At 44.1% G+C, this 115,343-nt stretch carries 98 protein-coding genes and 2 tRNA genes (2 of these 100 running past the window's edge); 37 read left to right on the forward strand and 63 right to left on the reverse strand.

The window, feature by feature from the left end; genetic code table 11:
* Nucleotides 1-12,955, reverse strand: partial view of an Ig-like domain-containing protein gene (locus JSY38_RS02220; RefSeq protein WP_205115038.1) — the 5' portion only. It extends 10,832 nt beyond the left edge of the window; the window shows 12,955 of its 23,787 coding nt (coding positions 1-12,955); the start codon lies at nt 12,953-12,955; its stop codon lies off the left edge, out of view.
* Between the two features lie 453 nt (nt 12,956-13,408).
* On the opposite strand from JSY38_RS02220, the gene JSY38_RS02225 reads away from it, so the two are divergent.
* The 5 genes from JSY38_RS02225 (at nt 13,409) to arsJ (ending at nt 18,637) form a co-directional block, all read left to right on the forward strand.
* Nucleotides 13,409-14,899, forward strand: a complete 1,491-nt coding sequence (locus JSY38_RS02225; RefSeq protein WP_205115041.1) for a SulP family inorganic anion transporter — start codon at nt 13,409-13,411, stop codon at nt 14,897-14,899.
* Nucleotides 14,900-14,930: 31 nt separating this feature from the next.
* Complete coding sequence (locus JSY38_RS02230) at nt 14,931-15,782, forward strand: universal stress protein (RefSeq protein WP_114410807.1); 852 nt, start codon at nt 14,931-14,933, stop codon at nt 15,780-15,782.
* Nucleotides 15,783-16,001: 219 nt separating this feature from the next.
* Complete coding sequence (locus JSY38_RS02235) at nt 16,002-16,346, forward strand: metalloregulator ArsR/SmtB family transcription factor (protein WP_205115042.1); 345 nt, start codon at nt 16,002-16,004, stop codon at nt 16,344-16,346.
* Between the two features lie 33 nt (nt 16,347-16,379).
* Nucleotides 16,380-17,396 carry an ArsJ-associated glyceraldehyde-3-phosphate dehydrogenase gene (locus tag JSY38_RS02240; RefSeq protein ID WP_205115044.1) on the forward strand — a complete coding sequence of 339 codons (1,017 nt, stop codon included), beginning with the start codon at nt 16,380-16,382 and terminating at the stop codon, nt 17,394-17,396.
* Nucleotides 17,397-17,425: 29 nt separating this feature from the next.
* The gene (gene arsJ / locus JSY38_RS02245) at nt 17,426-18,637 is read left to right on the forward strand and encodes an organoarsenical effux MFS transporter ArsJ (protein ID WP_205115046.1); all 1,212 of its coding nucleotides are present in this window, start codon (nt 17,426-17,428) and stop codon (nt 18,635-18,637) included.
* 86 nt (nt 18,638-18,723) lie between these two features.
* Here arsJ and JSY38_RS02250 read toward each other — a convergent pair whose 3' ends face one another.
* Together JSY38_RS02250 and JSY38_RS02255 are read right to left on the reverse strand one after the other, a co-directional pair.
* Nucleotides 18,724-19,185, reverse strand: a complete 462-nt coding sequence (locus JSY38_RS02250; RefSeq protein WP_205115048.1) for an NfeD family protein — start codon at nt 19,183-19,185, stop codon at nt 18,724-18,726.
* A 2-nt stretch (nt 19,186-19,187) separates the two neighbouring features.
* Nucleotides 19,188-20,126, reverse strand: a complete 939-nt coding sequence (locus JSY38_RS02255) for an SPFH domain-containing protein (RefSeq protein WP_205115050.1) — start codon at nt 20,124-20,126, stop codon at nt 19,188-19,190.
* A gap of 179 nt (nt 20,127-20,305) precedes the next feature.
* On the opposite strand from JSY38_RS02255, the gene JSY38_RS02260 reads away from it, so the two are divergent.
* A complete protein-coding gene (locus JSY38_RS02260) occupies nt 20,306-21,130 on the forward strand; it encodes an AraC family transcriptional regulator (RefSeq protein ID WP_205115052.1) in 825 nt (274 codons plus the stop codon).
* 21 nt (nt 21,131-21,151) lie between these two features.
* Here the strand turns inward: JSY38_RS02260 and JSY38_RS02265 are convergent, their stop codons facing one another.
* On the reverse strand, nt 21,152-22,219 hold the full coding sequence (locus JSY38_RS02265; RefSeq protein WP_205115054.1) for a threonine aldolase family protein: 1,068 nt from the start codon (nt 22,217-22,219) through the stop codon (nt 21,152-21,154).
* Nucleotides 22,220-22,394: 175 nt separating this feature from the next.
* Nucleotides 22,395-23,534 (reverse strand): GNAT family N-acetyltransferase/peptidase C39 family protein, encoded by a 1,140-nt coding sequence (locus JSY38_RS02270; protein ID WP_205115056.1) that lies wholly within the window; start codon nt 23,532-23,534, stop codon nt 22,395-22,397.
* A gap of 417 nt (nt 23,535-23,951) precedes the next feature.
* Here JSY38_RS02270 and JSY38_RS02275 point away from each other — a divergent pair, with 417 nt between their 5' ends.
* Nucleotides 23,952-25,430, forward strand: coding sequence for a RimK family protein (locus JSY38_RS02275; protein WP_205115058.1), 1,479 nt, complete (start codon nt 23,952-23,954; stop codon nt 25,428-25,430).
* Nucleotides 25,431-25,548: 118 nt separating this feature from the next.
* On the opposite strand, the gene JSY38_RS02280 is transcribed toward JSY38_RS02275, so the two are convergent.
* Nucleotides 25,549-25,824, reverse strand: coding sequence for a hypothetical protein (locus tag JSY38_RS02280; RefSeq protein WP_205115060.1), 276 nt, complete (start codon nt 25,822-25,824; stop codon nt 25,549-25,551).
* Nucleotides 25,825-26,025: 201 nt separating this feature from the next.
* Between JSY38_RS02280 and JSY38_RS02285 the strand changes: the two genes are divergently transcribed.
* Nucleotides 26,026-26,895: a mechanosensitive ion channel family protein gene (locus JSY38_RS02285; RefSeq protein WP_205115062.1), complete on the forward strand. Its 870-nt coding sequence runs from the start codon at nt 26,026-26,028 to the stop codon at nt 26,893-26,895.
* A gap of 69 nt (nt 26,896-26,964) precedes the next feature.
* Here the strand turns inward: JSY38_RS02285 and JSY38_RS02290 are convergent, their stop codons facing one another.
* Genes JSY38_RS02290 through JSY38_RS02300 form a run of 3 tightly spaced genes read right to left on the reverse strand, consistent with a single transcriptional unit; the run spans nt 26,965 to nt 28,924 of the window.
* Complete coding sequence (locus JSY38_RS02290) at nt 26,965-27,396, reverse strand: group I truncated hemoglobin (protein ID WP_114410817.1); 432 nt, start codon at nt 27,394-27,396, stop codon at nt 26,965-26,967.
* On the reverse strand, nt 27,390-28,262 hold the full coding sequence (locus tag JSY38_RS02295) for a DUF3034 family protein (protein ID WP_205115064.1): 873 nt from the start codon (nt 28,260-28,262) through the stop codon (nt 27,390-27,392). Before JSY38_RS02295 ends, JSY38_RS02290 begins: the two co-directional genes overlap by 7 nt.
* Before the next feature lie 26 nt (nt 28,263-28,288).
* Nucleotides 28,289-28,924, reverse strand: a complete 636-nt coding sequence (locus JSY38_RS02300; RefSeq protein WP_205115066.1) for a methylamine utilization protein — start codon at nt 28,922-28,924, stop codon at nt 28,289-28,291.
* Between the two features lie 130 nt (nt 28,925-29,054).
* Here JSY38_RS02300 and JSY38_RS02305 point away from each other — a divergent pair, with 130 nt between their 5' ends.
* On the forward strand, nt 29,055-29,789 hold the full coding sequence (locus JSY38_RS02305; RefSeq protein WP_239544205.1) for a helix-turn-helix domain-containing protein: 735 nt from the start codon (nt 29,055-29,057) through the stop codon (nt 29,787-29,789).
* Here the strand turns inward: JSY38_RS02305 and JSY38_RS02310 are convergent.
* From JSY38_RS02310 to JSY38_RS02335, 6 genes are all read right to left on the reverse strand, one after another.
* Nucleotides 29,786-30,850 carry an ABC transporter substrate-binding protein gene (locus JSY38_RS02310; protein ID WP_205115068.1) on the reverse strand — a complete coding sequence of 355 codons (1,065 nt, stop codon included), beginning with the start codon at nt 30,848-30,850 and terminating at the stop codon, nt 29,786-29,788. The genes JSY38_RS02305 and JSY38_RS02310 overlap by 4 nt on opposite strands.
* Entirely contained in the window at nt 30,847-32,340 is a 1,494-nt protein-coding gene (locus JSY38_RS02315; RefSeq protein ID WP_205115069.1) for a sensor histidine kinase, read from the reverse strand. Before JSY38_RS02315 ends, JSY38_RS02310 begins: the two co-directional genes overlap by 4 nt.
* Nucleotides 32,303-32,986: a response regulator transcription factor gene (locus JSY38_RS02320; protein ID WP_114410822.1), complete on the reverse strand. Its 684-nt coding sequence runs from the start codon at nt 32,984-32,986 to the stop codon at nt 32,303-32,305. Before JSY38_RS02320 ends, JSY38_RS02315 begins: the two co-directional genes overlap by 38 nt.
* Before the next feature lie 99 nt (nt 32,987-33,085).
* Nucleotides 33,086-34,606 carry a tripartite tricarboxylate transporter permease gene (locus JSY38_RS02325; protein WP_114410823.1) on the reverse strand — a complete coding sequence of 507 codons (1,521 nt, stop codon included), beginning with the start codon at nt 34,604-34,606 and terminating at the stop codon, nt 33,086-33,088.
* Between the two features lies 1 nt (nt 34,607).
* Nucleotides 34,608-35,048, reverse strand: coding sequence for a tripartite tricarboxylate transporter TctB family protein (locus JSY38_RS02330; protein WP_114410824.1), 441 nt, complete (start codon nt 35,046-35,048; stop codon nt 34,608-34,610).
* An 84-nt stretch (nt 35,049-35,132) separates the two neighbouring features.
* On the reverse strand, nt 35,133-36,125 hold the full coding sequence (locus JSY38_RS02335) for a Bug family tripartite tricarboxylate transporter substrate binding protein (protein WP_114410825.1): 993 nt from the start codon (nt 36,123-36,125) through the stop codon (nt 35,133-35,135).
* 257 nt (nt 36,126-36,382) lie between these two features.
* Here JSY38_RS02335 and yddG point away from each other — a divergent pair, with 257 nt between their 5' ends.
* A complete protein-coding gene (yddG, locus tag JSY38_RS02340; protein ID WP_205115070.1) occupies nt 36,383-37,312 on the forward strand; it encodes an aromatic amino acid exporter YddG in 930 nt (309 codons plus the stop codon).
* Between the two features lie 22 nt (nt 37,313-37,334).
* On the opposite strand, the gene JSY38_RS02345 is transcribed toward yddG, so the two are convergent.
* Entirely contained in the window at nt 37,335-38,567 is a 1,233-nt protein-coding gene (locus tag JSY38_RS02345; RefSeq protein ID WP_114410827.1) for a pyridoxal-phosphate-dependent aminotransferase family protein, read from the reverse strand.
* A 298-nt stretch (nt 38,568-38,865) separates the two neighbouring features.
* Between JSY38_RS02345 and JSY38_RS02350 the strand changes: the two genes are divergently transcribed.
* Nucleotides 38,866-39,303 carry a DUF3010 family protein gene (locus JSY38_RS02350; RefSeq protein ID WP_205115071.1) on the forward strand — a complete coding sequence of 146 codons (438 nt, stop codon included), beginning with the start codon at nt 38,866-38,868 and terminating at the stop codon, nt 39,301-39,303.
* Nucleotides 39,304-39,403: 100 nt separating this feature from the next.
* Here the strand turns inward: JSY38_RS02350 and JSY38_RS02355 are convergent, their stop codons facing one another.
* From JSY38_RS02355 to JSY38_RS02375, 5 genes are all read right to left on the reverse strand, one after another.
* Nucleotides 39,404-39,811 carry a GFA family protein gene (locus JSY38_RS02355; protein ID WP_205115072.1) on the reverse strand — a complete coding sequence of 136 codons (408 nt, stop codon included), beginning with the start codon at nt 39,809-39,811 and terminating at the stop codon, nt 39,404-39,406.
* 249 nt (nt 39,812-40,060) lie between these two features.
* Nucleotides 40,061-40,297, reverse strand: a complete 237-nt coding sequence (locus tag JSY38_RS02360; RefSeq protein WP_205115073.1) for a GNAT family N-acetyltransferase — start codon at nt 40,295-40,297, stop codon at nt 40,061-40,063.
* Between the two features lie 154 nt (nt 40,298-40,451).
* Nucleotides 40,452-41,036: an SLATT domain-containing protein gene (locus JSY38_RS02365; protein WP_205115074.1), complete on the reverse strand. Its 585-nt coding sequence runs from the start codon at nt 41,034-41,036 to the stop codon at nt 40,452-40,454.
* 91 nt (nt 41,037-41,127) lie between these two features.
* Nucleotides 41,128-41,673: a hypothetical protein gene (locus JSY38_RS02370; RefSeq protein ID WP_205115075.1), complete on the reverse strand. Its 546-nt coding sequence runs from the start codon at nt 41,671-41,673 to the stop codon at nt 41,128-41,130.
* Nucleotides 41,674-42,533: 860 nt separating this feature from the next.
* On the reverse strand, nt 42,534-43,427 hold the full coding sequence (locus JSY38_RS02375; protein WP_205115077.1) for a DMT family transporter: 894 nt from the start codon (nt 43,425-43,427) through the stop codon (nt 42,534-42,536).
* Nucleotides 43,428-43,565: 138 nt separating this feature from the next.
* On the opposite strand from JSY38_RS02375, the gene JSY38_RS02380 reads away from it, so the two are divergent.
* From JSY38_RS02380 to JSY38_RS02395, 4 genes are all read left to right on the forward strand, one after another.
* Nucleotides 43,566-44,387: an HAD-IIB family hydrolase gene (locus tag JSY38_RS02380; protein WP_205115079.1), complete on the forward strand. Its 822-nt coding sequence runs from the start codon at nt 43,566-43,568 to the stop codon at nt 44,385-44,387.
* A gap of 52 nt (nt 44,388-44,439) precedes the next feature.
* Nucleotides 44,440-45,669, forward strand: a complete 1,230-nt coding sequence (locus JSY38_RS02385) for a glycosyltransferase family protein (protein WP_110573411.1) — start codon at nt 44,440-44,442, stop codon at nt 45,667-45,669.
* Between the two features lie 117 nt (nt 45,670-45,786).
* The gene (locus JSY38_RS02390; protein ID WP_114410835.1) at nt 45,787-47,544 is read left to right on the forward strand and encodes an alpha-amylase family glycosyl hydrolase; all 1,758 of its coding nucleotides are present in this window, start codon (nt 45,787-45,789) and stop codon (nt 47,542-47,544) included.
* Between the two features lie 141 nt (nt 47,545-47,685).
* Nucleotides 47,686-48,552 (forward strand): ABC transporter substrate-binding protein, encoded by an 867-nt coding sequence (locus tag JSY38_RS02395; RefSeq protein ID WP_205115080.1) that lies wholly within the window; start codon nt 47,686-47,688, stop codon nt 48,550-48,552.
* A gap of 91 nt (nt 48,553-48,643) precedes the next feature.
* Here JSY38_RS02395 and JSY38_RS02400 read toward each other — a convergent pair whose 3' ends face one another.
* Both JSY38_RS02400 and JSY38_RS02405 read right to left on the reverse strand, forming a co-directional pair.
* Entirely contained in the window at nt 48,644-48,973 is a 330-nt protein-coding gene (locus JSY38_RS02400) for a DMT family transporter (RefSeq protein WP_205115081.1), read from the reverse strand.
* A gap of 42 nt (nt 48,974-49,015) precedes the next feature.
* Nucleotides 49,016-50,899 (reverse strand): ABC transporter ATP-binding protein, encoded by a 1,884-nt coding sequence (locus tag JSY38_RS02405; protein ID WP_114410839.1) that lies wholly within the window; start codon nt 50,897-50,899, stop codon nt 49,016-49,018.
* Nucleotides 50,900-51,195: 296 nt separating this feature from the next.
* Here JSY38_RS02405 and JSY38_RS02410 point away from each other — a divergent pair, with 296 nt between their 5' ends.
* The 4 genes from JSY38_RS02410 to JSY38_RS02425 all read left to right on the forward strand — a co-directional run bounded on the left by JSY38_RS02410 (nt 51,196) and on the right by JSY38_RS02425 (nt 54,162).
* Nucleotides 51,196-52,395, forward strand: a complete 1,200-nt coding sequence (locus JSY38_RS02410) for a Bcr/CflA family multidrug efflux MFS transporter (protein WP_205115082.1) — start codon at nt 51,196-51,198, stop codon at nt 52,393-52,395.
* Nucleotides 52,396-52,450: 55 nt separating this feature from the next.
* Complete coding sequence (locus JSY38_RS02415) at nt 52,451-52,801, forward strand: HopJ type III effector protein (RefSeq protein WP_114410841.1); 351 nt, start codon at nt 52,451-52,453, stop codon at nt 52,799-52,801.
* A 142-nt stretch (nt 52,802-52,943) separates the two neighbouring features.
* Nucleotides 52,944-53,765 carry an HAD hydrolase family protein gene (locus JSY38_RS02420; RefSeq protein ID WP_205115083.1) on the forward strand — a complete coding sequence of 274 codons (822 nt, stop codon included), beginning with the start codon at nt 52,944-52,946 and terminating at the stop codon, nt 53,763-53,765.
* Nucleotides 53,766-54,000: 235 nt separating this feature from the next.
* Nucleotides 54,001-54,162, forward strand: a complete 162-nt coding sequence (locus JSY38_RS02425) for a hypothetical protein (protein ID WP_181858487.1) — start codon at nt 54,001-54,003, stop codon at nt 54,160-54,162.
* A gap of 61 nt (nt 54,163-54,223) precedes the next feature.
* Here JSY38_RS02425 and JSY38_RS02430 read toward each other — a convergent pair whose 3' ends face one another.
* Nucleotides 54,224-55,726, reverse strand: a complete 1,503-nt coding sequence (locus JSY38_RS02430) for a TyrR/PhhR family helix-turn-helix DNA-binding protein (protein WP_205115084.1) — start codon at nt 55,724-55,726, stop codon at nt 54,224-54,226.
* Nucleotides 55,723-56,949 (reverse strand): ROK family transcriptional regulator, encoded by a 1,227-nt coding sequence (locus JSY38_RS02435; protein ID WP_205115085.1) that lies wholly within the window; start codon nt 56,947-56,949, stop codon nt 55,723-55,725. Before JSY38_RS02435 ends, JSY38_RS02430 begins: the two co-directional genes overlap by 4 nt.
* Before the next feature lie 188 nt (nt 56,950-57,137).
* Here JSY38_RS02435 and JSY38_RS02440 point away from each other — a divergent pair, with 188 nt between their 5' ends.
* Together JSY38_RS02440 and JSY38_RS02445 are read left to right on the forward strand one after the other, a co-directional pair.
* Nucleotides 57,138-58,328, forward strand: coding sequence for an AGE family epimerase/isomerase (locus JSY38_RS02440; RefSeq protein ID WP_205115086.1), 1,191 nt, complete (start codon nt 57,138-57,140; stop codon nt 58,326-58,328).
* Nucleotides 58,329-58,432: 104 nt separating this feature from the next.
* On the forward strand, nt 58,433-59,386 hold the full coding sequence (locus JSY38_RS02445; protein ID WP_114410846.1) for a LysR family transcriptional regulator: 954 nt from the start codon (nt 58,433-58,435) through the stop codon (nt 59,384-59,386).
* Nucleotides 59,387-59,486: 100 nt separating this feature from the next.
* Here JSY38_RS02445 and can read toward each other — a convergent pair whose 3' ends face one another.
* The 5 genes from can to JSY38_RS02470 all read right to left on the reverse strand — a co-directional run bounded on the left by can (nt 59,487) and on the right by JSY38_RS02470 (nt 64,382).
* Entirely contained in the window at nt 59,487-60,119 is a 633-nt protein-coding gene (can, locus tag JSY38_RS02450) for a carbonate dehydratase (protein WP_114410847.1), read from the reverse strand.
* Nucleotides 60,112-60,969, reverse strand: a complete 858-nt coding sequence (locus JSY38_RS02455; protein ID WP_114410848.1) for a putative RNA methyltransferase — start codon at nt 60,967-60,969, stop codon at nt 60,112-60,114. The genes can and JSY38_RS02455 overlap by 8 nt, the downstream gene beginning before the upstream one ends.
* Before the next feature lie 119 nt (nt 60,970-61,088).
* Nucleotides 61,089-63,122, reverse strand: coding sequence for a putative bifunctional diguanylate cyclase/phosphodiesterase (locus JSY38_RS02460; protein WP_205115088.1), 2,034 nt, complete (start codon nt 63,120-63,122; stop codon nt 61,089-61,091).
* Between the two features lie 49 nt (nt 63,123-63,171).
* Complete coding sequence (locus JSY38_RS02465) at nt 63,172-64,044, reverse strand: DUF1853 family protein (protein WP_205115090.1); 873 nt, start codon at nt 64,042-64,044, stop codon at nt 63,172-63,174.
* Nucleotides 64,041-64,382 (reverse strand): YqcC family protein, encoded by a 342-nt coding sequence (locus JSY38_RS02470; protein WP_205115092.1) that lies wholly within the window; start codon nt 64,380-64,382, stop codon nt 64,041-64,043. The genes JSY38_RS02465 and JSY38_RS02470 overlap by 4 nt, the downstream gene beginning before the upstream one ends.
* A 100-nt stretch (nt 64,383-64,482) precedes the next feature.
* Here JSY38_RS02470 and JSY38_RS02475 point away from each other — a divergent pair, with 100 nt between their 5' ends.
* Complete coding sequence (locus JSY38_RS02475; RefSeq protein ID WP_205115103.1) at nt 64,483-65,559, forward strand: DUF3549 family protein; 1,077 nt, start codon at nt 64,483-64,485, stop codon at nt 65,557-65,559.
* An 80-nt stretch (nt 65,560-65,639) separates the two neighbouring features.
* Here JSY38_RS02475 and JSY38_RS02480 read toward each other — a convergent pair whose 3' ends face one another.
* Nucleotides 65,640-66,248 carry a TetR/AcrR family transcriptional regulator gene (locus JSY38_RS02480; protein WP_114410853.1) on the reverse strand — a complete coding sequence of 203 codons (609 nt, stop codon included), beginning with the start codon at nt 66,246-66,248 and terminating at the stop codon, nt 65,640-65,642.
* Nucleotides 66,249-66,343: 95 nt separating this feature from the next.
* Here JSY38_RS02480 and JSY38_RS02485 point away from each other — a divergent pair, with 95 nt between their 5' ends.
* Complete coding sequence (locus JSY38_RS02485; protein WP_205115105.1) at nt 66,344-67,225, forward strand: SDR family oxidoreductase; 882 nt, start codon at nt 66,344-66,346, stop codon at nt 67,223-67,225.
* Between the two features lie 48 nt (nt 67,226-67,273).
* Here JSY38_RS02485 and JSY38_RS02490 read toward each other — a convergent pair whose 3' ends face one another.
* The 11 genes from JSY38_RS02490 to JSY38_RS02540 form a co-directional block, all read right to left on the reverse strand.
* A complete protein-coding gene (locus JSY38_RS02490; protein ID WP_205116643.1) occupies nt 67,274-67,552 on the reverse strand; it encodes a BrnA antitoxin family protein in 279 nt (92 codons plus the stop codon).
* Between the two features lie 79 nt (nt 67,553-67,631).
* Nucleotides 67,632-67,889: a type II toxin-antitoxin system prevent-host-death family antitoxin gene (locus JSY38_RS02495; protein WP_205115108.1), complete on the reverse strand. Its 258-nt coding sequence runs from the start codon at nt 67,887-67,889 to the stop codon at nt 67,632-67,634.
* 325 nt (nt 67,890-68,214) lie between these two features.
* Nucleotides 68,215-68,928, reverse strand: coding sequence for a hypothetical protein (locus JSY38_RS02500; RefSeq protein WP_205115110.1), 714 nt, complete (start codon nt 68,926-68,928; stop codon nt 68,215-68,217).
* 119 nt (nt 68,929-69,047) lie between these two features.
* The gene (locus JSY38_RS02505) at nt 69,048-69,542 is read right to left on the reverse strand and encodes a hypothetical protein (protein WP_205115112.1); all 495 of its coding nucleotides are present in this window, start codon (nt 69,540-69,542) and stop codon (nt 69,048-69,050) included.
* A gap of 113 nt (nt 69,543-69,655) precedes the next feature.
* Complete coding sequence (locus tag JSY38_RS02510; protein ID WP_205115114.1) at nt 69,656-70,483, reverse strand: abortive infection family protein; 828 nt, start codon at nt 70,481-70,483, stop codon at nt 69,656-69,658.
* 98 nt (nt 70,484-70,581) lie between these two features.
* Complete coding sequence (locus JSY38_RS02515; protein WP_205115116.1) at nt 70,582-71,349, reverse strand: hypothetical protein; 768 nt, start codon at nt 71,347-71,349, stop codon at nt 70,582-70,584.
* 1,003 nt (nt 71,350-72,352) lie between these two features.
* On the reverse strand, nt 72,353-72,613 hold the full coding sequence (locus JSY38_RS02520) for a formyltetrahydrofolate deformylase (protein WP_114410864.1): 261 nt from the start codon (nt 72,611-72,613) through the stop codon (nt 72,353-72,355).
* Nucleotides 72,614-72,852: 239 nt separating this feature from the next.
* Entirely contained in the window at nt 72,853-73,713 is an 861-nt protein-coding gene (gene purU, locus JSY38_RS02525) for a formyltetrahydrofolate deformylase (protein WP_114410865.1), read from the reverse strand.
* Nucleotides 73,714-73,820: 107 nt separating this feature from the next.
* A complete protein-coding gene (gene rlmKL / locus JSY38_RS02530; protein ID WP_205115118.1) occupies nt 73,821-75,986 on the reverse strand; it encodes a bifunctional 23S rRNA (guanine(2069)-N(7))-methyltransferase RlmK/23S rRNA (guanine(2445)-N(2))-methyltransferase RlmL in 2,166 nt (721 codons plus the stop codon).
* Nucleotides 75,987-76,104: 118 nt separating this feature from the next.
* Nucleotides 76,105-77,145: a quinone-dependent dihydroorotate dehydrogenase gene (locus JSY38_RS02535; RefSeq protein WP_205115120.1), complete on the reverse strand. Its 1,041-nt coding sequence runs from the start codon at nt 77,143-77,145 to the stop codon at nt 76,105-76,107.
* A 123-nt stretch (nt 77,146-77,268) separates the two neighbouring features.
* Nucleotides 77,269-77,490 carry a DUF2835 family protein gene (locus JSY38_RS02540; RefSeq protein ID WP_114410868.1) on the reverse strand — a complete coding sequence of 74 codons (222 nt, stop codon included), beginning with the start codon at nt 77,488-77,490 and terminating at the stop codon, nt 77,269-77,271.
* 111 nt (nt 77,491-77,601) lie between these two features.
* On the opposite strand from JSY38_RS02540, the gene JSY38_RS02545 reads away from it, so the two are divergent.
* Genes JSY38_RS02545 through JSY38_RS02575 form a run of 7 tightly spaced genes read left to right on the forward strand, consistent with a single transcriptional unit; the run spans nt 77,602 to nt 85,552 of the window.
* Nucleotides 77,602-78,588: an AAA family ATPase gene (locus JSY38_RS02545; protein ID WP_309477155.1), complete on the forward strand. Its 987-nt coding sequence runs from the start codon at nt 77,602-77,604 to the stop codon at nt 78,586-78,588.
* 33 nt (nt 78,589-78,621) lie between these two features.
* The gene (locus JSY38_RS02550; protein WP_205115122.1) at nt 78,622-79,533 is read left to right on the forward strand and encodes a DUF58 domain-containing protein; all 912 of its coding nucleotides are present in this window, start codon (nt 78,622-78,624) and stop codon (nt 79,531-79,533) included.
* A complete protein-coding gene (locus tag JSY38_RS02555) occupies nt 79,533-80,036 on the forward strand; it encodes a DUF4381 domain-containing protein (protein WP_205115123.1) in 504 nt (167 codons plus the stop codon). Before JSY38_RS02550 ends, JSY38_RS02555 begins: the two co-directional genes overlap by 1 nt.
* Nucleotides 80,029-81,057 carry a VWA domain-containing protein gene (locus tag JSY38_RS02560; protein WP_205115124.1) on the forward strand — a complete coding sequence of 343 codons (1,029 nt, stop codon included), beginning with the start codon at nt 80,029-80,031 and terminating at the stop codon, nt 81,055-81,057. Before JSY38_RS02555 ends, JSY38_RS02560 begins: the two co-directional genes overlap by 8 nt.
* On the forward strand, nt 81,054-82,790 hold the full coding sequence (locus tag JSY38_RS02565; protein WP_205115125.1) for a VWA domain-containing protein: 1,737 nt from the start codon (nt 81,054-81,056) through the stop codon (nt 82,788-82,790). The genes JSY38_RS02560 and JSY38_RS02565 overlap by 4 nt, the downstream gene beginning before the upstream one ends.
* The gene (locus JSY38_RS02570) at nt 82,784-84,601 is read left to right on the forward strand and encodes a BatD family protein (RefSeq protein WP_205115126.1); all 1,818 of its coding nucleotides are present in this window, start codon (nt 82,784-82,786) and stop codon (nt 84,599-84,601) included. The genes JSY38_RS02565 and JSY38_RS02570 overlap by 7 nt, the downstream gene beginning before the upstream one ends.
* A 27-nt stretch (nt 84,602-84,628) precedes the next feature.
* Nucleotides 84,629-85,552: a Dyp-type peroxidase gene (locus JSY38_RS02575; RefSeq protein ID WP_205115127.1), complete on the forward strand. Its 924-nt coding sequence runs from the start codon at nt 84,629-84,631 to the stop codon at nt 85,550-85,552.
* 99 nt (nt 85,553-85,651) lie between these two features.
* On the opposite strand, the gene JSY38_RS02580 is transcribed toward JSY38_RS02575, so the two are convergent.
* The 8 genes from JSY38_RS02580 to JSY38_RS02615 all read right to left on the reverse strand — a co-directional run bounded on the left by JSY38_RS02580 (nt 85,652) and on the right by JSY38_RS02615 (nt 94,171).
* Entirely contained in the window at nt 85,652-87,478 is a 1,827-nt protein-coding gene (locus JSY38_RS02580; RefSeq protein ID WP_205115129.1) for a SurA N-terminal domain-containing protein, read from the reverse strand.
* 76 nt (nt 87,479-87,554) lie between these two features.
* Nucleotides 87,555-87,631 (reverse strand) — tRNA-Asp (locus JSY38_RS02585).
* A gap of 7 nt (nt 87,632-87,638) precedes the next feature.
* Nucleotides 87,639-87,911: an HU family DNA-binding protein gene (locus JSY38_RS02590; RefSeq protein WP_012069435.1), complete on the reverse strand. Its 273-nt coding sequence runs from the start codon at nt 87,909-87,911 to the stop codon at nt 87,639-87,641.
* Between the two features lie 126 nt (nt 87,912-88,037).
* Complete coding sequence (lon, locus tag JSY38_RS02595; protein ID WP_114410877.1) at nt 88,038-90,431, reverse strand: endopeptidase La; 2,394 nt, start codon at nt 90,429-90,431, stop codon at nt 88,038-88,040.
* A 213-nt stretch (nt 90,432-90,644) separates the two neighbouring features.
* Nucleotides 90,645-91,925 (reverse strand): ATP-dependent protease ATP-binding subunit ClpX, encoded by a 1,281-nt coding sequence (gene clpX, locus JSY38_RS02600; protein ID WP_114410878.1) that lies wholly within the window; start codon nt 91,923-91,925, stop codon nt 90,645-90,647.
* A 16-nt stretch (nt 91,926-91,941) separates the two neighbouring features.
* Nucleotides 91,942-92,574: an ATP-dependent Clp endopeptidase proteolytic subunit ClpP gene (gene clpP, locus JSY38_RS02605; protein ID WP_114410879.1), complete on the reverse strand. Its 633-nt coding sequence runs from the start codon at nt 92,572-92,574 to the stop codon at nt 91,942-91,944.
* 74 nt (nt 92,575-92,648) lie between these two features.
* Nucleotides 92,649-93,974, reverse strand: coding sequence for a trigger factor (tig, locus tag JSY38_RS02610; protein ID WP_114410880.1), 1,326 nt, complete (start codon nt 93,972-93,974; stop codon nt 92,649-92,651).
* Between the two features lie 120 nt (nt 93,975-94,094).
* Nucleotides 94,095-94,171, reverse strand: a tRNA-Arg gene (locus JSY38_RS02615).
* A 334-nt stretch (nt 94,172-94,505) separates the two neighbouring features.
* On the opposite strand from JSY38_RS02615, the gene JSY38_RS02620 reads away from it, so the two are divergent.
* A complete protein-coding gene (locus JSY38_RS02620; protein ID WP_114410881.1) occupies nt 94,506-95,366 on the forward strand; it encodes a YihY family inner membrane protein in 861 nt (286 codons plus the stop codon).
* Between the two features lie 37 nt (nt 95,367-95,403).
* Nucleotides 95,404-95,955, forward strand: a complete 552-nt coding sequence (locus JSY38_RS02625) for a hypoxanthine-guanine phosphoribosyltransferase (RefSeq protein WP_114410882.1) — start codon at nt 95,404-95,406, stop codon at nt 95,953-95,955.
* 79 nt (nt 95,956-96,034) lie between these two features.
* On the opposite strand, the gene sthA is transcribed toward JSY38_RS02625, so the two are convergent.
* From sthA to JSY38_RS02670, 9 genes are all read right to left on the reverse strand, one after another.
* Nucleotides 96,035-97,429 carry a Si-specific NAD(P)(+) transhydrogenase gene (sthA, locus tag JSY38_RS02630; protein ID WP_114410883.1) on the reverse strand — a complete coding sequence of 465 codons (1,395 nt, stop codon included), beginning with the start codon at nt 97,427-97,429 and terminating at the stop codon, nt 96,035-96,037.
* A 21-nt stretch (nt 97,430-97,450) separates the two neighbouring features.
* The gene (gene nqrM, locus JSY38_RS02635) at nt 97,451-97,684 is read right to left on the reverse strand and encodes a (Na+)-NQR maturation NqrM (protein WP_114410884.1); all 234 of its coding nucleotides are present in this window, start codon (nt 97,682-97,684) and stop codon (nt 97,451-97,453) included.
* Nucleotides 97,685-97,712: 28 nt separating this feature from the next.
* Nucleotides 97,713-98,726: an FAD:protein FMN transferase gene (locus JSY38_RS02640; protein ID WP_205115131.1), complete on the reverse strand. Its 1,014-nt coding sequence runs from the start codon at nt 98,724-98,726 to the stop codon at nt 97,713-97,715.
* Between the two features lie 64 nt (nt 98,727-98,790).
* Nucleotides 98,791-100,017: an NADH:ubiquinone reductase (Na(+)-transporting) subunit F gene (gene nqrF / locus JSY38_RS02645; RefSeq protein ID WP_114410886.1), complete on the reverse strand. Its 1,227-nt coding sequence runs from the start codon at nt 100,015-100,017 to the stop codon at nt 98,791-98,793.
* A 42-nt stretch (nt 100,018-100,059) separates the two neighbouring features.
* Entirely contained in the window at nt 100,060-100,668 is a 609-nt protein-coding gene (gene nqrE, locus JSY38_RS02650) for an NADH:ubiquinone reductase (Na(+)-transporting) subunit E (RefSeq protein WP_114410887.1), read from the reverse strand.
* Nucleotides 100,669-101,331, reverse strand: a complete 663-nt coding sequence (locus JSY38_RS02655; protein WP_114410888.1) for an NADH:ubiquinone reductase (Na(+)-transporting) subunit D — start codon at nt 101,329-101,331, stop codon at nt 100,669-100,671.
* Nucleotides 101,331-102,128: a Na(+)-translocating NADH-quinone reductase subunit C gene (locus JSY38_RS02660; protein WP_114410889.1), complete on the reverse strand. Its 798-nt coding sequence runs from the start codon at nt 102,126-102,128 to the stop codon at nt 101,331-101,333. The genes JSY38_RS02655 and JSY38_RS02660 overlap by 1 nt, the downstream gene beginning before the upstream one ends.
* Nucleotides 102,121-103,317 (reverse strand): NADH:ubiquinone reductase (Na(+)-transporting) subunit B, encoded by a 1,197-nt coding sequence (locus JSY38_RS02665; protein WP_114410890.1) that lies wholly within the window; start codon nt 103,315-103,317, stop codon nt 102,121-102,123. Before JSY38_RS02665 ends, JSY38_RS02660 begins: the two co-directional genes overlap by 8 nt.
* 3 nt (nt 103,318-103,320) lie before the next feature.
* The gene (locus tag JSY38_RS02670) at nt 103,321-104,658 is read right to left on the reverse strand and encodes a Na(+)-translocating NADH-quinone reductase subunit A (RefSeq protein WP_205115133.1); all 1,338 of its coding nucleotides are present in this window, start codon (nt 104,656-104,658) and stop codon (nt 103,321-103,323) included.
* A 439-nt stretch (nt 104,659-105,097) separates the two neighbouring features.
* Between JSY38_RS02670 and folX the strand changes: the two genes are divergently transcribed.
* From folX to JSY38_RS02685, 3 genes are read left to right on the forward strand one after another with little or no spacing between them, the layout of a single operon-like run.
* Complete coding sequence (gene folX, locus JSY38_RS02675) at nt 105,098-105,466, forward strand: dihydroneopterin triphosphate 2'-epimerase (protein WP_181858488.1); 369 nt, start codon at nt 105,098-105,100, stop codon at nt 105,464-105,466.
* Between the two features lie 7 nt (nt 105,467-105,473).
* On the forward strand, nt 105,474-108,887 hold the full coding sequence (gene mfd / locus JSY38_RS02680) for a transcription-repair coupling factor (protein ID WP_205115134.1): 3,414 nt from the start codon (nt 105,474-105,476) through the stop codon (nt 108,885-108,887).
* Complete coding sequence (locus JSY38_RS02685) at nt 108,884-109,699, forward strand: hypothetical protein (protein WP_205115135.1); 816 nt, start codon at nt 108,884-108,886, stop codon at nt 109,697-109,699. Before mfd ends, JSY38_RS02685 begins: the two co-directional genes overlap by 4 nt.
* 75 nt (nt 109,700-109,774) lie before the next feature.
* Here the strand turns inward: JSY38_RS02685 and sohB are convergent, their stop codons facing one another.
* The gene (gene sohB / locus JSY38_RS02690; protein ID WP_309477153.1) at nt 109,775-110,818 is read right to left on the reverse strand and encodes a protease SohB; all 1,044 of its coding nucleotides are present in this window, start codon (nt 110,816-110,818) and stop codon (nt 109,775-109,777) included.
* A gap of 249 nt (nt 110,819-111,067) precedes the next feature.
* Here sohB and nhaB point away from each other — a divergent pair, with 249 nt between their 5' ends.
* On the forward strand, nt 111,068-112,570 hold the full coding sequence (gene nhaB, locus JSY38_RS02695; protein ID WP_114410894.1) for a sodium/proton antiporter NhaB: 1,503 nt from the start codon (nt 111,068-111,070) through the stop codon (nt 112,568-112,570).
* Between the two features lie 134 nt (nt 112,571-112,704).
* Here the strand turns inward: nhaB and dnaQ are convergent, their stop codons facing one another.
* The 3 genes from dnaQ to JSY38_RS02710 are packed head-to-tail and all read right to left on the reverse strand — an operon-like array spanning nt 112,705 to nt 114,595.
* Nucleotides 112,705-113,418 carry a DNA polymerase III subunit epsilon gene (gene dnaQ, locus JSY38_RS02700; protein ID WP_205115136.1) on the reverse strand — a complete coding sequence of 238 codons (714 nt, stop codon included), beginning with the start codon at nt 113,416-113,418 and terminating at the stop codon, nt 112,705-112,707.
* Nucleotides 113,415-113,858 carry a ribonuclease HI gene (gene rnhA / locus JSY38_RS02705; RefSeq protein ID WP_239544222.1) on the reverse strand — a complete coding sequence of 148 codons (444 nt, stop codon included), beginning with the start codon at nt 113,856-113,858 and terminating at the stop codon, nt 113,415-113,417. Before rnhA ends, dnaQ begins: the two co-directional genes overlap by 4 nt.
* The gene (locus tag JSY38_RS02710) at nt 113,858-114,595 is read right to left on the reverse strand and encodes a class I SAM-dependent methyltransferase (RefSeq protein WP_114410896.1); all 738 of its coding nucleotides are present in this window, start codon (nt 114,593-114,595) and stop codon (nt 113,858-113,860) included. Before JSY38_RS02710 ends, rnhA begins: the two co-directional genes overlap by 1 nt.
* Nucleotides 114,596-114,687: 92 nt before the next feature.
* Here JSY38_RS02710 and gloB point away from each other — a divergent pair, with 92 nt between their 5' ends.
* On the forward strand, nt 114,688-115,343 hold the 5' portion of the coding sequence (gene gloB / locus JSY38_RS02715; RefSeq protein WP_205115137.1) for a hydroxyacylglutathione hydrolase. It continues 118 nt past the right edge of the window; only the first 656 of its 774 coding nucleotides appear in the window; the start codon lies at nt 114,688-114,690; its stop codon lies beyond the right edge, outside the window.

Genomic DNA, 115,343 nt, shown 5'->3' on the forward strand with positions numbered 1-115,343 from the left:
CTTCAACGTCTGTCGTGTCGCCTACCGCTAGGGAGTCGTAAGCCGCATTCGTTGGATCGAACGTCCAAGCATTTCCTGTCAACGTGAAGCCTGCTGGCGTTTCACCAGACACGCTGTAAGTCAGAGCATCGCCATCCACATCGGTCGCCGTCACGGTGCCGCTGATCACATCGCCACCTTCGGTCGCGCCTGTCTCAACATCCGCCGCCGCAACTGGCGCATCGTTCGTGCCCGTCACTGTGATGGTGATCGTTTGGGTGTCTGTGCCACCGTTGCCATCGTCAACTAGGACTGTCACTTCAACGTCTGTCGTGTCGCCTACCGCTAGGGAGTCGTAAGCCGCATTCGTTGGATCGAACGTCCAAGCATTTCCTGTCAACGTGAAGCCTGCTGGCGTTTCACCAGACACGCTGTAAGTCAGAGCATCGCCATCCACATCGGTCGCCGTCACGGTGCCGCTGATCACATCGCCACCTTCGGTCGCGCCTGTCTCAACATCCGCCGCCGCAACTGGCGCATCGTTCGTGCCCGTCACTGTGATGGTGATCGTTTGGGTGTCTGTGCCACCGTTGCCATCGTCAACTAGGACTGTCACTTCAACGTCTGTCGTGTCGCCTACCGCTAGGGAGTCGTAAGCCGCATTCGTTGGATCGAACGTCCAAGCATTTCCTGTCAACGTGAAGCCTGCTGGCGTTTCACCAGACACGCTGTAAGTCAGAGCATCGCCATCCACATCGGTCGCCGTCACGGTGCCGCTGATCACATCGCCACCTTCGGTCGCGCCTGTCTCAACATCCGCCGCCGCAACTGGCGCATCGTTCGTGCCCGTCACTGTGATGGTGATCGTTTGGGTGTCTGTGCCACCGTTGCCATCGTCAACTAGGACTGTCACTTCAACGTCTGTCGTGTCGCCTACCGCTAGGGAGTCGTAAGCCGCATTCGTTGGATCGAACGTCCAAGCATTTCCTGTCAACGTGAAGCCTGCTGGCGTTTCACCAGACACGCTGTAAGTCAGAGCATCGCCATCCACATCGGTCGCCGTCACGGTGCCGCTGATCACATCGCCACCTTCGGTCGCGCCTGTCTCAACATCCGCCGCCGCAACTGGCGCATCGTTCGTGCCCGTCACTGTGATGGTGATCGTTTGGGTGTCTGTGCCACCGTTGCCATCGTCAACTAGGACTGTCACTTCAACGTCTGTCGTGTCGCCTACCGCTAGGGAGTCGTAAGCCGCATTCGTTGGATCGAACGTCCAAGCATTTCCTGTCAACGTGAAGCCTGCTGGCGTTTCACCAGACACGCTGTAAGTCAGAGCATCGCCATCCACATCGGTCGCCGTCACGGTGCCGCTGATCACATCGCCACCTTCGGTCGCGCCTGTCTCAACATCCGCCGCCGCAACTGGCGCATCGTTCGTGCCCGTCACTGTGATGGTGATCGTTTGGGTGTCTGTGCCACCGTTGCCATCGTCAACTAGGACTGTCACTTCAACGTCTGTCGTGTCGCCTACCGCTAGGGAGTCGTAAGCCGCATTCGTTGGATCGAACGTCCAAGCATTTCCTGTCAACGTGAAGCCTGCTGGCGTTTCACCAGACACGCTGTAAGTCAGAGCATCGCCATCCACATCGGTCGCCGTCACGGTGCCGCTGATCACATCGCCACCTTCGGTCGCGCCTGTCTCAACATCCGCCGCCGCAACTGGCGCATCGTTCGTGCCCGTCACTGTGATGGTGATCGTTTGGGTGTCTGTGCCACCGTTGCCATCGTCAACTAGGACTGTCACTTCAACGTCTGTCGTGTCGCCTACCGCTAGGGAGTCGTAAGCCGCATTCGTTGGATCGAACGTCCAAGCATTTCCTGTCAACGTGAAGCCTGCTGGCGTTTCACCAGACACGCTGTAAGTCAGAGCATCGCCATCCACATCGGTCGCCGTCACGGTGCCGCTGATCACATCGCCACCTTCGGTCGCGCCTGTCTCAACATCCGCCGCCGCAACTGGCGCATCGTTCGTGCCCGTCACTGTGATGGTGATCGTTTGGGTGTCTGTGCCACCGTTGCCATCGTCAACTAGGACTGTCACTTCAACGTCTGTCGTGTCGCCTACCGCTAGGGAGTCGTAAGCCGCATTCGTTGGATCGAACGTCCAAGCATTTCCTGTCAACGTGAAGCCTGCTGGCGTTTCACCAGACACGCTGTAAGTCAGAGCATCGCCATCCACATCGGTCGCCGTCACGGTGCCGCTGATCACATCGCCACCTTCGGTCGCGCCTGTCTCAACATCCGCCGCCGCAACTGGCGCATCGTTCGTGCCCGTCACTGTGATGGTGATCGTTTGGGTGTCTGTGCCACCGTTGCCATCGTCAACTAGGACTGTCACTTCAACGTCTGTCGTGTCGCCTACCGCTAGGGAGTCGTAAGCCGCATTCGTTGGATCGAACGTCCAAGCATTTCCTGTCAACGTGAAGCCTGCTGGCGTTTCACCAGACACGCTGTAAGTCAGAGCATCGCCATCCACATCGGTCGCCGTCACGGTGCCGCTGATCACATCGCCACCTTCGGTCGCGCCTGTCTCAACATCCGCCGCCGCAACTGGCGCATCGTTCGTGCCCGTCACTGTGATGGTGATCGTTTGGGTGTCTGTGCCACCGTTGCCATCGTCAACTAGGACTGTCACTTCAACGTCTGTCGTGTCGCCTACCGCTAGGGAGTCGTAAGCCGCATTCGTTGGATCGAACGTCCAAGCATTTCCTGTCAACGTGAAGCCTGCTGGCGTTTCACCAGACACGCTGTAAGTCAGAGCATCGCCATCCACATCGGTCGCCGTCACGGTGCCGCTGATCACATCGCCACCTTCGGTCGCGCCTGTCTCAACATCCGCCGCCGCAACTGGCGCATCGTTCGTGCCCGTCACTGTGATGGTGATCGTTTGGGTGTCTGTGCCACCGTTGCCATCGTCAACTAGGACTGTCACTTCAACGTCTGTCGTGTCGCCTACCGCTAGGGAGTCGTAAGCCGCATTCGTTGGATCGAACGTCCAAGCATTTCCTGTCAACGTGAAGCCTGCTGGCGTTTCACCAGACACGCTGTAAGTCAGAGCATCGCCATCCACATCGGTCGCCGTCACGGTGCCGCTGATCACATCGCCACCTTCGGTCGCGCCTGTCTCAACATCCGCCGCCGCAACTGGCGCATCGTTCGTGCCCGTCACTGTGATGGTGATCGTTTGGGTGTCTGTGCCACCGTTGCCATCGTCAACTAGGACTGTCACTTCAACGTCTGTCGTGTCGCCTACCGCTAGGGAGTCGTAAGCCGCATTCGTTGGATCGAACGTCCAAGCATTTCCTGTCAACGTGAAGCCTGCTGGCGTTTCACCAGACACGCTGTAAGTCAGAGCATCGCCATCCACATCGGTCGCCGTCACGGTGCCGCTGATCACATCGCCACCTTCGGTCGCGCCTGTCTCAACATCCGCCGCCGCAACTGGCGCATCGTTCGTGCCCGTCACTGTGATGGTGATCGTTTGGGTGTCTGTGCCACCGTTGCCATCGTCAACTAGGACTGTCACTTCAACGTCTGTCGTGTCGCCTACCGCTAGGGAGTCGTAAGCCGCATTCGTTGGATCGAACGTCCAAGCATTTCCTGTCAACGTGAAGCCTGCTGGCGTTTCACCAGACACGCTGTAAGTCAGAGCATCGCCATCCACATCGGTCGCCGTCACGGTGCCGCTGATCACATCGCCACCTTCGGTCGCGCCTGTCTCAACATCCGCCGCCGCAACTGGCGCATCGTTCGTGCCCGTCACTGTGATGGTGATCGTTTGGGTGTCTGTGCCACCGTTGCCATCGTCAACTAGGACTGTCACTTCAACGTCTGTCGTGTCGCCTACCGCTAGGGAGTCGTAAGCCGCATTCGTTGGATCGAACGTCCAAGCATTTCCTGTCAACGTGAAGCCTGCTGGCGTTTCACCAGACACGCTGTAAGTCAGAGCATCGCCATCCACATCGGTCGCCGTCACGGTGCCGCTGATCACATCGCCACCTTCGGTCGCGCCTGTCTCAACATCCGCCGCCGCAACTGGCGCATCGTTCGTGCCCGTCACTGTGATGGTGATCGTTTGGGTGTCTGTGCCACCGTTGCCATCGTCAACTAGGACTGTCACTTCAACGTCTGTCGTGTCGCCTACCGCTAGGGAGTCGTAAGCCGCATTCGTTGGATCGAACGTCCAAGCATTTCCTGTCAACGTGAAGCCTGCTGGCGTTTCACCAGACACGCTGTAAGTCAGAGCATCGCCATCCACATCGGTCGCCGTCACGGTGCCGCTGATCACATCGCCACCTTCGGTCGCGCCTGTCTCAACATCCGCCGCCGCAACTGGCGCATCGTTCGTGCCCGTCACTGTGATGGTGATCGTTTGGGTGTCTGTGCCACCGTTGCCATCGTCAACTAGGACTGTCACTTCAACGTCTGTCGTGTCGCCTACCGCTAGGGAGTCGTAAGCCGCATTCGTTGGATCGAACGTCCAAGCATTTCCTGTCAACGTGAAGCCTGCTGGCGTTTCACCAGACACGCTGTAAGTCAGAGCATCGCCATCCACATCGGTCGCCGTCACGGTGCCGCTGATCACATCGCCACCTTCGGTCGCGCCTGTCTCAACATCCGCCGCCGCAACTGGCGCATCGTTCGTGCCCGTCACTGTGATGGTGATCGTTTGGGTGTCTGTGCCACCGTTGCCATCGTCAACTAGGACTGTCACTTCAACGTCTGTCGTGTCGCCTACCGCTAGGGAGTCGTAAGCCGCATTCGTTGGATCGAACGTCCAAGCATTTCCTGTCAACGTGAAGCCTGCTGGCGTTTCACCAGACACGCTGTAAGTCAGAGCATCGCCATCCACATCGGTCGCCGTCACGGTGCCGCTGATCACATCGCCACCTTCGGTCGCGCCTGTCTCAACATCCGCCGCCGCAACTGGCGCATCGTTCGTGCCCGTCACTGTGATGGTGATCGTTTGGGTGTCTGTGCCACCGTTGCCATCGTCAACTAGGACTGTCACTTCAACGTCTGTCGTGTCGCCTACCGCTAGGGAGTCGTAAGCCGCATTCGTTGGATCGAACGTCCAAGCATTTCCTGTCAACGTGAAGCCTGCTGGCGTTTCACCAGACACGCTGTAAGTCAGAGCATCGCCATCCACATCGGTCGCCGTCACGGTGCCGCTGATCACATCGCCACCTTCGGTCGCGCCTGTCTCAACATCCGCCGCCGCAACTGGCGCATCGTTCGTGCCCGTCACTGTGATGGTGATCGTTTGGGTGTCTGTGCCACCGTTGCCATCGTCAACTAGGACTGTCACTTCAACGTCTGTCGTGTCGCCTACCGCTAGGGAGTCGTAAGCCGCATTCGTTGGATCGAACGTCCAAGCATTTCCTGTCAACGTGAAGCCTGCTGGCGTTTCACCAGACACGCTGTAAGTCAGAGCATCGCCATCCACATCGGTCGCCGTCACGGTGCCGCTGATCACATCGCCACCTTCGGTCGCGCCTGTCTCAACATCCGCCGCCGCAACTGGCGCATCGTTCGTGCCCGTCACTGTGATGGTGATCGTTTGGGTGTCTGTGCCACCGTTGCCATCGTCAACTAGGACTGTCACTTCAACGTCTGTCGTGTCGCCTACCGCTAGGGAGTCGTAAGCCGCATTCGTTGGATCGAACGTCCAAGCATTTCCTGTCAACGTGAAGCCTGCTGGCGTTTCACCAGACACGCTGTAAGTCAGAGCATCGCCATCCACATCGGTCGCCGTCACGGTGCCGCTGATCACATCGCCACCTTCGGTCGCGCCTGTCTCAACATCCGCCGCCGCAACTGGCGCATCGTTCGTGCCCGTCACTGTGATGGTGATCGTTTGGGTGTCTGTGCCACCGTTGCCATCGTCAACTAGGACTGTCACTTCAACGTCTGTCGTGTCGCCTACCGCTAGGGAGTCGTAAGCCGCATTCGTTGGATCGAACGTCCAAGCATTTCCTGTCAACGTGAAGCCTGCTGGCGTTTCACCAGACACGCTGTAAGTCAGAGCATCGCCATCCACATCGGTCGCCGTCACGGTGCCGCTGATCACATCGCCACCTTCGGTCGCGCCTGTCTCAACATCCGCCGCCGCAACTGGCGCATCGTTCGTGCCCGTCACTGTGATGGTGATCGTTTGGGTGTCTGTGCCACCGTTGCCATCGTCAACTAGGACTGTCACTTCAACGTCTGTCGTGTCGCCTACCGCTAGGGAGTCGTAAGCCGCATTCGTTGGATCGAACGTCCAAGCATTTCCTGTCAACGTGAAGCCTGCTGGCGTTTCACCAGACACGCTGTAAGTCAGAGCATCGCCATCCACATCGGTCGCCGTCACGGTGCCGCTGATCACATCGCCACCTTCGGTCGCGCCTGTCTCAACATCCGCCGCCGCAACTGGCGCATCGTTCGTGCCCGTCACTGTGATGGTGATCGTTTGGGTGTCTGTGCCACCGTTGCCATCGTCAACTAGGACTGTCACTTCAACGTCTGTCGTGTCGCCTACCGCTAGGGAGTCGTAAGCCGCATTCGTTGGATCGAACGTCCAAGCATTTCCTGTCAACGTGAAGCCTGCTGGCGTTTCACCAGACACGCTGTAAGTCAGAGCATCGCCATCCACATCGGTCGCCGTCACGGTGCCGCTGATCACATCGCCACCTTCGGTCGCGCCTGTCTCAACATCCGCCGCCGCAACTGGCGCATCGTTCGTGCCCGTCACTGTGATGGTGATCGTTTGGGTGTCTGTGCCACCGTTGCCATCGTCAACTAGGACTGTCACTTCAACGTCTGTCGTGTCGCCTACCGCTAGGGAGTCGTAAGCCGCATTCGTTGGATCGAACGTCCAAGCATTTCCTGTCAACGTGAAGCCTGCTGGCGTTTCACCAGACACGCTGTAAGTCAGAGCATCGCCATCCACATCGGTCGCCGTCACGGTGCCGCTGATCACATCGCCACCTTCGGTCGCGCCTGTCTCAACATCCGCCGCCGCAACTGGCGCATCGTTCGTGCCCGTCACTGTGATGGTGATCGTTTGGGTGTCTGTGCCACCGTTGCCATCGTCAACTAGGACTGTCACTTCAACGTCTGTCGTGTCGCCTACCGCTAGGGAGTCGTAAGCCGCATTCGTTGGATCGAACGTCCAAGCATTTCCTGTCAACGTGAAGCCTGCTGGCGTTTCACCAGACACGCTGTAAGTCAGAGCATCGCCATCCACATCGGTCGCCGTCACGGTGCCGCTGATCACATCGCCACCTTCGGTCGCGCCTGTCTCAACATCCGCCGCCGCAACTGGCGCATCGTTCGTGCCCGTCACTGTGATGGTGATCGTTTGGGTGTCTGTGCCACCGTTGCCATCGTCAACTAGGACTGTCACTTCAACGTCTGTCGTGTCGCCTACCGCTAGGGAGTCGTAAGCCGCATTCGTTGGATCGAACGTCCAAGCATTTCCTGTCAACGTGAAGCCTGCTGGCGTTTCACCAGACACGCTGTAAGTCAGAGCATCGCCATCCACATCGGTCGCCGTCACGGTGCCGCTGATCACATCGCCACCTTCGGTCGCGCCTGTCTCAACATCCGCCGCCGCAACTGGCGCATCGTTCGTGCCCGTCACTGTGATGGTGATCGTTTGGGTGTCTGTGCCACCGTTGCCATCGTCAACTAGGACTGTCACTTCAACGTCTGTCGTGTCGCCTACCGCTAGGGAGTCGTAAGCCGCATTCGTTGGATCGAACGTCCAAGCATTTCCTGTCAACGTGAAGCCTGCTGGCGTTTCACCAGACACGCTGTAAGTCAGAGCATCGCCATCCACATCGGTCGCCGTCACGGTGCCGCTGATCACATCGCCACCTTCGGTCGCGCCTGTCTCAACATCCGCCGCCGCAACTGGCGCATCGTTCGTGCCCGTCACTGTGATGGTGATCGTTTGGGTGTCTGTGCCACCGTTGCCATCGTCAACTAGGACTGTCACTTCAACGTCTGTCGTGTCGCCTACCGCTAGGGAGTCGTAAGCCGCATTCGTTGGATCGAACGTCCAAGCATTTCCTGTCAACGTGAAGCCTGCTGGCGTTTCACCAGACACGCTGTAAGTCAGAGCATCGCCATCCACATCGGTCGCCGTCACGGTGCCGCTGATCACATCGCCACCTTCGGTCGCGCCTGTCTCAACATCCGCCGCCGCAACTGGCGCATCGTTCGTGCCCGTCACTGTGATGGTGATCGTTTGGGTGTCTGTGCCACCGTTGCCATCGTCAACTAGGACTGTCACTTCAACGTCTGTCGTGTCGCCTACCGCTAGGGAGTCGTAAGCCGCATTCGTTGGATCGAACGTCCAAGCATTTCCTGTCAACGTGAAGCCTGCTGGCGTTTCACCAGACACGCTGTAAGTCAGAGCATCGCCATCCACATCGGTCGCCGTCACGGTGCCGCTGATCACATCGCCACCTTCGGTCGCGCCTGTCTCAACATCCGCCGCCGCAACTGGCGCATCGTTCGTGCCCGTCACTGTGATGGTGATCGTTTGGGTGTCTGTGCCACCGTTGCCATCGTCAACTAGGACTGTCACTTCAACGTCTGTCGTGTCGCCTACCGCTAGGGAGTCGTAAGCCGCATTCGTTGGATCGAACGTCCAAGCATTTCCTGTCAACGTGAAGCCTGCTGGCGTTTCACCAGACACGCTGTAAGTCAGAGCATCGCCATCCACATCGGTCGCCGTCACGGTGCCGCTGATCACATCGCCACCTTCGGTCGCGCCTGTCTCAACATCCGCCGCCGCAACTGGCGCATCGTTCGTGCCCGTCACTGTGATGGTGATCGTTTGGGTGTCTGTGCCACCGTTGCCATCGTCAACTAGGACTGTCACTTCAACGTCTGTCGTGTCGCCTACCGCTAGGGAGTCGTAAGCCGCATTCGTTGGATCGAACGTCCAAGCATTTCCTGTCAACGTGAAGCCTGCTGGCGTTTCACCAGACACGCTGTAAGTCAGAGCATCGCCATCCACATCGGTCGCCGTCACGGTGCCGCTGATCACATCGCCACCTTCGGTCGCGCCTGTCTCAACATCCGCCGCCGCAACTGGCGCATCGTTCGTGCCCGTCACTGTGATGGTGATCGTTTGGGTGTCTGTGCCACCGTTGCCATCGTCAACTAGGACTGTCACTTCAACGTCTGTCGTGTCGCCTACCGCTAGGGAGTCGTAAGCCGCATTCGTTGGATCGAACGTCCAAGCATTTCCTGTCAACGTGAAGCCTGCTGGCGTTTCACCAGACACGCTGTAAGTCAGAGCATCGCCATCCACATCGGTCGCCGTCACGGTGCCGCTGATCACATCGCCACCTTCGGTCGCGCCTGTCTCAACATCCGCCGCCGCAACTGGCGCATCGTTCGTGCCGACGATATTAATAGTAAGCCTAGTTGTGTCTGTAGCTCCGTGATCATCTGTAACTGTTACAGGAATCTTAAGTGTTAGCCTTTCCCCTGCTGCTAAATAACTATAAGCCTCATCAGACGCATCAAATTTATATGATCCATTTTCATTAAAGGTGAGACCTTTAATGTCTTCAGAAGTAGTAAATTTCAGAGAGGCATTTTCAGGTAAGTCGACGTCATTAGCAGTAACAACTCCACTCACAGTGGAATCCTCTCGCACTAGTGCAGCTGCAGCCTGAGCAATTGGCGCATCATTGGTTCCTGTTACAGTAATAACCAATGTTCCAGTACCTTTGTCTCCTTGATCATCAGTAGCTATAACATCAATTGAAATTTCTTTTATTTCACCTTCTTGCAACGAGTCGTAAGAAGATGCATCAAAACTATACCTGCCATCATCATTAAAAGTCAGGCCAGCTACGGTAGATGTGGTTTCAAATGTCAAAGATTTACCGGCGGGTAAATCTACATCTGTAGCACTTACCACACCATTTATTGTGAAATCTTCGGTTACAGAAGCACTTTGGCTCACTACTACAGGAGCTTGGTTTACCATATGAGTTGAAGAACCAGTTGTGTCAACTGTGTTTCCAGCTGCATCTTCCGAGCTCACAACCGCGTCGAACGCGGTGCCTGCGTCTGCCGCAAGATCAGAACCCGCCACGTCAACAGACCACGTGCCATCGGCACCTACTGTCGTTGTGTAAGTCTGGTTGTTGATTTCAAGCGTAACCGTATCGCCTTCTGCGATGTCGCCACCTGTCGCCGTACCTGTGACCGTGATTGTACCTGCAGCTTCAGTGGCGTTGATCACGTCATCAGCAGTAATATTATTTACTGTTACAACACCTTTATCTGCGGCCAAATCAACGCTATAAGTGTGAGAATCTGTTGCTTCACCACGATTACCATTGCCATCATAGACGTTGACTTTACCTTCTACGGTTAAGTCTTCATCACTCGTTAGTTCACTAGCGTCTAGCGTAAGACTATAAGAACCATCTGGAGATACTTTTAAAGAATGGTCTTTACCATTAACAGTTAGGGTTACGATGGCTAATGAGTAACCGACACCTGTGACTGTACCGGTAATAGTAATTGAGCCAGAAGATTCAGAGTTATTAATGACATTGTCTTGTGTAATGTTGTCAATACTAAGCTGGGCATCCAATGTTGCAGGAGTGTCGTTATCAAAAATACGAAGAGAACCTTGAGCATCTCCTAATACAGCATTGCCCGTGAGATTGGACAAGGTAACAAATGCCATCTCCATATCTTCAATTTCAAGATCATCGGTGATGGCAATTCGGATAGTTTTTTCTGTTTCACCGGGGGCAAAAGTAACTGTTCCTGCATAATCAGTGTAATCAAGGCCGGCTGTAGCGCCCACACCAATAGTGTCATAATCGACCGAAACTTCAGTGTCTGACGCAGGATCTAGAGAAATAGTGAATTCTGCGTATTCTTGACCTTCAACAGCGTAAACAAAATCAATAGAAACTGCTGGTGTCGTATTCTCTATTTCATCGTTATCTTCGATAGCAAAGGTAACATCTTCGTCATAGAAGTTATCACCTGTTATCGTTGCATTAAAATACTCTGTGCCCTCCACTTCGACATCATCAAAAATAGGTATACGAACCTCAAGAGAGTCACTACCTGCTGGTAATGTCATTCCAAATGTAGGCCATACATCTCCATTGTCTTTAAACTCAACGGAGGTTAAAGACACAGAAACCCAAGTTTCACCACCATCAGTCGAATATTCAATTGGCATTAAATAGTCATCTGCGTATTCGGCAATTGGCATCCCTAATTCCGCACTAAGCTTCTCACTTGTAAAAGTAATATTAAGAGTTTGATCTTCGTCAAAAGATAAGGTGCTTGAAAGGGTAAACTGATTGTAACCATCACCCTCAGAGACGGATTGAACATCAGTTGAAAGATGAGATTTATGAGTATCTAGCGCAGAAGAAGTTACTTCTTGCGAAACAGTCCAATCCTCTACTCGATAATTAAGACTTAAACCTTCAAGATCATATTGATCAACACCGTCATTCAATTTAATCGTGTAGGTGCCATCTCCATTATTAACCAGAGTTCCAATATTTTCGTAAGCACTCGATAAGCTAACATTGGAAACAAGTAAGTTTTCTGCAACGACTTGCTTAGCAATAGCACCAACCAATAGATCACTGGCAGAAAAAGTAATTTCTCCATCTAATTCACTGTAGTTATATTGAACCGTACCACCAGGCACACTGATAGTGTCCACTGTACGCTCATCAAATTCAGCGGGAGCCCTGTCACCAGCTAAGTCAGTAATTGTGTCAGTAACGTGATCTATTGCATCACTTTCAAATACGTTTTGCCCGGTACTGTCAGAAAGTTCACTTTCTCTAGTAAATACTATGCCAACGTGAGCAAGCGCGTCAGAAAGCATTTGTTTGCCGGCTTCACTAAGCGTTAGCGAGTAATCAGCAAAAGCATCCCGCATCTCTTGAGTAATAGTAATGACACTTCCTGATGTCGGCATGTTTACTATGTCGTTTGTATTTAATACACCATCAGAACTATCGCTATCTTCCAAACCGTCACTAATGGCTTGTAAGAAAATAGCCATGTTCTCTACATAATTCGAATTAGTATCAGATAAAGCCACTTCAGCAATATCTTGCAGAAACAATATATCGCCCTGAATAACAGAAGATGGAAATTCGGCTATTACCACTGCGCCAACAGAAAATGTAATCGTATCACCATCATTATATTTGAAAGAACCATCAGATCCTTGGTCACCCGTTAGACCAGATAAACCGCTGGAGGTAGAGTACGAAACACCATTTACTAAGCCATCGGCAAATTGAGCAACATTAACGTCAGAACCAGTGCCAGTTCCGGAATCATCATTTGAAGAGACATTCTCTTGAGATCGTTTCGACGGAGTTCCTATTGAAAAAGATGCTCGCTGGACACCTTGACCACCATTTACACCTGTGTCGTAACCGTAAGTTGGCAGTGTGCTCAGCGTGTCATTACCGAAAGTAGGAAGTGCAGCATTATCATTGCGGTCAACATCGACATCGAATCGCTGTTGCTGTTCTGTTTGAGCTTCACCCGCAGCCGGAGCATCTTGAATTAAAGTAGGGTCATCACCTGCTAAAATAGCGGCTTGTAATGCTTCTATATCTGTAGAAGAATCTGCAACAAGCTCGTCGTTATCACCGGTGTTATAGATTTCATCTGTGATTTCGACAATAGAATCGCCCCCAATCACCACATCAGTACCATCATTGAAAGCGATGGTCACACTAGCATTAGCACCAGTCAAAACAGTCTCACCAAAGAAGATCGGGTCGCCAATTTTAACAATACGCTCTTGCCCATCAATAGATTGAACCGTTACCGAACCTGAAAGCTTGGTAATAGTACCGATTGCATTACCTATTGTTGCAAATGATGTTTGATTGTCGCTCATGATGCTTACCTTAAATAAGAAGACTATATGAAGCCGAAATAATTTTATGATTACTCACAAGATAGATAATAAAAGTCCAGCTAGCTATTGTACCTTGGTACAGTCAGACCTCTTTTTTTACATTTTTTATGCTTTAAGGATGTTTTAACAAAGTTAGTCCGTATCTACTGGACCTTATCTATTGTTGTCGTTGCCATACATAACCCAACTCTTTATAATTTTCGCAATTTCGGGCACTGACCTTAATTAAGGTTATAAGATGTCGCCCATTGTCTACCCCGAGCTAACAGCTCACTCAACGAGCCTTAATAGGGATGTTTTTATACATATCCTAGCCATGGCTCGGAACTCCGAACTTTTTAAGAAACGGTTAATAAGATATAAAGCCAATTAAACAAGTGCTAATTGCACTGATTGCGGTTTATTTGCTCTAATTTATTCAGAAGGTAATACATGATCGATACAATTAAACGGGACTGGTTCTCAAACATTAAGGGCGATTCTCTCGCTGGCACGGTTGTGGCCCTGGCATTAATACCAGAAGCCATCGCATTTTCGATCATTGCTGGCGTTGACCCTAAAGTTGGCTTATACGCATCTTTTTGTATCGCCGTGATCATCTCATTTGTCGGTGGCCGCCCAGGCATGATCTCTGCGGCAACTGGTGCAATGGCGCTACTAATGGTGACCTTAGTAAAAGACCACGGTTTAGAATATCTCTTAGCCGCCAGTTTACTTACGGGTGTTATTCAGATTTTTGCTGGATATTTAAAGCTTGGGTCTTTGATGCGGTTTGTATCTCGCTCAGTGGTGACCGGATTTGTTAACGCCTTAGCCATATTAATCTTCATGGCACAACTTCCAGAGCTGACCAATGTGACTTGGCATGTATACGCTATGACGGCAGCAGGCTTAGGTATTATTTACCTATTTCCATTGCTTCCCATCATTGGTAAATCGCTACCTTCCCCATTAGTATGCATAGTATTACTTACTGCGTTTGCTATGTTTTACGGACTAGACATACGTACCGTTTCTGACATGGGCGAATTACCAGATACTTTGCCTATATTCCTATGGCCTGATGTGCCATTAAATCTTGAAACCTTAATGATCATCCTGCCTTACTCCATCGGGCTTGCTGTTGTTGGTCTACTAGAGTCAATGATGACAGCCACTATCGTTGACGAATTTACAGATACAACCAGCGACAAAAACCGCGAGTGTAAGGGCCAAGGTATTGCCAACATTGGCTCAAGCTTATTAGGCGGCATGGCAGGTTGTGCCATGATTGGTCAGTCAGTTATTAACGTTAAATCAGGTGGTCGCGGCCGCTTGTCTACATTCATCGCTGGTTTATTATTATTGATCATGGTGGTTTTCTTAGATGACCTTATTGGCCAAATCCCAATGGCGGCATTGGTTGCTGTAATGATCATGGTATCAATTGGTACTTTCTCTTGGGAGTCTGTGATTAACCTGAAAAAACACCCGCTATCGACTAACATTGTAATGTTGGCGACAGTTTCTATTGTGGTTGCCACACACAACTTAGCAATCGGTGTTTTTGTTGGTGTACTGTTAGCGTCATTGTTCTTTGCAAACAAGATCGGTCGCTTTATGGTGGTTAAAAATGAACAAGGCGACAAAGCAGGTCACCGTACTTATAAAGTGATTGGACAAGTGTTTTTTGCGTCGTCAGATCAATTTAATGCCGCTTTTGATTTTAAAGAAGCCGTTGAAAAGGTTACGATTGATTTAACTGAAGCACACTTTTGGGACATTACAGCAGTATCAGCATTAGATAAGGTTGTAATCAAATTCCGTCGCGAAGGTGCCGAGGTTGAGCTGGTAGGAATGAACGAAGCCAGCGCAACCGTTGTCGATAAATTTGGGGTTCACAACAATCCCGAAGAAGTCGAAAAGGTAATGGGTGGCCACTAGAACACCCTAGAATAATAACAAGGAGTGCAACATGAATAATGTAATAGCTTGTATTGATGGTTCTTCTCTATCTGAGTGCGTCACCACCGCATCTGTGTGGGCGGCCAAACAAATGGGCTCGCCATTAACCTTGATGCACTCCTTAGAAAAAGAAGCCGCTAGAACAGATGATGACCTCTCTGGTTCTATCGGCGTAGGCAGCCGTGAACACTTACTAGAAGAGCTCATTGCACTGGATGAAAAACGTGCCAAGTTGGCTCTTGAACATGGAAAACTTGTTCTAGAAAACGCTAAAGAGTTTGCTCATAAGGCTGGCGCCAAGCAAATTGAACTCTTGCAGCGCCACGGCGACCTAATCGAAAACCTTTCTGATCTAGAAGAAGAAACTAGACTGATTGTGATTGGTCGTAGCGGTAGCGGTCACACTCAAAGCTCCCATACGATTGGCTCTCATATTGAACGGGTAGCGCGCACATCCCATCGCCCTATATTAATCACGGTAGGACAATTTAAAGCCCCAAAAAACTTCATGATCGCTTACGATGGTCGCGAAGCGGCAGATAACGCTATTGCTCGTATTGCACAAAGCCCATTACTACTGGGCTTACCTTGTCATCTGGTGATGGCTGGTGAAGCCACCGCAGAAAAACGTGCCAAGCTTGAAGAGGCTCATCGTATTTTAGAAGAGGAAGGTTTTGAGGTAACAGCCTCCATCATACCTGGTAAAATTTACCCTGTTCTGACTCAATACCGTGAAGAAAATCAGATAGAACTTATGGCAATGGGCGCCTATGCCCATTCTAAAGTTCGTCAATTCTTCGTTGGTAGCAATACCAGTAAGATGATTATTGAGAGCGACATTCCACTCTTGATTCTGCGCTAGAGCATTCAACCTCTATCAAACAATGCTCATGAAGCAAGATACATCAAGGGCGACCTCTTCCCAGCTCGCCCTTTTTTATTACCACCAGCCCTTTCCACTTTAAACCAAACCTTAGATGAATTTTTTGTTAAATATTTAACAAACATAACATATGGTTTTGCATATATATGTTTTTCCATATACTATTTGATCAACATTCACTGATGCGTTTTATTTACCATGACACCCGATCATTTCTATAAGTCCCTAGCCGATGACACACGCTTGCGCTGTTTACTATTAATCACTCAATATCAAGAGTTATGCGTTTGCGAGCTAACCGAAGCACTAAATGAAACACAGCCCAAAATATCTCGCCATCTAGCCCAACTACGCAAAAACGGCATTTTGAGTGACCGCCGCCAAGGACAATGGGTGTTTTATCAATTACACCCAGAACTACCCATTTGGTCGAAGAGTGTCTTACAGACAACGTTAGACAACCAAGTGTTGTGGCTAAAAGACAACATAGATCAGTTAGAAACCATGGGCGGCCGCCCAAAACGCACAGGCAGTTGCTGTTAACGCATTTTTATTAACCAATAGGAATCCATAACCATGACAATAAAAGTAGGAATAAACGGCTTTGGCCGCATGGGTCGACTGTCATTTCGCGCAGCCTTTGACTGGGACGATGTGGAGTTTGTACAAATCAATGACCTAAAAGGTGATGCGACTACGCTCGCCCACTTAGTTAACTTCGACTCAGTTCATGGTCGCTGGCACAACGAAGCGACCAGCAAAGACAATGCAATCATCATCAACGGCAAAACAATTACCTGCACACAAAATAAAAACATTAACGAAACTGACTGGTCTCAGTGCGACGTGGTGATTGAAGCATCTGGTGTGATGAAAACCAAAGCCTTACTGCAAGCCTATTTGGATCAAGGCGTAAAGCGTGTTGTCGTTACCGCGCCAGTCAAAGAAGACGGCGTGCTCAACGTGGTAATGGGGGTTAATGATGACGACTACGATCCTAGCTTACACCAAATCGTAACTGCCGCTTCGTGCACGACAAACTGCCTTGCCCCTGTGGTGAAAGTGCTACAAGAAACCATTGGCATCAAGCACGGTTCCATGACCACCATTCATGACATAACCAACACGCAAACCATTATCGATGCGCCACACAAAGACTTACGTCGCGCTCGCTCTTGTGGTACAAGCTTGATCCCAACTACTACCGGTTCAGCCACTGCCATCACTCACATATTTCCAGAGCTAAAAGGCAAGTTAAACGGCCACGCCGTGCGTGTTCCTTTAACCAATGCTTCACTCACCGACTGCGTGTTTGAAATGAACCGCGCCACAGATGAAAAAGAAATCAATCAATTGCTAAAAGCAGCCAGTGAAAGCGGCCCGCTAAAAAGTATTCTGGGCTATGAAGAACGCCCTCTCGTGTCTATCGATTACAAAACCGACCCAAGATCAAGCATTATCGATGCTCCTAGCACCATGGTAATTAACGGCACCCAAGTAAAACTCTACGTTTGGTATGACAACGAATGGGGTTACGCCAATCGCACAGCAGAACTAATGCGTAAAGTCGGCACGCTAGACAAAGCCATCTAAACAAACAACAGAGCAAAGCGAAAACACACATGCTGTCACAACTTCCTAAAAGCGTTCGTCAGTACATTATTGTTACTGGTAATTATTGGAGTTTTACTCTCACCGACGGCGCACTGCGCATGTTGGTTGTATTGTACTTCCACCAGCTAGGTTATGGCGCATTAGACATCGCTTTGCTCTTCTTGTTTTACGAATTTTTTGGCGTCATTACCAATCTTTTTGGTGGCTGGCTTGGGGCAAAATGGGGACTTAATCGCACCATGAACATTGGCCTTGCCATGCAAGTCATCGCTTTGTCTATGCTGTTATTACCCGCCAGTTTTCTCACCATTCCTTGGGTCATGGCGGCACAGGCTTTGTCAGGTATTGCCAAAGACCTAAACAAAATGAGCGCAAAGAGCGCCATCAAAACGCTTGTCCCCAAAAACGCCAGCGGCACCTTGTACAAATGGGTTGCCCTACTAACTGGCTCGAAAAATGCCCTTAAAGGTGTGGGATTTTTCCTCGGTGGTTTTCTACTCAGCACTATTGGTTTTCATAATGCCATCTTAGCCATGGCGATTGCCCTTGCTATCGTTTGGCTTGCCAGTTTGTATCTACTTCGAGAAGATTTAGGCAAGTCGAAGAAGAAGCCGAAGTTCTCACAAATGTTTTCCAAGAGCACTGAAATCAACATTCTATCGGCGGCACGTCTCTTCTTGTTTGGCGCTCGGGACGTGTGGTTTGTGATTGCTATTCCGGTGTATTTATCCAGCCAGTTTGACTGGGATCACTGGCGCGTCGGCAGCTTCCTCGCCTTGTGGGTCATCGGCTACGGCATAGTCCAAAGCCTTGCACCACACATTACAGGAAAAACAAAACAGCAAATACCTACTGGCACACAAGCCAAATTCTGGGCAATACTGCTCACCACCATTCCTGCCGCCATCGCTATTGGCTTAGAAAGCGCAGATCAGGTGCTATGGATTCTGTTGAGCGGGCTCATAGTATTCGGCATAGTGTTTGCTATCAACTCTTCGCTACACAGCTACTTAATCGTTCATTATGCCAGCGAAGATGGTGTGTCTTTAGATGTGGGCTTTTACTACATGGCCAACGCCATGGGACGGCTCATTGGCACGATTTTGTCAGGCTGGATTTACCAAGACTTTGGCTTGACTGCCTGCCTTTGGGTGTCTTGTGGGTTTCTTATACTTACCAGTGTTATTTCATTCTGGTTGCCACAGAAAGCGACGAACTAACTATTTAAATCAACAAAAAAACGCCAAGCATGTTCGGCGCTACAACCGACACACTTGGCGTTTCTTTTATCAGGATCTAAAGCCGTTTACTTAGTGCTAATCGCTTTGATGTGTAATTTACCCACTTCCGCTTCAGTCACTTCCACCTTGGTTCCGGCTTCAATAAGTTCATCACTTACCAAAGACCATTCCACACCAGAATAGTGATATTTAGGCGACTGAGTTGGCGACACGGATTCTTTCAAAAAGAACTGATGATCGGTGAATTCGCTTTTGGCTTTTTTTGTACTCACCTTTGACTGCATACGCTTCAATGGCTTCCACAATACTAACGCGGCCAAGATAGTCATTACACCAGTACTAAACAAAGCACTCAGCAAACTATTCGGCAGTATTCCAACATAAACCAAAGCGCCTGTAGCCATCGCAGCCAAGCCAACGAAGAAGAGTACAAAAGTAGCAAAACCCAGCACAGTCACTTCGACGACTAATAGAATCAAACCAACAATAAACAAGCTCTGAGCCAGATTATTGGCAATGATATCCATATTTAGCTCCCTTTTGTCATTTGCTGAATAATGGTCATAGCTTGCGCTACCACTGCAGACGGCTCTGTCGCGCCATCAGGCAACAAGACAACAGAAGACTCTTTAGCAATAGCACGTTTCGCTTCAATTGCCTTACTTGCAAGATCAAGCTGAATGGCTTTTTGACCTTCTTCGGTCGCTGCCGCTTCACCGACTTGGCGAAGCGCTTCCGCTTGTGCTGATGCCACAGCAACAATGGCTTTTGCTTCACCTTCTGCACGCAACACTTGCTCTTCTTTATCCGCTTCTGCCGCTAGCACTACTGATGCTTTTTCGCCTTCAGCGCGGTTAATCGCTGCTTGGCGATCACCTTCGGATTCCAAAATTTGCGCACGCTTCACACGCTCCGCTTTCATTTGAGCTTCCATGGCCTCCATCACAGATTGTGGCGGCACAATGTCTTTTATCTCATAACGCAGTACCTGAATACCCCAAGGACCTGCCGCATCGTTAATTGATGCCACAATATTGGTATTCAGCACATCACGCTCTTCGAACGTTTTATCCAATTCCATCTTACCTAGCTCAGAACGCATGGTTGTTTGCGCTAACTGAGTTACAGCGAAGACGTAATCGTCCACACCGTACGTAGCTTTGTAAGGATCTAATACGCGGAAATACAACACGCCATCCACATGCAAAGAAATATTATCTTTGGTAATCGCACTTTGTTCTGGTACATCCACAGCCTGCTCTTTTAAAGAGCGATCCGCAGAAATACGATCAATAAAAGGCAGAATGAAGTTTAAACCCGCTTCTTTCGTCGATTGGTATTTACCAAAACGCTCAATAACGTATGCCTGATTCTGAGGCACAAACTTAATCGAACTCTTTAATAAAAAGATAACCAGTACGAGAACCAGCGTTTGTACGCTCAAGATATAGCTAAGTAACTCTTCCATAACAATGAATCCTTAATTTTCAAAACACACCCGACTTATATTTTCACCAAGATGTTATGAATCACCACGCACAAAAATACAAGCAGAACGACTATTTTATCGCTACCATAGTAAGCACTGTTAAGGTGCAAAAGTCACCAACAAAACCAGATTAATTGAAGAAGCAATGAGATCTTTACATGATGTCGAGCAATGACTCTTTTCATTACCAACACATTGAAGAACTACCCGGCGTGGTTATTAGTGAAGCAAAACTCACAGAGTTTCATTTTCAGCCACACTACCATTTGGATTACCATATAGGGCTTGTTACTCAAGGCTCTCAACAGCAGAAAGTTCAACATAAAACTCTGGACTTAGTTCCTAAGCAAGTTTGCCTGATGCCACCTGGCGAAGTTCACGATGGTTCAGGGCGAGACAATACAACACGCCACTTAAAAACCTTTCGCATTCCAGCAGAATTAATACAAGCTGCGCTGCTCGATAGCCAAGCTCGAGACACCAACCTACAGCTTGCCCCATCGATAATCGATCAGCCCGCACACAATCGTTCGTTTTTACAGCTGATTCAAGCATTCAATCCGAACCAATACGCCAGCCAGCTTCACAAAGACAGTTTATGGACCAATGCACTATCAAATTTACTGTTGGCAGCGGAGAAAAAGCCACTCACCCAAGAAACATTTGCTCTAACAAATCAGCAACTAAAACACGTTAGAGAATATTGTGAAGCCAATCTATCCAGCAAAATTTCCTTGAATAACCTAGCAGAATTATGCGGACTAACGCGCTTTCAATTTATTCGACGCTTCCAAAAACAAACCGGACTCCCGCCACACGCCTGGCTAATGCGCCTAAGATTAGAACGGGCTATCACGCAATTAACAAAACCGAATGCAGTGATCACCGACATCGCGGCCGATGTCGGTTTTTATGACCAAAGCCACTTTAATCGGGCCTTCAAGCAAGCCTTCGGCGTTGCACCATCAAGCTATCGCTCTTAATCAAAGCTCCTCGTAGCAGAACTATTGCGCTGCAAACGCCTTCGCGGATGCGATAAACGCCTCAACCCCTTCTTTTGGTGTTCTGAACGACGTCACCAATCGAATCACTCCTTCCTCCCAACGACCGCCGTAAAAACCAAAACCCTCAGCTTGCAAATGATCAATCATCGGCAATGGCAAGGTACAGAACAACATATTCGCCTGAGCTGGTGTATTAATTTTTACACCCGGAACGGTTTTCAAACCATCTTGCAACAAAGCCATCATGGCATTGGCATGAGTCGCATTCGTGCGCCATAAATCATCCGTTAGATAAGCAATCAACTGAGAAGACAGCAAACGCATTTTGGAATGCAAATGACCACCACGTTTGCGACGATAACCCAACTCTTTCGCTACCTTTTCGCTAGAAATCCCTTTGTCTTCCAAAGCTTGTTTGAACACAACAATGGCTTCTGCCGCCATCACACCATTTTTCGTTGCACCAAAAGACAAAATATCGATACCTGCTTTCCACGTCATTTCCGCGGGCGTACAACCCAAGGCGAGCAAAGCATTGGCAAAACGCGCCCCATCCATATGAACAGGCAAATTAACCGATTTCGCCACGCTCGTAATGGCGTGTATTTCTTCTAACGAATACACACTGCCCACTTCAGTGACTTGTGACAAACTGATCGCCGAAGGCTGGCATGAATGCACATCTCCGATTTTTTGATTGACCAATTTTTGCAACTGAACAGGGTCCATTTTCGCATCTTCGCCACCAATACCGACAAAACGCGCGCCACTGGTATAAAACTCCGGCGCGGTACACTCATCATTCAATAAGTGACTTTCTGTGTGACACAACACACTGCCCCAAGGTGGCGTAAAGGCGCTGACTCCTAACGAATTCGCAGCCGTACCAGTAGAAACCAAAAACACATCGACTTCACATTCAAACAGTTCCGACAACATACGCGTGACTTGCGCCGTGCCATCATCATTGCCATATGGCATAGCATCACCTTGCGCGACCTCCATCATGGCCTTAAAAACAGACTCTGACGCACCGGCAATATTGTCACTGGTAAACGCAACCTTCATTGAATACTCCTTAAATCAACTTATTTCATATCAATGAGTAACATCATGACAGCGTTTAAATACGAGCGCTTGGATTTTTGTGCAACGTAGAAAAAACAAAAACGGCACCCTCCTCAAAACTAAATGGAGAAAGTGCCGTGAGTTGCTTGAAGAATTAACAGAGAAGAAAAGCTATTTACTGAGTTTTAAGCACGACCGTGGCTTGCAGACGACTCTGCCCAAAGCGTGACATTTTTTCAAACTCATCTCGAGCAATCGGCACAAATTGACAATCCAGCGGGCTTGGTGGATCGTCAGGTAATTTTTTATCATCGTCCAAATCCGGATCATGCACCAGAATGCAATGTTCGTCGTAGCCCGACATCACTACCCAATGAGGGGATTTTTTTCCGTCCATACGAAAAGTACTGATTAAGATAATCGCCAAAGCGCCAGAGTCGAAAGCTTCGATCAATTGCTCTAACGGCATCGCTGTATAATGTAAGGGAACATCGGCTTCTTCGCATTGCTGAGCAAAGCTTTCATGCACGCGAGTTATAACGTTTTTCTTTAACTCGTTTCGCACACTGTCGACAAACAAGGGGCCTTCTTCACTTAACCAAACATCCGCTGACAAGCCACGTTTCTTCGCCGCCAAAGCCAATCCCATAGGATGACAACCGCCGTGACCAGACGTCATAAAAATCGTCGTCGCTTCACGCCAAATTTCTAACTCATCGTTCGGCGTTGCTTGATAATCTGGATGCATCGAAGACAACACCATTTGCAAGGACGCAGGGCCGCACGTAAATGGCGTGCCTTGCGCTAACCAAGGAATGGCTCGCGTGGTTTGCTCGTCACCGGCATGACGCAAACGTTTCTGCATACGAATGGCATCGGTTTGATCTTCATAATAGGCATCGTAATGACCAAACTCCTTGTAACCCATTTTTTGATACAAGGCGATGGCATTATGATTCACATCACTGACTTCCAAACGTAGCAACATCTTGCCTTTTTTAAGGGCCTTTTTTTCACAGGCTTGGATCAGTAATTTGCCAATACCAAGACCTCGCGCCTCAGACGAAACCGCAAGCGAATACAAACGCGCCAAGTGAGTACCTTGACGAAGGTGCAATAAGGCATAACCCAACAGCTCACCGCCTTCCTTCATTGCCACAAATAATGCCGAGCCAGAACTGGTAATAGCATTACGAAAGCTACGGCGACTCAAACGATCGCCGGTAAAGGCTTTGCCTTCCAAAACGAGCAAGGCTTTTAAATCGTCTACACTGGCTAAACGGATATCAATATTTGGGGAAGAACTGGTGATCATTACATCGCCTCAGAAGGGCAAAAGGTCGCTAGGATCGTCGAACTGAAAACAGTTTAACGATGGAAATTTTCGCGCATTCTAGGGCGAAACTTACCTAAAAGATAGTCTATTTTTTCATCAAAAAAACATTTTATTTTTTTATGCAAAAAACTTATTCACGATGTCACGAGCGAAGTTAAGGCGAGGCAAAAATAGACGAGAAAGCGGAGTTTATGTTTTATAAATGAGCATTTTCGAGTCTATTTTTAACAAAGTATTAGCAAGCGCAGTAGTCGCGAAAAGTTTTTTTTAGACTATTGTTAAATTTGTAAAACAAGCGCATTATCCGCACAAATTGAGGGTGCTTTTAACCCCCCTTTTTAAAGCAACTTTTACAAACTCATAGTGTTTTTTTAAGCAAAAGGAAAAGCATACCCAATGTCACAGACATACATTGTTGTTGATCAGGCCAAAGATTGGTCCGCGTTTTTACCGAGTGATCGAGTGATCACTTTTACTCAATACCTAAACTTGGCCGCGACAAAAAACCAAGGACGCACACGAATCATCAACCTATGTAAAAGCAGTAAATATCTGTCTGACGGATATTACTGTTCACTGTTGGCAGAAAGTCGTGGTCATCACGTTATGCCTTCCGTTCGCGTGCTTAACGACCTAAGTAAAAAAGACCTTTATGAGCTAGAAATATCTCAATGGTTACCATTGCTTGCGAAAAAACTCACCAAACCAGAAGCCCCGATGGAAATGAAATTCCATTGTGTTTTCGGCAAAACCATTCATCCAGAGATGAAGGAATTCGCACGCAAACTATTCGAAAGCTTTCCAAGCCCTGTATTGGAAGTTACCTTGAAGTTCCGTAAAGAATGGCAAGTCACCGCCCTTTTCTCTACATCACAAAGTAAGTTAAACGACGCGGAAGAAACCTTATTCGCCGAATCATTAGAAGCTTTCAGTAACAAGGTATGGAGCAAAGGCCGTATTCAACGCGCGGCGAAATTCGACATGGCGATTTTGGTCAACCCAGAAGAAACCATGCCGCCAAGTGATGACCAAGCGATTAAAAAATTCATCCAAGCGGGTAAACAACTTGGCATTCACGTAGACACCATTGGCCCAAAAGACATCATGCGTCTGCCGGAATACGATGGTTTGTTCATTCGTGAAACTACCAACATCGATCACCACACCTACCGCTTCGCGAAAAAAGCCGAAGGCTTAGGCTTGGTTGTGATGGACGACCCACAATCTATCATGCGCTGTACCAACAAAGTTTACTTGGCAGATTTGTTTAACACACACAAAGTACCTTGCCCAAAAACACGCATCGTACACAAAGGTGAAAGCAACGTTGAAGATGCACTGGAAGCCGTTATCAGCTACCCAATGGTAGTAAAAATTCCAGACGGGGCGTTTTCTAAAGGCGTTATAAAAGCAGAAAACCGTGAAGCTTTGACCGAAAGCTTGAACACCTTGTTTAAAAAATCGTCTTTGCTATTGGTTCAAGAATACCTATACACAGAATTTGACTGGCGTATCGGCGTCCTCAATAACAAACCGATCTTTGCTTGCCGTTACTACATGGTGAAAAACCACTGGCAGATTTACCAACACACAGGCAGTAAAAGCCAAAGCGGTGGCTTTGATACCTTACCAACCTTCGAAGTGCCACGACGCGTGCTACAAGCCGCAATCGCTGCCACTAAACCGATTGGTGAAGGCTTATACGGCGTAGACGTAAAAGAAATCAACGGCCGTGGTTACGTTATCGAAGTTAACGACAACCCAAGTATCGACCGTGGCGTAGAAGACAAATACCTAGGCGATGAACTCTACATGCACATCATGTCCGAGTTCTTGCGTCGTATGCAGGTAAAACGAGGCGATATTCACGCTTGATAAGCAAGCACTCTAGAAACAAAAAAGGCGACTGATGAGTCGCCTTTTTTGTTTAGTCCCTTCCCTTTTTGTCTTCAAGGGGAAGGCGGAGGATGGGGTTGTTTTTTTGACTAGATAATCACTTTAAAAGCACAAACATCGCAAAGACAGCCACTGAAATAACAAACATACAAAGCACTCTTAACAACAAACGCCTAAACAAGCTTTGTACATATTTCAAGAAAAGCTTGTCCACCAAAAGGAAACCTAAAGCACTCACTATCCCAGATGGCACACCAAAATAGACAGCAATAACTGGCCAACCTGTATACCAGTAAGCGATCGTCATTCCTAAAACAATGGCAACAGCTAACCATACAAAGTGTTGAGCACTGATAGACAAGGTGATTTTCAAGAATATTACCTTTTTAGAAATACGCTACCCATCATTGAGGAGCTGAGCAATGTTACACTTATTTAATGGTATGGACCCGCTTTTGTAGACATCAATGAAATAACTAAAAAATAAAATATCAGCAATAAGTACGATGCTTTTATAAAGCGAATATCGCTGAAATAGTATTTAATACCTAGATCGAATGTTAGGAGCAAGACCTTGGTAAACATAGAACAAATAAAAGGAATGATAAGCTACGAGTTTTTCAGTATTGCAGGTCATTCCATGACGGTCGGTGGGGTGCTACTTATCCCCGCAATGGCCTTGATTGGTTTTTGGGCAACGAAGTATTTAGTTCGTTTTCTAACAACAAAGTTAACCAAACGCAATGCTGATCCGAACATCATTCACCTTGTTCGTCGCCTTTTATATGCCATTGCGATCAGTATCATTGCGATCACTGTATTAGACATTATTAATGTGCCGATTACGGCCTTTGCTTTTTTGTCTGGTGCAATTGCCATTGGTTTTGGTTTCGGTGCGCAAAACATCATTAATAACTTCATCAGTGGTTGGATTTTGATGTGGGAAAAGCCAATACGTATTGGTGACTTTTTAGAAGTAGAAAATGCCAAGGGTGTCGTAGAAGAGATCAACACTCGCTCGACGCGATTCCGTCGCACTGATGGTGTTCATATGCTGATTCCCAACAGTAAGCTACTAGAGAATACAATTGTGAACTGGACCTTGGTCGACAAACTAATGCGTACATCAGTCAAGATAGGCGTTGCCTACGGCTCTCCTGCAAAACAAGTAGCCAAATTGATTCTTCAAGCCGTTGAGGAACAAGATAGCGTGTTAAGCAACCCTCCACCGCAAGTTATCTTTGAAGACTTTGGCGATAACGCACTTATTTTTGAAGTGAATTTTTGGATACAATCCAACGTGGAAGGCGGTTTGCGTATGGCGAAAAGTAATGTTCGTTTCCGCTTAGACGAATTACTCGCCGCCAACAAGATTGTCATCGCCTACCCTCAACGAGACGTTCATATCGATGGCAGCTTAAAGCTCCTAAAAAGCGAAGCTTAATATCAGTATAAACGATATAAAAAACGACCCATGTCGTTTTTTATATCTCAAATCCGCGGATCTACCGCTCTATTTATACAGCATTTCCTTACGCATCGGAGCTAGCTCTTTCAGTACTCGATTTTGCTGAGGGTAAGTTAATCCTGCTTTTTCCATGGCATTTACCAACAAATCGACGGTTAAGTTAAAGTCAGTTTCATTGATGTTTTGACCTTGGTGAACTCTTAACATGGTGTCGCCTGTGTAGGTACATGGACCACCTGTATTAACACAAAGGTGCTCGATGAACTTCTCACGGAATCGAGTGATGTTAGTTTTTTCAAAGTAGCGATAAATAGTTTCGTTAAAACTAATTTCATTAATGAAGTTTTCTGTAATCGCTTCAATGGTTGGCGCACCTCCAATCTCATCATACAAGCTTTGTGGGGCTTTGCTTGGTGCTGCACAAGCGACCAAAAACACACTCAACGCCAGAAACGATGCTTTTACTAGGTTTACCATAAGTACCCCGTCATGGATAAATAAATGCCTTTTTGATCTTTTTTCGTCGCTACTGTACCTAGATCAACATAGGCTGCGGTGAAGTTTACGCTTTTGTTTGGCATGTAGCTTACGAAGATATCTTTCCAGCCATCTTCTTCTACACTGGATAAATTACTCGGCTTCTGACGATATTCCATGCCTACAACCCAGTTAGGCGATAACAACAAACCAACACTGCCTTCCATCATTACTTGGTAATCGTTGTTGTCTGGTCCTCCGTAGCCTAACAAGCCCATTTCATTAGCTTTGGTGGCGCGAGCGGTTACGTTCCAAACTAGGTTGTAACCCGCAACCGCACCTAAATGCACCTTGGTAGCAGCAACATAAAAATCCGTTCCGCTGTCATCTTTTGCACCTAGATACGACGCTACAAAATCGCTGTCTAATTTCTTATGCTGTAAACCAACGCTGACTTGAGGGTAGGCGGAATACAATGCATCGCCATATAAACGAACTTTTACACCAACAACATCTTGTTTGATCTGTTCAGAGCTTAGGCTTAATCCGGTAATCAAAGAAGCAGGCAACACAAATGTCTGCTGAGCAAGGCTCAATTCGACTCTGTCGTAAAAACTGGTTGCCACACCAATGGAACTCAAGCGATAGTCACTGACGTTTACATCGGTCATAAAAAACGAAGCCGCTGTTTCATCTTGACTGTCGTAGCCTGCGAGTGTTGCCCACGGAGTAAGGCCTCCACCACCACTGCCTTCCAATTGCGAAAGACCTGCTGTCGCCAATATTTTTCCATTGGCAGCTATACTCGGCGATGCGCACACAATGAAGCACCCTGCTGCTGCCATTTTTATTACTTTACTACTCATAAATGCCTGCTGTTTTTAAAAAATCACTAATATGACCATTTCGACTTTCCAAATCCCTTAGTCATACTGCCGTGATCCATCATGTCGAGCGGTGGCGGCAATAGTTCCATCGTAATCCGTTGCTCTTCCTCACCCGTAATCGTGATAGGTAGAGCAGCATTGATACCTTGTAGCGTTCTTTCTGTCCACAAAGAAACCGTATCACCTTTTTTTACAGGTAAATTTACTTGGCCATTTTCATCTGTTTTAAATGCTAGTGCATTGTCCGCTACAATAATGTAACCAATCATGTCGTCATGTATATTACAGCCAAGAACTACTAAACCTGGCTCATCAAACAAAATTGGCGCGATTTCAGTGCCTTTATAAAGCTTAATTTCGAATGACTTAGGTTTAGAAAAACTGTAAACGTGGTGTCTTATGTCATCGCTGTTCGGAAAACTAACGTATTGGCCTTTTTGCACAACTAATACACGTGGTACAAAAGATTCATCAATCTGGTCCATAACCGCTATTTTATCAGGCGTACTCATAGATTGGTTAGGAACAGTAATAACAGCATCGGCGACAGGAAGATTATCTTGGTCCAAAACCGTTAACGTAACCTCTGCCCACGCATTAGGGAGGGATAAAAAAAGCATTAGAGCGATCAAATAGCGCATCTTATTTCCTTTTGGTTTAATCGGCTTTGATTTTATTATCCAGCATTTAATATACTGGTCATTAAGCTCGGTGAGATGATTATACTTTATTAATCTTTCTTAAGGTTAAAGTAAAAGCAGGTGTTAACAAATGGAAACAATACGTGAACATATAGAAGTTATTTCCTATAAAGACACAGACAAAGCTCACTTACATGCCCACACACAAATTGTTTTGCCATTGTCTGGGCGGCTAATATTAGAAGTAGAAAACACTCAGCAGGCTGTTCAATTTGGACAGGCTTGTATGATTTCGTCCAATCAAGCTCATACTCACCTTGCTAAAGAAAATAACCACTGCTTGATACTTAACTCTTTACCCGTTTGGGATGACAGCATTCAAACTGAGCAAAGCTTTGTAGAGCTAACAGCGCAAACAACCGCCTATTTACCCTTCCTGGCCAGCTTAGCAGCCGAGCCCAGCAACGAGCTCAGAACCTATCAAGCGTTAAACTTGTTGGAACATTTATTACCCATTCCCCAAGAAAAAATAGTAAAAGCTGATGCACGCTTGGCAAAAGCAAAACACCATCTAGATCACCACTTTCAAAATGCATGGAGTCTTGCTGAGCTCGCAGATTCTGTCCATTTAAGTAGCAGTCAGCTTTCTGTGCTTTTCAAGCGGCATATAGGCATAACACCCAAACAATACCTGCTTCAACGTCGTCTTTCTGAAGCGAAACTATGGCTAACGTCGAGCAACAAAAGCCTCGATTATATTGCGAACAAAGTCGGAATAAGCGATGCCAGTGCCTTAGTACGTTTGTTTATTAAGCACTACGACATCACTCCTGGTCGCTATCGAAACAGCAATTCGTCTTCTTAATCTTCGTCGCTAATTTCTAACGCCATTTCCCAATTGCGAATAAAGCGCTTCTGTTTCGCGTAATCTCTGCCAACCAATAATTGCTGATCAAGCTCAATAACGCCTGTTGGGCCAGGGGCATTGACAACATAGGGATCATTTTGGCTGTTTAAATCAGGCCAAATAGGAAACAGTAAGCCCTGATCTTGCATCATTTTTTGTGAGTTATCCGATAACAAAAAGTCCAAAAACACACCCGCATCTTCGGCATTAGGCGCGCCTTTTGGAATTAAAGCGGCACGCATCAGCATCAGGGTATAATCCTTTGGTAAGATCATTTTCAACCTATCGTCTTCTTGCGCTCTTTGTGAGGCATAAGAACCCAGCAAGTTATAACCCAAGACCAACTTTCCAGATGCGACATCATCAATAATGTCATGTGTACAACAATAGGTTTGTACGTCATGGCTACCAAAGGCCTCTAATAAACGCCCCCAAGTAACATCTGCTTGGCGTGCATCTTGACTCGCCAACAAATACCCCACGCCACTCTGTCGAATATCATAGGTGCCTATGCGCTTTGTCATTGTCTTTTCATTTTGCCGAATAGTTTGTAATAGAGACTGGCGATCTTCTGGCATGTCACCCGGAAAAGCTTTCTTATTAACCAGCATCACAATAGGTTCAAGTGAAAAAGCAAACAATTGATTACGCCACTTAAAACTATCTGGCAGACGATCCGTAAAGCTCGACTGATAACTTTGCGCATAGCCGTCGTTTACCAACTTTAAATGCAAGTCCATAGCACTACTAATAACCAAACTCGCCTGAGGCTTATTGTGCTCCTTGACTGTAAGGTGATACAAATCTAGCGTATTAACATCCCGATAAGCCACTTTTATATAAGGGTACTGGGCCACAAATTCATTTAAAATCGGTTCGAATGAGGCCAAGTCCAACGCAGAATTGATATACAAAACACGCGTAGCGGCACTGTTACCAAACCAGATCGTTTCTGCCGACCATACTTTTCCCAAAAGCATACTGACAATGAGTATAAAACCCCAAAAAGTCTGCTTCATAAAACGCCCTCATTGTATCGAAACTTAGCGAAATCAACCTGGAATGTGGTGCCTTTCGGCTCTGTGTCTACTATTTCAATGCGCGCCGAATGATGATCGACAATGTCTTTCACCATCGCCAAGCCAACGCCACTGCCTGCAATGTCATAACGCCCTCGGTAAAAGCGTTCAAACACTCGTTCTTTTTCTAAATCTGGAATGCCGTCACCATAATCAACCACCTGAATACGATAAAAGCGCTCAAACTCACTTAATTGTACGATCACCTCAGTATCATACTGCTCATCTGATGAGCTGTATCGCACCGCATTTTCGATGAGGTTTTGCATCATTTGCTGAATAGAAAAAGCATCACCTAAAATCATGGTCTCTTTTAAATCACAGTCAAAAGAAAGGCGAACGCCTTTATGCAAAGCCGTCACCGCCTGCTCACGACAAGACGCCTTAATAGGTGGCAGTATATCAATAGGTTCCAATCGGTGTGTTTGCAAACGATGCGAAACCACCGCTTGGTTTAATAATAAGGTCACGGTTTGGCTTAGTGCATCACACTGTTTAACTATGTTATCTAATGCCTGATGCTGACGATCAGAACAAGCAAGGTCTGTGGAATGCTGATCTACAGAATTAATATCGCGTGCATTTTCCGCCAAGGCTTTTAAGCTCGCCAATGGTGTACGCAGCTGATGGGCCGCATCCGCAGTATAATTTTCTAATTGCTCTAAGTTGGTTTGAAGTCGAGCCATAAAATGATTAATAGCGACTTTTAAGTGATGGGTTTCTTTTGGCGTATTAATCTCAATTGGTGTGAGATCTCCCATGGTTCGCTCTTCTAATGCTCGCTCTATGCGATGCAAAGGTCGCAAAACAAGATGACTACCAATGGTAATAAGAGTGATCGCAACCAACGCAATAAACACCACAACCTCAACCGCTTTGTGCGTAATAGAAGACGCCATCGCCTCCCTTGATAATCGCGTCTGCCCTAATACAATTCGCACAGTTTGCGCTGTTTCAGGGTCTGTTAGGTGGCGTTGAATCCAAGCAAAACGCACCATTTCACCAGAATACTCTTGGTTATAAAACTGCATTTGATCTAGTACTGGTGGCTGAGGTGGCTCGCTATTTAAATCCTGATAACCCGTGATAAAGCCCTGCTCAAGGCTTTCTACCTTATAAAACACTCTATCTTCGTCAGCTTGCGCTAAGGTGGCAAAGGCCGACCATGGAATATCAATGCTTACCTCGTTGCGCATTAAGCCAACGTTTTCATCCATTTGCAGCAATGCGCTGCGTAATAAGCGATCGTAAGATAAATCGGCTAACTTCTGGCTATAATCAAAAATCAGGTTAATAGCCAAACCGGCAATAATACTAATCACCAAAAAGCCCGCCAGAATAAAGCGAAAACGTAAGGATGGCGCCTTTCTTAACGCGCTTTGCTCCTCTTCTTCACTGAGGTTTTGGTGATTTAGTGATTTCTGCCACATAACCAATTCCTCTTAGGGTATTTATGGCTAAATCGCCTTTATTCATTTTCTTTCTTAGGCGACCAACATAAAGTTCGATAGCATTCGGACCAGGCGGTTCGTCAAAGTTAAATAAGTGATCTGTTATTTCATCTTTACTCAAGACTCGCCCCAGATGACCTAAAAAGATTTCAAGCAATCGAAACTCTCGGTTGGTAATTGCGGTTAACTCGCCTTCAATAAACACCTGACGACTATCGCGGTTGACCTGTATATTGCCATGTTCTGTGACATTGGCTGCGTAACCTTGCTTACGACGCAGCAAAGCGCGACAACGGGCTTCAAGCTCACCAAAATCAAAAGGCTTCGTTAGATAATCATCCGCCCCTTCATCCAGAAGTCGAATACGGTCTTCAATCTGGTCGCGAGCGGTTAAGATTAATACTGGTGTGTCATCTTCTCGTTGGCGCAACTTCTGTAATAACTGCAATCCAGACAGCCCAGGCAAATTAAGATCTAGCAATATCAAATCAACCGACTGGTATTTGAGTAACTCATCGGCACGTTTGCCATCGCCTATTAGGTCTACAGCGTGCCCTAGGCTAGCCAACCTTTCACAGATTGCCTGCCCTAATACCTGAGTGTCTTCTACGACTAGAATTCGCATAACCTTTCGACCATCGTCTTTATTATTGTAGAAACGACAAAATCCGAGCAGCAGACGCTACTCGAATTTTGTTGTGAGTTACTAACAGTATTACAGGGCTTACGCGTCTTTAACAGACTCTTTTGATTTCTTCATTTTAGCGCGAACAATCGGGCCAACAATGATAGGTAAAACCAAGCCAAGTATTGCAACTGTCCATAAGCCGATACTCAAGCCACTATTGAAAAGCACACTCCAATCACCGTCAGAAAGTACCAACGCGTGACGTAAACTTTTCTCCATTTCAGGTCCAAGCAACATACCCAAAATAATAGGTACTAAAGGAATATCCACCTTACGGAAGATGTAACCTGCTACACCGAAGCCAACCATGAAGTACAAATCCAATGCACTGTGGCTTACAGAGTAAATACCAACAGACGCTACCAAGGTAACAATCGGCATCAAGTATTTAGGCGGAATGCTCAACAATTTAACGAAGATGCCAACCATTGGAATGTTCAATAGTAGTAACACAAGGTTACCGATGAACATCGCAGCAATAACACCCCAAACAAGATCCGCATTCTGTTGGAACAACATAGGGCCTGGAGAGATGTTTAAAGAGATCAACATCGCCAATAACACAGCAGTTGTACCACTACCAGGAACACCTAGTGTCAACATTGGAACAAGCGCACCAGACGCTGCACCATTGTTACCGGCTTCAGGGGCGGCTACACCACGAGGGTCACCTTTACCAAATTCGCCTTTATCAGATACGCGTTTTTCCAAGGTATAACTAATAAAGCTACCCAAAGAAGCACCCGCGCCTGGTAATACACCAGCAACAAAACCTAGCACCGCACCACGGAAAGAAGCAGGAAGTACTTTAATAATGTCTTTCGCAGACAATTTAAGTTTGTTAATAGCAACTTGTTTTAGACCATCACCAGCGTGACGCTCCAAGAAGAACAAGAGTTCACTGATCGCAAACAAACCAACAATCGCGATAATGAAATCAACACCTTCAAACAACTCAAGTGTGTTGAAAGTAAAACGCTGTACGCCAGTAGAAATATCGATACCCACTGTCGCTATCATTAGACCAATTGCCGCTGCCATTAGCGTTTTGAATTGGTTTTTACCTGTAATACCGCCCAAGGTAGCAAAGGCTAATGCAAACAAGGCAAAGTATTCAGAAGGACCAAATCTTAAAGCGAACTTCGCTAAGATCGGCGCAAGAATAACTAAACCAATGGTCGCAATAAAACTACCGATAAAAGAAGCAATTGCAGAGATAGCCAAGGCTTCTGCTGCCTTACCTTTTAACGCCATTGGATAACCGTCTAAACAGGTCATCATGGCAGGCTCGTCACCCGGAATGTTTAACAGGATTGACGAAATACGACCACCATACATGGCACCCGCATAAACCGACGTTAACAAGATAAGAGACGATGTTGGAGATAAGCCCAAGCTGAACGCCAATGGAATCAAAATTGCCACACCATTTGCAGGGCCAAGACCCGGCAATGCACCAATCAAAGTACCTAAAATAGCACCTATAACCGCAAACATAATGCTTTCCGGCGTTAACGCTACCGCAAAGCCTTGCATTAATAAGCTCATAGTATCCATATTAAAACTCCAATAGACCTAGAGGCAGTGCTAATTCAAGCACATTATTGAAAAGGAAGAAGATAACAACAGAGCTTGTCACACCAGTGATAAGGCTCTTCGCGATACTTGCTCCCATACGCCAGCTCAAGAAACTCACGACTAACGCTGCCGCAGGCATAAACCCTATAGGTTCAATCGCCCATGCAAACGCAAGCATAGAAAGAACCACAACACTCAGCTCAAGTAACATTGGAACAGGTGCCCATGCTTCATCAGGATCAGGGCGAACAATCATATAAATAGAACTAATGCCTAAAATGATGGACAGCATGATAGGGAAAGTTTCTGGTCCGACACTTTCGTGTCCACCAAAAGGAATTGGAAATTGTGTTGCTTCCCAGCCGTATGCGACGGCAAGAATTAGCATCAGCATGCCAAACACACGATCATTTATACGCATGTCTCTGCTCCATGTATGTTAATCAAGAGGTGAATAAATAAAAAAACAGGAGGGGAAAGATCCCCTCCAAATAGCGGTCTGAGGTTATTTAATTAGACCGATGTCTTGCGATAAGATTTTGATATCTAAAGTTTGGTTTTTTACGAATTGAGTGAATTCAGCACCAGACTTATGGAACGGCATCAAACCATTTTTAGTCATGATGTCTTTCCATTCCTGAGTTGTGTACAACTCATCAATAGTTTTTACCCACCAATCGTATGATTCTGGACTTGAGTTACCTGGCACGTAAAATCCACGCCAGTTTGGCGCTACAGAATCGATACCTTGTTCCATCGCTGTAGGGATAGAATCAAACGGTGCAGGTAAGCGCTCTTCAGAAAGAACCGCCAAAACGCGTAGGTCGCCAGAATCCATGAAGCCTTTAACTTCTGAGATATCGCCAGTGAACGCATCAACGTGACCACCAACTACTTGTACCAAAGCTTCAGAACCACCACTAAAGGCTAAGTAACGAACTTTTGGCAAGTTTTCAACGTTCGCTTTTTGCGCCGTCATCAAAACTTTTAAATGATCCCAACCACCAGAAGCACTGCCACCTGCGAATTTAACCGCACTTGGGTCTTTCTTAAGTGCATCAAGAACTTGAGTTAGTGAAGTGTATTTTGAATCTTTACCAACAGCGATGATGCCGTAATCAGCACCCAATGTACCAACCCATTTTACTTGGTCAGCATTCATGCCTGGGAATTGGCCTTGAGCAAGGCGAGTCGTCGTTGCTGTACTTGCGGCAACAACAAGGTTGTCATCTTTGTCACGTTTACTGATCGTATGAGCGAAAGCTACACCGCCACCAGCACCCGTCATGTTAACTGTCTGTACGTTACCTTTGAAGTAACCTTGGTCTACTAATACTTTACCAACGCTACGGCAAGTAAAGTCCCACCCACCGCCTGGGTTAGCTGGAGCGATACACTCTCCGCTACGAGCTGGTTCGTAGGCGTAAGCCTGTCCAGCAATAGTCAGTGCTACCGCACCAGAAATTAGAACAGACTTCAAAGAAATGTTATTAAGCATGGTTATCTCCTGCTTGTTATTTTTTTTGTTGTTAGCCTATCAAGCCCTAAATATTAAGATTTAAATAAGCTCGATTTGCTAAACCTTACCTGTCAAACCTGTCACTACCCTGTCACCGATCAATATTTCTTGCTTATTTGTGAGAAAAACAGCGTTTTTTTACAAATCAAAACACGCATTTTTGACAATGCCTTTAATAGACAAGCAAGGTAATCTATCACCCAATCAGACTAGATTAGGATATAGGAAACCACAAGATGACAGCCCACTCACCCCACGCCACGCTTATTGGTAGCATCGCCATTTTACTTTGGAGTACCCTTGCACTGTTTACCACACAAGCCAATTTAGTAGCGCCATTACTCTTGCTCACACTCACTTTTGGTGTGGCAAGCCTATTGTTTTTTATCGTGTATTTAGTCAAAGGCGAACTAAAGTCATCTTGGGAAAACACACCCAAAAGCGCTATTTTCATGGGTGGGTTAGGTTTTTACTTTTACCACTTCTGTTACTTTTATGCGTTTCAGCATGCCCCACCCATCGAAGCGGGGTTAATTGCCTACCTTTGGCCTTTGCTCATTGTATTAATGGCCGGCATGACAAAAGGTAATTCTTTGTCATGGACACATTTGGTGGGCGCAGTGATTGCGTTTATCGGTACAGGCATCATGCTGCAATCAAAAGGGCAAGTAACTGATGTAGAAGGCAATACCGCCTACCATTGGACAGGCTACGCAGCGGCTTTTGCCTGCGCGTTTATTTGGTCGAGCTATTCCGTGGCCAATCGACGTTTTCAAAGCGTTCCGTCTAGCGCAGTACTTTGGTATTGCCTAATCACAACGCTCCTAGCAGGCACATCACACCTCATGATCGAAGCGCAAAGCTGGACTCCTTCGATAGACTTCCCTGCAACAACTTGGGTTGCCATTTTAGGATTAGGCTTTGGACCCGTTGGCATTGCTTTCTTTTGTTGGGACTTTGGCGTTAAAAAAGGCAACCTGTCATTACTCGGTGTACTGTCTTATACCGCCCCCGCCCTATCGACAGCTTGGCTTGGGCTTTTTACCGAAGCGCAACTTACCACTGGGCAAATCATCGCCTGCCTATTAATTACTGCTGGGGCCCTTTTCGCTAGTTTAATGCCAAACAAAAAAATACCCTTGGCGGTTGAAACCAAGGGTATTTGATAGATCACAAAAAATTAAAGCATTAAGCCACTTGGTAAAGCGTACGCGGAATCTTCTGCAAGTAGGCTTCCATTTCCGCCATGCCGTTTGGTTGGTCAACTTTCACTCCCAAATCGCGCATGGTGCTGCCAAAGGCATGCAAGGTGCGGAACAAGTTATGCTCGCGGCATTGCTCGCCCATTTGACCAATACGCACAATAGGCTGACCAAACGACCCAGCAATCTCTACTCGATACATTTCTGAAATATGGCGGCAAATTTGCCCTGCGGTTAAACCGTCAGGAATATTAATCCCCACCACAGAGTTCAAACGAGATTCAGAAGGAATAAACAATGACAGCCCCATTCCTTCAATACCTGCTTGCAACGCTTTAGAACAACGTAAATGGCGAGCAAAGCGATGTTCAAGAGTTTCATCACATACCAGTTTCAATGCTTCATGCAACGCCATGATGCCAGAAACAGGCGCCGTATAATGATAGCCATCATTGTGCCAAAAATTCTCAGCAAGTTGTGCATCAAAGCACCATTGAGCAGTTGGCTTAGTACGGTTTTTCACTGCTGCCCACGCTTCATTAGAAAACACCAACAAAGAAACACCAGGGATAGATGACAAACCTTTTTGCCCACCCGTGATAACAACATCTACCTGCCATTCATCCATTTTCAGCGGCATCGTACTAAGCGTACAAACAGCATCCACAACTACCAAACAACCATAAGATTTAGCGATCTTAGTGATTTCTTCTAATGAATGGTTAAACACCGTATTCGATGTTTCGCCTTGAACTAATGTCAGTACCTTCGGACGCGTTTCTTCGATGGCTTTACGAACTCGCTCTGGGTCAGCCGCTTCATGCACACCAACGTGTAATTCATGAACATCGGCACCAATACGAATCGCCATTTCCGCCATACGATGGCTAAAGAAACCATTATTGATACATAAAATACGCTCGCCTGGTTCCAATAGATTAGCCACCGCCATTTCCATCGCTGCCGAGGCTGGCCCTGCTACACCAAGCACCCATTTAGACTCTGTTTGAAAAACATAACGCGCCATGGTTTTCACTTGTCCGATCACCTGCGCCATGACGCCGCCAAGGTGATTAATCACCACAGAGTTGGCTTTCGCCACGCGCTCAGGAATTGGAACAGGACCAGCACCCATCATCAACAAAGGTTCATGTGGAAGAATTTCGTCTAAAGATTTCACCTGGGGGCGAGGAATACCCATTGGCGATGAAGCAGTCATTTTATGCAACCTAATTAAGTAAGTGTTGAAAAAATATTCCTATAGTAAAAAACCATTATTTACGCTTTTACAGTAGAAAATATCGCGTTTTGCATTTTAACAAAATAATATTTGGCAATAGTACAATATCCCTACCAATAATAAGAGACAGCAAACTGAAAAGAGTGTAATAAACTAGCTGCTTTGATTTTCGCCTTAGATCTGACTGGTTTCCATTTCAACAAGCAGTATTTTTTACTCTGCGAAATCCCCATCAACTGTGCGATAATGCGCGAAATCCCCTATTCAGGACCCAGTTATGATTACTTGTGGTATCGAAATTAAAGGCAGCGAAGTCATTCTTTGCCTTCTGTCTAAGCAAGACGGACTATTCCAAATCGCCGATTGTCGCCAAGTGCGTCACACATTGAGCAACCCAAACGACAGCGAAAGCGTACGTAAATTTCAGTTCATGCTGAAAAAACTGTTTGAAGATTACAAAGTGAAAAGAGCCGTTATTCGTGAACGCCCAACCAAAGGCAAATTCGCTGGCGGCGCGGTAGGCTTTAAAATTGAAGCAGCGATCCAATTGATCGATACGGTTGAAGTAGATTTGTTCAGCGGCGCAAAAGTAAAAGACATCATTCAGCACAACCCAATGCCGATTCCATTCAAAGCAACTGGCTTACGTGCATTCCAAGAAGGCGCCTTCACAGTGGCGTACGCTGCGCTTTCAGAATACATTCCTGAAGTGTAAGTAGTAAGATTTCGTAATAAAAAACGGACGCCATTAAAAGGTGTCCGTTTTTTTATGCTCTTTATTGGATACAAACGACAGAAATGATAAATAACACCGGCTATTTTCTCGATGGCTCGTGCCTTTCATACCTGGGTAAATCTATGTCTAATTCTTCCCAGTTGCCTTTTGAGGTGATGAAGTTATGAGAGATTGGACGTTCAACGATATCACTGTCGATTACCCCTAAACGAATTCTTAACTTGTCCGGCTCTGCTGAGTTTGAACTATAGATTGGCACACCGCATGACGAACAAAAGTATTTCCGCTTACCCTCACTACTTTCGTAATATGTAAGAGTGCCTTTTGCGTCATTAAGCTTGAGGTCTGACCTGTTCACATAACCATTTGTTGCAAACGCACTGCCACTCGCTTTTCGACACAGTGAGCAGTGACAATAGATAGGATCTGTAATTCCACCATGTAGCTCAAACTGGATAGAGCCACACAAACAACTGCCTTTGTACATTTCGCCTCCGTGGGGAAAAATAGATATTTGCTTAACACTCATATAACAGGCGAAGTATCAGCAACGTCCAGCCCGTAGGGCGATTTTTAATGCGCTTGTTATGCATTGGCTACGCACCCACCTTCTTTTAGTACGCGGGTGGTAGATGCCGGGTTGTTTTTAAGTGCAGCTACAGGGCGTATTGGCCGTGACACTAAGTTCCCTCAGACCTTATGATCTGTTCCACTTTCAAGGCAATGCATTTAAATGCTATTTTTCATCTGACACTAAATTCGATAGAGTGACCGGAGAAATCGCAACATGACCAACAATTTCTCCATCAGATTTAGCCACTTTAGAGACCGTCAGCGCTCCCGCACGGCGAAGGGCATCCATAATGAATTGCTCAGTATGATCAGCATGAGGCGCGCTTAAAAACGCCTGTTCTGTGACCTGATGTATTCTCGCGTCATCACCAGATTTTTCGTTACTTACTTCAATATCCAAGCTGGACCTCTTAAACGGGTTAACGCCCGCATAAGGGGCAGCAAAATGTAGCGGCGATTAGTTTAAAGTTGCGAAGCACAAAAACTAAATCGCCGCATAGTTTTGGTGTCGCAGTGAGCGTTTTTCAGCGAACGACTTGATGCGTTTGTTAAGCCTACTTTGTCACCAGCATATAAAACCAAGAACCTTCCAGCCCCAATAGAAATAAGTATGGAAAGAACTGTAGCGCATATCTAGCGCGAATATATAGAGGGAAATACCATGAGTTCTGATAACTACTAGTTAAGTGATTTTTGGCAAAAAGATAATCCATTGGAGAGTGGTTCTCGAAACGCTGAAGCACCGCATCATATTCAGCCACTAACCCATCATAAAAATTTGCATCTGATTTTTCATTTATGTGTCGATGAACTTTTCGGGCGAACGCATTTAACACCATACCACATTGATGCATCCTATCCGCTCTCACTGAAAAGTTGGTCATATTTAGCAAGACAGAAATAACAAGAATAACTATTGCCAAAACTACCTGGATAAAATTTGTGTAGTTACTAGAAAATCTCGTCTCAAGTCCAAATGTTTGTATCAAAGGAACAAATATAAGCCCCATTGAGAAAAACGTTATCGTCCATAAAGATGCGTTATGGTGGTTTTTCAGCCTATCGTGAGCAAAGAAACGACAACAAGCTGTTTTATGAACGCGATCATATAACTCTTCAAAGTGGTTTTCTTTTTCCATGAAGTTTTCCTTGTAGGCTTAACGTCGCAATAAAAGGCGAGCGTTAGCGAGTCCAGCCCACGCTTTTTGTGGGCGATTTTTAATTGCCTTGTTAGCTTTTGGCTGCATTGATTACTCCAGCGCTCTGAATAGCTAAATCCAAATACCTTTCTGCCTCATTCTGGCTTATTGCAAAGTCCGGCATATGCGAAGCTTGATTTCTGATTCTCCGTAGCTGCTCAATTAAATTGATACTTTCAGCTGAAAATTTACCGGAGTTACTTAGGTACTCTACTATCATCTTTGGGTTGGTGCGCTGAATTGTAGTTCCTGAGATTAACCCATTTTTAATAGCTGCTGTTTCTATCAATGTCCATGCTTCCACTACCGCTGCTCTAGGTGAAACCTGAGATATTCTAAAAAGCTGCTCTTTCTGAGATAGGTCTTGACCAGATGATGGAGCACTTGAAGTTGTAATTTGCTTTGCGTTATTTTCCGCCTCAGCCAATTCTCGCTCGAAGTTAGCCTCTACGTCTTTATATTTAAAACTAGACATCCGATTTAAAAGCTGCCTAACTTCTGAGCGAAATATGTAGCCAAGCCAAATTACTGATACTGGCCATGCTAGTGCTTTGATGATTTCTACGAAATGCTCCATATCTCTCCTAGAAAGCTAACATCTATGGACACCCCGATTTTTGCAAGCAAAATCAAGCTTTAACAAGAGTAGTTTTGCAGCCATCTATTCGGATTTTTAGTAAAGCCTTTTTAGCTTTTATCCCTGATGCTATTCCTGCGAAAAACAGCGCTGACTTGGTTCTAATCATTTTGGCGTTTTCAACGAAACGATGTTAGTCCCAGAATTTCCAAGTCACGGTCTTACCTATCTTGTCATCACTCTTTTTTACTCAGCAGAATTTAGTGTGTCACTCTTTTAAATTTAGACCGTTTGAGTCTGATAATTTTGATCTCATACCAATATCAGCCAAGCAATCTATACTAATTAATCCATTACAATATCCTGACAATACAATGAAAAACTAGGTAAAACCATAAGACTTTTAGGGAATTGAAGGCACTCAAGACTAATAACCCCATCTTCCGTCTTCCCCTTGAAGAAAGGGGAAGAGACTTGGCAGCAGTATTAAATATGTTATGCGTTTACTAACAACGGCAGATCACGCTTCGCTCATCGTGCCCTACGAGTAAAAGTGTTTATGTTCAGCAGCGAGGAGCGAAGCAAACGCCAAGAGCGAGGTCAAACGTCAATTTATCAAAGTAACGTCGAGCGGTGGTGTGTGATTTGCTCCAAGCGCCAAGGTGGAAGTCAGGGTCAAAGCTCTGAAAGGCCAAACTAATCCCCCTCCCTCGCCCTCACTTTGAAAGACATAAGGAGAGGAAATAAATACAGTGTCGGGCTAAAGCCGCGACCTACCCTATATATTGGACAAAACAGCGATCGATTTTCAATCAATAAAGCTGTCAATTATGGCGCAGCAAGATAAAAACGCACCAAAACTAGGCGTTTTTAGATGTTCGTTTTCTCGCGATTATGACAAGCAATACGCCACCTAGGACGCTTAGCGTTGCGATGACGAGGTGCATTGTGATGGATTCATTGGCAAAAACTACGCCGCCGATGGTGGCAATAATAGGAACTAGTAGCTGCAACACAGCAGCGATGGAAGCACTAAGATAAGGCAAGACGGCGTACCAGATGGCGTAACCAAGTCCAGACATGATAGCGCCAGAGGTGACGGCGAGAATAATGCCTTCAAGTTGTGCGCTCGGTGCTTGTTCGCCATTAAAAGAAATGACAATCAGCGCGACCAATAACATGGGAATAGTTCTAACAAAGTTAGACGTTGTTGCGAATAAAGGCTTAGCTGAAATTTTTCCTCGCCATGTGTACAAGCCCCATGCCACGCCTGCTAGCGTCATTAAGACAAAGCCCAATAAAGAAGGTGAAGATAAAGTCGGAAGCACTAAATAGACAAAGCCTGCAAAGGCTAACGCCAGCCCTAACCATTCCAACCAAACCAGCTTCTGCCCTGCCCACACGCCAAATAAGATCAAGGTGAGTTGCACGGCACCAAAGAGTATTAAAGCGCCTATGCCTGTTTCTAATGTGACGTAGGCATAAGAAAAGCCTAAGGCATACACAAAGAGCGCCAACGCCGATAACCAACTACCTTCTAGCCATACGGTTTTAACATCATTTCGTTGCTTTTTGAGACACTGAAAAACGCTAAGCAAGACCAAGGTAAATGCGCCGCTGAGCAAGCGCCACGTGGTGAATTGCGCAGGACCAATAAGACCATCGTTCAGCGCCAAACGACACAATACAGAGTTTGCTGCGAATGCCAGCAAAGCCAAAATCACAAAGACACATAAACGTAGCAAACTTGTCATTAATCTGTTCAACAGTCTAGTTAGGCTAGACATGCACCTTAATAGGAAAAGCACCACTTTTACGCACTGGCACCAGATTTGCAAGCTTCATACTAACGTTCATCAGCAGCATTTTGATGGACCCAACAAGGAATAGAGATGACAACACTTTTGATTTTTACCGATTTAGATGGCACCTTGCTCGATCATCATACTTACAGTTTTAAGCCAGCATTGGCTGCTCTTCAGTCATTAAAGACTTTTTCCATCCCTTGTATTATCAATACCAGCAAGACATTTGCAGAGCTTGCCTCCCTTAGAAAAGAGCTCAATCACCAAGACGCTTTTATCGTAGAAAACGGCTCTGCGGTATATATTCCAAAAAACACATCTATTTTAATTGATGAACAACTAGAAGATTGCGGCGACTACTGGTGCAAGTCATTCGGCCCCAAACGCGACGAACTCATCAAACTGACTAACGATAAACAAGACAAATACACCTTTAAGCGCTTTAGCGATATGACCTATCAAGAGCTCATGTCCATTACGGGTCTAAATAGCACGAATGCGCAATTGGCGATGCAGCGAGAATTCACTGAACCCATGGTTTGGACAGACTCGAATCTTGCTCTTAGCGCGCTTCGTGATGATCTTGCTCCGCATGACGTGCAGATCCAAAAAGGCGGACGCTTCGCGCATTTAATGGGCAAACACTGTGACAAAGCCAACGCCATGTTATGGCTGAAAGAATTATATGACGAACAAAGCGACGTTGAGGTGATCACTATGGCGTTGGGCGACGGTGAAAATGACATCGGCATGCTGAGCCAAGCTGATATTCCTGTCGTCATTCGCTCACCAGTGCATGCGCCACCTGAAATTCCAAACCGCAGTGACGCTTGGTTAACCGATGCTTATGGACCAGAAGGCTGGGCTCAGGCGATTAATTTACAACTCACTAAACAAGGTATTTTGTAAGCCACGAAAAGAACAATAAACACACCATTATTACGACTTTAGGAGAATTACTATGGGCGATTTTCATCAGAACGGTATCATCACCACGCTTCACAATCTGGCACACCGCCCGTTAGAAGAAATGGAAAAAGAGCTGTGTGAGTTTGCGAAAACGCGCCCAATGTCACTTATCCTGCCTTGTCTGTATTCTGAATTAGAAACAGACGCTATGCCGAATATTTTGAAACACTTGCAGCAAGTTCCCTACTTGTCTGAAATTATCATTGGCTTGGACAGAGCCACAGAAGAGCAATACCGTCACGCCTTAGAATTTTTCAGCGTGTTACCGCAAAATGTAAAAGTACTGTGGAATGATGGCCCCCGCCTAAGAGAAATTGACAGTGTATTAAAAGGCGAACATCTTTCACCATCTGATCCTGGCAAAGGCCGTAACGTTTGGTTCTGTATGGGCTATAACTTGGCGGCAGGCAAAGCCGAATCGATTGCCATGCACGACTGTGATATCGTCACTTATGACCGTGAATTATTGGCGCGCCTTATTTACCCTGTGGCGAACCCGAATTTTAACTATGAATTCTGTAAGGGCTTTTATGCCCGCGCCGCCAATGGCAAGATGAATGGACGCGTCAGTCGTTTGTTGGTCACGCCCTTACTTTGCTCATTGAAAAAAGTTTTTGGCCATTTAGATTATTTGGATTATTTAGACAGCTATCGCTACCCGCTGGCTGGTGAGTTTTCGTTCCGCCGTGATGTGATGACAGATTTGCGTATTCCAAGTGATTGGGGCTTAGAAATTGGCGTACTAAGTGAGATGTACCGCAACTACTCGACCAACCGTTTGTGTCAGGTAGACATTGCCGATATTTATGATCACAAACATCAGGATTTATCTGCAGATAACGACGATGGCGGTCTATCTAAAATGTCGATCGATATCACCAAAGCAATTTTTCGGAAGTTGGCGACAAACGGTACTATCTTTAATCAAGAAACATTCCGAACCATTAAAGCAACTTACTATCGTGTCGCGTTGGATTTCATTGAAACCTACAAAAACGACGCTGAAATTAATGGTTTAAAATTGGACGTGCATTCTGAAGAACAAGCCGTCGAACTGTTCGCTAGTAACATTATGAAAGCAGGTAACCACTATTTAGACAACCCAATGGAAACGCCTTTTATACCTAGTTGGAACCGCGTTTTAAGTGCTTTTCCTGGGGTGATGTCACAGCTTGCTCAAGCTGTTGAGTTAGATATGGCTGAATATGGACCTAAAAAATAGCCCCCTAAGAATAGAGCTGTCAGCAAAAAATTAGATCATCAAGGTGACGCGACTTGTGCAAAGGACGTCACACTATGTTGCTTTTCAACCACTTACAAAAAAGATTGGTAGGTAAATATGGAAAACGCACCTTTGTCGCACCTAGAGCAGCGACTCATAGCGCATTTACAGGTAATTTATCCGAACTTAGATACCAAAGACCTAGCTGACAAATGCTTAGCGATGTTTCACCTAGATCCAATGACTGAGTCCCCTCGCCCGCACAGAAACTTGTGGGACCAGTCGGATATTATGCTGATTACCTACGCTGACACCTTGCGACAAAAAGACGAAGCACCGTTAGAAACCTTACATAAGTTCGTTAAAAATAAGCTTTCAGACTGCATCTCTGCAGTGCATTTGCTGCCATTTTTCCCTTACAGTTCCGATGATGGTTTTAGTGTCATGGATTACACCACGGTGAACCCATCTTGTGGTCGTTGGGAAAACATCGTTAATTTATCAAAAGACTTCAAAGTCATGGGCGATCTGGTTATAAACCATTGTTCGAGCCGAAGCCTATGGTTTGAAAACTTTAAAGCGGGTGTTAATCCAGGCGCTAACTTCTTTTACGAAGCAGACCCAAATGCCGATTTAAGTGCTGTTGTTCGCCCTAGAACCTCACCTTTGTTACGAGAAGTACAAACCCAAAATGGTGAAAAGCATGTTTGGTGTACCTTTAGCCACGACCAAATCGACCTGAATTTTGAAAAGCCAGAAGTGCTGTTGGAATTCTTACGCATCATTCACCTTTATCTCGAAAAAGGCATTCGTTGGTTCCGTCTAGATGCTGTGGCATTTCTTTGGAAGATACCAGGCACAAGCTGTATAAACCTACCGCAAACTCATGAAATCATTCGTTTACTCCGACTCATGATTGAGCATTATGCGCCAGACTCCGTCATCATTACCGAAACTAATATTCCTAATCAGGAGAATTTAACCTACTTTGGTAACGCCAACGAAGCCCATTTGATCTACAACTTCTCCTTACCACCTCTGCTAATTAACAGCTTGGTCACAGGCAATTGCAGCCACTTAAAACAATGGCTAATGAGCATGCCACCAGCACAGCAAGGCACTACTTATCTTAACTTCCTCGCTTCCCATGATGGGATCGGCCTACGCCCAACCGAGGGGCTCTTATCGGAATGGGAACTGGAAACCCTGATTAACACCATGAAACGCTTTGGTGGCAAAATTAGCTCACGTACTACGCCGCAAGGTGAAGCTAAGCCGTATGAAATTAACATCAGCCTTTGGAACGCTTTTTCTGGGTCGGCGCTGCATGGGCCAGATAAATGGCAGTTCGCTCGCTTCCTTTGCGCGGCTGGCGTCATGATGGCTTTGGAAGGCGTGCCTGCTTTTTATATTCACAGCCTGTTTGGTACAGAAAACGATTTGGAGCGCGTGAACAATACAGGGCATTTCCGCTCTATCAATCGCCACATTTGGGATATGGAGGATTTGAACCATGTTCTTAACACCCCAACCCATCACCAAAAAGTCTTCCAGAGCATCACTAAGTTGACTCAAATTCGTCGTGCTCAGCCCGCTTTTCACCCTAATGCAACTCAGTATATTTTACACATGGGTGAAAACCTGTTTGCCTTCTGGCGTCAAAGCCTAGACCGTAGACAAAGTTTATTTGCGGTCTATAACATGACAGATCAACCACAACACTTTAATTTGTCTGAACTAAACCTGATTGCCACAGACATTTGGACAGATCTTGTTTCTGAGCAGGTATATGAAGACCATTTAGGTAAAGTCACTCTAATGCCGTATCAGTTTGTTTGGCTAGCGAACAAAAAAGGAAAAGTAAAAACCAGCTGATTACCTGTTTCATATTCAGCAACGTATCGTATCTCGTTTTAGTAACAACACTTACCTATAAAAGTGAGACAATGATAACCATTATCAAATAACGATAATGGTTATTTTTATTTCAAGACTCATAAATAGGTAATTGTGAAGATGACAAAGTTAAAACAAATATTAGCCATAGGGACATTGGTTGCATTTAGTCAGCTATCAACCGCTGAAACGAGATTACCAACCGCCGCTGTTTTTGATCTTGGTAGCTTAGACACCATGGCAGAGCTAGGTCTTGAAAGCCAAGTTACAGGCGTTCCTAAACAAATGATTCCTGAGTATTTACAACAGTTTAACAACGCAAGCTATAGCGACATTGGTGGCTTAAAATCGCCAGACTTAACAGCACTAAGCACAGTTAACCCAGACCTTATCATTATTACTGGACGCCAAGCAGGCAAGAAAGACGAGCTGGCTAAAATTAGCGCGGTAAAACAAGTCAACATGTCAGGGGAAAACTATTGGCATGATCTTAGTGACAACGTCAATTCGATTGCCACACTATTTCATGTTCAAGACAGAGCAGATAAAGCCCTTGCGGATTTGAAAGGCTACATAAAATCCACCAAGAAAACCCTAAATAAAGACACAACGGTTCTGATTGTTACTCATAACAGCGGTTCTTTAGGGCTACGAGAAGACGCCATTAGCAGCCAGCTTTTGGGTTTGAAAACAGCAAACATCCCAACTCATGTAAAATCCCATACGCGAGGCACTCGAACATTTACACCACTTACCATTAGTGATATCGCTGAAACAAACCCGACAACCTTATTTATCGTTGACCGCAGCGAAGCTATTGGCAATACAAACGAAGCGCTCGACATAAATAAATTAAAAGCAGATCTTGCCGCCCAAGGTGCGGGCTCTATTAAAGTCACGTATTTATCGCCTAAGCTTTGGTACTTATCCGGTAACGGTTTGCAAAGCGTGCGTATGCAGGTAAAAGAAATCGCTGAAGGTCTGTAAGACTGAGTCCGACAGGCCATTCCAAATACAAAAAATCCCTCGCTGATATCATCAACGAGGGATTTTTATGCATTCAGTATCCCGCTTTTTATCAGTGACTTATTGTTTTAGAAAAAACATTAATAACCACCACGCCAGCGATAATCAAAGACATGCCAATACAGGCCGCTAAATCAAGCTTTTCGTTAGCGAAGAGATAGCCAAATAGCGAGATCAACACTATCCCTAACCCAGACCAAATTGCGTAAGTCACCCCTGTTGGCATAGATCGCATAACAATGGTAAGCAAGTAAAAAGACACGCCATAACCTAGCACTAGCACAACACTTGGGACCAATTTAGTGAAAGACTCTGATGCTTTTAACGCGGTGGTTGCGATCACTTCCGCCAATATGGCGAGAAACAAAATAAAATACGTCATAAGCCCTTCCCCAAATTGTCGACTCCAAACGGAACCGTTTTTTTACTTAGCGCCTGCCAGCTCAACATCTTCAATATCAATGTCTTCTAAGTCAATGTCCTCAGCTAAGAAGCCGCCTGTTTGGTGCGCCCATAGCGAAGCGTATATGCCTTTATGCTGGATCAGCTCTTCGTGGCTACCTTGCTCTACAATGTTGCCTTTATCCAATACAATCAATCGATCCATTGCGGCTATCGTCGATAAACGGTGAGCAATCGCGATCACAGTTTTGCCTTGCATCAGTTTATATAGGCTCTCTTGAATCGCCGCTTCTACTTCTGAATCCAATGCGGATGTCGCTTCATCTAAAATCAACAAAGGCGCATCTTTCAATAAGACTCTAGCAATCGCAATACGCTGACGCTGACCGCCAGAAAGTTTGATACCACGTTCACCCACCATAGCATCATAACCTGCGTTACCAAATGGATCGGTCAAGTCTTGGATGAATTCATGGGCTTCTGCTTGCTTCGCCGCCGCGATCATTTCTTCTTCCGAAGCGTCAGGTCGACCGTAAAGTAAGTTTTCACGAACGGTCCTGTGCAACAAAGATGTATCTTGCGTCACCATGCCAATTTGAGATCGTAGCGAATCTTGCTGAACTTCACTAATGTTTTGCCCATCAATACGAATTTGACCTGATTCTACATCATGAAAACGCATCAATAGATTTACAATAGTAGACTTGCCTGCGCCAGAGCGACCAACCAAACCCACTTTTTCGCCTGCTTTAATAGATAAAACAAGGTTCTCAATTACTTTACCGTCTTGTTTACCATAGTGAAAATTGATGGCGTCGTATTCAATGCGGCCATTCGGAACAGAAAGCGCTGGAGCGTTTACTTTGTCCTCGATCTCAACAGGGCGAGAAAGTGTTTTCATGCCGTCGTTAACCATGCCGATGTTTTCAAACAAAGCACTAATTTCCCACATAATCCACTGGGACATGCCATTTAATCTCAGCGCTAAACTCACCGCAATCGCAATTGCACCCACACTTATAATGCTGCCAGTCCATAACCAAATAGATAATGCTGCCACCGAAAATGCTAAAATGTAGTTACAAGTTTGCACACCTACGTTAAGCATGGTGACCAAACGCATTTGCTTATAAACCGTCTGCAAGAAACCGTCCATTCCCTCTTTAGCATAATCCGCTTCGCGCTTATGATGAGAAAACAGTTTCACCGTTGAAATATTGCTGTAGCTGTCTACAACACGGCCTGTCATCGTTGAACGCGCATCCGCCTGCTCTGATGAAATTCTCTTTAATTTTGGAACAAAATACAGCTGCAATAAAACATAACAAACTAACCAGCCTAACAGAGGAATCATCAGGCGATAGTCCGCTTTAGCAATCAACACCACCATGGAGATAAAGTACACGCCGATGTAAACCAGCACATCCAGTAGTTTCATAACGGTTTCACGAACCGCCAATGACGTTTGCATCACTTTAGTTGACACTCTCCCAGCAAATTCATCCTGAAAAAACGACATACTTTGGCGCAAAATATAGTGATGAGACAACCAGCGAATTCGCATTGGGTAATTTCCCAATAACGTCTGGTGAATGATTGCCGAATGCAAAAAAGTAACCAAAGGCATAGCAACTAAAATCATCAATGACATTAGCAATAGGTGCGTACTTTCTTCCGCAAAGAAGGTCGCGGGGTCTTTGTTAATCAACCAATCGACTAATTGCCCCATGAAGCTGAACAGAGTCACTTCGAGTATCGCAATAGCAGCCGTAAGCAGTGACATTAATATCAGAGGTAACTCAACCCCTTTAGAGAAATGGCGACAAAATGCATAAAGTGTTTTTGGCGCCTGTCCGGCTTCAATATCAGGATATGCTGACACCCATTTTTCAAAAAAACGTAACATGTTGTTCCTTATAAAACCGTTAAATCTGACACTATTAAAAAATAAAACGCCACAAAAGCAGAGCCAAACTAGGCAAGAAGCATTTTCATGATAAGGGGGGACGAAATTGAACCATGATATATAATTGAAGACCAGAAAAGATCAAAGGTTATAATTTGCTATTCTCAAGCTTTACTTAGTGTTTGCACAATTACGTTCTCTTACCTATCACAAACCTATTATAATTCGTTTCTACCTTTTTAGGTGGTATTAATTCTGCCGAATAAACTCGGTTAACCTATTAAATAAGTCATTATATGAAGCTCACTTTCCCCATTGTTTTAGTACTTGGCCTGTTATCAGGGCTAACACCATTAGCGATTGACGCTTACCTTCCAAGTATTCCAACTATTTCCAAAGCACTAAATACGGATATTAGCCTTATCCAAATGACACTCAGTATGTATTTAGTGATTTTTGCCTTTTTGCAGATCCTGTTTGGCCCTATTTCTGATGCCATTGGCCGCCGTAAGGTAATTGTCGGCGGATTAGGTATTTTTGCTGTTGGTAGCTTTGTTTGCGCAGTAGCCCAAAGCTACGAAATGCTGCTGGTTGGCAGAGCCATACAAGCACTGGGTGGTGCTGCTGTTGCCGTCTGTGTTCCGGCTCTAGTTAAAGACGGTATGTCGATTAACCAATTTGCCAAAGCCATGTCCATGATTATGCTGGTGATGGCTTTGGCTCCTTTAGCAGCTCCAATTCTTGGTGGTTTTATCTTAACCATCCTTAGCTGGCATTATATTTTTGTGTTTTTAGGTGTTTTAGCCGCACTCGCAATATTTTTATTTTTGCGCACCATACCAGAAACTCTCCCAACAGAAAAAAGAGTGCCATTTTCATTTCTCAACGCAATTAAGAACTATAAAACACTCCTAAAAAATCGCGCGGTGATGGGGTATGTGGTCGCCTCTGCCTTTTACTTTACTGGCATGATGAGTTTTATTACGGGCTCTTCATTTGTGTATATTGAAGTGTATGGTGTTGACCCAGCAAACTTCGGCTTCTTGCTTGGCATTAATGTTATTTCTATGATGATCGCCTCTACAATAAATGGCCGTTACGTAGAAAAGCTTGGAACAGAATTACTTTCGAAATACGCGATTTTCATCCCGCTTATTGCTTCTTGCATGATGATTGTTTTGAGCTTTTTCAACCACCCGCCTATTTGGCTTATCGTCCTTTCAAGCATGCTTTTTGTTGGTCCCATGGGGATTTTAGGCAGCGGCTTTATGGCTGGTGCCCTTAAATATTCTGGTAACCATAATGGCAGCGTTACGGCGTTAGCTGGAACGTCTCGCTTTGCCATGGGAGCATTAGGCGGCGTTGTCGTGAGTCTCCTTCACAATGGCACATTTGTTCCAATGCTTGGCACTATGGCTGCATGCGGTATTATTGCCTTTGTGACATTTAAAGCCACAGTGCGTTACTCAAAATCATTGGACAAAGAACAGGCATAATATCGCCATTTATCTTTCAACTTATCATTCTTATAACTGACTATACGAGGCTCTCATGCTAAGCACAGCAACGCTCATCGAAAAAATCAAAAGCACTCCTGAACAAGTTCAATTCAAAGAAGTGATTGATGTCATAGAGCGCGAATACGATTTCACGCCAACAGCATTTTCTAATGGCACACAAAACAATGCGATAAACGAGAACAATGGTTCTTGTAAGATTTTTTCCTTTGCCTCTATAAATCAGCTAGCTGCTGCAGAAACGCTACATTTATTTGGTGATTTTTACCGTGTGGATGTATTAGAAAACCCTGAAGCCAGCGACCATCAAAACATCCGACAGTTCATCGAAAATGGCTGGACTGGCATTAACTTTACAGCACAAGCACTATCACACAAAGCCTAGCCGACAGGGCAATCATAGCTCTTTACTGATTGCCCTACCTTCCCTTTCGGTCTAAAAAACCTTCAATAAACCTAATGTAAATAGGTTGAACTTCTCTCTCATAAAATGCGATAGTGCTGAACAATGAAAAGATGAGGTGATTATGGAATTAGTGGCATTTGACCTAGATGGTACCCTACTGAATAGACATCAAAGACTGTCTGATTACACACTTGAAACGCTAGAGCGTTTAAAGTCTGCTGGCATATTTTATACTGTTGCAACAGGGCGAACACATTTCGCTGCGACGCCTTGCCTCGTAGGTCATGATTTTCCAAATTGGCAAATTTTCAAAAATGGGGTTGAATGGTGGGATCCTCAGCAAAACACTTACCGTCATCGAAGCCTGTTATCACAAAGCCACATCTCTGAACTACTTACTTCTTTTGAAGAAAACCAAGTCACGCCTTTTGTCTTTTGCTTAGAAGATGATGGCTCCCATAAAGTCTACCATTCGCCATTAACTGGCCACCTAAGCGATCATATTGCCAATGAGCTAGGCAACCATACCAACATGAGCCTTCACCCTATAAGCGAACTTTCTAATAACTCAAAGATCACTAACATAAGTGCCATGGGGCACCCTACATTTATAGACAAAATAATTGAAGACTCTCAAAAGCACAGCCACTTAACCGCCTATTCAGGTGGTGGAATTTATAACCCTGACGCTTTTTGGTTGGACATCCATCATAGTAATGTGTGTAAAGGTTCCGCACTAATGGAACTTAAAGCTGAAGTTGGTGCCGAAAGGTTAATCGTCTTTGGAGATGGTGATAACGACTTGACCATGTTCTCTCAGTCGGATGAGGCGTTTGCCACTGAGAACGCACTGTCCCACGTGAAAGAAGCGGCAAGTGATGTTATTGGTCACCATGACGAAGACGGCGTCGCCAAGTATCTAAGAAAAAGATACGATTTGTAGTTTTTTAGCTTGTGACGAACTCTTTCGCTGCGAATGGTTGATTTTATAAAATCTAACGCCATTATTGCTAGGTAAGTGTTCATAATTACGATGCTACAAAGACTTTTTTAGAGCGATAAGTTGCGTAAAGATTGTATATTTCTACATTCTTTAACCAAAAAACAACATAATTGACTTTACCCAACGATCATAATGAACCATGATTGTTACAGAATAATTAGTTTGGAGAAGCACCATGTTTGAATTTTTGTTATTCATAGCTGCCTGTGCAGCAATTGCTTTCTTGGTAGCCAACGTTCAGAAATCTTTTTTTCAACCAAAAGCAACACTACAACCTATTAAGATTGAGCGAGAAAAAGCAAAACGCCCACACCCTCAACGTAAACGCTCTTATTAATCATTTCTTTTCCAAATACGATACTAGCTGGACACACCGCTTGGTGAGTCTAGCTAATTAATCATATTTTAATGTCATATTCCTTTAGTTTGTTTGCTATTGCACTGTGACTCATTCCAACAGCTTTCGCCAACCGTCTTGTACTTGGGTAGCTTGGGTACAACTGTTTTAGTAATTCAGCCTCCCATTGCTTTACCGTTTTCTCTAACGAATTCTGCTGTAAAACCATAGTCACCGCTTTGCCATTATTCACTTCAGGCAAGTGGATATCATCTGCCGCCCATTCCCTATTTGTTGCAGTCAGTAGTGTCTGCAAACATGTATTCTGCAATTCTTTTAGGTTACCAGGCCAAGTATATAAAGCTAACTTAATCAAAGCAGGTTTTGACAAGCTAGCAACGGGTAGGCGATAACGCTCTGCTTGAGTCGAGATAACTTGCTGGGCCAAGCCTTCAAGATCCTCACGACGATCTCGAAGTGCAGGGACAGACAACACAAGTGTCGCCAATGAAAAATACAAACCTGAATGCAGCGTTTTACCATTCGCTAGCTGGGACTGACTTAACACCGAAGTACTGATGATGCGTAAATTAGAATCTAGGCTGGTTCCGGTGCCAGGCTGTCGAGCCAGCCAATGAGCCAGCTCAATCTGTACGTTTTTATCTAAGTACTCAATATCCTCAATTACAAGCCAACCAGACATTTGATCTAATGAAGCGATATCAGAGCGCTCAATATCACGAGCATTACGCACGATCAATTGCGCCTCTAGCTCACCTTGTCGTTTGTTCCAATATTGAAACAAAGCATCAATTAGATCTCGTTTACCTGTTCCCACTTCGCCTTGAACTAATAAAGGCATCGATACATCTGCAAAGACTTTTGCTTGCGTCAAAGCCTCTCTCATGGACTCACTCTTGATGACCGAAGGTTTAAAATAGGCTTCAAAATGTGCCTCCGCATCCGGTGCTTGTTTCAAGCTGGCAGCTTGACGATCTAGCCTCGTTTTCGATTTAAGATAAATGACGGTTCCGGCAGGGTTGGTCACACCATCGTCATCAGAGACAAAAATCGGCTTCATTTCTAGCAATAGCATTTTATTACGAATGCGAATGCGCTTCGTCATCCCTTCTCGTGGATTGGCCCAAATTTCCTTTGCGACATTCACACCTTTTATAAAATGCTGTAGCGGTTGATGAAGTAAATCTGCTACAGAGACATTCAAATCTTCAGCCGCCAGCTCCGTTGCCATTGTAATGTGACCTTTTAGATCAACCGACATCACACCATCCGGCAAGGCTTCTAACAAAGTATAAATCGCATTGTGTTCACGCTCAGACGGAGTAAACATCACAGTCTTAACATCCTCAACACTTTCTAAGCGACGAATATCCGCCAACAGCTGCTGCAGTTTTGGAAAAGGAATGTCTGGAAAGCCACAATAAATACAGCGGCGCTTTGTATCTACCTCAACTAACCGCATATCAATGCCATGAGGAATAAATAGGTCAAGCGCTTCGCGCACCATGCCGATTCTATCTTCACACTGTATCTCTACTCTCATGGTTTCTCTCTAGTATTTCGCTGTTTGTCTTTGGAGCTTAGCAACAGTAAATTCTTCTGTGGCGCGAAGATTTCATAAAGCGGCAAAACAGCTGCACCAAGCACGCCAGCCGTCTGCCCTGTTTGAGCATGACGAATCGGTGGTATGGGCAAGGTACTTTGCTGGGCTACCACTTGTTCAAGCTCAGTAATCAACGCCGTTAACACCGTCGTTGGTAAACGCCCTCCAATCAAAATGGCTTCAGGATCGTATAAAGCCACCACGGCTGCTAAAGCAGAAGCCACTTCATGAGCAACGTCATTCGACCACTGCGACACGGCCTTTATATACACATCATCCTGCCATGCTTCATCACAGTCTGGCCAAGTAAGCTGATTCGACCATAAAAAACGTCGTAATGATGATAAAGATAAGGCCTCTAAAATCCATTTTCCGTGTTTGCCTGTTGCAGTTGGAATAAGCCCAAAGCTACCAGCTTTGCCATGTGAGCCAAAATAACATTCGCCATTTGTCACCACACTTCCGCCACATGCCGTGCTGACAAACAAATAAAAGAAATCGAGCGGCAATACACCCGGCGCTAATAACAACTCACTGGTTGCTGCGGCAACCGCATCATTCTCACAAAAGCACACCAGCCCAGTTGACTCCGCTAACCAAGTTTCAAATGCATCTGAACGCCAATAAGATAAAGCGTCTTTCAGAGAATCTAAATTAGACAGCTGATCTTGATCCGTCACTAATGTTTCCAACCAAGAGTCCATATAATCTGGGCGAGTCAAACCTATACCCTGTACTCGACTCCAATCATCACCCAAGGTAGCTTTGACCTCTTCAATTAAGTCGCTCGCAATCTGTTTGGCCATATTTTCCGTCGGAAAAGACACCGCTCGTTCAACCAATAAAACGCACTCGCCACTAAAATCTAACAAAGCAGCACTGATATGATCGCGGTCAACATTAATCCCCAGGCCATACGCCCCTTTCTTATTAATGCTTAATTTGATTGAAGGCTGGCCTCTTCGCCCCTTGACCTTACCTGCGACATGAAGCAGCTGACGCTCTAATAAAGACGAAGTAATGACCGAAATCGTTTGCGCACTTAGCCCTGTTTGCTCTGCAATGCTCACTCTCGAAATGTCAGGATGCTGTCGAACCAAACGGAGTATTATCCGCTCATTATAAATCCGACTTTGTTCTGAGGTGCTACCAGAAGATTTCATATAACCCTACTCTCATACTTTGGCTTGTAAACTAATCGCTACCATTTAATAAATCTAATTGATTTAATAATATAACTCATTAAGATGAGAGATACGTCTTTAAACGCTCCATTTTTGATCAATTTTTCTTTTGCAAAACAATAAAGGGCTATTACGCTGAACAAAAGCCCAAAACAAAGGACCTCGTCATGAACTCTTTTCCGGACTTTAAATCTGTTGATTTTTTAAACGACCATATTCAATCTACCATGGCGTTTTATCACCCAAACTGCATCGATGAATCTGGCGGTTTTTTTCAATTCTTCAAAGATAACGGCGATATTTATGATACCGACACTCGCCACCTTGTTAGCAGCACTCGCTTCGTTTTCAACTACGCCAAAGCCTATCAAGCCACTAAAAACACCGCCTATTTAGAAGCCGCTCAGCACGGTCTAGAGTATTTAAGAAACCGCCACCGTCGTGAAAATGGTGGCTATGTTTGGCTACTTAACAAAGATAAAAACCTTGACGAAACCAATCATTGCTATGGTTTTGCATTTGTCATGCTTGCCTATTCAACCGCTTATAAAGCGGGAATAAAAGAAGCAAAAGCATGGGTAAAAGAAACCTTCGACGTTATGGAAACACATTTTTGGGACGCTGAATTTGGCTTGTACAAAGACGAAATATCCAGTGATTGGCAAACGGTTTCACCTTATCGTGGCCAAAATGCCAATATGCACAGCTGCGAAGCACTATTGGCAGCTTACGATGCCACACAAGAAGTCCATTACCTTGAACGAGCTACCTTGCTTGCTCATAACATTTGCGTACGCCAAGCAGCTCTCGCTGGCGGTGAAATTTGGGAACATTACACAACCGACTGGCAAGTTGATTGGGACTATAATAAAGCAGACCCAAAGCATTTATTCCGCCCATGGGGATTTCAGCCTGGCCACCAAACTGAATGGTCTAAACTACTGTTATTAATACACCAACGTTCGCATGATGATTGGCTAATTCCAACCGCGCAGAAGCTATTCAACTCGGCATGGGAAAAATCATGGGACCATACTAATAGTGGTCTGTGCTACGGCTATGACCCCAAAGGGAATATCTGCGATGGCGACAAGTACTTTTGGGTTCAAGCGGAGTCCTTTGCCGCGGCAGCAATGCTTGCCATATACACGAAAGAAAACCATTACTGGGACAAATACCAACAACTCTGGCAATACAGTTGGTCACATATGATAGATCATAAATATGGTGCTTGGTTTCGAATTCTGACTCAAGACAATAAAGCCTTTGATGATTGTAAAAGCCCTGCGGGCAAAACAGACTACCACACCATGGGCGCTTGCTATGAGGTCATAGAACAACTCACCAAACAGAATTAAAACTCGCTAACAAATCCCCACTAACTAAAGGGCGATCATTCTATTTATAGCCAAAATGGAGTATGATGCAGCCCCTACGTTAGTGGACGCGAGCCCCTTTCTTTATGCAGTTAGACAAAATAGATCTCAATTTACTTCGTTATTTAGACTCCTTATTACGGGAGCAAAACGTCACCCATGCAGCCAATCAGCTTGGCATTACCCAACCTGCCATGAGTAACGGCTTACGACGTCTAAGAGACCTATTTCATGACCCATTACTGGTCAGAACCAGCGATGGCATGATGCCAACTGCCTTAGCAATCCAACTCCAACCTCGTGTTCAAAGTATTCTACAATCCGTCGATGAAGTACTTCATCTCGGGCAAAGCTTCGAAGCAGAATCCAGCTCACGCGTGTTTCGTATTATGGCGAGCGATTACGCAGAAGCAACCTTGATTCCACCCTTGATGAAAAAGCTCCAGGAAGAAGCGCCTAACGTTATTCTTGATGTCATGAACCCAAGTGATGTTAGCTTTCACGATGTAGAGAAAGGTAAAGTAGACTTAGTGATCAACCGCTTTGACACGCTACCGCAATCTTTCCATCAAAAATCAGTGTGGGTCGATCATTTCTCTTGCCTAGTACCTGCTAACTCCGAGATCGCGAAAAATTTCTCATTAGAAACCTATCTTCAATCCCGACACGTTTGGGTAAGTAAAACAGGGTTTGGTGTTGGTGTTGGCATTCAACCAGAAGAAGTTCAAAAATTGGGTTGGGTCGATGGCTCCTTGGCTGATCTAGGTTTTAAACGAAATATTCGTTTATTTACTCGCAACTACAACGTTGCTATGCGCGCCACAGAACAGCTCGGACTAATCGCTACACTACCTTCCTTAGCCACTCGCCTAATGAAAGATAATGACAAGGTAGTGGTACTTCCACCACCATTTGAAATACCGCCTGTCGAACTTAAAATGTTGTGGAGCCCATTACTTCAACATGACCCAGGCCATATTTGGATACGCTCCAGTATTGCAGGTTGTGCAAAAACCATAGCAGAAAACAATAATCTCTAACTGGCTGGTGCCATTTAAAAGTGAAAATCAAACATAAAAAAACGAGCTCTAAGCTCGTTTTTTTATGGCAATATTTTACTAAAGTTTAGGAAGCAAAATATTACATAGTCAGCATCTGCTGGGCGGACTCTTCAGCACTCGATACAGTTCTTTTCAAATCAGTAATGTGTCCATTATCAATACTGTAACACCAGCCGTGAACGTGAAGTTCTTGGCCGGTTTTCCAAGCATTTTGAACAATACTGCTCTGACAAACGTTTGCTACCTGCTCAACCACATTTAACTCACACATACGATCAAAGCGAGTATGCTCGTCAGCAATAGCATCAAGCTCGTCTTTATGTAGTCGATATACGTCTTTAATATGACGCAACCAGTTGTCTATCATGCCATGCTCTTCGGTGCCCATAGCCGCTTTGATACCACCGCAACCATAATGACCAACCACCATGATGTGTTTTACTTTTAGTACATCAACCGCAAATTGGATAACCGATAAACAGTTCAAATCCGTATGCACCACAACGTTAGCAATATTACGGTGTACAAAAACTTCACCCGGTAAAAGATCGACAATTTGGTTTGCTGGCACACGACTATCGGCACAACCAATCCAAAGGTACTCTGGCTGTTGCTGCTTTGACAGCGTAGAAAAAAACTCTGGGTCTTCTTCCGTTACTTTGGCAGCCCACTCTCTATTTTTAGCAAAAAGATCATCTAAATAATTAGACATGGTTCATTTCCTTAGCTTGTTTTTGATACCAGCGGAGTTTGATGTCTGCCGTTAAAATAATGGATTCAAGTTGTTGAACGGCCTCTCGGCCTTCATATGACGCCTTATGAATATGCGGTGTCATACTTAATAAATTCTGTATTTTTTCTTGCGAGTCTAAACTGAAAGTAAAAGTTTCCGCTTGCTCTAACACCAAATCAAAGCCAGACACGCCATCAGAAAATGTTTGTTTGTATTCATGAATAGAAGGATAGAGTATCTCACGCAACTCAATCAGGTGCTCTGGCCCCGACTCAACCAGCAACATCAAACCATTGTCACTCAGCACACGTGAAAATTCTGTGAATACTGGAAAGCCAAATAAGCATAAGACAAGATCAAAACGTTCGTCAGGCACAGGCAAGCTCGCATTGCTGCCAACTATCCAACTGACGGTTTTATCGCGCTTACTCGCCGCGGCAATCGCCCACTTAGATATATCAAGACCACAACGTTCCATCTGGATATTTTGATTCGATAACGCCTGACTGATTTCATCCAGATAATAGCCTTCCCCACACCCAGCATCGAGAACACGCATACCCTTTAAAAAATGACTTTTTGGCCAAGAATCAAGAACGGCCTGAACAATAGGAAAGTAGTGGTTTTGATTCAGAAAGGATTGTCTGGAAGCGACCATTTCTTTACTGTCGCCAGGATCTTTGGATCGTTTATTTTGTACTGGAAGAAGGTTCACATAGCCAGTTTTAGCTAAGTCGAAAGAATGTCCCTGCTCACATTTTAAGCTGCGCTGCTCGCGGCGTAATGGCGTGGCATCTATCGGACAAGACAGGTTTTCAAGCGTCAACACAGTTTACTCATCGGTTAATAATCTCACGTTCAAAAAGGATACCCTTTTACCAACACTCTGAACATCAAAAATCCTAAAGACATAATCATTTCTTATTTAACAAACTAAAGGACTACTACTTACGCAAAAGTAACCACATTCTGACTGCTCATATAACGCAAAAAATCTTCCCCACATAAGGGTTTGGAAAACAAATAGCCTTGCACTTCTTGGCAGCCATATCCATCTAATAAATCAAACTGCGATCGGGTTTCTACGCCTTCGGCAATGACTTTTAAATTTAAACTTTTTGCCATAGCTATGGTGGCTTTTACGATTGCATCGTTATCACTATCTAGCCCCAAATCATTAATAAAAGACCTGTCTATTTTTAAAGTTTGAATGGGGAATTTTTTTAAATACGCTAATGAGGAATAACCCGTACCAAAGTCATCAATTGACAAGGTTAAGCCCAACTTTCGAAAACCATGCAATTTGTCGATAGACTGCTGAGCGTCTGCCATCAACATACTTTCGGTCAATTCAAGTTCGAAATACTCAGGTTCAACACCCGTTTCTTGCAACACCCTTTCGACCATATCCACCAAATCAGCCTGCATAAATTGTCGACTAGATAAATTCACCGACATTTTAATAGGAGCAACCCCCGACTCACGCCATTCTTTTAACTGCCTACAAGCTCGTCGAATAACCCACTCGCCTAAAGGAAGAATCAAACCACTTTCTTCAGCTAAAGGGATAAACTGATCTGGACTAATCATCCCAAGTTCGGGATGCACCCAACGAATAAGAGCTTCAGCCCCTACAACCTCCTCGTCACATAAACGAATTTTAGGTTGATAATGCAAAACAAACTGCTCTTCCTCAATGGCTTTTCGTAAACCACCACCTAAAGTAAGATGCGCATCAATATTTTCAGCCATGTTATTTTCGTAAACAAAATACATATTATGGCCAGTAGATTTCGCACGATACATGGCGGCATCGGCATTTTTAAGTAAATTGTCTATATCATCAGCATGTTGAGGGTAGCTTGCGATACCAATACTGGCGGTAATCATCATTTCCATTTTGGCGACAAGATAGGTATTGCTGGCGTTTTGCATAATACTTTCAGCAATATTTTGTAGCTCTTCAATTCCGGTTGTATTTTCCAACACCACCACAAACTCATCGCCCCCCAAACGGTACAAACAAGCCCGAGGAGGAATACAGGTTTTGATTCGTTCAGCGACTCGCTGGATAAGCTCATCACCAACGCGATGGCCAAAGTTGTCATTAATAACTTTAAAGCTATCTAAATCTATATATAAAAGGCCAAACTCTCGCTCACGTTTACGTGCATTAACCAGCGCGCTTTCCAGCTGCTGATAAAGTAAATTGCGGTTTGGCAGTAAGGTTAAACTGTCGTAGTTATTAAGGCGATAAAGTGCGACTTCGTGGTCTCTTTCTTCCTGAATATCATGCGTTAATAAGTAAACATTATTAGTGAAATGATGGTAAGACACCTCTACTTTATACCAACGCACGCCTTGTTTACTTGAAAGTCGTATTTCCTGAGATAGGCACTCCAGCCTTTCTAAGCGCTGTATAAAGCTATTAGCAGCGCCAGAAACAGCAAATAAATCTCTAATGTATTGGATATCTCCAAAAACACCTATAAAGCATTCACTTGCTTCAATCATCTCGCCCTTCGGATTAAAAGCAGCAAAAGATAAGGTTCTAAATTGTGTCAGCAAACCAGATGACTCTGGTGCCCGGGGAAGCGTTGACGAAGTAATTGAAGCAGTGATAGAAGTAGGAGTAGGCAAACTAACGTGGGAAAGGTCTGGATGAGCCTCGACTGACAAACCTCTACGACCATTACCTAATGAGATAACCGATCCAATCACCTTATAGCGAGCGCCATCTTTGGACACATAGGGCCATTTGAAAGGCAACTCTTCGCCTAACTCAAGAGCCTCGATGTACAAAGACAAGCGTTTTTGTAACGCATCGCCAATCAGGCGTTGGCCGGATTTAATATCATTCAAAGAGTCGGCTAACAGCGCCTCTGCAGCGTCATTGCACCAAGGAACACTCGATTGCTCGATATCTATAATCCAGGCAGCTAATGGCATTTTTGCATGCACAAGCATTGATAAATCAGTCATCAACTTTAAATACTACTATACGTTTTGACACTAGAGGCCTCGCAAACTATCACCATGAATCTGGTACAACAAACACATGTTTGCATATGTCCCCTGCTGCATCAGCAGCACTCCACATAAACACGTGTCTTGGACGTGAATCATGTAGGATCTCACCTACGAGATTGTAGGCAAATTGCGAATAATTGAAAGGAATATTCTCATTTACAGCAGGATAAGACAACCAATGAGGTTTCGGTAAAACTAAAAAATTTAAAAAATATGACTTTAGCAAGATAAAATCAGACGCTCTGATCCAACCACCGTATTCTGATTGAGCTAACCAAGTTGATATATCCTGCCCTGCATTAAGCGAGGAATACAATCGACCAAAAATCAACAAATTTGCCTGAGGCATTCGACCTTGCGCAATATCCGCAATATCCGCAATGGCACACTTGCCCGCGTCTGTTTCTAAAATTCGTAACTGATGACCTCTGGCTCTAGAGACTTTCTTTAGTAAGCTGTCATTTTTATTTGGGCCAATCCAATGGTCTGGATATAAATCTTGACGCTCTAAATAAAACTTAATGGCAATTTCAAATTGATGAAGCTGACCTGCTGGCGTTTCCACCAGCATGTCTACTTCGCCTAGAGTTTTGCCCTCACCAACAATCTGCACATGCTCGTAATGAACCGTCAAAACAGACAAATGACGAATCGCAAACGAGAACAAGGTCTCGAAATAGCTGCCAAGAAAATGAGACTTGCACTCTGTTACAGCGTCTATCAATGGCTGGGGTTGATCATCCAACGCTAGCAGCTGCGCTTCAACATCTGACAGCCAATAAGGCTCTAGCTCAAAATCGCGCTCAATATAATGCCCTTCAACTAGCCAAGCAATATCTTTTACAAAAGGATGTTGAACGCGATCCGAAATCACAGAGCACCACTTAAATGTTGGTCAATACGGTTTAAACAAGTCACCAAAGAACGGACTTTAGACTGTGGCTTACCTTTAAAAGCTTCTTCCGCCATCGGAGATATATGGCATCGACTAGGTAAAGTTTCACCAGACGCTAACATCATTTTAAAACGCTCTATCATCACAAAACGCAACCACTGCTCGAACGACATAGAATCAACACAGAAAGGCTCTGTGCTTGCTACAGCCTCTTTTGAAGGTATATCACATTCCCAAACACCACAGTCTTGCATTGCCATTTGCAAGTCCATCAATAAATCAGCCAACACATGATGGGCAGAAAAGGCTTTTTTCAACCTGATTTCTCCTTTGAAAAACGGTAACATAGCGAATCTTTTTTAAAGCGATAACGGTACATTAAATACCTTTATCGGCCATATGAGCCCAAACTTTAGTATGAATAAAATCGAATCTCTTTCAGACCTATTTACCATGGTTGGTTGCGATGTAAGCTACTACGACCTAGGTCGCAACATCACAAAAATCACACCGCAACAAGCCATCCAATTTGATCGCAAACAACAGGCTTACCCATTCCCATTTCGTCAACACGCATGGTTGGCCTGCCTGTTAAAAATGAAAAATACCAAAACAACAGCCCAAAATACTCAAGATCAAAGTGTTATTTGGTTTATTAAAATGCCACTAGACGAAGCCGGCTGCTTAAACCTAGGCACACGTGACCACTTCATTAAAAGTATTGTTGATAAAATACTGCACAAAGGTGAAGAAGCGGGGTTATCAGAAGCCCTAGAGGACAACCCCTATGCCTTCAAACCAGACCAAGAGCGCATGGCTAGTTTTCACGCCATTCTTGGCAAAGACCTGCATAAAACACAGTCGCACTATTTCGATGACGTCATTGCATACCTGTCATCTGATCTAACCGATGCTAACGACGGCTGGCAAACACTTGGTTTACAAGGCATTGCTGAACTTGCCGCCAGAGTAAATGAAGACAAATACCAAGCACTTATACAAAAAGCTATTCAACATGCTGCTAAGCCCGTAGTTAGTGCTTTATGCCACGCTCTTGAGCACGAGACTCTATCTAACCAGTTACAAGATACGCTTATCGAACAACTGCAAACCGAGCAAGACGCGCTGATGCAAGCCAGTTACTTACGCGCCCTATCCAGAGCCGATTTAAACGACACGCTATTACTGCCGCTGTTTGGTCTACTTGGTAGCCTAACCGAATGCAAAGACGACGACCTTCACCCTATCGCTGCCCTTGCCGCAAAATGCCCCCATTGGTTGGGTCAAAACCCACAATTAATGCGCATCATCATGGAAAAACTGGCTCACCGAGAAGATGGCTACATCGCCTTCAAACAAATTGCCGCCGAACTCAGCCAGCACCCAGAAGCCAAACAACCGCTTTGGACATTACTACGCAGCGAACACGTCAGCCCGCAACTGGCACAAGCAGTGAGTTATATATTCACACAAACACCAAAGTCAGTGCAGTGATTGGGAAGAGTTAACATTGCGATAACCTGAGTCTGGAGTGTTTGAAATGAACAACCCAGACTCTGGTTTTTAACATAGTCCTACTTCAATATTGAAAGAGCAGCCACGAGTATTTTCTGAACCATCTGCGGATCTTCACCGCGCGCCACCTGAGACGAAGCGTTACTTAGCTGTGCATCGATATAAGTAGCGGCAAATTCTGACGACATCTCTGCAGAAAACTCACCTTTAGCCTTTGAACGCTCTACCCATTTTTGAAAAGTAACAAGACCCTGCTCTTCAAGAAAGTCTACCTGCGCTCGAGTCGCTTCACCCAAATGCGTTCGTGATTCACGCATTTTTATAAAAAGACAGCCATTTGGAGATTCATCATGACAACTAACTGAAGCGGCAAACGATATAAGGTTATCAAGAGCCTCTCTAAATGGAACGTCACTATTCAGCATCTGCTGAACTGGACCTAACACTTGCTCTTGATACCTGATAAGTACAGCCTTCATCAAGCCATCTTCATTTGAAAACTCACGATAAAGACCAGGCTTTGATACACCAGACCTCCTGCAAATTTCATTAAGAGACAAATTGGCTATGTTCTCTTTCCAATAAGAATTCATTGCCACATCTAAAATATGATCGCGATCTAGGGTCTTTGGTCGCCCCCTTGAAGGCTTAATTGAATCTAAACTCATTTTAATACCACCTAGTATTTTAATTTGACATACTAATCTTTTGCGCTTATTGTACCGCCTGGTACTTAATTAGCAAATCGAATAGGAAAGAAAAAATGAGCAATACAAAAAAAAGCATCATTATTACAGGAAGCAGCAGTGGCTTTGGTCAAAAATCAGTAAAAGATTTTGCAGATAAAGGCTATCAAGTGTTCGCCACTATGCGCGGTCCAGAAGGTAAAAATTCTGCAGTTAAAGCAGAGCTGGAAGCGTATAGCGATTCAATTCAAGTTGTTGATATGGATGTTACCAACGACGAATCAGTCAAAAACGCCATTGCAAGCGTACTAGATAAAGCAGGCAAAATTGATATTTTACTTAACAATGCAGGCGTGATGTATCTTGGCATTACAGAAGCATTTAGTATTGACCAAGCTCGCGAGCAAATGGAAACCAACTACTATGGCGCTATGCGCACTATTCTGGCCGTTTTACCTGCGATGCGTGAAGCTAAGTCTGGCCTTATCATTAACACCTCATCCATGGTTGGCCAAATTTCAGCACCGTACTTTTCTACCTACGCCGCGACCAAACATGCTTTAGAAGGCTACCTTCAAGGTTTACGCTACGAAGTAGCGCCATTTGGCATCGATGTCGCCATCGTACAACCTGGCCCATTCCCAACAGGTCTAACAGCATCAGGACAACAACCATCACGTACAGACATACTGGATAGCTACGGTGAATTGGCAAACATCCCTACCGCCATGTTCGAAGAATTCGGTAAATTTATGCAGAGTGATCAAGCACCTAATCCACAAATGGTAGTAGATGCTTATTTAGCCCTAGCAGACATGCCTGCTGGTAAGCGCCCAACACGCACACCTGTTGGCTTGGTTTGGGGGGTTGATGAAATTAACGCCGCTAAACAACCTGTCCAAGACCGTGTTTTAACAGAAATGCAACTAGACAAAGTTCTAGGCGGCGCTGACGTATAATATTCGTCATCAGAGGCAAACAATACTTTGCCTCTTTTTAGACCGACATCAAGTGAATGTCGTGTTTGAGAAATGAATTGGAGTCTGGACGTCTGAATTTAAAGATGAGACAGACTCTTTTTTTGGAATGCGTGAAATGACTAATTGCCACTCCATCTTCAAGTCACGGTGTGATTGCGCGCAGTCCCTTAAATACAAATTAATTAAGCTTTGATAAGGAATTCCCTTGTCGTCCGCCAACGCCTTAAAATACTCAACAGTATCCTCATCAAGCCTTATCGTGACCTGCTTCTTAAGCTTTTTAGCGTAAGGTTTTTTGACTGAAATTGCTTCGCAGCGTACGGATTACTAACTGCACTATACTCAGCAATATCATTCAGATTATCCAGTGCTGGCTCAGTCCAAATTACTTGAGCCATTTACTCATTTTCTCTTTGGCTTGCGACATATCCATTGTTCGATCTTCACGGATGGCCTGCTCGCCTTTCGCGATACCTTCCAAGATCTTCATCCGTTGCACCATTAACTCGTCATCAGCTACGTCAAGCAAATAGGCTGATGGCTGACCATGTTCGGTTATGAGAATAGGCTCTTTTAACTCACGTAAATCAGCAAGCAGCTTCGATGCCTGCCTCTTTAGCGTAGTAACGACTTCGGCTCTCATAGCAACACCTCAAATTAAAATGTATCACTCCAATTTGGAAAGAACTAATGCTGCCATCACCAGCTGATTATTCCCACTAGTCTCAATAATTGGCAAACATTCACCCACCGATCACGTAGGTCTGATGAGACGAGGAACGAGGCGTGATCTGACGAAACAAGCTCGGTAAGCATTTGCGATGTGATATTTAAAAGTAAACGCCTTGATAAGACAGACTTCTAAAAAATAGTAATTATGGTCGTAAGGCTAACGCTCCACATAAACGGCGCGAGCTTGCGAGCGTCCGGCGACCGAAGGGAGCGAATTTCATGTGCTTGTTAGGTGACTATTTCTCGAACTCCGCATGGTACGTCGGCAAAAACTTTTGTATAAGTTCTGGTACTTGAACTTGTTTTAGATAGTTGTCTTGACAAAAGCAGTGCCCGCATTCCCTCCAGGTCAAAAGCTCTCGAAGCTGAGTTTTTTCCTTTGTTGCTTTCTTCAAAGCCCTTCTGGATTCTTTTCGTAAACTAACATCATCGCTTATTTTCACTTTCGGGTTGTCAAGTATTATCTCTTCAAGATACTCGAAGAGGATTGGACTAGTTGGCTTCCTGACAGTAAACATCTTTCTTTGAATATCGTAATCGTCCCATTTTCTAGCCAGCTCTTTGACGCTTTGAAAATAGTTCTCTTCTGGTTCTGAATGCCTGTCCCAATGTATTGGATTGTTATTCGTTACCCAAATATCCAAATTCTCATCAAGCAGAAGCTCTAATTTAAACCGAAAAAGAACCGGTCCATAGTGATTTTGTCTAGAAAAGTGCCCGTGCAAATCGGTTGTATCTAGAAATATGTCACCAAATACATCAAACAGCTTATCAATTTCGTCCGATGTCTGAGGGGTTTGGTAAAGGGTTTGTTCTTCGATACCTTGCCTAGATAGAAGCCCACCCTCCTGAATAAAAGTGATTGATGTCGCTACTGTATTTGCATGGAAAAAGTTTGACACTTTTTTCCGTTTAAGCAAGTCATATAGCTCTTTATTATCCAACTTCACTCAAAATCTCCTTGGTCACCTAACGCCTCATTAACTGGCGCGTAGGTTGGTATTGTTTTTGCGCCATTGTCTTTTGCAAAAACAATGACAGCCGTTATGCGTCCAAGTTTAATGACTTGTTAGGGTGTCACACTCGAAGAGTACACAGACCATGACAACGCGATGACACTAACAACAAAAGCTAAAATAGCTATTTTATTTGATCGTTTGGCATGCAACTCTGATCTCTTACTTATTTCAAGTGACTCGGATTCTCGATTTTCAGCCCGTACAATAGAGTTGTGTTTCTCATCAGCTAACCATTCTTCTGCAATTTGTACCTCAAAGCCAGTAAACTCATTTTTAGTAGTTAAAATTTGTTTTACTCTTTCATTGCCTTTCTTAGATAGTTCATTACGAAAAGAATCTTCGTATTCGTTTAGTAACTCAAGCTCTTCAGCTTCTGAAGTAGCAAAAATATGCTGACCCTCTATCCATTTTCGCTTTGAACGTTTTATTTCGGCCCAATATCTAACTTCAATAATGAACTCTGAGCGAGCAGGAATTAATTGCTCATGATTACATATGAAAAGCTTATTAGGAGCTTCTAACTTACTGCAAATTTTAATTTCCATTTAGCTCACCTCTGAATGACACCCTAACGCCTCAAACACCGGCTTGGTAAAGTTGGCGGCTTTTTTGGAACAAAAAAGGTGACAGCTTTACCAAGTCCGTGTGCTTTGATTTGTTAGCTGCTCTCATTTAACCGGTTAAGTAAAAATTCTGCGATAACGCCAACGGACTCAATTATGCTATGAGATTCTTTTGTACTTAAAGCAGTAATACATAACTTGCCATGCCCTGTTTCCTCTTTATTTCTAACTCTATTTATACCGGTAGCCATATGGAAAAGTGCTCGCTCATAGTCTTTAATTGCAGGCTCATTTGCAGCTTTAGGAGTTTCTGGGGTCGCCATATTTAATGCTGCATAGGCTTGGCCGAATAAAGTAGGAAAATTAGCATTGGCAGGATGGGCTCCAAACTTTGTTTGAATGATGTGTTTTGCTGTTGCCTCTAAAAGGTCTTTCCCTGTACCCGAAAGTAGCGCCGCATCTTCAGAACCTCTTTTTGCTCTTTGTGCGTAAGCCTGCAAAGCTTCTGTCAGATGCTTACCTTTAAGGGTATCTAGTACCTTCGGGCGTATATCTCCGTTTTCGGACAGGGAGAAGTTTTCAGCATCAAAAACACTGATTGTATTAAGTATCTGTTCTTTACCCACGAAATTTGGAGATGTGTCTCGAAAACCACCAACAGCCCTAACTTGAGAAACAACTAGTGAAATGAGCTTACTACCTGCCGATGGGTCATTTTCAATAGCCCAGTTCAATGTAGCCCTAACCCTTTTGGCTTTACCGACCGACTGCCCCTGTGATTTTGGGTCGGCCTGCGTCAATCCAGCTTTCTTGATTTGAACCTCAAGTTCGGAATGCGTCGGCTCCCTTTTTGGTTCGACTTGAGCGTCATCAACAAGCTTGGAAACCGCAATAATTATTGAATCAGATATGGGTAATTCCATTTTCTCTCAAAATCCTCCGAACCTTATTTGCCAGCTAACGCTGCGCTCTGCGGAAATTTGGGAGCGCCAGCGAGAAAATTTTCCGTAGCAGCGCCTTGTTAAGCATTTTCCTTGGCCTTGATAAAATAGCTGTTTTCTAAATATCTATACCAATCTTCAAATAGTTCATTATCCCTCTGAGAGTGAAACTCCTCACCATTCCTATATATCTTGCCGCCTATCAAATAGTGAGAGACTCTTATAGTTAACACATCGTCTTCCAATTTGAAGTGGTTGATCTTGGACCGGTCTTTACCTTCTGCTATAAAATAAAAATAAATATGATGATTACACTTTGATAGCTCGAAAAGCTTCTGAAATGTTTTTTGGTCGGGAATATGAGTTCGCACAATCTCTAAGACCACGTTAGGGTAAGCCGCCCGTGGGAAGAACTTAGAGGAATCTCTACCCGCTATATCTGGCTTTATATATGTGTCGTCACTAAAAGCAACCCGACAATTATTTTCCATAAACCATAAGTATTGACTATCTTGCAAAGGCTCGAATATTACTTGCTCTTCAAATTGGCGGTTATCATTAAAGACATATGTCGAAAAGCGCACTTTGGCAACTTTATCGTCGCTTAACTCGTCGAACAAAAACTTCACACAGTCATCATGTGTCGGATTGTTTTCGTCTCCTCCTAACCTAGTTCCAAATGATGGATTACCTATACGCCTAAAATGAGGCGCGTTTTCATTTCTGACAGGCACAACTAAACAGTCATCGTCATTTAGTAGAGGCTCTTCTTTCATTCTCGGATACAAGCGAAGATCGAAAATATCTTCTTCTGAATATTCTCTTCCAGAAATTGTTCCACGTACCATGCTCTCTCCTAATGCTTAACATCTATGGACACCCCGATTTTTGCAAGCAAAATCAAGATCTAACAAAAACAGTTTTGCAGCCATCTATTCGGATTTTTAGTAAAGCAATTAATGCTTTTATCCCTGATGCTATTCCTGCAAAAAAGCAGCGCTGACTTGGTTCTAATCATTTTGGCGTTTTCAACGAAACGATGTTAGTCCCAGAATTTCCAAGTCATGCTTTTGGCTATCTTGCCATTCATGTTTTTAACTAAACAAAAACAAATGTCTTAAATTTAATGTAAATCAGGTGAAGGAGAAAGACGTGTTCATTTGATATGAGTTATCTGCTCGTCTTCCCTGACCTTTCTTTACACAATACAAGAAGCTAAAAACGAAAACCATAAAAATATTGTGTGTTTTTAACGTACAGGCAATTAAGCAGATATCGTTAGGGATAAGCGAAAGAAATAACTACACAGTAGCCCTCACCTTGGAAGACATAAGGGGAATTATTAAGTTGTCGGCCTAAAGGCGCGACCTACCATAGAAAATGAAAGCTTCGCTTTCAACGGCGGATCACGGTCGTACCTCCCTCATCCGCCCTACGAAAACCAGCATTAGCAATGCCATCAGTTCGACGCGACGAAGTTGCGCGACTTTATGGAGTATCAGAGTCATTAACAGAAAGACTCTCTCGAACAGCAAGGCCAATCTATGCCTTACGGTAAAGATCGTGTTGCTATACGCTGCCTTAAATAAAGTGAATAAGACGTTTGAGCGATAGCCCGATAAAAGATTTTTTGGTTACTTTTGCATCGATTGGCAAAAGTTACCCACTCAGCAGAGCGGAATAAAGGTTGGGAATGCAAAGCGTTTGAATGGAACCCAAAGAAGAGAATAACCCCTCCCTAACCCTCCCCTTGGAAAACATAAGGGGAGGGTATAAGAAAGGTTAGCGTATAAAAAAGGCCCCATTTACCTGAGAAGAAAAAATGGGGCCAAGGTAGACATAAATCTGTTATCAATGGCGGGTCTGTTCTGGGTCGTTCGTTTCACGCATTCGTTTACGATGTTCGACAAATTCGTCGCTTAGCATGTAGTCGCCCTGCTCGGTGTGAGCCAGTGCACCACGGTTGACGAGTGCGTCTAAGGTTTTTGGTAACACCTTTTGTCGGCGTTCGCCTTTAATAAAGTAAAATTGCTCACCCAATTGGATCAATTTAAAACCAGATTCTAGGTACCCAACACATAAGTTTTGAGTTGGCGTTAACTTGAGTTTCATTGTTCACCTCACATTGCCTGCCGTCTCTTAAATGTAAATTAATTGATCATTTATCGTTCATGTTAACTATAGACACTTTTTTCAAGAACAGTAATTTTCTACCTCTAACATTACAAAAAGATAAAAAAAGAAACCTTTTCGTCCTGCCAAGGGTTGAACCGTCGCTTAACAGTCTCAAAAAGCCAAAAAAAAGGGAAGACATGAAGCCTTCCCTTTTCACAAACCTTGCAGTGCTTGCTTTATTCAGCAAACACGACGGTTTTATTACCATGTACAAGAACGCGATCTTCCAAGTGGTAACGAAGTCCACGTGACAGTACAAGTTTTTCGATGTCTTTACCAAGGCGAACCATGTCTTCTGCCGCGTGGCTGTGGCGAACACGAATCACGTCTTGTTCGATAATCGGACCTGCGTCTAAGTCTGCAGTGACGTAGTGACAGGTTGCGCCAATCAATTTCACACCTCGCACGGCAGCCTGGTGGTAAGGCTTAGCACCAATGAAAGATGGCAAGAAGCTGTGGTGAATATTGATTACCTTGTGACGGTATTTTTCGCACAAGTATTCAGGAAAGATCTGCATGTAGCGCGCTAGCACAATGGTGTCAGCACCAGACTGATCAATGCAGGCTTCAATTTCTTGGAAGGCAGGCATTTTGTCTTCTTTCGGCACAGGAATGCAGAAATACGGAATCTTGTACCACTCAACCATAGAACGAAGGTCTTCATGGTTAGCAATCACACCAACGATTTCACAGTTCAATTCGCCGGTGTGCCAACGGTGCATAATGTCATTTAGGCAATGGGATTCTTTGGTTGCTAGCAAAATGACCTTAGGGCGATCTTCACTGTCTTTTACATACCAACGCATGTCGAATTTTTCGGCGATTGGCGCGAATTCTTTGCGGAAGGTTTCAACGTCAATATTTAAGCTTTCTGCATCAATATCGTGACGCATAAAGAACCATTTTTGCTCTAAATCTGTGTGGTGACTTGCTTCGATAATCGAGCCTTGGCGATCGTTCAAGAACTGGCTAACGGCCGCTACAATCCCCACTCTGTCGGGACAACTAATCACAAGTCGAAATGTTTTCTTTCTCATAGTAAAACTTATAAACCTTAAAAAACTCTTAAAAGCCAAAAAGACTAAACAAGCTGCTTAGCCTTAATAAAACGTCAGCGAATTATACTGAACCCAGGTAATTATGCTTACTTATTCTTAATGATGTAGCACTGGTGGATTTTGTCATTACGATCAAAATCTGGGTCTAGCGTTTCGCGAGTGATGTTTTTCACGTTGTATTCTTGCTCTAACGATTCGTCCAATACAAAACGACGGTAGTTATTGGAGAAGATAAGTTCGCCACCTCTCGCCAGTCTTGCCATTGCCAAACGCACAAGTTCACCATGATCTCGCTGAATGTCTAACACGTCCGCCATTTTTTTCGAGTTAGAAAACGTTGGCGGATCCATGAAGATCAAGTCGAATTTATCGTGGCATTGTTTTAGCCATTCGATACAGTCCGCACGTTCCACTTGGTGATGAAGGTCTGAAAACTCATTCAATTCGATATTACGACGCGCCCACTCAGTGTAGGTGTTCGACATATCAACACTCAATGAACTGCGCGCGCCACCTTGTCCGGCATGAATCGACGCGGTTGCGGTGTAGCAGAACAAGTTTAAGAAACGTACACCATTGGCTTTGTCTTGAATTAATTTACGCACTGGACGGTGATCAAGGAACAAACCAGTGTCCAAGTAATCTTTTAGATTAACAATGAAGTCACAGCCGTATTCTTCTACGATCATTTCGTGTTTCGTCTGATCTATTTTTTCGTATTGCTCTTTGCCTGTCTGTCTTTGGCGTTTTTTCAAGATCACATTGGACTCTGAAATATTCAACGCGGTCGGAATCGCAGACATGACTTCAAACAAACGCTGCTTAGCTTTTTCTGGATCAACACTTTTAGGCGCTTGGTATTCTTGCACGTGTGCCCAATCACCATACACATCGATAGCAACCGCGTATTCAGGCATGTCGGCATCGTAAACGCGGTAACACTGGATCTTGTTCTTCTCGACCCATTTTTTCAGTTTCTTGGCGTTTTTTTGCAGGCGATTAGCAAACATTTGTGCGCCTGGTGTCATCACGGATTGCGCAACCACGTCTTCTTTGATGCTGCCAGCCAGCAAAGGAAAACGATAAGCACGACACTCGATGCCACCGTTGATAACACGCGTGCTTTTTTCTGGACGAACGGGAATTTGACGCGCCAGATGATCATTGCTGGTCAGCATCATGAACTGCCAACCGCGCACTTGTGTTACGACCCATTCACCTAGTTGACGATATAATGCGATCAAAGCCATTTCATCACCAATACGCTCACCATAAGGTGGGTTGGTGATCACAAGGCCCGGTACGTCTGGCGTGATGTCGAACTCATGCTCTTGGAATGACATCATGGAGACATCAATCACATCGGTTAAACCTGCACGCTTGATGTTTTCGCGCGCGGCAGCAATGGCTTTTTGCTCTCTATCCGTTCCTTGAAAACGAATTCCCAAGGTTGCTGGGTCTTTTTTACGGTTCTTGGCAAAATCCATTAATTGTTGCCACATACGGTGATCGTGCTGTTTCCAGCCTTTGAATCCCCAATATTGACGACGTAAACCCGGTGCGATATCCAAAGACATCAAAGCGGCTTCAACAAGGAACGTACCAGAACCACACATAGGGTCGATCAATTGCGTTAAACCGCAATCGGTACCCCAGCCAGCACGTAGCAAAAGACCTGCTGCCAAGTTTTCTTTCAGTGGCGCCATGCCACCATGTTGACGGTAGCCACGGCGGTGCATACTTTCGCCAGACAAATCGATACTTACCGTTACGACTTCACGTTTAATGCGCAAAGCAATGCGTACTTCTGGCTGTTCTTTTTCGACGTTAGGACGTTCGCCTGTTAATGCCACAAAATAATCGGCAATCGCATCTTTTGCACGAACTGCACCAAATTGTGTATTACGAATATGGTGATTAGTACCATGACAATCGATCGCCATGGTGTTGGTCGCTTTCATGTGGTCAGACCACGGAATGGCTTTCACGGCATCGTATAAGTCATCAGCCGATTCTATTTTGAAGTTGGCAATCGGCAACATAACGCGAGTGGCGACACGAGACCAAAGACAGGCTTTGTACATGCCTTCTAAATCTGTGTTCAATTTGACTTGCGCTTCACCCAACCGAGTTTGCGTTAGGCCTTCGCCATGCAACTCTTTTTCCAAGACATTTTCTAACCCAAGTGGACAGGTTATTTCTAGTGCGTAAACCTGACTTGTGGAATCAGTTGTCTGTAATATAGTGCTCATTTATAAAATACTTTTTTAAATTTCAGTGAATGTTGCAAGACACATAAAGAAGGCGGAATAAAATTCCGCCTATCCAACGAGACGCCAAAATACGCGCCTTGCTTTTAGTTCGATAATATTAGATACCCAGATCAAGTTCTCGGTAATAAGCATCAGTGCTTGCTATTGCTTCCTTGATTAACTCTGGGCCCTGATAAATAAAGCCTGAGTAAATTTGCACTAATCGCGCCCCAGCTTGCAGCTTTTCAACGGCGTCTGCGCCACTTGAAATACCACCCACACCAATAACTGGCAAGGTGTCTTTCAGGTGTTCAGTTAAGGTTCTTACTACATGAGTCGATGCATCACGTACTGGCGCACCGCTCAAACCTCCCGCTTCTTTTTCGAATTTATGACCTAGAACCGCTTCGCGAGACAAGGTGGTATTAGTGGCAATAATACCATCAACGCCCTGTTCGACCAGTGTATCAGCAACCATTTTAATTTCATCGTCCGTCATATCAGGCGCAATTTTCACTGCTAATGGAACACGCTTACCATGTTCGGCTTCATAACGGTCACGGGCAACTGTTAGAGGCGCAATAAGCTGAGCCAAACTTTCTCCAAACTGCAGGCTGCGAAGACCTGGGGTATTTGGTGAGCTGATGTTCGCGGTAATGTAATCTGCGAATGGAATTACGCTTTCTAAACAAGATAGATAATCCGCTGCGGCATCTTCTACCGAAGTCGTTAGATTCTTGCCAATATTAACGCCTAATATTCCTGGGTAACGATGAGACTTAATACGAGATACTAGGTGATCAACGCCTTTGTTGTTAAAGCCCATGCGGTTAATAATGGCATCATGCTCCGGCAGGCGGAACAAACGTGGTTTTGGGTTACCAGCTTGGCCTTTGGGCGTCACTGTTCCTACCTCCACAAAACCAAAACCTAATGCGCCTAACGCCTCAAAAGCGTCAGCATTTTTATCTAAACCTGCCGCTAATCCAACGGCATTAGGAAAACGCAACCCCATAACATCTACTGGCTTAGTAGAAGGTAAACCGCCTAGAAATTTGTTCAACCCCAATCGACTGCTTGCTGCAAGAAGATCCAATGACAGTTCATGGGACACTTCTGGGTCCAGTTTAAAAAGTAATGAGCGAGCAAGTTGGTACATTGTTAGGGCTCCTTGGCTGTTAAGATCAGGAAAATACTTTTCTGATCTTTGCTATTTAATAATAGTATCTAATTCTTACTATCTAACTTTACGCTATCTGATTATGTACTATCTAATTTTAGGCTATCTAATCTTAGTTACTGCAATCAGTTTATTCATGTTGTCAAATTCTACTTCAAAAAAACCATAAATCCCTTCATGGGTTACGAACCGCTGAAAAGCTGATAAAGGCAACTGAACTTTACGCCCATCTAGACAGCTTGCTACTAAGTTTTTTGCTGAACCTGCGTACATAGCTTCATATTTAAACGCGGGCAAAGCCACATTTAATACAAGTTTTGCCATTTTTTCGTCCTGTGCTTACGTTACCCTTACAGAGAACGCTCTGTGCGTAAAGATTTGAATCCGATAAGATGAAGACTATTATATTGCGTTGACACTTTTATTGACAGAAGTATAAGGAACCTAGGTTCAATGGTAACTGTAATTGAGCAATTAAAAGATCACCTAAATCATGCCGTTGTCGGCCAACCAGATTTAACCCATGAACTACTTGTCGCTTTAATCGCCAATGGACATGTCCTGTTAGAAGGGCCTCCAGGTATAGCCAAAACCACAGCGGCCAAAGCATTGGCCAGCTCCATAAACAGCCGCTTTCAACGCATCCAGTTTACACCAGACCTTTTACCTGGCGATGTCACGGGTTCTGATATTTATCAGCAAGAAACCGGTCAGTTTAGCTTTATTCCCGGCCCGATTATGAACGATATAGTACTTGCCGACGAAATAAACCGAGCACCAGCCAAAGTGCAGTCAGCGCTACTCGAAGCAATGGGCGAAGGGCAAGTCACTGTGGGCAATCACAGCTATGCCCTTTCGTCTTTATTTTTTGTGATTGCGACACAAAATCCCATCGAGCAAGAAGGTACTTATCCTTTACCAGAAGCGCAGCTTGACCGTTTTATGATGAAAATAAACCTAGGTTATCCAAGCGCTGTTAGCGAATTGGAAGTACTCAGGTTAGTTCGCCAACAGGACCTACATAAAACGTCGGCCAGTGCACCTCAGCCACTTTGCCAACCAAGTGACATTCTTGAGCTTCAGCAAAAAGCATTGTCTTTGTATATGTCTGAAAGTGTCGAAGAATACATAGTGCAACTGGTCATGGCGACAAGACAGCCGGAGCTTTATTTAGGTGATGCAGCCAAAGGCACAAACCTTATTGAATTTGGTGCTAGCCCACGTGGTACCTTAGCACTAGATCGTTGCGCTCGTGCCAACGCCTTGCTAAATGGCAGAGACTTTGTCACGCCTGATGATGTCCGCCAGATTGCCTTGCCCGTGTTGCGTCATCGTGTCATTACCACGTTTGAAGCTCAAGCCGCCGGTTTATCCGTTGATGATTTATTGAAGCGATTGATTAGCCACGTTCCGGCGCTGTAGTTTAAAGAATCGAAATACAAGGCAGCCAGTACGATGAGCCCATTATTATCACCTGAATCTCCTGAGCTAGATGACGCCCATTTTGCTCTGTTGGCTAATTACGCCAAGCATCTAGGACGCGCTCCCAAAGCCATTCGTTTTGCAACGAATAACGGGGAGCGTCGCTCACGACAAAAAGGTCATGGCATGGAAATGCTTGAGCTTCGTGCTTACCAACCCAGTGATGATTTACGTCATATAGATTGGCGAGTAACTGCGCGAACAGGCCAAGCCCACACTCGGCTGTATGCTCAGGAAAATGACCACCAGCGACTTTTGTTATTGGATCTTTCCAGTAGCGCGTATTTCGGCACGCGCCATACCTTTATTTCAACACGCCTTATCCAATTAGCTGGCATTATTGCATGGCGCTCCAAACAACAAGGCGACACCTTGTCTTATCGAATCGCTTATGGAAACCAAGACTACGCCAGCAATAAATCAGGCTCTCTGCCAATATTACTAAACGCCCTTAAAGATGCCTCTACAGTTGGAAGTAGAGCTAAGGGCAACAGTTCTTCAAGCATTTGGTCCAATACGCTACTCACTAGCAAAGCTCACAATAAAGATGTCATCATATTGACGGACAAGCAAAGCTGGAACCAAGACGAAGAAAGCGAACTGATGAAACTGGCAGAGCACAATACTGTACATTGGGTCCAGGTCATCGACAGCAACACCTTTAACTTACCCTCTGGCCAATATCAAATAGCAGACAGCAACGGCATCAAATCTGTATCAGTTAGTAAGAAGAGTATGCAGCAAGCCAAGGCGGATTTTTTCACTCAGAACACCCTGATGCGCAAAAAACTGGCATCCTTTGGCATTCGCCATCAAATTTTTGATATCACCGAATCGCCAGAGAAAATTGCCCGATATTTGTTATCGCAAGGAGCACTTCACTAATGACTGCGGCACTGGCTCCAATACAATCGCAAGCGCAAACACAAGCAATCGATTTACCACACAAAGCGTACTTACTACCTCAATCTGTTCCTATGTGGCCACCAGTTTGGTGGGCATGGCTCGTTGTTGCAGCCGTTGCTCTAATCATTATAGGCTTGCTAATTTTGTGGTATCAGCGCCATAAAAAGCGCACTTATCGGCGAGAGGCTTTATCAAACATCCGTAAAGCAGCCGACGACCTAACTGATAAAGAATGCATTCAGCTTTGCCATGAAATGGTTCGTCGCTGTTTAATTAGTGAAGGCAAAACCGAAACAGCTGCACTGCCAAGCCAAGCTCTATTCTCTATATTGGATAAATCTATGCAGGCAAAACACCAATTTGCCTCGCTTTCCAGCGAGTTTATTGACGGTCCTTATAGAAACCAAATTGAGCTAAGCCAAGAACAACGCAGCACTATGATTAAAAACACCTGTTATTGGATAAGGAAGCACCATGCTTGAATTGTCTTGGCCTTGGTTTCTTCTGCTTTTGCCCTTGCCTGTTATTATGTATTTTTTACCAAAAGCCAAACCTAAAGGTGATGGGATTTGGTGGGGCAACAGCGAACACTTTGTTAACCATCAAGATAGCAAAGCACTCACCAAGCGTCCTAGCCTTCGCTATGCTTGCTTACTGATGTCTTGGATTTTATTAGTCTTTGCTATCACGCAACCTGTTTGGCTAGGTGAACCCACAAAAGTAACGCCGTCGGGTCGTGATTTGCTGATTGCCCTCGATTTATCTGGCAGTATGCAAGTTAGTGACATGGAACTGAACGACCAACCTGCAAATCGATTAGAAGCTGCAAAATCTGTCTTGTCTGGCTTTATCCAGGCTCGCCGGGGTGATCGTATTGGTATCATTGTATTTGGCTCAAAAGCCTACCTTCAAGCACCTCTAAGTTTTGATACAAAAACAATCAATCAATTGGTTCAAGAAGCACAAATCGGTTTTGCTGGCGAACAAACCGCCATTGGCGACGCTATTGGATTGGGCATCAAAAGACTTGAAGACAAACCATCTGATAAAAAAGTGCTGATTTTAATGACGGATGGCGCGAACACCGCAGGCCGAGTGCAACCTCAACAAGCTGCTGCATTTGCGGCCTCTCAAGGTGTGCGCATTCACACCATTGGGATAGGGGCAGACAGTATGATTGTACAAAGCTTCTTTGGCCCTAAAGCGATCAATCCCTCTAGCGATCTAGATGAAACGTTACTAAAAAATATTGCAGCACAAACAGGTGGTGAATATTTCCGTGCCAAAAGCACACAAGACTTACAAGCTATCTATCAAACGCTGGATACATTAGAGCCAACACCTACGGAAGATATTTGGCAGCGACCATTAACCAGCTTATTTCATTGGTTGGGTCTTGGCTCTATCGCCTTTTTGGCTTTATCACTGCTTGCCGGTCAGCAACTTAAATTAAAAAAATCTTCTCGCCGTAAAAGCGGCCCCGTCAGAGGAGATCAACCATGATGCTTTTTGACCTTATTCATTTTGAGCGCCCTTTATGGCTTTTTTTATTGCCTATTACCTTAATAATGGCATATTTCATTACTGCAAAAAGCGCCAACAGCCACACTCTCAGCAAGATCGTCGACCAGCGCCTCATGCAGCATTTGGTATACGAAAATACGTCTAGCAACCTAAACAAATGGCTAGGGTTAGCGACGGTTTCATTGTGTTGGATTGGTTTAGCGGGCATTAGCTGGACGAAAGCCCCAACAACCATGTTTGAAAATACTCAAAAAACGGTCTTGGTGGTCGACCAATCTATGTCGATGTACGCCACGGATCTTAAGCCTAATCGCCAAACTCAGTTAAAACAAACCGTTCGAGACATTTTGGAACAAAGCAAGGAAGGCGAAATTGCCTTAGTCGCATTTGCTGGTGAAGGTTTTGTTATCAGCCCTTTTAGCCAAGACAGAGAAACCATCACGCATTTTTTACTCGCATTAGATCCAATCATCATGCCAGTGTATGGCAGTAATTTAACCAGTGGTATCGAAACAGCTTTATCACTTAGCCAAGATACTACTGAGCCACTGCATCTTATTGTGCTAACCGATGACGTAAGCGAACAAGACCAGAAAGGCATTCCCGCGTTATTTAAAGGTAAAAACATACAACTAGACCTTGTTGCTGTTGGCACCCAAAACGCATCGTTAATTAAACTACCCGATGGGCAGATCCTAAGAAAAAATGGCCAAAATGTAATGCCATCGACTCCCATTGACGATTTAAAAGCTTTAACCTCATCCCTTGGTGGAAGCTTTTATCAGGGGCGTTTAACACCTCAATCATTAAGCCAAATCACAGACACCTCATTGAGTAACGAGCAGACTCAGAAAGCGCAAAACAAAAGCATTCACTGGATAGAGCAAGGCCATTGGTTTGCCCTGCCCTTTTTGCTTTGGCTGGCATTCCAATTTAGAAAAGGCATGCTATTTATGCTACTTCTAAGCGTGTTTTACTTTCCTTCTGACAAATCTTATGCCGCCCCGCTTGATTGGTTTCTAACACCGGATCAAAAAGGCCAGCAAGCAGTCGACCAAGGCAACTGGCAAGCGGCTGATCAATACTTTCAGCAGCCAGAGTGGAAAGCGGCATCGTCATACGCATTAGAAAATTACCCAGAAACCGTCCAACAATTAAATAATTTGAGCAGAAATGCCGCTGATAATTATAATTTAGGCAATGCTTTGGCATTATCTGGCGAAACCGACCAAGCCATTAAGGCTTATGAAAAAGCACTTGAGCAAGATCCATCGTTAAAAGCTGCCAAAGACAATCTCAACTATTTAAAAAAACAGCGACAAGAGCAACAGAAGAAAGACCAACAAAAAAAAGAACAAGAAAAGTCTAAACAGCAGAGCCAAGACCAGAATCAGGATAAGCAATCGGATTCAAGTGACAAAAATGACTCAAAAGATGAGCAACCACCAAAAAAAGACGAGAAAAATAACGAAAAACAAGACAACACCAAAACTCCTGAGGATAATAAGCAAGATGAAAACTCAGACAAGCAAGATCCAAATGAGTCAGAAAAGACACAATTAGACAAAGAAAAAACACAGGCGCTGAATCAGTGGTTGAGACAAATTCAAGACGACCCAGGATTGCTGCTACAACGTAAGCTCTGGTATTTACACCAAGAAAAGCGCAATGAAAATCGATTTTCGCAAGAGGATGGGCAAAACCCATGGTAATGAAGCAATACCTTCTTTCATTAATATCGCAAAACAAGCCACATCGCTTGTTTTTCTCACTAATGACAACTTTGCTTTTTATTATATTATCAAGCTCACTTCATGCTGCCAGCGTTACTGCTTCACTTAATAAGAATGTTTCCAACGAAAATGAAGTGGTGCAACTAACTCTACGTGCTGACTTCTCAGATACGGGCAACGGCCCCGATCTAACACCATTAGAACGCGACTTCGATATTTTAGGAAAAAGCCAAAACAGCCAATTTAGTTTTAATTTAGGCACGAGTACAGCACTGAATTTTTGGGTTGTTACCCTGATGCCAAAATCCGTCGGCACCGTTGAAATACCCCCTATCAAAATAGGCGACCTTGAGTCTCAGCCGATTCGGCTGACTGTAAAAAGTTCACCTCAGCTATTGGACAACAATGGCAATCCGCCCGTGATGATCAAAACAGAAGTATCTGAAGTGGAACCTTATCTTCAACAAGAGGTCATCCTAAGCGTAAAACTCTATACGTCTGTCGCCTTACAAAATGCGAATCGTTCAGTACCGTCGCACCCAGATCTTGTAGTAGAAAGACTGATCGATGACCAAATGAATTATCAAACCGTCAATGGCACACAATATCAGGTCATTACACGTGAATATTTAGCCTTTCCACAGCGCAGCGGCCTACTGACAATTCCACCACAAAGTATTCAGGCGATGATCAATACATCGACAGGCCGACGAATGATTAAGGTTCAAAGTGAGCCCCTTAACCTTCAAGTCATTCCGATTCCAGCAAGCTTTACAGGTGACGCTTGGCTACCAAGCGAAAAAGTGACTGTCTCAACTAGTCTAGAGAAAACAAATGATGCACCAAGAGTTGGTGACACATTGATTTGGACAATTGACATCAAAGCCGATGGTGCGCTGCCTGAGCAAATTCCAACGCTAGAGTTTAATAGCACGCGCGACTATAAACTGTACCCAAAACCACCTCAATTTAATAACCAGAAGAATTCAACCGGTGTAACTGGCAATCAAACGATCGTTGTTGAAGTTGTGCCAACCGAGGAAGGGAGCCTATCGCTGCCCGATATAAACATTACTTATTGGAACACAGACGAAAGAGCCATAAGTACCGCGAGCGCGTCAACAGACAGTATTGAGATTGCTCCGCTTCCAAACAGCACTGGGCAATCTGACGAAACAGCAGGCAACAACCCAACGATTAGCGATCCATTACCCGCTCAAAGCCGATCCATTGCTCCGATATCTTTGGCCAAAAAAGCGGTTAAACCTGCCAATACAGACAACCAAATAGAAGTAGTACCCGAAACGTCAAACGAGAGTAAATCGCTGCGAGACTACCTCATTAGTGGATTGCTTATCCTTGCCGTTCTTATGTTAGGCGCATGGATAGCCTCTTGGCTAAAACGCAGAAAACTAAAAACAAACACAGACAGTGATGTTCCGACACTGCAAGAGTTTGCTCCTCTCAGCACTTTAAGTGAACAAAGCGCTTATAAAGCATTAATTGAGTGCTGCCAGCAGAACAACCTACCGTCATTAAGACCAAGCCTATTGGAATGGGCTCGTCACCGCTGGGGAGATGATGAAATTCGTAGCGTAGATGACATTAAACGCCTCACATCAGTTCAGGTCACCCAATTGCTGATGGAAGCCGAAATAATGCTTTACTCAAATAATCCCGCCCACGAATGGCACGGTGAACCACTTGCGGATGCTTTAGAAGAATTCACAAGCGGGCAAGAAAAGCCTTCTAAAGCCAGTCAATTAAAAACGCTCTACCCAAATTTTTAACCGACATTTAATTTAAAAAGGACCATCATGATGACACCTTTTCAATCTGGCATAATCGCCGAAGCGTCAAGTGACGCCCTTTTCATCACACTTAATGTCAATAGATCAGAAATCGATACGCTTACAAGCGCCCTAGCTGCCACTCCAGCCCTTATTGGAGAACTGCAAGCACAATTCCCAGACGCTGAACTTCATGCTGCTGTAGGCCTTAGCAGCTTAATATGGGATGAACTAGACTCTGCACGACCAAAATTTCTTGCACCTTTCCCTCATATCACAGGTAAAGATATTGAATTGGTATCAACGGACGTTGACTTAGTTCTTCACATTCGATCTTCTCGCCACGATGTGACTTACCAGCTAGGTCAGGTTCTGTTTACTGCTCTTGGAAAAAGCGTCACATTAGTAGATGAAGTCAGCTGCTTTAAATATCTTGATAACCGAGATCTAACTGGCTTTGTTGACGGCACTGAAAACCCTGCAGGCGAACAGCGTAAGTCGGTAGCTTTGGTAGGTGATGAAGACTCTAGCTTTAAACAGGGTTCGTATTTCAACCTGATGCGCTTTGTTCATGACTTAGAAAAATGGGAAAAAGAAGACCTTAAAACTCAAGAAGACGTATACGGCAGAACTAAACATACAAACCAAGAATATCCATCATCAGAAAAATCGGTACATGCACATACTAAACGCACTTCATTAAAAGATGAGAATGGCGAGTCGTTGGAGATATTACGTCACAGCATGCCCTTTGCGTCTTTAACCGAAAAAGGTCTAATGTTTGCCAGCTACAGCAAAACTCCTGTTATTTTTAATATGATGTTAGAAAGCATGGTGAAAGGTGATGAAAATGGCAACACAGATAATCTAATGAAATACACCCAAGCGACAACAGGGCAAGCATTCTTTATCCCATCCAATGATTGGCTGCAGTCTTGCGCCAATAAATAGCACCTAATGACTAATACCTAACAATACTTATCCAATAAAAAAGCCACTTCAAAATTGAAGTGGCTTTTTACTTTTTTCTATACGTTATATGTCGATCAGTTAACGTTCGATCTTCGCATTATTCTTTAAAAGATCTTGTTGGGCTTGAGTACTCAAACTCGCTTGAGTTTGATTCAAGTAGCGCTCATAAGCCAATTTCTGATCATCAGAAAGTGTCAAATCACCAACTGCAACATCATTTAAGCGAATCAGCACCAAATCACCGTTAGACAAACTTTCGATACCAACAACTGGAGTATTTGATTCTGGGTGCGGTAGAGAAAAAGCCAAAGACGTAATTTCGTCTTGCCCACGCTTAGCGGCCTCTACAGATGTCCATGACACTGAGTTAGACTCTTTAGTCTTCTCTGCTTTCGCCTGTAGCGACTCTACCGCCTTATTCTGCACGACAATAGAAGCTACCTGCTCTTTCGTTTCATCGTAAGACTGGAAAGACTCTGGCTGAAAATCATTCAAATGGACAACAGCAACTTGATCATCACTCAGTTCAATCAAATTACTATTTTGGCCATCTTCCAAAACCGCAACATCGAACGCAGCAGCAATAACAGAAGGGTTACTAGTGATTTCATCAGAACCACCTTCTCTGCCAAAGTACGCGCTCTGAAGGATATCTACATCGTACTCTTTGGCGATAGCATCAAGCTTGTCGCTTGCATAAGCCAAATCCGTAATATCTTCATGCGCAGTTAGTAAAGCATCTCTAGCTTTGTCTTTACGCAGAGTTTCTTCTAGTTCTGCTTTTTTGGAGGCAAAACTTGGCACATCTGGCGCTGTCACATCATCCAACTTAATTAGGTGATAACCGAACTGAGTTTTAGCCTGTTCAATGTCACCTTTTTTCATCGAAAACAACACATTATCGAACGCTTCGTCTATGGTACCTTGCTCAACATAGCCTAGGTTACCACCATCATTTTTCGAACCGATATCATCAGAGTATTCTGCCGCCAAATCAGCAAAGCTTGCGCCTGATTTTAACTTATCTTGAACTTCATCGATAAGTGCTTGCGCTTCTTCATCCGATCTATCTGATGTCTCAATTAGAATATGCGACGCTGATCTTTCTTCTTGAGGCAAACTTGAAATAGAAGCTTGGTAAGCGTCCTGCAATTCAGCATCGGTGACATTCACTTTGTTGTAAAAGTCTGAGCTGGAAACAACAACGTAGTTTAGCTTAACCTGCTCAGGTGTTTTAAAACTGTCTTTATGCTCATCATAATAGGCTTTCAGCTCTTCATCAGTCACGCTTGTTACTTCTGACTCATCAGCTAATGAAAAAGAAACATAATCATACGATCTAGTTTGTGACTGAAGCTTTGAAACACCATCCACTTGATAAGGCAAAACAAATTCAGAGCCTGCAATGGCATTACGTGGCTGCTGAATAAGAACATCTTGCTTAATACGCTCTTTAAAAGCTAAAGGCGTAAATCCAAGAGAGCGAATGAAATTAAGGTATTTATTTTCATCAAATTGCCCATTGGTTTGAAACTGTTCAGCTTGTAGTAAATACGCATTCACCTGAGCATCAGAAACACCCAAGCCCAATTCTTTTGCTTGATTAGCTAATACTACACGCTGGACAAGCTCGTCTAATGCCCGACGCTGCAGTAAATTGTCTTCCAATAATGCTGGATTAATTTGCCCACCCATCATCGAAATTAATTGTCTACGCTGCGTTTCTGCACCTTGTAGCATTTGAGTGCGGCTAATATCAACACCATCAACCTCTGCTACCTTGTCGGATGAGCTAAAACTTTGAACCAAGGCATCTACGCCAAATAGAGCAAAAGTCACAACGATAAAACCAACAATGATCTTTACCACAATTCCTTGTGACTTATCTCTGATATCCTGGAGCATTACTGCCTCCAAATGAATGAATTAAATGTCCAATAAAAAAGGTGCATTCCGCTTGGAATACACCTTTTGTGTCTAATGGCGGAACAGACGGGACTCGAACCCGCGACCCCCTGCGTGACAGGCAGGTATTCTAACCAACTGAACTACTGCTCCAAAAACATTAGTTTACAGCGTCTTTAAGACCTTTACCTGCCTTAAAGCCAGGAACCTTCGCCGCTTTAATTTGGATTTCCTCACCAGTTTGAGGATTACGGCCTGTACGTGCCGCACGTTCTTTTACTGCAAAAGTACCAAAACCAACTAGTGTAACCTGGTCACCTTTTGCTAAAGCCGCTTCAATTGCTTTTAGTGTTGCGTCAAGAGCATTGCTAGCAGAAGCTTTAGATAAATCAGCAGAAGCTGCAATAGCATCAATCAATTCAGATTTGTTCACGTTGTACCCCTTCAGTATTTTCGTGGTTCCTTAATTTTTTTTCGGCTCAGTATAAATACCTACCAACAAGGCCGAGCGAGAAGTTATACAAGCCCGACCTACTCCCTGTCAACACAGGATATGACCTTAATGATGACTTACAGTTTCTTGTTCATCAACAGTTTTTTCACTAGAAGGTAAGGTTTCTACCTTTTTTGGTGAAGGAATGTACTCTAAAGCAATATCCAGTACCTCATCAATCCATTTGACAGGGATGACTTCAATGTCTGCTTTGATATTATCAGGAATTTCCTTCAAATCACGAGCATTTTCTTGCGGAATAAGAACTGTTTTTATCCCCCCCCTGTGAGCCGCTAGAAGCTTCTCTTTAAGCCCACCAATAGGTAGCACCTCCCCACGCAGGGTAATCTCGCCAGTCATCGCCACAGAGGCCTTAACGGGGATCTTAGTTAGCACTGACACAATAGCTGTACACATAGCCACGCCCGCACTAGGCCCATCTTTCGGAGTCGCCCCTTCCGGAACATGCAAATGAAGGTCGGTTTTTTCATGAAAATCTTCATCAATTCCCAGACCAACAGCTCGACTTCTGACAACTGTTAATGCTGCTTGAATAGATTCTTGCATCACATCGCCAAGCGAACCTGTCTTAACATGACGACCTTTTCCTGGCACTCCAGCCGCCTCAATGGTCAATAATTCACCACCAACGGAGGTCCAAGCCAAGCCTGTAACTTGGCCAATTTGATTTTTTTCTTCTGCTTTACCGTAACTAAATTTATGAATTCCAGAAAAATCCTCTAAATTAGCACTAGTTACTTCCACTGCTTTTGCGTCTTTTGCTTTGGTTAGAGCTTGTTTTTTAACTACACGACGGCAAATCTTACTTAACTCGCGCTCCAAACCACGCACACCAGCCTCTTTTGTATAGTAACGAATGACGTCCATAAGCGCCTCATCCGTCACCTGAATTTCCTTCTCTTTTAGTCCAGCTTGCTTAATTTGCTTAGGCAATAAATAACGCTTCGCGATGTTAAGTTTTTCGTCTTCGGTATAACCAGGAATACGAATTACTTCCATACGATCAAGTAATGGACCAGGAATATTCATACTATTAGACGTACAGATAAACATCACATCTGAAAGATCGAAATCTACTTCAAGGTAATGATCATTAAAAGTATGATTTTGCTCTGGATCAAGCACCTCTAACAGTGCAGACGCAGGATCACCACGTTGATCCATACCCATCTTATCGATCTCATCCAATAAAAAGAGTGGATTCTTAACTTTCACTTTCGCCAATTTTTGCAGCAACTTACCCGGCATAGAACCAATGTAGGTACGGCGATGACCACGTATTTCAGCCTCATCACGCACCCCACCAAGCGCCATACGAACGTATTGGCGATTCACAGCTTTGGCAATAGACTGACCCAACGAGGTTTTACCAACACCCGGAGGCCCAACCAAACAAAGCACAGGCCCTTTTACTTTCTTTACTCGCTGCTGAACTGCCAAGAACTCTAAAATGCGCTCTTTAACATCTTGCAGGCCATAATGGTCTTGGTTAAGGATCTTCTCAGCATAAGCTAAGTCATTACGTACTTTACTGCGTTTTTTCCAAGGCAGTGATGTTAACCAATCAATATAACCACGGACAACCGTTGCTTCTGCTGACATTGGTGACATCATGCGCAGCTTTTTCAATTCAGCTTCCGCTTTGTCTTTTGCCTCATCAGACATACCCACTTCATTAATTTTTTCTTGAAGTGCGTCTAACTCATTTCCACTGTCTTCCATATCACCCAGTTCTTTTTGAATGGCTTTCATCTGCTCATTCAAATAGTACTCGCGCTGGCTTTTTTCCATCTGTTTTTTAACACGGCTACGGATGCTTTTTTCAAGGTGAGCAATATCTAACTCGCCATCCATCAAACCTATTAAATATTCACCACGACCGGTTAATGAATCTATTTCCAATACTTTTTGCTTATCTTCAAGCTTCAGGCTCATATGGCCCGTGATGTTATCAATCAATTTTGATAGGTCATCAATAGACTTTAAAGAAGACACTACTTCAGCCGGAATACGTTTGCTACCAGCCACATATTCATCCAGCTGCTTAATAAGCGCATTACGAATCACGTTATGCTCAGCGTCATCTTCTTCTTGAATATCTAACTCGGTAATACGACCAAGCACAAACCCTTCGGCCTCTTCCATAGACTCAAGGCGAGCACGCTTTCCACCTTCAACAAGAACCTTAACCGTTCCATCTGGTAGGCGTAGCAACTGCATCACTTTTGCAGTGGTACCAATTGAGTACAGATCCCCTAACACTGGATCATCTTTCGATGCATCTTGCTGAGCAACAAGAAAAACATGCTTATCATTTTCCATAGCAGACTCTAATGCCGCTATGGATTTAGCACGTCCAACAAATAACGGCAGGACCATATGGGGATACACAACCACATCGCGAAGTGGCAACATTGGCAGTAGTAAAGAATCTGTCATATTTTCTTCCAATCCGGGGCGCATATTAACAAAGCGCACTTTTCAAATTTAAACAACGATTAGGAAAGAGATAAGGGCGATGCCCGAAATTACAAGCATCGTAACCATTTGAATTTAGTCTACACAGTGTTTTAAAGCGAAACATCATAAAAAAAGCCGAATTTAAGTAATTACACTTAAATTCGGCTTTAGATTAATCAGGTATTTAAAAGGTTACGCTTTTTTAGCAACGTCTTCTTTTTCTAATACCATTAAAGGTGCTGACTCACCGCGAATAGACGCGCCGTCCATTACAACTTTTTCAACATCATTACGAGTTGGAAGCTCATACATACAATCCAATAAAGAGGATTCTAAAATACTACGCAAGCCACGTGCACCCGTTTTACGCTCTAATGCTAATTTAGCCGCTTCACGCAAAGACTCAGGTGTGAACTCTAGCTCAACCCCTTCTAACTCAAATAAATGCTGGTACTGTTTAACCAAGGCATTTTTCGGCTGACTTAGGATGATCATCAGTGCTTCTTCATCCAACTCTGAAAGTGTTGCAACAACCGGCAAACGACCTACAAACTCAGGAATCAAACCAAATTTAACCAAATCTTCTGTCTCTACTCGATGTACCGCTTCAGAAAAAGTGCGACCCTCTTCTTTACTCTTCACCGTAGCAGAAAAGCCAATACTACTTTTTTCTGTTCTATCACTGATAACACGCTCCAAACCAGCGAACGCACCACCACAAATAAACAAGATGTTAGACGTATCTACCTGCAAAAACTCTTGTTGCGGATGCTTGCGCCCACCTTGAGGCGGAACAGAGGCAACCGTACCTTCAATCAATTTTAGCAGAGCTTGCTGAACACCTTCACCTGATACATCACGTGTAATAGATGGGTTATCAGACTTCCTAGAAATCTTGTCGATTTCGTCAATATAAACAATACCACGTTGTGCTTTTTCAACATCGTAATCACAGTTCTGCAGCAGCTTCTGAATGATGTTCTCGACATCTTCACCAACATACCCGGCTTCTGTTAACGTCGTTGCATCAGCAATCGTAAAAGGAACATCCAAAACTCGTGCAAGCGTTTGAGCCAGCAACGTTTTACCACTACCAGTCGGACCAATTAATAAGATATTACTCTTACCAAGCTCAATACTTGTATCCGTTTTACCTTGGTGACGTAAGCGCTTGTAATGGTTGTATACAGCCACAGCCAGAACACGCTTGGCTTTATCCTGACCAATAACATAATCATCTAAAGCAGCACTAAGTTTAGCTGGTGTTGGCAATTCATCTGCTGACTCGCCGTCTTCACCTGCTTGAGATAGCTCTTGCGTAATAATGTTATTACATAGATCTACACACTCATTGCAAATATAAACAGAAGGACCAGCAATCAGCTTCTTAACTTCATCTTGGCTCTTTCCGCAAAAAGAGCAATACAATAACCGATCGGAGTGGTCGCCACGGCTAAAATTATCATCCGACATTTATTCCACCCTTTTCTTAAACTTTTCGTTTCTGCAATATTTCATCAATCAAGCCGTATTCTTTTGCTGTCTCAGGGTTCATGAAGTTATCACGATCCGTATCAATAGCAACTTGCTCAATCGGCTTGCCTGTATGAAAAGAAATAATTTCATTTAGCTTATGTTTAATACTTAAAATTTCACGTGTATGTATTTCAATATCAGAAGCCTGCCCCTGATAGCCACCTAATGGCTGGTGAATCATCACTCGTGAATTAGGCAAGCAATAACGTTTACCTTCTGCACCTGCAGTCAATAACAAAGCACCCATGCTAGCCGCCTGACCAATACACATAGTGCTAACATCTGGCTTTATAAACTGCATCGTATCATAAATAGACATCCCTGCTGTAACAGAGCCACCAGGAGAATTAATATACAAGTGAATGTCTTTGTCTGGGTTTTCAGACTCTAAAAACAATAGCTGAGCCACTACCAAGTTAGCCATGTGATCTTCAACCTGACCAACTAAAAAAATTACTCGCTCCTTGAGCAAGCGCGAGTAAATATCGAACGACCTTTCTCCACGAGCAGTCTGTTCAATAACCATTGGAACAAGACCATTACTTGTGATTGCAACAGGACCAGTAGTTGGATTCGTCAAATTCATATCGCATTCCTTAAAACAAAAAAGTCGACATAGCATTTGCTATGTCGACCTTATTAAAAAAGATAAGACTCGTCTTATGCTTCTTCCCCAGCCTCTTCGGCTTGGGCATTTGGCTTGATAGCGTCTTCATAACCCAAAGTCACTTCAGTAACTTGAGCAGATTCTAACAGTTTATCAACAACTTGCTCTTCAAGTACAGCAGATTGGACTTGAGCTAATTGCTCTTTGTTCTTTAAGTAAAAATCGATTACTTGCTGTGGCTCTTGATAAGCTTGCGCCATATCTTCTAAGAATGAACGAACACGATCATCATCCACTTTCAAGTCATCTTTTTTGATCACTTCAGAAATCAACAAACCAAGTTTAGCGCGTTTTTTCGCTTCTTCTTGGAACAACTCAGCAGGTAACTGAGAGGCGTCAAATTCTTGGCCACCAAACTGCTGAGCTGCTTGCTTACGAAGTGCATCAACTTCTTGATCAATAAGCGCAGAAGGCACTTCAACTTCATTAATAGAAGACAAGCCTTCAAACAACGCATTTTTCAATTTAGATTTAACAGCTTGATTAAGCTCACGATCCATATTCTTACGAACTTCAGCGCGCAAAGCATCAACAGTTGCCGTTTCTAAACCAAATTTCTCAACAAAAGCATCATTCAACTCTGGAACAATTTGCTCTGCAACTTCAGATACAGTGATCTTAAATGTTGCTTCTTGGCCTTTCAGGTTTTCTGCTTGGTAATCTTCAGGGAAAGTCACAGTAATTGTGCGCTCTTCGCCTGCTTTAGCACCAAGAATACCAGATTCAAAACCTGGGATCATTGTATTAGAACCCAATACAAGCTTGTGACCTTCTGCAGCACCGCCTTCAAAGGCTTCATCACCAAGGTAACCGACAAAATCGATTGTCACTTGATCGCCATCAGCAGATTCACGCTCAACAGCAGACCAATCAGCATTTTGTTTACGCAAAGTTTCTAGCATAGTATCAACGTCCGCATCTGTTACTTCAGATACAACACGTTCAACTTTGATCGCAGAGTTATCTGCCAATGCAACTTCTGGGTAAACTTCAACTTTTACAACGAACTCAAGATCTGCACCTTCAGTGAAGTTCTTTGGTTCAATAGAAGGCATGCCTGCAGGCTGAATAGATTCTTTTTGAATAGCTTCAACATAAGCATCACGCATAATTTGTTCTACTGCGTCGATACGAATACCTTGACCGTAACGTTTTTTAACAACGCTAACAGGTACTTTACCCTTACGGAATCCATCGATACGAATTGTCTTCGCTGTTTTAGCCACTTCAGAATTTACTTTCTCGTCAACACGAGCAGCAGGAATACTAATTGTTAAAACGCGCTCGATTGGAGACGTTGTCTCTACAGAAACTTGCATAAAACTTCCTCTCGGGAACTTGCTTTTAATTTGTTGGCTTCCTTGTTAATAACAAGGCATCTATTCAATTACAGCCAGCAAAACCTAAATAAAAAATTCAATTAAAGTAATGGACTGAAATGGTGCTCCGTACTGGATTCGAACCAGTGACCTACCGCTTAGAAGGCGGTTGCTCTATCCAACTGAGCTAACGGAACCTAGGTCATTACATTTCATGTGGTGGGCTATTATAGGGATGGAATAGCAATCGTCAACCAATAGACATAAAAAAGCCCAGTAAAACTGGGCTAAAATGATTATTTGCAACCAAGGAACCTAGAATAGCTTAGATCTACTACTCCGAAGTACAAATATCACAAAAGGAACAAAGCAGATAATACAGCGCCGCCTTTGCAAAAACAAGTTCAATGCGCCAAAACAAAACACATTGCACTGTATTTGTGCAATGTGCACAAACAAGAAATTTTATAATTTTTTTTGACCTGTGATATCGTTAATACATTAACTAATCCAAATCGAGTCACGCCAAAGATGCCACAGCTATTTAATCAAATATACCTTCTTATAAAACGTTATGGGCACCTTACAAAAAGCCGCTTTCAAAACAGCAACCTTTCTCAAAAAGCAGCCCAACTAACACTCTCCAGCTTGTTAGCTGCCGTCCCGATCATCACTATCATTGTCGGGATACTAAGCTTCACGCCTACACTAAAAGATATGCAATCTCAGCTATTTGGCCTTATTGAACAACATATGGCGCCAGGCACAAGCGATATCATGCTCCCCTACTTAATAGAATTTTCAGCTCAAACTAAAAATCTCCCCATTGCAGGTCTTATCGCCCTCGTTTTAACCGCACTATTATTACTCAATAGCTTTGAAAACAGCGTGCAATCTATATGGAGAATAGAGAAACCCCGTAAAATAAGAGAACGCCTTTTGACGTATTGGGCCATCCTTACATTAGGACCTATATTGTTTGCTGCCTCACTAAGCCTTTACGGAACGCTCATCTCAATGGAAATACAGGATAACCAGACAAGCTCCTGGGTAAATAATTTGCTCGAACTAGCCACTATTGTACTTTACTTTTTAATGCTTCTGACACTTAACTTTTTAACACCTAACGCTGACGTTTCAGTAAAATGGGCATCTATTTCAGCATTATTAGGTAGTATTGGACTTTATACCCTCAATACAATCTTTAGCTCGTTCGCACATTTCTTCACCAGCTATCAGGTTGTTTATGGTGCATTTGCCGCAATTCCGATTTTTCTGATATGGCTACAAACCTCATGGCTTATTGTTTTAGCATCCATTTGCCTATGCGCTACCCTGCACAGCATAAAAAACACTAGCCAAGATAAAAACTTATCATCTGGTCAGGATTAATGTAAAATCCCGCCAATTTTTCACAATAGGGCTCACCATGACGAACACAATCAACGAACTAAACAAAATTTTAGAAGAAGCAGATTGCTTAGTCGACGAAGCTACGCTCAACAAAGCTCTAGATAAAATGGCCACCCAGATAACAACAGATCTATCAGATAAGCTCCCTCTTGTGCTGTGTGTTATGAATGGGGGATTAATTCCGACTGCAGCACTAATCGAACGTCTTAATTTCCCTCTTGAAGTTGATTACATCCACGCAACTCGCTACGGAATGGAAACTGAAGGCACTTCACTCAATTGGTTGAGCTATCCACAGACAAAACTAAAAGACAGACATGTTCTTGTTGTTGATGATATTTTTGACCAAGGACACACACTACAAGCTATCGCTAAGTGGCTAGAAACCCAAGAGACTCATAGCGTTTATACAGCAACAGTAATCAACAAACTGCACGATAGAAAAACAGACATGACTCCAGATTATATTGGAGAAGATGTTGTTGACCGCTTTTTATTCGGCTATGGCATGGACTACAAAGGCTTTTTCAGAAATCTAAAAGGCATTTACGCTGTTAAAGACAGCTAAGCCCCTTACACAAAAGACCAAAAGACTGACAAAAAAATACCCACTTTAAAGTGGGTATTTTTTATTAAACTCACAACACTTAGAACACTCGGTTAAAGCCGTTAAGTGCCGCCACTCGATAGGCTTCTGCCATAGTCGGGTAGTTAAACGTCGTATTCAAAAAATACTTAAGCGTATTTTGCTCGCCCGGTTGCTTCATAATAGCCTGACCGATATGCACGATCTCTGAAGCTTGGTCACCAAAACAGTGTATTCCTAATAACTCCAGAGACTCACGATGGAAAAGGATTTTTAGCATACCTACCGCTTCACCTGTTATCTGTGCACGAGCAGTATTCTTAAAGAAAGCACGGCCAACCTCATAAGGCACTTTTTCAGCAGTCAGCTCCGCTTCGGTTTTACCAACAGAGCTAATTTCAGGAATGGTATAAATCCCTGTTGGCACTTCACTGATAAATTCCCCGCCAGCAGCGCCAAACATGTTTGCAGCAGCAGCACGACCTTGATCGTAAGCCGCACTCGCCAAACTTGGCCAACCAATTACGTCACCAGCCGCATAAACGTTTTCAACTTGAGTCTGGTAAGTATCATTAACGGCAAGTTGGCCACGAGTATTAACATCTAAGTTAATGGACTCTAGACCCAAATTATCAGTATTACCAGAACGCCCGTTACAGAACAACAAAGCATCTGCACGTAATTTTTTGCCAGATGCCATATGCATGACAACGCCACGCTCCGTGGTTTCAACAGAATCATACGTTTCGTTGTGACGAATTAGAACACCACCATCGCGCAAGTGATAACTCAACGCATCGGTAATTTCATCATCAAGAAAGCTCAATAGTTTTTTGGCTGGATTGATTAGCTCAACGCGCACACCCAGACCACAAAAAATTGATGCATACTCACAACCAATGACACCCGCACCATAAATAATTAATGAACGCGGAGTATGACTCAAGCTTAGAATGGTATCAGAGCAATAAATACGAGGATGTGAAAAATCGATATTAGCTGGACGATACGGACGCGATCCTGTTGCAATAACAACTTTCTTCGCGACTAGCAGCTCCGGTCCCTTTTCATAAGTATTTACTTCTATTGTATTGGCATCCTTGAATTTACCTTTACCAAAGTAAATATCAATTCGGTTACGCGCATAATACTCTGTACGACCCATAACCTGTTGATCAATAACTCTATTTGCGCGATCCAACACTTTTGGAAACGAAAACCAACGAGGCTCACCAATATCACGAAACATTGGATTAGTATTGAATGCAATAATTTCCTTAACAGCGTGACGCAACGCTTTTGATGGAATAGTTCCTAAATGCGTACAGCTTCCGCCAACTTGCGAACTCGCTTCAATCACAGCCACTCTTTTGCCAGCCTTCGCCGCACTCATCGCGGCACCTTCTCCGGCAGGACCTGTGCCTAAAACCACCACATCATAATGTCTCGTCGTCATAATACCCTCTTCACTGTTCAATTATTTAGATGCGTCATAAAACGTGTCATCAGAAACCGTTGCCGCCATACCTTTTTTCGTTTCTTTTTCACATTTACCTTTATCGCCACCACAAATATCGCAGGCAACTTCCATCCCCAACGCACTCATACCACCACAAGAGCCAGAAATAGGCTTTCTACCCATCAATACACCGACAGACATGGCTGTTACCAACAAAAGCATCAGAACAAATGCAAGAACAATAGTTAACATATGATCTCTCCAGAAAAATTAATTGCTTTTAATTCAAATAAGGCTCAAAGGCTTTAGAAGAATACTCTTCAAAACCGAAATCAGTCTTCACCAACAAGTACGCCGCAATTCCATTCTGCTGTGCGAAATCAAGACCTTTGTCAGGACCAAGCGCCGTAATGGCCGTTGCGAGACCATCCGCCATTGTGGCCGTCTTATCAATTACTGTCACAGAAACCAGCTTATGAGTTATCGGTCTTCCCGTAACAGGGTTAATAGTATGAGAATACCTCACACCATTTTTCTCAAAATAATTTCTATAATCACCTGAGGTTGCAACTGCAATATCCGTCACTGCAATAATTCTTTCGGCAATGTCATGACCACCAGAAGGGCTTTCAATTGCAATGCGCCAAGGAGAGCCGTCAGACTTCATCCCTTTCGATAAAATTTCACCACCCACCTCAACCAAATAACTTTCAACACCGTAATCTCGTAACACCATAGCAACAGCGTCAACGCCGTAACCTTTTGCGATGGAAGACAGATCAACGTAAATGTCTTTTTGTTTAGTTAATCTAAGGCCATCCAACGTTAGAAATTGATACCCTACTCGAGACTTCGCCTCGTCAATCGCAGCTTGACTTGGAACCACATCTTCTCGCTTACCTGGTCCAAACCCCCATAAATTTACTAGTGGACCTATTGTAACATCATACTCACCACTACTCATTTCACTAATCAATAAAGCCTTATCAATTACGTAAGCCATCTCTTCACTAATAATAGTAGATTGGCCTGCTGGCGACCCATTAAAAAGCGAAAGTTCTGAGTTAGAGTCATAGGTGGACATCAACTTATTGACTTTTACTAAAGCAGAATCAACATCCTGTTTTAAGTCAGTGGCATTTGACACATCTTTAGTTGTAAAAAACTTAACTGTATAAGTTGTCCCCATGGTGGGACCAGAAAAACCCACTAACTCAGGACTGAATACAGAGAAGCGGTACACAGCCGTAGCGGCAACAAGTAGAAGAGCAAAAAATACTATTTTTTTACGCATATAAATCTTTTTTTAGTTACTTATAAAATAAAGACCCACCAATTGGTGGGTCTTTATTCAAGTGTTAGCCACCGAAATCATCAAGCAAGATGTTTTCTTTTTCTACACCTAGATCTTCTAGCATCTTGATAACAGATGCGTTCATCATTGGAGGCCCACACATGTAGTACTCACAATCTTCTGGAGCGGGGTGATCTTTCAAGTAACTATCATAAAGAACGTTATGAATGAAACCTGTTTTACCTTCCCAGTTATCCTCTGGCTGAGGATCAGAAAGCGCCAAATGCCATTCGAAGTTATCGTTTTCTTCTTGAAGCTTATCATACTCCTCAGAGTAGAAAGCCTCACGTACACTACGAGCACCGTACCAGAAAGAAATCTTACGCTTAGAGTTCAGACGTTTAAGCTGATCGAAGATATGAGAACGCATTGGCGCCATACCTGCACCACCACCAACAAACACCATTTCAGCTTCCGTATCTTTCGCGAAGAACTCACCGAATGGGCCGTATACCTTAATCTTATCGCCAGGCTTAAGACTGAACACATAAGAAGACATTTGCCCCGGTGGTAAGTCATCCTTACCCGGAGGTGGAGAAGCAATACGAATATTAAACTTCACAATGCCCTTTTCTTCAGGGTAGTTCGCCATTGAATAAGCACGAATAACGGTTTCATCAACCTTAGAAACAAATTTCCAAAGATTAAATTTATCCCAGTCACCACGATACTCTTCTTCGATATCAAAATCTTTATATTCGACTGTATGAGCAGGCGCTTCAAGCTGAACATAACCACCAGCACGGAAATCAACGTTCTCACCTTCAGGCAATTTCAACGTCAATTCTTTGATAAAGGTTGCTAAGTTAGGATTTGACTCAACGGTACATTCCCAAGCTTTAACACCAAACACCTCTTCAGGCACCTCTACGTCCATATCCTGTTTCACAGAAACCTGACAAGACAAGCGGTAACCTTCTTTTTCATCGCGACGGGTAAAATGAGACTGCTCAGTAGACAGCATAGAGCCACCACCAGTAGTCACCTTACACTTACATTGAGCACAAGTACCACCACCGCCACACGCTGATGATAGAAAAATACCACTGTTCGCTAAAGTCTGAAGCAACTTACCACCAGCAGGTGCTGTCACTTCCTTTTCGCCATTGATGCGGATTGTTACGTCCCCAGAACTTACCAAGCGCGCACGAGCAGCAAGGATAATTGCCACTAACGCAAGCACGATAGCTGTGAACATCACCACACCTAGAATAATTTCTAAGTTGACCATGTTAGTTAAACCTTATTCTTGGTTGTCTAAATGTGCAGCCAATTAAAGCTGAACACCAGAAAATGACATAAAACCTAAACTCATCAAACCGACAGTAATAAACGTGATACCAAGACCACGAAGACCTGCAGGAACATCTGAATATTTAAGTTTCTCCCGAATACCAGCTAGCGCAGCAATCGCCAACGCCCAACCAACACCAGCACCTACACCGTAAACAAGACTTTCACTAAAGTTATAGTCACGTTCAACCATAAACAAAGAGGCACCCATGATGGCACAGTTCACAGTAATAAGAGGCAAGAATACACCCAGCGCGTTATATAACGCAGGCATGTATTTATCCAATGTCATTTCCAAGATCTGAACGACAGCGGCGATAACACCAATATAGCTCAACAAACCTAGGAAACTAAGATCGACACCTGGTAAGCCAGCCCAATCCAATGCACCATCAGCTAATAGATTTTGGTACAGCAAATTGTTTAGCGGAACCGTAATTGCCAATACAACTACAACCGCAATACCTAGACCTATCGCTGTTTCTACTTTCTTAGACAATGCCAAGAAAGTACACATACCAAGGAAGAAGGCCAAAGCCATGTTTTCAACAAAAACAGCCTTAACAAACAGACTAATTAAATGTTCCATTTATAGCGCCTCCTGAGAACGAGAATTCGCTGCAATTTTAAATTCAGGCTCTTCCACTTGTTCTTTTTTGTAAGAACGTAAAGCCCAAATAACCAAGCCGATTACAAAGAATGCACTTGGAGGTAGCAACATCAAACCATTAGGCTGGTACCAGCCACCGTTCTGTACAGTAGCGAGGATTTCGACACCAAAAAGCTTGCCAGCACCTAACAACTCACGGAAGAAAGCAACTATGATCAACATAGCGCTATAACCTAAACCATTACCAATACCGTCAACAAAGCTCATTACAGGACCATTCTTCATCGCAAACGCTTCTGCGCGTCCCATAACGATACAGTTTGTAATAATCAAGCCAACAAAAACAGAAAGCTGCTTACTAATCTCATAAGCAAATGCTTTTAGCACCTGATCAACCACAATAACCAAAGAGGCAATAATGATCATCTGTACAATGATACGAATACTGTTAGGTATGTGATTACGAATAATCGCGATAAAGAAGCCAGAAAATGCCGTTACCAAGGTCAAAGCAATCGCCATAACCAAACTAACACTCAAGCTACTTGTCACCGCCAATGCGGAACAAATACCTAATATTTGCAACGCAATCGGGTTATTGGCAAGAATCGGCCCAAAGAGGACTTTTTTCACATCAGACATTATTGAACTCCTTCGCTACGCAGCTGAGACAAGAAAGGTCCAAAACCTTCATCACCCAACCAGTACTGAACAAGATGAGTAACCCCACGACTTGTCAATGTCGCACCAGATAGACCATCTACTTTGTACATGGCTTTAGGATCAGAGCTATCTACGCCACCTTTGGCAAGCTGAATAACCGCTTCACCTTGGTCATCATAGACTTTCTTGCCTTTCCACAAGGCTTTCCAGTTAGGATTATCAACCTCACCACCCAATCCAGGTGTTTCAGCTTGGTCATAAAAACCAAAACCTATCACTGTATTGAAGTCATTCTTTAAAGCCATAAAGCCATACATAGTTGACCATAAGCCATAACCATGTACCGGAAGAATGATTCGATCAATCTTATCGCCAGTTTTCACAAGATACACTGCAGAAAAGTTTGAACGGCGCTTAATACCTGCCGGATCATTACCTTTCAGTGAAACCGATAAACTAGGATCTTTAGCGGCAGCTTGCTGATCAAATGTTGCCACATTGATCCCTGCAGACTGAAGCTCTTCCTGTGTTGCAAATTTATTCGTTTGCAAATTAACGATGCGAGTCTCAACCGATTCGAAAATTTCATCTACAGACTTGCCAGCTTCTAACATGCTAGCAGCAGACAAGATATTACGTTTTCGGTCTAAATCTTTGTTGGTGTTCTGGATAGGTTTAAGACCTACCGCTGCAGCTGCAACAAAAATAGAACAAACCAAACACAAAGATAAAGCAACTATAATGGTCTTTTTAATACTATCGTTACTGCTAGCCATTGCGTGCAATCCTCCGTTTAATGTTTGCCTGAACAACAAAGTGATCAATAAATGGTGCAAACAAATTCGCAAAAAGAATCGCCAACATCATACCTTCTGGGTATGCAGGGTTCACAACACGAATAAGAACAACCATTAGACCAATCAAGGCACCATAGAACCACTTACCACGATTCGTCATAGATGCTGACACTGGGTCTGTCGCCATGTACATCATACCGAAAGCAAAACCACCCAAAACTAGATGCCAGTACCATGGAGTTGAGAACATAGGGTTAGTGTCAGAACCAATAACATTAAACAAAGCAGAGGTTAAAATCATACCCAGCATAACACCAGCAACAATACGCCACGCAGCAATTCTCATCACTAACAACGCACCACCACCAATTAAGATAGCAAGAGTAGAAGTTTCGCCCATTGAACCTTGAATAAAGCCAAAGAAAGCATCAGACCAAGCAACCGTCAAACCAGATACGCCACCAGCAGCAAGCTGACTAAGTGCCGTTGCACCAGAGAAGCCATCAATTGCAGTCCAAACCGCATCACCAGACATAGATGCTGGGTAAGCAAAGAATAAGAAAGCACGACCAGCTAATGCCGGGTTAAGGAAGTTTTTACCTGTACCACCAAACACTTCTTTCGCAAGCACAACACCAAAACTGATACCCAAGGCTACTTGCCATAAAGGCACAGTCGCTGGCAAAGAAAGTGCAAACAGGATAGAGGTAACAAAGAAACCCTCATTCACTTCATGCTTACGCACGGAAGCAAACAAAACCTCCCAAAAACCACCAACAACAAATGTGACAAGATAAACAGGCAAAAAGTACATTGCGCCATAGATCATATTGTCCCAAATACTTGAAGCATCGTAACTAGTAAGGCTACCAATAATGGAATGGCGCCAAGAATCGGCTGCTGTAACGCCCATTGCGTCCATCGCCGTATTTGCTTGCCAACCAATATTGTACATGCCAAAAAACATAGCAGGGAATGTACACATCCACACCAAGATCATAATACGCTTCATATCAACCGCATCACGAACATGGGAGCCATTTTTAGTAACAGAACTTGGACGATAAAAAATTGTATCTACTGCTTCAAACAGTGCATACCATTTTTCATATTTACCACCTGAATGAAACTCAGGCTCTATTTTATCGAGTACTTTTCTAAGCCCCATGAATTAACCCTCTTTCTCTATTAGAGTTAGGCAATCACGAAGGATCGGACCATATTCGAACTTACCTGAGCAACTGTAAGTACACAAAGCCAAATCTTCATCATCCAACTCAAGCGCACCAAGCTTTTGAGCTTGCTCCGTATCATTCACGACCAACGCACGTAACAACTGTGTCGCCAAAATATCAAGCGGCATAACACGCTCAAAATTACCAAGCGGCAACATAGTACGATCACTACCATTAGTAGTTGTTGACATATCGAATGATTTTTTACCGGTAAGCTTGGACAAAAACACATTCATAATAGAGTGCTTTTCCACACCGGCACGAAGATAATGCATCATTTGACGCTCACGACCTTCAAGCAATACAGACACTTGGTTGTGGTAGCGCCCCAAGAAAGCAAATGGACCCGCAGCATTACGACCAGAAAAAACAGAACCAGAAATCACTCGGTTTTCGCCATCTGCAACTTCGCCAGCCAATAAGCCATCTAAGCTTGCACCAACTTGAGTGCGCACTAAACGAGGTTTTTTAACTTGAGGCCCAGCGATAGAAACAACACGCTCAACGCTCAGTTCACCTGATACAAAAAGCTTGCCGATAGCAACAACGTCTTGGTAATTAATAGACCAAACTGTTTTCTTATCACTGACAGGATCAAGGAAATGAATGTGTGTGCCAGCAAGACCCGCTGGATGTACACCAGCAAATTCCTCAACAGTCACATCAGACGTTGTTGGAATCTTTGCGCCTGGCGCCTTACAAACAAACACCTTACCTTCAGTCAAACGAGCCAAGACAGTAAGACCGTCTGCAAACTCTTCTGCTAGATCCGCCAACACAACCTCAGGAGAGGCCGCTAATGGATTAGTATCCATTGCCGTAACGAAGATAGAATGAGGGATTGAAGCAATTTCAGGTACTTTTGAGAATGGACGCGTACGGAATGCTGTCCATAACCCAGACTCAACCAGATTTTCAACAACTTTACTGCGTTCGAGAGATTTCAATTCTGATCCGGAATACGATGCGAAGGTTTCAGACTCATCACCTTCGACACTAATTACGACAGATTGTAAAACACGTCTTTCACCACGATTAATAGCAGTTATCGTTCCAGAAGCAGGAGCCGTATACTTTACGCCTTCTGTTTTCTTATCTGTAAAGATAACCTGACCTTTCTTAACCTTATCCCCTTCCTTGACTAGCATGGTAGGCTTCATGCCATGGTAGTCAGGACCGATCACAGCGACCGTTTTAGCAGCAATAACCGCCTCAATCACTTGATTGGGAGCACCAGAGATCGGTAGATCTAGGCCTTTTGTAATTTTATACATATGTTCTGCCCAACAATAAATTGAACACAAAAAGCGCAATGCGAATTGCTTGTACCCCCCTCCGGGAAACCATGCACAAGCGAACAATTACTTTCAGGTAATTGTAAAACGCAAACTCACTTCACCAAAAAACCGACGTATTATAATGATCATTCCCGCCATTGACCAGCTCAGGACGTCGTCTTTAAGCATCAACTTTTATTAAAAAGCACCACTTTATCCTTATTTACTGACTTGCAGCCTGAAAAAATCCTTTTTTTGTTGTTTTATTACTAAATCAAAGACCACTATAACAACTTAAATAGTAGCTTCTGTAAAAACTCAGACAAATCAATCTAAAAATTACTTCTCAGCGTACTTTAAGCGAGTTGCCATACAAGGTCGAAAACGACACAATACCGCCTAACTATTTAGTAGGCCATGAGATGGAAAAAAAGCTATGATAAAGCCAGAAGCTCAAATTCATATTAAGAACTTACGCTTACGAACCTACATAGGCTTCAATGAATCTGAAAAGCAAAACAAGCAAGATGTCGTGATTAACGCTTGGATTCAATACCCAGCTTCTCAAGCCTACGACACAGATAACGTTGAAAACGCAGTGAATTACCGAACCATTTGCAAAGAAATGATAGCCCATACAGAGAACAATCGCTTTCTTTTGCTTGAAAAACTCACAGCAGACCTATTAGCACTGTGCATGGAATCAAGCCATGTCACCTTTGCAAAAGTTGAAGTAGCAAAACCCCACGCTTTGCGTTTTGCCGATTCCGTTTCCTTAACACTGTCCGCCACTAGAGAACAATAAGCCCAACATGTCAGAAACTGTCTCAATCACCTCGAAACCAGGCTTTAAAAATACCATACATGGACTAGATGGCAGTCGCAAAGCTCTACAGCTGCTTGCAATCGCCTCTCAATACAAACAGCCCATTCTTTTTATGGCCAATACCGTGGCCGAATTAAATGAACTCGAAGATGAAATTCAGTTTCTTAATCATCAAAATAAAGACATATTAAGATTCAGTGATTGGGAAACACTACCTTATGATGCCTTCTCTCCTCACCAAGACATCATTTCTCAGCGTCTTGAGACATTGGCCAGGCTAACAGAAACCAAGAATCCAATCATTCTTACTACCATTGCTTCCTGCTTAACTCGCCTCTGCCCTAAGCAACACATTGACGCACAGCGTTTTCATTTAGCCGAAGGCCAAGAACTTCCTCTTGAACAACTTTCTAGAAAATTGACTAATGCAGGCTACCTAAATGTAGAGAATGTTCACGAACACGGAGAGTACGCTATCCGTGGTGCGCTTATGGATGTGTATCCAATGGGGGCAGAAAACCCTATTCGAATTGATTGGTTCGATAATGAGATCGAATCCATTCGATGGTTTGATCCGGAAACTCAACGAAGCATCAGCAAAATTGCAGAAATTAAAATGCTTCCGGCAAAGGAGTTCCCAACAACACCACAAGGCATTCAACAATTTCGCCAAGCATTTAGAGAACGCTTTGAGACGAACCCTCTTTCTAGCCCGATTTACCAAGATATTTCCAGCGGAATTATCCCCGCCGGTATAGAATACTATTTGCCGTTATTCTTTGAGCAAACAGCCAGCGTCTTTGACTATTTGCCTGACAACACGTTTTTGGTGAGGTCTGACACTTTTAACGAGCAATTTGCCAGCATCCTGCTCGATTTTCGCAGCCGCCATGAGTCGCTTAACTACAATATCGAACGACCTATTTTAAAACCCGAAGAAATTTGCTTAAAAGAAGAAGAACTTTTCTCTCAGCTAAATCAGTACACTAACATTATCTTTTCTGCTGAAGGCGAACATCCTACTTATAAAGCAATTGGTAATGTAAAAATTGACTCGAAAGCAGCTCAACCACTTGGCACACTGCAACAGTTTCTTGCCAACACATCTGCTCGGGTACTGATTGTTGCCGAATCAGCGGGGCGTCGCGAAGCTCTGCTTGATTTACTCAAAAAACACAGCATCAAACCTAAACACGTCGAGAACTGGAACGCTTTCACCAAATCGACAAAATCTTTAGCCATCACCGAAGGCAACATTGGCCGCGGCTTTAGCATCAGCGATGAACTAATACTTATCCCAGAAAGCGAAATTTTAGGCGAACGAGTTTCTCAACATCGACGACGCAACAAACAGAACAACATCAGTGAGGACGCTATCATTCGCAACCTCACTGAATTGAGGCTAAACGCCCCTGTTGTGCATATAGATCATGGCGTAGGACGCTATTTGGGGCTAACCAATCTAGAAATAGACGGACAAGAAACAGAACTATTAACCCTTGGCTACGCCAATGATGCAAAACTGTATGTGCCTGTTTCCTCTTTACAGCTTATTTCTCGCTACACAGGTGCTGACGAAGACACAGCTCCATTACATAAGCTAGGCACAGACAAATGGAGCGTCGCCAAACAAAAAGCCGCTGAAAAAGCCCGCGATACCGCTGCAGAACTATTAGAAATATACGCTCAGCGTGAAGCCCGTGTGGGTTACGCTTTCGCCAAACCCGACGACCAATATGAACTGTTTGCTGCGGGTTTTCCATTTGAAGAAACACCAGATCAACAGATGGCCATCGATGCTGTAATGAAAGACATGTCATCCAAAAAACCAATGGATCGATTGGTTTGTGGTGACGTAGGCTTTGGTAAAACAGAAGTTGCCATGCGAGCCGCCTTCCTAGCAGTTCAAGATGGCAAACAAGTCGCTGTACTTGTACCAACAACACTATTAGCACAACAACATTACGAAAACTTCTGTGATCGCTTTGCTGATTGGCCTGTGGAAATTGAATTACTGTCCCGCTTCCGTTCAGGCAAGCAATCTAACACCTCAATTGATCGTTTAGAGTCCGGTAAAGCCGATATTGTGGTCGGCACTCACAAGCTAATTCAAAGTGACATCAAGTTCGCCAACCTCGGCCTTGTGATCATTGATGAAGAACACCGTTTCGGAGTTAAACAAAAAGAACAATTTAAAGCGTTACGAGCAGAGGTCGATATACTGACACTTACTGCAACACCTATTCCTCGAACGCTCAACATGTCTTTGTCTGGCATTCGAGATTTATCCATTATTGCCACGCCACCAGCCAAACGTTTATCCGTTAAAACTTTCGTAAAGCAAAAAGAAGAGCATCAAATTAAAGAAGCCATATTGCGAGAGTTGCATCGTGGGGGGCAAGTGTATTACTTACATAACGAAGTACAAACTATTCAAAAAGCGGCCGAAGAGCTAGAAGAACTCATTCCAGAAGCTCGCGTCATCGTTGGTCATGGCCAAATGCGCGAAAGAGAGCTGGAACAAGTCATGTCAGACTTCTACCATAAACGCGCTAACATCCTCGTCTGTTCAACTATTATCGAAACCGGCATAGACATCCCAAATGCTAATACCATTATTATTGAGCGAGCAGACAAATTCGGTCTTGCCCAACTGCACCAGCTACGTGGTCGAGTTGGTCGATCTCATCACCAAGCTTACGCATACTTGCTAACGCCAAATGATCGAAAAGTAACAGGCGACGCAGAAAAACGCCTTGAAGCCATCACTCTAGCAGACACATTAGGCGCTGGCTTTACGCTTGCAACACACGATTTGGAGATACGCGGTACCGGTGAATTACTAGGTGACGGACAAAGTGGCCATATTGAGCATGTTGGTTTCTCATTATTCATGGATATGCTAGATCGCGCAGTAAAATCATTGAAGAATGGTGAATCGCCAGATATTGATATTACCTCCCCAGCTCAAACGGATATTAACCTAAGAGTACCAGCGCTTATTCCTGAAGATTATCTAGGCGATGTACACTCACGGCTGATTTTGTATAAACGCATCGCTAGCGCAAAAAGCGCTGAAGAACTAAAAGACCTACAAGTTGAAATGATAGATCGTTTTGGTCTATTGCCTGACGCAACCAAAAATCTATTCAGACAAACAGATCTGAAACTCAAAGCAGAAAGTTTGGGCATTAATAAAATTGAAGCCAACGCAAAAGAAGGTAAAATTTTCTTCAGCAGCAAAACACCAGTCGACCCGATGAAGCTCATTCGACTGATTCAAACTAAACCTGATATTTACAAATTAGTAGGATCAGATACATTAAAGTTTCTGGCCCCAATGAATAGCGCAGAAGAGCGCTTTCAACAAACCACTATGACATTGGAATTATTACATTGAAATCTTTAATTGCTATAGCGCTTTCACTTACGCTAATGAACACTCAACTGTTTGCAGATGATGGCAAAATAGACCCAGACACTGCCAGAGCATATCAAGGTTATTTGGTCACTTTCTTATGGCCAGAAGGCCAATCAACCGAGCAAGTTGACTACAAAAACGTCCTGTCTAGCGCCAAACTACTAAGACTAACTGATGAGGAAGTCGCTGCGCCAAACAGCACGAACCAAGAACTAGGAAAAGCTCCTTTTGGTAAGATAGAAGATAAAATTGGCCGTCATACAAAAATCTTAGCCAACGAAACATGGACTCTAATTTTCAAACACCCTGGCGACACCATTTACAAGAACTTCCATAGCCAACAGACAAAAGACAACTACCCTGAGCTAACAGGAAGCATCTCTATTAAATTAGGCCGCTACCTAGAATCCAACATCCACTACCAACATTACCTTTTTGATAGCTTCACTCTTCCTGATCCAAACGAATTAGGCATCAATCATGAATCAGACAATGCGAGCCTTTTCACCAATACAGACAGTGAAAGAATGACCAAGCCCAAATTCAAAGAATTCGAGCCAGCATTGATACTAACCTTAAATCAAAGCAATAAGACAGCCAGTAAAAAAGTAAATTATCTAGACCACCCTACCATAGGCACTCTGCTGTATTTTGAACCTATTGAACTAGAAGATGCTATTGAGAAAATTGCACTGCAAACTATCAATCCAGAAACTGGAGAAAGCCTGAACTACAACGACCTTAAAAGCACTAATGAGCTTGCTAGACGCACAATATCAACTCAAGAATAACGCATAAAAAAGGCTGGCTCCCTTAAGTGCCAGCCTTTATTAAAACGCATCAATTAAGACAAATACATCAAAAACTTAATACCCACGCGACTGAGCCAAACGACTAAACCAAGATACCGCCTTCTGCTCCACAACAGAGAAGAAGGACAAACCTAAACGCTCGGCCATTCCCTTTGGTTGCTTATAAACAACATGCACGACTTCAGTCTCATGATAATGAGACACCAGGTACGCATCACTCGTCATGACCACATCAACCAATTTATTTTCCAATGCTTCTGAACCATACCAAGTATCGCCCGTCGCAATGTCTTCAATATCCAATTGAGGGCGCTGGCCAGAGACAAAACGCTTAAATAAGCCATGAGTATCTTCCAAGTCTTGCTTAAACTTTTCACGGCCTTCGTCTGTATTCTCACCCAACATAGTTAAGGTACGTTTGTATCGACCTGCAGTATGAAGCTCGACATCGATCAGACTTTTATCCAGCAAGCGATGAACATTAGGAATTTGTGCTACCACACCAATAGACCCTAAAATAGCGAAAGGGGCTGCAATAATTTTATCGGCAACACACGCCATCATATAGCCGCCACTCGCTGCCACTTTATCAACACAAATAGTCAGTGGGATACTGGCTTCACGAACACGCTGTAACTGGGATGCTGCTAAGCCATAGCCATGAACCACACCGCCACCGCTTTCAAGACGAACAACCACCTCATCTTGCGGCTTAGCCACACTTAGTACCGCCGTAATTTCTTCTCGCAAAGATTCAACAGCAGACGCTTTTATGTCGCCATCAAAGTCCAACACATACAAACGCTTTTTATCAGCACTCTCCGCGACAGCAGGCTCTTTCTTTTGCTCTTTTTTTTCCAGTTTTTCTTTTTTCTTTTTTTCTTTTTCTAAGCTTTTAAGGGCTTTTTTATCTAACAACTGACGATCCAACTCGACCTTCATTGCATCATAATGTTCGTTCAGCTTAGTAACAGACAAACTTCCCGGTTGAGACTTACGCTTCCCACCAGACATCATTGTCAACAAAAAGCCAATAACTAAAGCCACACTAACTAGTTTCAACAAAAAACCAGCGTAATCCGCAAAAAATTCCAACATTTACTTCCTCTAAATATTCATAAGTTCTTGGCATATTGGGGGTATTTTTATAAATAACAATCTCTTTCAATGATATAACGCTATAGATACTGTTTTGCATATGCCTTATTATCTGCACACTTTGAACAATCGCCCTAGTCAAGCCCAGTATAAGAAAGCTAACAAGATTCTTTTGATTACACCAAAAAAGTAAAAAAATCCTGTTAGTTTTTTTGCACATTTAAGTGCCTTTCTATAAAGGAGCAATCAATGACACCTTCGTTATCCCAATCGTTTGGAAGGAACTTCCTCGGCGCCTCGCCACTCTGGTATAAACAAATAATATTAGCCTTCTTGATTATCAACCCAATCGTTTTAGTCGTACTAGGACCATTCGTTGCAGGCTGGCTATTAATTATTGAATTCATCTTCACTCTCGCTATGGCACTGAAATGCTACCCATTACAGCCAGGCGGGTTACTCGCAATCGAAGCCGTAGTACTCGGCCTAACCTCACCGGAAGGCGTATACTCTGAGGTTTCTAATAACATTGAAGTTATTTTACTTCTGATGTTCATGGTAGCGGGCATTTATTTTATGAAAGATATGCTACTGTTTATCTTTAATAAGCTGCTAGTAAAAGTGAAATCGAAAATCGTCATTTCGCTGATATTTAGCTTTTCTGCCGCCTTACTCTCTGCCTTTTTAGATGCATTAACCGTCACCGCTGTTCTTATTAGTGTTGGCGTCGGTTTTTATTCCGTCTATCACAAAGCCGCTTCTGGCCAAAGCTCTAATAAAAATCACGACCACGGAAAAGACGATTCAATCCTGCCTGTTAACGCAGAAGACCTAAATGAATTTCGCTCGTTTTTACGCGACTTATTAATGCACGGAGCTGTTGGTACTGCGCTTGGTGGGGTTGCCACATTGGTTGGCGAACCACAGAACCTACTTATTGCTAAAGTAGCCGGGTGGAATTTTGGTGAATTCTTTCTAAACGTGGCCCCCGTCTCGATACCTGTTCTAATCTGTGGCTTATTAACGGTAATCGTATTAGAAAAAACTGCTTGGTTTGACTATGGCGCCCAGTTGCCTGACACGGTCCGTGACATTTTGAATAACTTTGAAAAAGAAGAAAGTCAAAAGCATACTAACAAAATCAAGGCACAACTTATTGTACAAGGCATCGTTGCTATTGTTTTAATGCTGTCCCTTGCATTCCATGTAGCCGAAGTTGGCTTAGTCGGTTTGATGGTCATTGTTCTGCTAACCTCATTCAATGGCATCATTGAAGAACATCGCATCGGCCATGCATTTGAAGAGTCCTTGCCTTTCACCGCGCTTTTAGTCGTGTTTTTCACAGTTGTGTCCGTAATACATGCTCAGCATTTATTTCAACCTGTAATTGATATTGTGCTGAATCTGCCAACGGAGCGACAACCTCTAATGCTGTTTATTGCTAACGGATTATTATCAGCGATTAGTGACAACGTCTTTGTTGCTACCGTCTATATTAATGAAATTAAAGCAGCACTAGATGCAGGCACTATTACTCGCGAGCACTTCGATACTCTAGCCATTGCAGTGAACACGGGCACCAACCTACCAAGCGTAGCAACCCCAAATGGTCAAGCTGCATTCTTGTTCTTGTTAACTTCAGCTATCGCACCATTACTACGTTTGTCCTACGGAAAAATGGTATGGATGGCACTGCCTTATACTATCGTTCTTAGCATTGTTGGCGGACTGTGTGTTACCTACTTGTTGTGATGCAGCCTAAATACCTACTTCTATGCTCATGAGCGTTAACACATAAAAAAACCCTCTTCATCACAAAGAGGGTTTTTTGTTACTCTGCCCTATCCAAAGATAGATAGCTTTATAAATTCAGCAGCGTTATGAAACTAATGCTTTATGCGCCATAAAGACTGACCAGATTTGTTATCAATCAGATCTAAACGCTCTTCATGAACTTTTAACTCATCTTCGCTTGCTCTGATCACTTTCAGTGCTGGGCGATCCGCAGACAGTCGACGAATTTCTTCAATCCCCCCTTCTTCTTTAGAATCGGAGTCAGAGTTATTCGCCAACCCCAAACTGGTTTGGCCACCTGTCATCAACAAGTAGACATCAGCAAGTATTTCGGAGTCTAGAAGAGCTCCGTGTAATTCACGGTGTGAGTTATCTATACCATAGCGTCTACATAAAATATCTAGGTTGTTCTTTTGACCTGGGTGCTTTTTGCGGGCATAAACCAAGCTATCAAAAACACCACACACCTCAGCAGTTTTGGGAAAGCCACCTACCCGATCAAACTCATGATCCATAAAGCCAATATCAAACGGCGCGTTATGGATAATCAGTTCAGCACCCTTTATAAAATCAAAAAATTCTTGAGCCACTTCATGAAAGCGAGGCTTGTCCGCTAGAAATTCATTACTAATACCATGAACCCTAAATGCCTCTTCTTCAACTTCACGATCGGGGTTGATGTAAACATGAAAGTGTCGATTAGTTAACTTACGACCAACCATCTCGACACAACCAATCTCGATAATACGATGACCTTGTCGAGGATCTATACCTGTTGTTTCTGTATCAAGAACAACCTGTCTCATGATGCGGCCCTTAATTCGTCAATTCCCTGATTCGCTAACTGATCGGCAATTTCATTGCCTTCAATGCCCGCATGGCCTTTCACCCATTTCCATGTGACATCATGGTATTGGCATTGCTCATCAAGAGCTTGCCACAGGTCTTTATTTTTAACTGGCTGTTTGGAGGCCGTCATCCAACCTTTACGTTTCCAGCCAGCTAGCCATTCAGTAATGCCTTTTTGCACATAAGAGGAGTCCGTATAAAGCGTTACCGTACATACTTCTTTTAATGCTCGAAGCCCCTCTATCGCCCCCATCAGCTCCATACGATTATTGGTTGTATCGTGTTCACCACCGCATAAACGCTTTTCATGCTCACCAAAGGTTAGCCATGCTCCCCAACCACCAATACCTGGGTTTCCTTTACAGGCACCGTCTGTATACATTACAACTTTTTTCACTACTTCATCTCTTTTGCTGTTGGCTTTGTTAATGGAGGCACTCGAACACGAGCACCAGACCAACGAGGTTTTAATGGAATAAAACGCCTAACTTGCTTGGTTGCTGTCATAACATACACACCACTAAAAGGTAATTTTAACGGCCTTAAAAGCTTATCAATCCAAGTAAAGCGAGACCGCCATTTGCTACTTTGTAAGGGCGGTTCATAATAAATAAAACGTGTTGATTCTAATGTTAAACCAGCCACTTTCAACCAGTCTTCTAAACGCCGATGTCGAATAAATTGTCCACACCAAGGCGCTCTAATTTTTTTACTAAAAACCCGACGTATCCCCCATAACCCCCAAGGATTAAATCCAATAATAATGAGCTTTCCACTGGGCAATAAGGTTCTTGCCGCTTCTCGCAAATCATCATGAGGAGTAGCTGAAATATCTAGCGAATGATGAAATATATGAACATCAACACCATCAGGCTCAAGGGGCAATTCGCTTGCCCTAGCCACCACTGTATTATTAGGCGCCCCAAACTCTAGCGCAGGAGCAATCATAATACTTTCTCGCAGCCGGTGGTTTTTCAATGGTAAATCTTTAAGTGGTGACTGAGTGACTAGATAGTAGCCCACCGCTGAATCAAGCTCGGAATCGAGCTGCTCCTGCTCAAGCTTCAATAAGCTTTCACCTAAGTTACTTTTATACCATTTCTGAAAAAATTGTCTTGATTGATCATCCAACATACAATGAATTCTCTATTTATAACGGCATGACGATGTATTTATTTTTAAGCACGCCATATGAAATATAACAACCTTGATAAAGTTGACAACCTATGACCATCTTCCCGCTCCCTGCTTTTCAGGACAATTATATCTGGATCATCCAAGATAAAGATAGCTCGCGAATCTGGGCTGTAGACCCAGGAGACGCTGAAGTGGTTCTAACTTATTGCAGCAAGCATAACATGAGCCTAGCGGGCATTTTGATTACTCACCACCATAAAGATCATACCGGAGGAGTGGCTGAGTTAAGAAAACATTCAAATTGCCCTGTACATGGACCGAGTTACCTAACAGAGTTGGTTACACACCCAGTAACTGAAGGCGATATAATCGCTGTGTTTTCAGCTAACTTTCAAGTCATAAGCACTCCTGGACACACCCTAGACCATCTCTGTTACTTTTCAGACAACCAAACACCTCTGCTGTTTAGCGGAGATACCTTATTCAGAGGAGGTTGTGGACGTATAATGGAAGGTACTCCAGAACAAATGCTAAAGGCTATGAAAAAGATTTCAAGCCTTCCAGACAACACAATAATCTACGCTACTCACGAATACACACTGGCAAACTATCGCTTCGCTCTTTCACTTGAACCTGAAAACCCAGACCTAATACAAAGTAACACTAGCAGTCAAAAGCAACGTTCCAATAATGAAGTAACTTTGCCTACTACATTAAGTTTAGAGAAAAAAACTAACCCTTTTTT

It is taken from the genome of Marinomonas foliarum, assembly GCF_016906065.1.
Classification (GTDB): domain Bacteria; phylum Pseudomonadota; class Gammaproteobacteria; order Pseudomonadales; family Marinomonadaceae; genus Marinomonas; species Marinomonas foliarum.

Bases quoted from the DNA above. Each gene is read 5' to 3' on its own strand.
- JSY38_RS02255 (WP_205115050.1), bottom strand. From the start codon at position 20,126: ATGGAAGAGTTACTTAGCTATATCTTGAGCGTACAAACGCTGGTTCTC.
- JSY38_RS02435 (WP_205115085.1), bottom strand. From the start codon at position 56,949: ATGAAATCTTCTGGTAGCACCTCAGAACAAAGTCGGATTTATAATGAG.
- JSY38_RS02275 (WP_205115058.1), top strand. From the start codon at position 23,952: ATGTCACAGACATACATTGTTGTTGATCAGGCCAAAGATTGGTCCGCG.
- JSY38_RS02345 (WP_114410827.1), bottom strand. From the start codon at position 38,567: ATGACTGCTTCATCGCCAATGGGTATTCCTCGCCCCCAGGTGAAATCT.
- JSY38_RS02510 (WP_205115114.1), bottom strand. From the start codon at position 70,483: ATGGAATTACCCATATCTGATTCAATAATTATTGCGGTTTCCAAGCTT.
- JSY38_RS02230 (WP_114410807.1), top strand. From the start codon at position 14,931: ATGAATAATGTAATAGCTTGTATTGATGGTTCTTCTCTATCTGAGTGC.
- JSY38_RS02320 (WP_114410822.1), bottom strand. From the start codon at position 32,986: ATGCGAATTCTAGTCGTAGAAGACACTCAGGTATTAGGGCAGGCAATC.
- JSY38_RS02425 (WP_181858487.1), top strand. From the start codon at position 54,001: ATGTTTGAATTTTTGTTATTCATAGCTGCCTGTGCAGCAATTGCTTTC.
- folX (WP_181858488.1), top strand. From the start codon at position 105,098: ATGATAAAGCCAGAAGCTCAAATTCATATTAAGAACTTACGCTTACGA.
- clpP (WP_114410879.1), bottom strand. From the start codon at position 92,574: ATGAATTTGACGAATCCAACTACTGGTCCTGTTGCAATCACAAGTAAT.
- JSY38_RS02250 (WP_205115048.1), bottom strand. From the start codon at position 19,185: ATGGATATCATTGCCAATAATCTGGCTCAGAGCTTGTTTATTGTTGGT.
- lon (WP_114410877.1), bottom strand. From the start codon at position 90,431: ATGACAGATTCTTTACTACTGCCAATGTTGCCACTTCGCGATGTGGTT.
- JSY38_RS02460 (WP_205115088.1), bottom strand. From the start codon at position 63,122: ATGACTGATTTATCAATGCTTGTGCATGCAAAAATGCCATTAGCTGCC.
- JSY38_RS02710 (WP_114410896.1), bottom strand. From the start codon at position 114,595: ATGTTGGATGATCAATCAAGACAATTTTTTCAGAAATGGTATAAAAGT.
- sthA (WP_114410883.1), bottom strand. From the start codon at position 97,429: ATGACGACGAGACATTATGATGTGGTGGTTTTAGGCACAGGTCCTGCC.
- nqrM (WP_114410884.1), bottom strand. From the start codon at position 97,684: ATGTTAACTATTGTTCTTGCATTTGTTCTGATGCTTTTGTTGGTAACA.
- can (WP_114410847.1), bottom strand. From the start codon at position 60,119: ATGTCTAATTATTTAGATGATCTTTTTGCTAAAAATAGAGAGTGGGCT.
- JSY38_RS02390 (WP_114410835.1), top strand. From the start codon at position 45,787: ATGGAAAACGCACCTTTGTCGCACCTAGAGCAGCGACTCATAGCGCAT.
- JSY38_RS02380 (WP_205115079.1), top strand. From the start codon at position 43,566: ATGACAACACTTTTGATTTTTACCGATTTAGATGGCACCTTGCTCGAT.
- JSY38_RS02620 (WP_114410881.1), top strand. From the start codon at position 94,506: ATGCCACAGCTATTTAATCAAATATACCTTCTTATAAAACGTTATGGG.
- JSY38_RS02240 (WP_205115044.1), top strand. From the start codon at position 16,380: ATGACAATAAAAGTAGGAATAAACGGCTTTGGCCGCATGGGTCGACTG.
- JSY38_RS02495 (WP_205115108.1), bottom strand. From the start codon at position 67,889: ATGAGAGCCGAAGTCGTTACTACGCTAAAGAGGCAGGCATCGAAGCTG.
- JSY38_RS02480 (WP_114410853.1), bottom strand. From the start codon at position 66,248: ATGAGTTTAGATTCAATTAAGCCTTCAAGGGGGCGACCAAAGACCCTA.
- JSY38_RS02540 (WP_114410868.1), bottom strand. From the start codon at position 77,490: ATGGCAAAACTTGTATTAAATGTGGCTTTGCCCGCGTTTAAATATGAA.
- JSY38_RS02475 (WP_205115103.1), top strand. From the start codon at position 64,483: ATGAATAAAATCGAATCTCTTTCAGACCTATTTACCATGGTTGGTTGC.
- JSY38_RS02520 (WP_114410864.1), bottom strand. From the start codon at position 72,613: ATGAAACTCAAGTTAACGCCAACTCAAAACTTATGTGTTGGGTACCTA.
- JSY38_RS02560 (WP_205115124.1), top strand. From the start codon at position 80,029: ATGCTTGAATTGTCTTGGCCTTGGTTTCTTCTGCTTTTGCCCTTGCCT.
- mfd (WP_205115134.1), top strand. From the start codon at position 105,474: ATGTCAGAAACTGTCTCAATCACCTCGAAACCAGGCTTTAAAAATACC.
- purU (WP_114410865.1), bottom strand. From the start codon at position 73,713: ATGAGAAAGAAAACATTTCGACTTGTGATTAGTTGTCCCGACAGAGTG.
- JSY38_RS02565 (WP_205115125.1), top strand. From the start codon at position 81,054: ATGATGCTTTTTGACCTTATTCATTTTGAGCGCCCTTTATGGCTTTTT.
- JSY38_RS02625 (WP_114410882.1), top strand. From the start codon at position 95,404: ATGACGAACACAATCAACGAACTAAACAAAATTTTAGAAGAAGCAGAT.
- JSY38_RS02235 (WP_205115042.1), top strand. From the start codon at position 16,002: ATGACACCCGATCATTTCTATAAGTCCCTAGCCGATGACACACGCTTG.
- JSY38_RS02575 (WP_205115127.1), top strand. From the start codon at position 84,629: ATGATGACACCTTTTCAATCTGGCATAATCGCCGAAGCGTCAAGTGAC.
- JSY38_RS02665 (WP_114410890.1), bottom strand. From the start codon at position 103,317: ATGGGGCTTAGAAAAGTACTCGATAAAATAGAGCCTGAGTTTCATTCA.
- dnaQ (WP_205115136.1), bottom strand. From the start codon at position 113,418: ATGAGACAGGTTGTTCTTGATACAGAAACAACAGGTATAGATCCTCGA.
- JSY38_RS02445 (WP_114410846.1), top strand. From the start codon at position 58,433: ATGCAGTTAGACAAAATAGATCTCAATTTACTTCGTTATTTAGACTCC.
- JSY38_RS02225 (WP_205115041.1), top strand. From the start codon at position 13,409: ATGATCGATACAATTAAACGGGACTGGTTCTCAAACATTAAGGGCGAT.
- JSY38_RS02640 (WP_205115131.1), bottom strand. From the start codon at position 98,726: ATGCGTAAAAAAATAGTATTTTTTGCTCTTCTACTTGTTGCCGCTACG.
- JSY38_RS02655 (WP_114410888.1), bottom strand. From the start codon at position 101,331: ATGTCTGATGTGAAAAAAGTCCTCTTTGGGCCGATTCTTGCCAATAAC.
- yddG (WP_205115070.1), top strand. From the start codon at position 36,383: ATGACAGCCCACTCACCCCACGCCACGCTTATTGGTAGCATCGCCATT.
- clpX (WP_114410878.1), bottom strand. From the start codon at position 91,925: ATGTCGGATGATAATTTTAGCCGTGGCGACCACTCCGATCGGTTATTG.
- tig (WP_114410880.1), bottom strand. From the start codon at position 93,974: ATGCAAGTTTCTGTAGAGACAACGTCTCCAATCGAGCGCGTTTTAACA.
- JSY38_RS02295 (WP_205115064.1), bottom strand. From the start codon at position 28,262: ATGAGTAGTAAAGTAATAAAAATGGCAGCAGCAGGGTGCTTCATTGTG.
- JSY38_RS02485 (WP_205115105.1), top strand. From the start codon at position 66,344: ATGAGCAATACAAAAAAAAGCATCATTATTACAGGAAGCAGCAGTGGC.
- sohB (WP_309477153.1), bottom strand. From the start codon at position 110,818: ATGTTGGAATTTTTTGCGGATTACGCTGGTTTTTTGTTGAAACTAGTT.
- JSY38_RS02315 (WP_205115069.1), bottom strand. From the start codon at position 32,340: ATGTGGCAGAAATCACTAAATCACCAAAACCTCAGTGAAGAAGAGGAG.
- JSY38_RS02270 (WP_205115056.1), bottom strand. From the start codon at position 23,534: ATGATCACCAGTTCTTCCCCAAATATTGATATCCGTTTAGCCAGTGTA.
- JSY38_RS02265 (WP_205115054.1), bottom strand. From the start codon at position 22,219: ATGAAGGTTGCGTTTACCAGTGACAATATTGCCGGTGCGTCAGAGTCT.
- JSY38_RS02430 (WP_205115084.1), bottom strand. From the start codon at position 55,726: ATGAGAGTAGAGATACAGTGTGAAGATAGAATCGGCATGGTGCGCGAA.
- JSY38_RS02555 (WP_205115123.1), top strand. From the start codon at position 79,533: ATGACTGCGGCACTGGCTCCAATACAATCGCAAGCGCAAACACAAGCA.
- nqrE (WP_114410887.1), bottom strand. From the start codon at position 100,668: ATGGAACATTTAATTAGTCTGTTTGTTAAGGCTGTTTTTGTTGAAAAC.
- JSY38_RS02395 (WP_205115080.1), top strand. From the start codon at position 47,686: ATGACAAAGTTAAAACAAATATTAGCCATAGGGACATTGGTTGCATTT.
- JSY38_RS02410 (WP_205115082.1), top strand. From the start codon at position 51,196: ATGAAGCTCACTTTCCCCATTGTTTTAGTACTTGGCCTGTTATCAGGG.
- JSY38_RS02660 (WP_114410889.1), bottom strand. From the start codon at position 102,128: ATGGCTAGCAGTAACGATAGTATTAAAAAGACCATTATAGTTGCTTTA.
- JSY38_RS02300 (WP_205115066.1), bottom strand. From the start codon at position 28,924: ATGCGCTATTTGATCGCTCTAATGCTTTTTTTATCCCTCCCTAATGCG.
- JSY38_RS02420 (WP_205115083.1), top strand. From the start codon at position 52,944: ATGGAATTAGTGGCATTTGACCTAGATGGTACCCTACTGAATAGACAT.
- JSY38_RS02405 (WP_114410839.1), bottom strand. From the start codon at position 50,899: ATGTTACGTTTTTTTGAAAAATGGGTGTCAGCATATCCTGATATTGAA.
- JSY38_RS02515 (WP_205115116.1), bottom strand. From the start codon at position 71,349: ATGGTACGTGGAACAATTTCTGGAAGAGAATATTCAGAAGAAGATATT.
- arsJ (WP_205115046.1), top strand. From the start codon at position 17,426: ATGCTGTCACAACTTCCTAAAAGCGTTCGTCAGTACATTATTGTTACT.
- JSY38_RS02370 (WP_205115075.1), bottom strand. From the start codon at position 41,673: ATGGAGCATTTCGTAGAAATCATCAAAGCACTAGCATGGCCAGTATCA.
- JSY38_RS02350 (WP_205115071.1), top strand. From the start codon at position 38,866: ATGATTACTTGTGGTATCGAAATTAAAGGCAGCGAAGTCATTCTTTGC.
- JSY38_RS02305 (WP_239544205.1), top strand. From the start codon at position 29,055: ATGGAAACAATACGTGAACATATAGAAGTTATTTCCTATAAAGACACA.
- JSY38_RS02335 (WP_114410825.1), bottom strand. From the start codon at position 36,125: ATGCTTAATAACATTTCTTTGAAGTCTGTTCTAATTTCTGGTGCGGTA.
- JSY38_RS02355 (WP_205115072.1), bottom strand. From the start codon at position 39,811: ATGTACAAAGGCAGTTGTTTGTGTGGCTCTATCCAGTTTGAGCTACAT.
- JSY38_RS02365 (WP_205115074.1), bottom strand. From the start codon at position 41,036: ATGGAAAAAGAAAACCACTTTGAAGAGTTATATGATCGCGTTCATAAA.
- nhaB (WP_114410894.1), top strand. From the start codon at position 111,068: ATGACACCTTCGTTATCCCAATCGTTTGGAAGGAACTTCCTCGGCGCC.
- JSY38_RS02670 (WP_205115133.1), bottom strand. From the start codon at position 104,658: ATGTATAAAATTACAAAAGGCCTAGATCTACCGATCTCTGGTGCTCCC.
- JSY38_RS02535 (WP_205115120.1), bottom strand. From the start codon at position 77,145: ATGTACCAACTTGCTCGCTCATTACTTTTTAAACTGGACCCAGAAGTG.
- JSY38_RS02385 (WP_110573411.1), top strand. From the start codon at position 44,440: ATGGGCGATTTTCATCAGAACGGTATCATCACCACGCTTCACAATCTG.
- nqrF (WP_114410886.1), bottom strand. From the start codon at position 100,017: ATGGTCAACTTAGAAATTATTCTAGGTGTGGTGATGTTCACAGCTATC.
- JSY38_RS02415 (WP_114410841.1), top strand. From the start codon at position 52,451: ATGCTAAGCACAGCAACGCTCATCGAAAAAATCAAAAGCACTCCTGAA.
- JSY38_RS02260 (WP_205115052.1), top strand. From the start codon at position 20,306: ATGATGTCGAGCAATGACTCTTTTCATTACCAACACATTGAAGAACTA.
- JSY38_RS02330 (WP_114410824.1), bottom strand. From the start codon at position 35,048: ATGCGTATAAATGATCGTGTGTTTGGCATGCTGATGCTAATTCTTGCC.
- JSY38_RS02440 (WP_205115086.1), top strand. From the start codon at position 57,138: ATGAACTCTTTTCCGGACTTTAAATCTGTTGATTTTTTAAACGACCAT.
- JSY38_RS02290 (WP_114410817.1), bottom strand. From the start codon at position 27,396: ATGGTAAACCTAGTAAAAGCATCGTTTCTGGCGTTGAGTGTGTTTTTG.
- JSY38_RS02570 (WP_205115126.1), top strand. From the start codon at position 82,784: ATGGTAATGAAGCAATACCTTCTTTCATTAATATCGCAAAACAAGCCA.
- JSY38_RS02375 (WP_205115077.1), bottom strand. From the start codon at position 43,427: ATGACAAGTTTGCTACGTTTATGTGTCTTTGTGATTTTGGCTTTGCTG.
- JSY38_RS02580 (WP_205115129.1), bottom strand. From the start codon at position 87,478: ATGCTCCAGGATATCAGAGATAAGTCACAAGGAATTGTGGTAAAGATC.
- JSY38_RS02310 (WP_205115068.1), bottom strand. From the start codon at position 30,850: ATGAAGCAGACTTTTTGGGGTTTTATACTCATTGTCAGTATGCTTTTG.
- JSY38_RS02400 (WP_205115081.1), bottom strand. From the start codon at position 48,973: ATGACGTATTTTATTTTGTTTCTCGCCATATTGGCGGAAGTGATCGCA.
- JSY38_RS02325 (WP_114410823.1), bottom strand. From the start codon at position 34,606: ATGGATACTATGAGCTTATTAATGCAAGGCTTTGCGGTAGCGTTAACG.
- rlmKL (WP_205115118.1), bottom strand. From the start codon at position 75,986: ATGAGCACTATATTACAGACAACTGATTCCACAAGTCAGGTTTACGCA.
- JSY38_RS02550 (WP_205115122.1), top strand. From the start codon at position 78,622: ATGAGCCCATTATTATCACCTGAATCTCCTGAGCTAGATGACGCCCAT.
- JSY38_RS02505 (WP_205115112.1), bottom strand. From the start codon at position 69,542: ATGGAAATTAAAATTTGCAGTAAGTTAGAAGCTCCTAATAAGCTTTTC.